The sequence below is a fragment of the Reyranella sp. CPCC 100927 genome (genome assembly GCF_007859315.1).
In the GTDB taxonomy this organism is placed as follows: domain Bacteria; phylum Pseudomonadota; class Alphaproteobacteria; order Reyranellales; family Reyranellaceae; genus Vineibacter.
In genome coordinates this window covers 1,192,657-1,305,194 of record NZ_VOHA01000001.1, presented here as the reverse complement: position 1 = coordinate 1,305,194, position 112,538 = coordinate 1,192,657, and the positions used below count along the sequence as shown (strand labels likewise).

Annotated in this window: 110 protein-coding genes (2 of these 110 only partly in view); 59 read left to right on the top strand and 51 right to left on the bottom strand. The window is 66.2% G+C overall.

Annotated elements, in window-relative coordinates:
- Both FQU96_RS06005 and FQU96_RS06000 read right to left on the bottom strand, forming a co-directional pair.
- Nucleotides 1-238 carry the 5' portion of a VOC family protein gene (locus FQU96_RS06005; RefSeq protein ID WP_146539890.1) on the bottom strand. The gene continues 149 nt to the left of window position 1, outside the view, so the window shows 238 of its 387 coding nt (coding positions 1-238); its start codon is at nt 236-238; the stop codon falls past the left edge of the window.
- 158 nt (nt 239-396) lie between these two features.
- Complete coding sequence (locus FQU96_RS06000; RefSeq protein ID WP_146539889.1) at nt 397-1,563, bottom strand: mandelate racemase/muconate lactonizing enzyme family protein; 1,167 nt, start codon at nt 1,561-1,563, stop codon at nt 397-399.
- Between the two features lie 227 nt (nt 1,564-1,790).
- Here FQU96_RS06000 and FQU96_RS05995 point away from each other — a divergent pair, with 227 nt between their 5' ends.
- The 3 genes from FQU96_RS05995 (at nt 1,791) to FQU96_RS05985 (ending at nt 4,955) form a co-directional block, all read left to right on the top strand.
- On the top strand, nt 1,791-2,900 hold the full coding sequence (locus FQU96_RS05995; protein ID WP_146539888.1) for an enolase C-terminal domain-like protein: 1,110 nt from the start codon (nt 1,791-1,793) through the stop codon (nt 2,898-2,900).
- A gap of 154 nt (nt 2,901-3,054) precedes the next feature.
- Complete coding sequence (locus FQU96_RS05990; RefSeq protein WP_146539887.1) at nt 3,055-3,966, top strand: LLM class flavin-dependent oxidoreductase; 912 nt, start codon at nt 3,055-3,057, stop codon at nt 3,964-3,966.
- Between the two features lie 122 nt (nt 3,967-4,088).
- Nucleotides 4,089-4,955: a TauD/TfdA family dioxygenase gene (locus FQU96_RS05985; RefSeq protein WP_146539886.1), complete on the top strand. Its 867-nt coding sequence runs from the start codon at nt 4,089-4,091 to the stop codon at nt 4,953-4,955.
- A 78-nt stretch (nt 4,956-5,033) separates the two neighbouring features.
- Here the strand turns inward: FQU96_RS05985 and FQU96_RS05980 are convergent, their stop codons facing one another.
- A complete protein-coding gene (locus FQU96_RS05980) occupies nt 5,034-5,333 on the bottom strand; it encodes an HU family DNA-binding protein (protein WP_146539885.1) in 300 nt (99 codons plus the stop codon).
- Nucleotides 5,334-5,640: 307 nt separating this feature from the next.
- Between FQU96_RS05980 and FQU96_RS05975 the strand changes: the two genes are divergently transcribed.
- The 5 genes from FQU96_RS05975 (at nt 5,641) to FQU96_RS05955 (ending at nt 9,995) form a co-directional block, all read left to right on the top strand.
- Complete coding sequence (locus tag FQU96_RS05975; protein ID WP_146539884.1) at nt 5,641-6,519, top strand: MBL fold metallo-hydrolase; 879 nt, start codon at nt 5,641-5,643, stop codon at nt 6,517-6,519.
- Between the two features lie 136 nt (nt 6,520-6,655).
- Entirely contained in the window at nt 6,656-7,501 is an 846-nt protein-coding gene (locus tag FQU96_RS05970) for an SMP-30/gluconolactonase/LRE family protein (protein WP_146539883.1), read from the top strand.
- Between the two features lie 291 nt (nt 7,502-7,792).
- Entirely contained in the window at nt 7,793-8,617 is an 825-nt protein-coding gene (locus tag FQU96_RS05965; RefSeq protein ID WP_255467863.1) for an SDR family NAD(P)-dependent oxidoreductase, read from the top strand.
- 9 nt (nt 8,618-8,626) lie between these two features.
- Nucleotides 8,627-9,178, top strand: a complete 552-nt coding sequence (locus tag FQU96_RS05960) for a carboxymuconolactone decarboxylase family protein (RefSeq protein ID WP_146539882.1) — start codon at nt 8,627-8,629, stop codon at nt 9,176-9,178.
- Between the two features lie 16 nt (nt 9,179-9,194).
- Complete coding sequence (locus tag FQU96_RS05955; RefSeq protein WP_146539881.1) at nt 9,195-9,995, top strand: SDR family NAD(P)-dependent oxidoreductase; 801 nt, start codon at nt 9,195-9,197, stop codon at nt 9,993-9,995.
- A 90-nt stretch (nt 9,996-10,085) separates the two neighbouring features.
- Here FQU96_RS05955 and nthB read toward each other — a convergent pair whose 3' ends face one another.
- Nucleotides 10,086-10,700, bottom strand: a complete 615-nt coding sequence (gene nthB, locus FQU96_RS05950; RefSeq protein WP_146539880.1) for a nitrile hydratase subunit beta — start codon at nt 10,698-10,700, stop codon at nt 10,086-10,088.
- A gap of 11 nt (nt 10,701-10,711) precedes the next feature.
- On the bottom strand, nt 10,712-11,308 hold the full coding sequence (gene nthA / locus FQU96_RS05945; RefSeq protein WP_146539879.1) for a nitrile hydratase subunit alpha: 597 nt from the start codon (nt 11,306-11,308) through the stop codon (nt 10,712-10,714).
- A gap of 247 nt (nt 11,309-11,555) precedes the next feature.
- Here nthA and FQU96_RS05940 point away from each other — a divergent pair, with 247 nt between their 5' ends.
- On the top strand, nt 11,556-12,449 hold the full coding sequence (locus tag FQU96_RS05940; protein ID WP_146539878.1) for a DMT family transporter: 894 nt from the start codon (nt 11,556-11,558) through the stop codon (nt 12,447-12,449).
- Nucleotides 12,450-12,546: 97 nt separating this feature from the next.
- Nucleotides 12,547-13,533 (top strand): tripartite tricarboxylate transporter substrate binding protein, encoded by a 987-nt coding sequence (locus FQU96_RS05935; protein WP_146539877.1) that lies wholly within the window; start codon nt 12,547-12,549, stop codon nt 13,531-13,533.
- 11 nt (nt 13,534-13,544) lie between these two features.
- Here FQU96_RS05935 and FQU96_RS05930 read toward each other — a convergent pair whose 3' ends face one another.
- The gene (locus FQU96_RS05930; RefSeq protein ID WP_146539876.1) at nt 13,545-14,450 is read right to left on the bottom strand and encodes a phytanoyl-CoA dioxygenase family protein; all 906 of its coding nucleotides are present in this window, start codon (nt 14,448-14,450) and stop codon (nt 13,545-13,547) included.
- A gap of 77 nt (nt 14,451-14,527) precedes the next feature.
- A complete protein-coding gene (locus FQU96_RS05925; RefSeq protein WP_146539875.1) occupies nt 14,528-16,036 on the bottom strand; it encodes an FAD/NAD(P)-binding protein in 1,509 nt (502 codons plus the stop codon).
- Nucleotides 16,037-16,088: 52 nt separating this feature from the next.
- Between FQU96_RS05925 and FQU96_RS05920 the strand changes: the two genes are divergently transcribed.
- The 3 genes from FQU96_RS05920 (at nt 16,089) to FQU96_RS05910 (ending at nt 18,805) form a co-directional block, all read left to right on the top strand.
- Complete coding sequence (locus FQU96_RS05920; protein WP_146539874.1) at nt 16,089-16,721, top strand: 2-hydroxychromene-2-carboxylate isomerase; 633 nt, start codon at nt 16,089-16,091, stop codon at nt 16,719-16,721.
- 15 nt (nt 16,722-16,736) lie between these two features.
- Complete coding sequence (gene greB, locus FQU96_RS05915; protein ID WP_146539873.1) at nt 16,737-17,300, top strand: transcription elongation factor GreB; 564 nt, start codon at nt 16,737-16,739, stop codon at nt 17,298-17,300.
- Nucleotides 17,301-17,377: 77 nt separating this feature from the next.
- Nucleotides 17,378-18,805: an amidase gene (locus FQU96_RS05910; protein WP_146539872.1), complete on the top strand. Its 1,428-nt coding sequence runs from the start codon at nt 17,378-17,380 to the stop codon at nt 18,803-18,805.
- Nucleotides 18,806-18,910: 105 nt separating this feature from the next.
- Here the strand turns inward: FQU96_RS05910 and FQU96_RS05905 are convergent, their stop codons facing one another.
- Nucleotides 18,911-19,984 carry a zinc-binding dehydrogenase gene (locus tag FQU96_RS05905; protein ID WP_146539871.1) on the bottom strand — a complete coding sequence of 358 codons (1,074 nt, stop codon included), beginning with the start codon at nt 19,982-19,984 and terminating at the stop codon, nt 18,911-18,913.
- Between the two features lie 284 nt (nt 19,985-20,268).
- Between FQU96_RS05905 and FQU96_RS05900 the strand changes: the two genes are divergently transcribed.
- The 7 genes from FQU96_RS05900 to mutT all read left to right on the top strand — a co-directional run bounded on the left by FQU96_RS05900 (nt 20,269) and on the right by mutT (nt 26,791).
- Nucleotides 20,269-20,529 carry an acyl carrier protein gene (locus FQU96_RS05900; RefSeq protein ID WP_146539870.1) on the top strand — a complete coding sequence of 87 codons (261 nt, stop codon included), beginning with the start codon at nt 20,269-20,271 and terminating at the stop codon, nt 20,527-20,529.
- The gene (locus tag FQU96_RS05895) at nt 20,526-21,686 is read left to right on the top strand and encodes an acyl-CoA dehydrogenase family protein (RefSeq protein ID WP_146539869.1); all 1,161 of its coding nucleotides are present in this window, start codon (nt 20,526-20,528) and stop codon (nt 21,684-21,686) included. The genes FQU96_RS05900 and FQU96_RS05895 overlap by 4 nt, the downstream gene beginning before the upstream one ends.
- Nucleotides 21,683-22,612 (top strand): amino acid--[acyl-carrier-protein] ligase, encoded by a 930-nt coding sequence (locus FQU96_RS05890; protein ID WP_146539868.1) that lies wholly within the window; start codon nt 21,683-21,685, stop codon nt 22,610-22,612. Before FQU96_RS05895 ends, FQU96_RS05890 begins: the two co-directional genes overlap by 4 nt.
- A 1-nt stretch (nt 22,613) precedes the next feature.
- Nucleotides 22,614-23,612, top strand: coding sequence for a DUF1839 family protein (locus tag FQU96_RS05885; protein WP_146539867.1), 999 nt, complete (start codon nt 22,614-22,616; stop codon nt 23,610-23,612).
- A 186-nt stretch (nt 23,613-23,798) separates the two neighbouring features.
- Complete coding sequence (locus tag FQU96_RS05880; protein WP_178130325.1) at nt 23,799-24,719, top strand: peptidylprolyl isomerase; 921 nt, start codon at nt 23,799-23,801, stop codon at nt 24,717-24,719.
- Between the two features lie 220 nt (nt 24,720-24,939).
- Nucleotides 24,940-26,178, top strand: coding sequence for a bifunctional glutamate N-acetyltransferase/amino-acid acetyltransferase ArgJ (argJ, locus tag FQU96_RS05875; RefSeq protein ID WP_146539865.1), 1,239 nt, complete (start codon nt 24,940-24,942; stop codon nt 26,176-26,178).
- A 154-nt stretch (nt 26,179-26,332) separates the two neighbouring features.
- The gene (mutT, locus tag FQU96_RS05870) at nt 26,333-26,791 is read left to right on the top strand and encodes an 8-oxo-dGTP diphosphatase MutT (protein WP_146539864.1); all 459 of its coding nucleotides are present in this window, start codon (nt 26,333-26,335) and stop codon (nt 26,789-26,791) included.
- 99 nt (nt 26,792-26,890) lie between these two features.
- Here mutT and FQU96_RS05865 read toward each other — a convergent pair whose 3' ends face one another.
- Together FQU96_RS05865 and FQU96_RS05860 are read right to left on the bottom strand one after the other, a co-directional pair.
- On the bottom strand, nt 26,891-27,703 hold the full coding sequence (locus FQU96_RS05865; protein WP_146539863.1) for a hypothetical protein: 813 nt from the start codon (nt 27,701-27,703) through the stop codon (nt 26,891-26,893).
- Between the two features lie 67 nt (nt 27,704-27,770).
- Nucleotides 27,771-28,700, bottom strand: coding sequence for a class I SAM-dependent methyltransferase (locus FQU96_RS05860; protein WP_218574607.1), 930 nt, complete (start codon nt 28,698-28,700; stop codon nt 27,771-27,773).
- 98 nt (nt 28,701-28,798) lie between these two features.
- On the opposite strand from FQU96_RS05860, the gene FQU96_RS05855 reads away from it, so the two are divergent.
- Entirely contained in the window at nt 28,799-29,440 is a 642-nt protein-coding gene (locus tag FQU96_RS05855) for an aldolase (protein ID WP_146539862.1), read from the top strand.
- A 43-nt stretch (nt 29,441-29,483) separates the two neighbouring features.
- Complete coding sequence (locus FQU96_RS05850) at nt 29,484-30,296, top strand: ComF family protein (RefSeq protein WP_218574606.1); 813 nt, start codon at nt 29,484-29,486, stop codon at nt 30,294-30,296.
- A 16-nt stretch (nt 30,297-30,312) separates the two neighbouring features.
- Here the strand turns inward: FQU96_RS05850 and FQU96_RS05845 are convergent, their stop codons facing one another.
- From FQU96_RS05845 to FQU96_RS05815, 7 genes are all read right to left on the bottom strand, one after another.
- Complete coding sequence (locus FQU96_RS05845) at nt 30,313-31,428, bottom strand: sulfate/molybdate ABC transporter ATP-binding protein (RefSeq protein ID WP_146539861.1); 1,116 nt, start codon at nt 31,426-31,428, stop codon at nt 30,313-30,315.
- A 1-nt stretch (nt 31,429) separates the two neighbouring features.
- On the bottom strand, nt 31,430-32,287 hold the full coding sequence (cysW, locus tag FQU96_RS05840; RefSeq protein WP_146539860.1) for a sulfate ABC transporter permease subunit CysW: 858 nt from the start codon (nt 32,285-32,287) through the stop codon (nt 31,430-31,432).
- A 3-nt stretch (nt 32,288-32,290) separates the two neighbouring features.
- Nucleotides 32,291-33,097, bottom strand: coding sequence for a sulfate ABC transporter permease subunit CysT (gene cysT / locus FQU96_RS05835; protein WP_146539991.1), 807 nt, complete (start codon nt 33,095-33,097; stop codon nt 32,291-32,293).
- 240 nt (nt 33,098-33,337) lie between these two features.
- Entirely contained in the window at nt 33,338-34,345 is a 1,008-nt protein-coding gene (locus tag FQU96_RS05830) for a sulfate ABC transporter substrate-binding protein (protein WP_370461346.1), read from the bottom strand.
- A 111-nt stretch (nt 34,346-34,456) separates the two neighbouring features.
- On the bottom strand, nt 34,457-36,349 hold the full coding sequence (gene cysC, locus FQU96_RS05825) for an adenylyl-sulfate kinase (RefSeq protein WP_146539858.1): 1,893 nt from the start codon (nt 36,347-36,349) through the stop codon (nt 34,457-34,459).
- A complete protein-coding gene (gene cysD, locus FQU96_RS05820) occupies nt 36,349-37,173 on the bottom strand; it encodes a sulfate adenylyltransferase subunit CysD (protein WP_218574605.1) in 825 nt (274 codons plus the stop codon). The genes cysC and cysD overlap by 1 nt, the downstream gene beginning before the upstream one ends.
- On the bottom strand, nt 37,143-37,880 hold the full coding sequence (locus FQU96_RS05815; RefSeq protein ID WP_178130324.1) for a phosphoadenylyl-sulfate reductase: 738 nt from the start codon (nt 37,878-37,880) through the stop codon (nt 37,143-37,145). Before FQU96_RS05815 ends, cysD begins: the two co-directional genes overlap by 31 nt.
- Before the next feature lie 239 nt (nt 37,881-38,119).
- Between FQU96_RS05815 and FQU96_RS05810 the strand changes: the two genes are divergently transcribed.
- From FQU96_RS05810 to FQU96_RS05800, 3 genes are all read left to right on the top strand, one after another.
- Entirely contained in the window at nt 38,120-39,220 is a 1,101-nt protein-coding gene (locus FQU96_RS05810) for an FAD-binding oxidoreductase (protein WP_146539855.1), read from the top strand.
- A gap of 69 nt (nt 39,221-39,289) precedes the next feature.
- The gene (grxC, locus tag FQU96_RS05805; protein ID WP_146539854.1) at nt 39,290-39,550 is read left to right on the top strand and encodes a glutaredoxin 3; all 261 of its coding nucleotides are present in this window, start codon (nt 39,290-39,292) and stop codon (nt 39,548-39,550) included.
- Nucleotides 39,551-39,631: 81 nt separating this feature from the next.
- On the top strand, nt 39,632-40,492 hold the full coding sequence (locus tag FQU96_RS05800) for a carbon-nitrogen hydrolase family protein (RefSeq protein ID WP_146539853.1): 861 nt from the start codon (nt 39,632-39,634) through the stop codon (nt 40,490-40,492).
- 4 nt (nt 40,493-40,496) lie between these two features.
- Here FQU96_RS05800 and FQU96_RS05795 read toward each other — a convergent pair whose 3' ends face one another.
- Nucleotides 40,497-41,045: a TetR/AcrR family transcriptional regulator gene (locus tag FQU96_RS05795; RefSeq protein ID WP_255467862.1), complete on the bottom strand. Its 549-nt coding sequence runs from the start codon at nt 41,043-41,045 to the stop codon at nt 40,497-40,499.
- Between the two features lie 232 nt (nt 41,046-41,277).
- Between FQU96_RS05795 and FQU96_RS05790 the strand changes: the two genes are divergently transcribed.
- The gene (locus FQU96_RS05790; RefSeq protein WP_146539851.1) at nt 41,278-42,786 is read left to right on the top strand and encodes an MFS transporter; all 1,509 of its coding nucleotides are present in this window, start codon (nt 41,278-41,280) and stop codon (nt 42,784-42,786) included.
- A gap of 140 nt (nt 42,787-42,926) precedes the next feature.
- On the opposite strand, the gene FQU96_RS05785 is transcribed toward FQU96_RS05790, so the two are convergent.
- A complete protein-coding gene (locus tag FQU96_RS05785; protein WP_178130323.1) occupies nt 42,927-43,688 on the bottom strand; it encodes a dienelactone hydrolase family protein in 762 nt (253 codons plus the stop codon).
- An 87-nt stretch (nt 43,689-43,775) separates the two neighbouring features.
- On the opposite strand from FQU96_RS05785, the gene FQU96_RS05780 reads away from it, so the two are divergent.
- Both FQU96_RS05780 and FQU96_RS05775 read left to right on the top strand, forming a co-directional pair.
- Nucleotides 43,776-44,819: an esterase-like activity of phytase family protein gene (locus tag FQU96_RS05780; protein WP_178130322.1), complete on the top strand. Its 1,044-nt coding sequence runs from the start codon at nt 43,776-43,778 to the stop codon at nt 44,817-44,819.
- A gap of 17 nt (nt 44,820-44,836) precedes the next feature.
- A complete protein-coding gene (locus FQU96_RS05775) occupies nt 44,837-46,855 on the top strand; it encodes a fused MFS/spermidine synthase (RefSeq protein ID WP_146539848.1) in 2,019 nt (672 codons plus the stop codon).
- A 7-nt stretch (nt 46,856-46,862) separates the two neighbouring features.
- On the opposite strand, the gene FQU96_RS05770 is transcribed toward FQU96_RS05775, so the two are convergent.
- The 5 genes from FQU96_RS05770 to FQU96_RS05750 form a co-directional block, all read right to left on the bottom strand.
- The gene (locus tag FQU96_RS05770; RefSeq protein ID WP_146539847.1) at nt 46,863-47,495 is read right to left on the bottom strand and encodes an NUDIX hydrolase; all 633 of its coding nucleotides are present in this window, start codon (nt 47,493-47,495) and stop codon (nt 46,863-46,865) included.
- Complete coding sequence (locus FQU96_RS05765; protein WP_146539846.1) at nt 47,492-47,953, bottom strand: VOC family protein; 462 nt, start codon at nt 47,951-47,953, stop codon at nt 47,492-47,494. Before FQU96_RS05765 ends, FQU96_RS05770 begins: the two co-directional genes overlap by 4 nt.
- A 143-nt stretch (nt 47,954-48,096) precedes the next feature.
- On the bottom strand, nt 48,097-48,399 hold the full coding sequence (gene rpmB, locus FQU96_RS05760) for a 50S ribosomal protein L28 (protein ID WP_146539845.1): 303 nt from the start codon (nt 48,397-48,399) through the stop codon (nt 48,097-48,099).
- Between the two features lie 199 nt (nt 48,400-48,598).
- Complete coding sequence (locus FQU96_RS05755; protein WP_146539844.1) at nt 48,599-50,059, bottom strand: FAD-binding oxidoreductase; 1,461 nt, start codon at nt 50,057-50,059, stop codon at nt 48,599-48,601.
- Between the two features lie 228 nt (nt 50,060-50,287).
- Entirely contained in the window at nt 50,288-51,784 is a 1,497-nt protein-coding gene (locus FQU96_RS05750) for an FAD-binding oxidoreductase (protein ID WP_146539843.1), read from the bottom strand.
- A 134-nt stretch (nt 51,785-51,918) separates the two neighbouring features.
- Between FQU96_RS05750 and FQU96_RS05745 the strand changes: the two genes are divergently transcribed.
- Complete coding sequence (locus tag FQU96_RS05745; RefSeq protein ID WP_218574604.1) at nt 51,919-52,524, top strand: 2-hydroxychromene-2-carboxylate isomerase; 606 nt, start codon at nt 51,919-51,921, stop codon at nt 52,522-52,524.
- Between the two features lie 3 nt (nt 52,525-52,527).
- Here FQU96_RS05745 and FQU96_RS05740 read toward each other — a convergent pair whose 3' ends face one another.
- Nucleotides 52,528-53,499 carry an L-threonylcarbamoyladenylate synthase gene (locus tag FQU96_RS05740; RefSeq protein WP_146539842.1) on the bottom strand — a complete coding sequence of 324 codons (972 nt, stop codon included), beginning with the start codon at nt 53,497-53,499 and terminating at the stop codon, nt 52,528-52,530.
- A complete protein-coding gene (cysQ, locus tag FQU96_RS05735) occupies nt 53,499-54,293 on the bottom strand; it encodes a 3'(2'),5'-bisphosphate nucleotidase CysQ (RefSeq protein WP_146539989.1) in 795 nt (264 codons plus the stop codon). Before cysQ ends, FQU96_RS05740 begins: the two co-directional genes overlap by 1 nt.
- Nucleotides 54,294-54,450: 157 nt before the next feature.
- Between cysQ and FQU96_RS05730 the strand changes: the two genes are divergently transcribed.
- Both FQU96_RS05730 and FQU96_RS05725 read left to right on the top strand, forming a co-directional pair.
- A complete protein-coding gene (locus tag FQU96_RS05730; RefSeq protein ID WP_146539841.1) occupies nt 54,451-55,062 on the top strand; it encodes a hypothetical protein in 612 nt (203 codons plus the stop codon).
- Nucleotides 55,063-55,108: 46 nt separating this feature from the next.
- Nucleotides 55,109-55,879, top strand: a complete 771-nt coding sequence (locus tag FQU96_RS05725) for a 5'-methylthioadenosine/adenosylhomocysteine nucleosidase (RefSeq protein WP_146539840.1) — start codon at nt 55,109-55,111, stop codon at nt 55,877-55,879.
- A gap of 145 nt (nt 55,880-56,024) precedes the next feature.
- Here FQU96_RS05725 and FQU96_RS05720 read toward each other — a convergent pair whose 3' ends face one another.
- Nucleotides 56,025-57,125: a TIGR03617 family F420-dependent LLM class oxidoreductase gene (locus FQU96_RS05720; RefSeq protein WP_146539839.1), complete on the bottom strand. Its 1,101-nt coding sequence runs from the start codon at nt 57,123-57,125 to the stop codon at nt 56,025-56,027.
- A 129-nt stretch (nt 57,126-57,254) separates the two neighbouring features.
- On the opposite strand from FQU96_RS05720, the gene FQU96_RS05715 reads away from it, so the two are divergent.
- The 4 genes from FQU96_RS05715 (at nt 57,255) to FQU96_RS05700 (ending at nt 59,788) form a co-directional block, all read left to right on the top strand.
- Entirely contained in the window at nt 57,255-57,623 is a 369-nt protein-coding gene (locus FQU96_RS05715; protein ID WP_146539838.1) for a hypothetical protein, read from the top strand.
- Between the two features lie 181 nt (nt 57,624-57,804).
- Nucleotides 57,805-58,272, top strand: coding sequence for a helix-hairpin-helix domain-containing protein (locus tag FQU96_RS05710; protein WP_146539837.1), 468 nt, complete (start codon nt 57,805-57,807; stop codon nt 58,270-58,272).
- A 108-nt stretch (nt 58,273-58,380) separates the two neighbouring features.
- Nucleotides 58,381-58,773: a lactoylglutathione lyase gene (gene gloA, locus FQU96_RS05705; protein ID WP_146539836.1), complete on the top strand. Its 393-nt coding sequence runs from the start codon at nt 58,381-58,383 to the stop codon at nt 58,771-58,773.
- A gap of 172 nt (nt 58,774-58,945) precedes the next feature.
- Entirely contained in the window at nt 58,946-59,788 is an 843-nt protein-coding gene (locus FQU96_RS05700; RefSeq protein ID WP_146539835.1) for an SDR family NAD(P)-dependent oxidoreductase, read from the top strand.
- Nucleotides 59,789-59,801: 13 nt separating this feature from the next.
- Here FQU96_RS05700 and FQU96_RS05695 read toward each other — a convergent pair whose 3' ends face one another.
- Together FQU96_RS05695 and FQU96_RS05690 are read right to left on the bottom strand one after the other, a co-directional pair.
- Nucleotides 59,802-60,566 (bottom strand): SDR family NAD(P)-dependent oxidoreductase, encoded by a 765-nt coding sequence (locus FQU96_RS05695; RefSeq protein ID WP_146539834.1) that lies wholly within the window; start codon nt 60,564-60,566, stop codon nt 59,802-59,804.
- Nucleotides 60,567-60,597: 31 nt separating this feature from the next.
- Nucleotides 60,598-62,295 (bottom strand): FAD-dependent oxidoreductase, encoded by a 1,698-nt coding sequence (locus FQU96_RS05690; protein ID WP_146539833.1) that lies wholly within the window; start codon nt 62,293-62,295, stop codon nt 60,598-60,600.
- A 195-nt stretch (nt 62,296-62,490) separates the two neighbouring features.
- Here FQU96_RS05690 and FQU96_RS05685 point away from each other — a divergent pair, with 195 nt between their 5' ends.
- The 3 genes from FQU96_RS05685 to FQU96_RS05675 all read left to right on the top strand — a co-directional run bounded on the left by FQU96_RS05685 (nt 62,491) and on the right by FQU96_RS05675 (nt 64,172).
- Nucleotides 62,491-62,799: a DUF1127 domain-containing protein gene (locus tag FQU96_RS05685; protein WP_218574603.1), complete on the top strand. Its 309-nt coding sequence runs from the start codon at nt 62,491-62,493 to the stop codon at nt 62,797-62,799.
- 121 nt (nt 62,800-62,920) lie between these two features.
- On the top strand, nt 62,921-63,730 hold the full coding sequence (locus tag FQU96_RS05680; RefSeq protein ID WP_146539832.1) for an SDR family NAD(P)-dependent oxidoreductase: 810 nt from the start codon (nt 62,921-62,923) through the stop codon (nt 63,728-63,730).
- A 49-nt stretch (nt 63,731-63,779) separates the two neighbouring features.
- Nucleotides 63,780-64,172 (top strand): endonuclease domain-containing protein, encoded by a 393-nt coding sequence (locus FQU96_RS05675; protein WP_146539831.1) that lies wholly within the window; start codon nt 63,780-63,782, stop codon nt 64,170-64,172.
- Between the two features lie 79 nt (nt 64,173-64,251).
- Here FQU96_RS05675 and FQU96_RS05670 read toward each other — a convergent pair whose 3' ends face one another.
- From FQU96_RS05670 to FQU96_RS05650, 5 genes are all read right to left on the bottom strand, one after another.
- Nucleotides 64,252-64,824 carry a tyrosine phosphatase family protein gene (locus FQU96_RS05670; protein ID WP_178130321.1) on the bottom strand — a complete coding sequence of 191 codons (573 nt, stop codon included), beginning with the start codon at nt 64,822-64,824 and terminating at the stop codon, nt 64,252-64,254.
- 277 nt (nt 64,825-65,101) lie between these two features.
- Nucleotides 65,102-65,845, bottom strand: coding sequence for a sulfite exporter TauE/SafE family protein (locus FQU96_RS05665; RefSeq protein ID WP_146539829.1), 744 nt, complete (start codon nt 65,843-65,845; stop codon nt 65,102-65,104).
- A gap of 56 nt (nt 65,846-65,901) precedes the next feature.
- Complete coding sequence (gene map / locus FQU96_RS05660) at nt 65,902-66,648, bottom strand: type I methionyl aminopeptidase (protein WP_146539828.1); 747 nt, start codon at nt 66,646-66,648, stop codon at nt 65,902-65,904.
- Complete coding sequence (locus FQU96_RS05655) at nt 66,645-67,385, bottom strand: CoA-transferase (protein WP_146539827.1); 741 nt, start codon at nt 67,383-67,385, stop codon at nt 66,645-66,647. The genes map and FQU96_RS05655 overlap by 4 nt, the downstream gene beginning before the upstream one ends.
- A gap of 31 nt (nt 67,386-67,416) precedes the next feature.
- Nucleotides 67,417-68,253, bottom strand: coding sequence for a CoA transferase subunit A (locus FQU96_RS05650; RefSeq protein WP_146539826.1), 837 nt, complete (start codon nt 68,251-68,253; stop codon nt 67,417-67,419).
- Between the two features lie 154 nt (nt 68,254-68,407).
- Between FQU96_RS05650 and FQU96_RS05645 the strand changes: the two genes are divergently transcribed.
- Nucleotides 68,408-69,298 carry an NAD(P)-dependent oxidoreductase gene (locus tag FQU96_RS05645; protein WP_178130320.1) on the top strand — a complete coding sequence of 297 codons (891 nt, stop codon included), beginning with the start codon at nt 68,408-68,410 and terminating at the stop codon, nt 69,296-69,298.
- Nucleotides 69,299-69,305: 7 nt separating this feature from the next.
- On the opposite strand, the gene FQU96_RS05640 is transcribed toward FQU96_RS05645, so the two are convergent.
- Nucleotides 69,306-69,974: a metalloregulator ArsR/SmtB family transcription factor gene (locus FQU96_RS05640; protein ID WP_146539824.1), complete on the bottom strand. Its 669-nt coding sequence runs from the start codon at nt 69,972-69,974 to the stop codon at nt 69,306-69,308.
- Between the two features lie 94 nt (nt 69,975-70,068).
- On the opposite strand from FQU96_RS05640, the gene FQU96_RS05635 reads away from it, so the two are divergent.
- Nucleotides 70,069-71,472 (top strand): MFS transporter, encoded by a 1,404-nt coding sequence (locus tag FQU96_RS05635; protein WP_255467861.1) that lies wholly within the window; start codon nt 70,069-70,071, stop codon nt 71,470-71,472.
- A 27-nt stretch (nt 71,473-71,499) separates the two neighbouring features.
- On the opposite strand, the gene FQU96_RS05630 is transcribed toward FQU96_RS05635, so the two are convergent.
- Nucleotides 71,500-72,504 carry an alpha/beta fold hydrolase gene (locus tag FQU96_RS05630; protein WP_178130319.1) on the bottom strand — a complete coding sequence of 335 codons (1,005 nt, stop codon included), beginning with the start codon at nt 72,502-72,504 and terminating at the stop codon, nt 71,500-71,502.
- Between the two features lie 362 nt (nt 72,505-72,866).
- Here FQU96_RS05630 and FQU96_RS05625 point away from each other — a divergent pair, with 362 nt between their 5' ends.
- Nucleotides 72,867-73,901 (top strand): Fe(3+) ABC transporter substrate-binding protein, encoded by a 1,035-nt coding sequence (locus FQU96_RS05625; protein ID WP_146539821.1) that lies wholly within the window; start codon nt 72,867-72,869, stop codon nt 73,899-73,901.
- Nucleotides 73,902-73,971: 70 nt separating this feature from the next.
- Here FQU96_RS05625 and FQU96_RS05620 read toward each other — a convergent pair whose 3' ends face one another.
- From FQU96_RS05620 to FQU96_RS05610, 3 genes are read right to left on the bottom strand one after another with little or no spacing between them, the layout of a single operon-like run.
- Entirely contained in the window at nt 73,972-74,907 is a 936-nt protein-coding gene (locus FQU96_RS05620; RefSeq protein ID WP_146539820.1) for an LLM class flavin-dependent oxidoreductase, read from the bottom strand.
- Between the two features lie 52 nt (nt 74,908-74,959).
- Nucleotides 74,960-75,889, bottom strand: a complete 930-nt coding sequence (locus FQU96_RS05615) for an NAD(P)-dependent oxidoreductase (RefSeq protein WP_255467860.1) — start codon at nt 75,887-75,889, stop codon at nt 74,960-74,962.
- Nucleotides 75,890-75,917: 28 nt separating this feature from the next.
- On the bottom strand, nt 75,918-76,379 hold the full coding sequence (locus FQU96_RS05610) for a GNAT family N-acetyltransferase (protein WP_146539818.1): 462 nt from the start codon (nt 76,377-76,379) through the stop codon (nt 75,918-75,920).
- Nucleotides 76,380-76,459: 80 nt separating this feature from the next.
- On the opposite strand from FQU96_RS05610, the gene FQU96_RS05605 reads away from it, so the two are divergent.
- The 6 genes from FQU96_RS05605 (at nt 76,460) to FQU96_RS05580 (ending at nt 84,373) form a co-directional block, all read left to right on the top strand.
- Nucleotides 76,460-77,698, top strand: coding sequence for an FAD-binding oxidoreductase (locus FQU96_RS05605; protein ID WP_146539817.1), 1,239 nt, complete (start codon nt 76,460-76,462; stop codon nt 77,696-77,698).
- A gap of 74 nt (nt 77,699-77,772) precedes the next feature.
- Nucleotides 77,773-79,458, top strand: a complete 1,686-nt coding sequence (locus FQU96_RS05600) for an iron ABC transporter permease (protein WP_146539816.1) — start codon at nt 77,773-77,775, stop codon at nt 79,456-79,458.
- 35 nt (nt 79,459-79,493) lie between these two features.
- Nucleotides 79,494-80,000: a winged helix-turn-helix transcriptional regulator gene (locus tag FQU96_RS42465; RefSeq protein WP_218574602.1), complete on the top strand. Its 507-nt coding sequence runs from the start codon at nt 79,494-79,496 to the stop codon at nt 79,998-80,000.
- Between the two features lie 146 nt (nt 80,001-80,146).
- Nucleotides 80,147-80,527, top strand: coding sequence for a response regulator (locus tag FQU96_RS05590; protein ID WP_146539815.1), 381 nt, complete (start codon nt 80,147-80,149; stop codon nt 80,525-80,527).
- A 319-nt stretch (nt 80,528-80,846) separates the two neighbouring features.
- On the top strand, nt 80,847-83,744 hold the full coding sequence (locus tag FQU96_RS05585; RefSeq protein ID WP_178130318.1) for a glycosyltransferase: 2,898 nt from the start codon (nt 80,847-80,849) through the stop codon (nt 83,742-83,744).
- A gap of 74 nt (nt 83,745-83,818) precedes the next feature.
- Complete coding sequence (locus FQU96_RS05580) at nt 83,819-84,373, top strand: class I SAM-dependent methyltransferase (protein WP_218574601.1); 555 nt, start codon at nt 83,819-83,821, stop codon at nt 84,371-84,373.
- 3 nt (nt 84,374-84,376) lie between these two features.
- Here the strand turns inward: FQU96_RS05580 and FQU96_RS05575 are convergent, their stop codons facing one another.
- Nucleotides 84,377-85,066: a DJ-1/PfpI family protein gene (locus tag FQU96_RS05575; RefSeq protein WP_146539812.1), complete on the bottom strand. Its 690-nt coding sequence runs from the start codon at nt 85,064-85,066 to the stop codon at nt 84,377-84,379.
- Between the two features lie 87 nt (nt 85,067-85,153).
- Between FQU96_RS05575 and FQU96_RS05570 the strand changes: the two genes are divergently transcribed.
- Nucleotides 85,154-86,134, top strand: a complete 981-nt coding sequence (locus tag FQU96_RS05570) for a GlxA family transcriptional regulator (protein ID WP_146539811.1) — start codon at nt 85,154-85,156, stop codon at nt 86,132-86,134.
- An 83-nt stretch (nt 86,135-86,217) separates the two neighbouring features.
- A complete protein-coding gene (locus FQU96_RS05565) occupies nt 86,218-87,522 on the top strand; it encodes an LLM class flavin-dependent oxidoreductase (protein WP_146539810.1) in 1,305 nt (434 codons plus the stop codon).
- Nucleotides 87,523-87,537: 15 nt separating this feature from the next.
- On the opposite strand, the gene FQU96_RS05560 is transcribed toward FQU96_RS05565, so the two are convergent.
- Entirely contained in the window at nt 87,538-88,698 is a 1,161-nt protein-coding gene (locus FQU96_RS05560; RefSeq protein WP_146539809.1) for a phytanoyl-CoA dioxygenase family protein, read from the bottom strand.
- Nucleotides 88,699-88,886: 188 nt separating this feature from the next.
- Between FQU96_RS05560 and FQU96_RS05555 the strand changes: the two genes are divergently transcribed.
- The 7 genes from FQU96_RS05555 to gpmI all read left to right on the top strand — a co-directional run bounded on the left by FQU96_RS05555 (nt 88,887) and on the right by gpmI (nt 98,490).
- Nucleotides 88,887-89,699, top strand: a complete 813-nt coding sequence (locus FQU96_RS05555) for an enoyl-CoA hydratase-related protein (RefSeq protein ID WP_255467859.1) — start codon at nt 88,887-88,889, stop codon at nt 89,697-89,699.
- Between the two features lie 216 nt (nt 89,700-89,915).
- Nucleotides 89,916-91,526, top strand: a complete 1,611-nt coding sequence (locus FQU96_RS05550; protein WP_218574600.1) for an ABC transporter substrate-binding protein — start codon at nt 89,916-89,918, stop codon at nt 91,524-91,526.
- Nucleotides 91,527-91,654: 128 nt separating this feature from the next.
- Entirely contained in the window at nt 91,655-93,238 is a 1,584-nt protein-coding gene (locus FQU96_RS05545; protein ID WP_146539806.1) for an ABC transporter substrate-binding protein, read from the top strand.
- Between the two features lie 33 nt (nt 93,239-93,271).
- On the top strand, nt 93,272-94,213 hold the full coding sequence (locus tag FQU96_RS05540; RefSeq protein ID WP_146539805.1) for an ABC transporter permease: 942 nt from the start codon (nt 93,272-93,274) through the stop codon (nt 94,211-94,213).
- Entirely contained in the window at nt 94,210-95,145 is a 936-nt protein-coding gene (locus FQU96_RS05535; RefSeq protein WP_255467857.1) for an ABC transporter permease, read from the top strand. The genes FQU96_RS05540 and FQU96_RS05535 overlap by 4 nt, the downstream gene beginning before the upstream one ends.
- A 2-nt stretch (nt 95,146-95,147) precedes the next feature.
- On the top strand, nt 95,148-96,782 hold the full coding sequence (locus FQU96_RS05530) for an ABC transporter ATP-binding protein (RefSeq protein WP_146539804.1): 1,635 nt from the start codon (nt 95,148-95,150) through the stop codon (nt 96,780-96,782).
- Between the two features lie 100 nt (nt 96,783-96,882).
- A complete protein-coding gene (gpmI, locus tag FQU96_RS05525) occupies nt 96,883-98,490 on the top strand; it encodes a 2,3-bisphosphoglycerate-independent phosphoglycerate mutase (RefSeq protein WP_146539803.1) in 1,608 nt (535 codons plus the stop codon).
- A 2-nt stretch (nt 98,491-98,492) separates the two neighbouring features.
- Here the strand turns inward: gpmI and FQU96_RS05520 are convergent, their stop codons facing one another.
- From FQU96_RS05520 to FQU96_RS05475, 10 genes are all read right to left on the bottom strand, one after another.
- Nucleotides 98,493-98,984, bottom strand: coding sequence for an RNA pyrophosphohydrolase (locus FQU96_RS05520; RefSeq protein ID WP_146539802.1), 492 nt, complete (start codon nt 98,982-98,984; stop codon nt 98,493-98,495).
- Nucleotides 98,985-98,994: 10 nt separating this feature from the next.
- Nucleotides 98,995-100,761: a divergent polysaccharide deacetylase family protein gene (locus tag FQU96_RS05515; protein ID WP_146539801.1), complete on the bottom strand. Its 1,767-nt coding sequence runs from the start codon at nt 100,759-100,761 to the stop codon at nt 98,995-98,997.
- Between the two features lie 104 nt (nt 100,762-100,865).
- Nucleotides 100,866-102,278, bottom strand: coding sequence for a S41 family peptidase (locus FQU96_RS05510; protein WP_146539800.1), 1,413 nt, complete (start codon nt 102,276-102,278; stop codon nt 100,866-100,868).
- Nucleotides 102,279-102,435: 157 nt separating this feature from the next.
- A complete protein-coding gene (locus FQU96_RS05505) occupies nt 102,436-103,314 on the bottom strand; it encodes a ferritin-like domain-containing protein (protein WP_255467856.1) in 879 nt (292 codons plus the stop codon).
- Nucleotides 103,315-103,398: 84 nt separating this feature from the next.
- Nucleotides 103,399-103,812, bottom strand: coding sequence for an ATP synthase F1 subunit epsilon (atpC, locus tag FQU96_RS05500; RefSeq protein ID WP_146539799.1), 414 nt, complete (start codon nt 103,810-103,812; stop codon nt 103,399-103,401).
- A 14-nt stretch (nt 103,813-103,826) separates the two neighbouring features.
- Nucleotides 103,827-105,263, bottom strand: a complete 1,437-nt coding sequence (atpD, locus tag FQU96_RS05495) for a F0F1 ATP synthase subunit beta (RefSeq protein WP_146539798.1) — start codon at nt 105,261-105,263, stop codon at nt 103,827-103,829.
- Nucleotides 105,264-105,297: 34 nt separating this feature from the next.
- Nucleotides 105,298-106,176, bottom strand: a complete 879-nt coding sequence (locus FQU96_RS05490) for a F0F1 ATP synthase subunit gamma (RefSeq protein ID WP_146539797.1) — start codon at nt 106,174-106,176, stop codon at nt 105,298-105,300.
- A gap of 67 nt (nt 106,177-106,243) precedes the next feature.
- Nucleotides 106,244-107,773, bottom strand: coding sequence for a F0F1 ATP synthase subunit alpha (atpA, locus tag FQU96_RS05485; protein ID WP_146539796.1), 1,530 nt, complete (start codon nt 107,771-107,773; stop codon nt 106,244-106,246).
- The gene (locus FQU96_RS05480) at nt 107,773-108,333 is read right to left on the bottom strand and encodes a F0F1 ATP synthase subunit delta (protein ID WP_146539795.1); all 561 of its coding nucleotides are present in this window, start codon (nt 108,331-108,333) and stop codon (nt 107,773-107,775) included. Before FQU96_RS05480 ends, atpA begins: the two co-directional genes overlap by 1 nt.
- Nucleotides 108,334-108,641: 308 nt before the next feature.
- Nucleotides 108,642-110,834, bottom strand: a complete 2,193-nt coding sequence (locus FQU96_RS05475; protein ID WP_370461342.1) for a primosomal protein N' — start codon at nt 110,832-110,834, stop codon at nt 108,642-108,644.
- A 136-nt stretch (nt 110,835-110,970) separates the two neighbouring features.
- On the opposite strand from FQU96_RS05475, the gene fsa reads away from it, so the two are divergent.
- The 3 genes from fsa to FQU96_RS05460 all read left to right on the top strand — a co-directional run.
- Nucleotides 110,971-111,639 (top strand): fructose-6-phosphate aldolase, encoded by a 669-nt coding sequence (fsa, locus tag FQU96_RS05470; protein WP_146539793.1) that lies wholly within the window; start codon nt 110,971-110,973, stop codon nt 111,637-111,639.
- A 20-nt stretch (nt 111,640-111,659) separates the two neighbouring features.
- Entirely contained in the window at nt 111,660-112,373 is a 714-nt protein-coding gene (locus FQU96_RS05465) for a DUF484 family protein (protein WP_178130317.1), read from the top strand.
- 72 nt (nt 112,374-112,445) lie between these two features.
- Nucleotides 112,446-112,538, top strand: partial view of a tyrosine recombinase XerC gene (locus FQU96_RS05460; protein WP_146539791.1) — the 5' end (the start) only. Its footprint extends 906 nt past the window's final position; the window shows 93 of its 999 coding nt (coding positions 1-93); the start codon lies at nt 112,446-112,448; the stop codon falls past the right edge of the window.

Here is a 112,538-nt window from a genome sequence, read left to right as displayed (position 1 = left end):
CGACGTCGCGCACGAAGATGCACAGACCGCCGTTACCCGGCAGCCGCGGGGTCGCGCTGCCGGCCAGCAGATGGAGCTGGACCTCGTCACGGCAAAGGCAGGCGTAATAGATCGGCTCGCCATATTCGAAGGTGACGTCGAAACCCAGGGCGTCCCGGTAGTGCGCGACACTGGCCGCGATATCGCGCACCACGAAGACAGTCGCGGCACCCACCATCATGGGATCGGCGCGTTCCATGCCAAGTCTCCTCGTGCCTTCTAGCGTCGCCGCGTGCTGTCATCCCGAGCGCAGCGAGGGATCTTTTGATGCACCGCCGCACGCCAGCTTCAGAAGATCCCTCGCTGCGCTCGGGATGACAGTCTTGGTCTGTGCTCGTCAATTGTGAAATCCCGGTACTAGGCGCGTGCGTGTGTTTTCAGGAACGATTCATCGACCGTGATCCCCAGCCCCGGCCGGTCGGGGATCGCCACCATGCCATCCTCGACGGGAAAGCGCTCCTGAACCAGATCCTGCAGCATGGGGTTGCTGCCCAGCGAATACTCGAGGATGAAACCGGCGGGCGACGTGGCAGCGACCGCCAGCCCGGCGGCAAAACCCGGCGCGCCCGACCACAGATGCGGCGCCAGCCGCAGGTTGAACGCCGAGGCGATGGCGGAAATGCGCAGCGCCTCGCTGATGCCACCCGCGATGGCGAGATCGGGCTGCAGGATATCGGCGGCACGCAGCTCGGCCAGGTCGCGGAAATCGTGGCGCGTGAACTCGCTCTCGCCGGCGCTGATCGGCACCGACGACGCGCGGCGCACCTCGGCCATGCCGGCCTTGTCGTCTCCCGACACCGGCTCCTCGAACCACATCAGGTCGCAGTCCTCGACCATGCGCGCGAAGGCCTTGGCCTCGGCCACGGTGAAGGTGCCGTGCGCATCACAGGCGAGACCAATATCGGGGCCGAGCGCCGCGCGTGCCGCCTTCACGCGCGCGGCAGACCGCGCGGGGCTGCCGTCCATCACGCCGACCCGCATCTTCACGGCCTTGAAGCCACCCCTTTCGATGTAGCCTTGGAGCTGGGCACCGATGTTCTTGGCATCGGCCCAGCCACCCGAGGCATAGGCCGGCATGCGCTCGGCGCGACGGCCCCCCAGCAGCCGCCAAACCGGTGCATTGAGCGACTTGCCCAGGATATCCCACAGCGCGATGTCGATACCGCCGATGGCAGCCAGCGAGAGCCCGCGCCGGCCGAGCTGCGGCATGCCGTGCCCGCGCATGATCGCGTGCCCATGGCGCGGCGTGTTGTACATCACGTCCCACAGGCGGGAGATGTCGCGGGGATCCTGGCCCAACAGCAGCGGTGCCAGATCGTCGCGCACGATGGCGGCCAATCCCGCACAGGATGCGGCCGAGCCGACGCCGGCCTTGGCCTCGCCCCACCCGACCAGGCCACTATCGGTTTCGATGCGAACGATCACCGAGTCGAACGACGCCACCAGGCCGAAATTGCTGACGTGCTGACCCGACGGCGGGATCGGTACATGCGCCCAGGTGGCGTCAATGCGCGCGATCTTCATGGCAGGACTCCCGGCAGATCGTTGCGTCGAACGTAGCGATACATGGTCCCCGAGTCTCCCGTCACGGACGCCTCGCCGCCGTGCTCGCAATGACGTGAAGCACGCCGAGATTGCCGCGTCATGTCGCGGCAGCAAACGCGGCCACCCGCGCGGCAACCATGCGTACCACACATGTCGCCACGACGACGGCATCCGCTACAGTCGGCGGCGACGAGGGAGGGCGCGCCATGAAGATCACGGACGTCACACTCACGCTGTTTGCGTGGGACAGCATCCCGGCTACGACTTACGGCAGCCACACCGGCCAGTTCGGCGGTTCCAGCCAACTCGGCCTGTTGCGCCTGATCACCGATCAGGGTCTCGAGGGCCACGCCTTTCTCGGCTCGGCGATGAACCCGGCCACCACCGACGGCCAGGGCCTGATCACGCACCTCAAGCCGGTGCTGCTGGGCCGCGATCCGCTGGACCGCGAGCGGCTCAACCAGGACATCTGGCGCCGCCAACGCGCCGCGGGCGTGCGCCCGATCGGCGCGGTCGACGTGGCGCTGTGGGACCTCGCCGGCAAGGCGATCGGCCAGCCGATCCACCGCCTGCTGGGCACCTATCGCGAGAGCATCCCGGCCTATGCCAGCTCCGCCGTGCTGGCGGCGCCGGAGGCCTACGCCGAGGAAGCGGTGCGCCACCGTGATGCCGGGTGGGCCGCCTACAAGATCCACCCGCCGACCCGCTGGCGCGAGGACATCAAGGTCTGCGAGGCGGTGCGCAAGGCCGTCGGCGACGACTACACGGTGATGCTCGACTCGACCTGGAGCTATGACTTTCCCGCCGCCGTGCGCGTCGGGCTGGTGGCGCAGGATCTCGGCTTCCACTGGTACGAGGATCCGCTGGCCGACCAGGACATCTACAACTACGTCAAACTGAAGCAGAAGCTCTCCATCCCGATCCTGGCCACCGAGTACCCGATCGCCGGCTATGAGAGCTACGCGCCGTGGATCATGCTGCAGGCCACCGACTTCCTGCGCGGCGACGTGGCGGTGAAGGGTGGCATCACGACCCTGGTGAAGGCAGCGCACCTGGCCGAGGCGTTCCGCATGAATTTCGAGGTCCACCACGGCGGCAATTCGCTCAACAACGTCGCCAATCTGCATGTGATCGCCGCCATCCGGAACACCGAGTTCTTCGAGGTGCTGCTGCCCGATGGCGCGCAGAAATACGGACTGCAGCAGGACATCGTGATCGGCCGCGACGGCCTGGTGCACGTGCCCAACGGCCCCGGCCTGGGCGCCGCCATCGACTTCGACCTGATCAAGCGCAAGACCGTGACGGTCCTGAGCTGACTATGAATCATTCCTGGGAGCGCGGGCGTCCCGCCCGCTCATGCCTCGCCGCTACCCGCCCATGCGGGCCGGAGGCCCGCGCTCCCAGGGCTCACTTCGCTCGCGATGACCTCGCTATGCTCGGGATAACGGAACAGAAAACCAGGAGGACCCTGTGCCATTGAAGCTTCCCGCCCTTTGCGTCATCGCCACACCGGGCCGTCGCCGCGCCATGATCGAGACCGCGCGCGAGGCCGAGCGCCGCGGCTACCAGGGCATCTACGTGCCCAGCCGCTTCAGCAACATGTCGGTCTGCGAGGCGCTGGCCTGGAACACCGAGCGCATCACGTTCGGCACCGCCATCGCGCCGATCTACGCGCGCAGCGTGTCGGACTTCGCCGAGGCGACAGCGTTCATCCACGAGATCTCCAGCGGACGCTTCCGCTTCGGCATCGGCGTGGCGCACGCGCCCGGCCACGCGCGCATGGAGGCGAAGGCCGGCAAGCCGCTGGCCGATACCCGCGCCTTCGTCGAGAAGCTGCGCGCCCAGCCCGGACAAGGCGGACTGCCGCCTGTCGTGATCGCCGCCCTGCGGCGCAAGATGGTGGCGCTGGCCGGCGAAATCGGCGACGGCGTGGTGTTCGCCAACGCCTGCCGTTCGGCCATGGGCGCCTCGCTCGCCCATCTGCCGGACGCCAAGCGTGCCGATCAGGCGTTCTTCATCGGCAACATGATCCCGACCTGCATCAGCGATGACATCGAGGCCGCCAAGGCGGTGAACCGGCGCACGCTCGGCAGCTATCTGCTGCTGCCGAACTATCGCAACTACTGGAAGGAATGCGGCTATGTCGAGGAGATCGCGGCGGTCGAACAGGCGATCGCGGCGCAGCGCACGGACGATCTCGCGACACTGATGAGCGACAAGTGGCTGGCCGACGTTACGCTGTTCGGACCGGCGGCGCGGGTCCGCGACGAACTCGCCGCGTGGTACGAAGCCGGCGTCCGCACGCCGATCATCGTCGCCTCGTCGGCGACCGGCCGGCAGCAGCAGGCGATCGAAGAGGTCTTCGCGACATTCACCGGTTGACGACCCTTGTCATCCCGCGCGCAGCGAGGGATCTTTTGGGCGGCTGGCAGTGCGCCCAAGGGAAGGATTCCTCGCTGCGCTCGGAATGACAGTAACGTTCGCGACGACAAGGGAGTGCATCCATGACGCTCACCATCACCGACGTCACGCCTGCGATCGGCGCCGAGATCGCGGGCGTCGACCTCTCTCGCCTGAGCGATGCCGCGTTCGCCGCCATCGAGCATGCCTGGCACCGGCGTGCCTTCGTGCTGGTGCGCGGCCAGAGACTCTCCGATGACGATCTGCTGGCCTTCAGCCGCCGGCTGGGCGAGCTCGACCCGCCGCCCAACCAGGAAAAGGGCCGCATGAGCCCGCCGGGCTATCCCGACATCTACGTCGTCTCCAACGTGCTCGACGCCAAGGGCGAGCCGATCGGGGCGTTGGGTGCCGGCGAAGCGGTGTGGCACACCGACATGAGCTATCTCGACGCCCCGCCTGACGCCTCGATGCTCTACGCGCTGGAGCTGCCGCCGACCGGCGGCGACACATGGTTCTGCGCCATGCAGGCGGCGTTCGCCGAGATGCCCGAGGCCCTCAATGCCCGGATCCGCGGCCGACGCATCAAGCACGACGGCACGTACAATTCAGGTGGCTACCTGCGCCAGGGCGTGACGGCCACCGACGATCCACACCAGGCGCCCGGCGCCTGGCATCCCGCCGTGTGTGTTCATCCCGCCACCGGCGTGCCGGCGCTCTATCTCGGCCGCCGCCGTAATTCCTACATCGAGGGCTATACGCGGGCCGAGTCGGACGCACTGCTCGACGCGCTGTGGGCACACGCGACCCAGCCGCAGTTTACCTACGCACATCGCTGGCAGGTCGGCGACCTGGTGCTGTGGGACAACCGCACCACCATGCACCGGCGCGATCCCTTCGACTCCACGGCACGCCGCGTGATGCACCGCACCCAGATCAAGGGCAGCGCCAAGCCGGTGGCCTACGCGGCGTAGGACAACGAAAAACGCCCGATCATCGATCGGGCGTTTTCGCCGTCCGGGATGCCGCCGTGATCGGCGGCACGCACCGGATCAAATGGCTTCCTTCAGATCCTTGGCGACACGGAAGGCAACCTTCTTCGACGCCTTGATCTTGATCGGCTCGCCGGTGGCGGGATTGCGGCCCATGCGCGCCGGGCGGTTGCGGACCTGCATGATCCCCAGCCCGGTGATGCGGACCTTATTGCCCTTCTTCAGGTTCTTGACCGTCAGGCTGACGAAATCGTCAAACAGGGCACCAACCGCCTTCTTCGACAACTCGTGCTTTTCCGCCAGCTCGGCGAGGAGCTTCGACAGCGGAATGGTGGTGACAGAAGCCTTCGCAGCAGCCATGGGCTTTTTTCCTTCTCTTCAGGGGGCCTCCGCCCGGCCGCACCCCCTTAAGACACGACCGGCGAAGCGCAGCTAGAATACGAAGAATCGTCGTCTGCGCAATGGATATAGTGGGTATAGCAAGCGGAAAATACCGCATTTAGGCCCTTTTTCTGGGGATTCAGCCAATTTAAGCACGGTGGCGCGGGCTTTTTTGCCCCTGGACAGTTGGTCAGAAGTGCCGGCGCACACCTCCCTTTCGCCGGGCACGGGTTCTCTGTCGACGCCCGACCGATAGACTGGCCGGTGTCCAAAGGGAGGGACTCGAATGACGGTACGCGCCATCGGCAACGCGTCGATCGCCAAGGTGGAAGAGTTGTGCGGGCCTGGTTTCAAGCCCAATCGCATGTTCCCGCGGTTCGACCAGGAGGCCTTCGATGCGCAGAAGCACTGGATGGTGTCGGACCACGTCGAGGCCGGCAGCGACCGGCTGGTCGGCAGCGTGCATGCCTGGGTGGTGCGTACGCCGCACCACACCATTCTGATCGACACATGCCTGGGCAACCACAAGACACGCAGTGCGCCCAACTGGAACAATCTCAACACGCCGTTTCTCGACCGGCTGCAGGCGTCAGGCGTGGCGCCCGAGAGCGTCGATCTGGTCATGTGCACGCATCTGCATGTCGATCATGTCGGCTGGAACACCAGGCTGGAGAACGGCCGCTGGGTGCCGACGTTTCCCAACGCTCGCTATCTCTTCGCGCGCAAGGAGTACGCGCACTGGGAAGACGAGCGGCGAAACAAGAGCGGTGAGGAGGTCAATGGCGGCTCGTTCGACGACAGCGTCCTGCCGGTCGTCGCCGCCAAGCAAGCGGTCATGATCGACGTCGACCACCAGCCCGACCCGTTGCTGACCATCATCGATGCGCCCGGCCATACGCCGGGCTCGATCGCGATCCGCCTCGCCGACGGCGGTCGCGAAGCCGTCTTCAGCGGCGACATCATGCATCATCCGGTACAGGTCTATTATCCCGAGTGGTCGAGCCAGTTCTGCTGGGACCAGGACATGTCGGCGCAGTCGCGCCGCAAGGTGCTGGAGCACTGTGTTGAACACAACAGCCTGCTGTGCCCGGCCCACTTCCCCGGCGCCAACGCCGGCCACATCCACCGTGACCGCGATGCGTTCCGCATCGAATGGGATCGGTGACAAGCCAGGCAGACAGTGCAGTCGCTAGGGGCACGCCGCTCCGTGGCGCGTCGTGATCCGGCGCTTCGCGCCGGCGCGCCACGGAGTGGCGCGCCCCCAGCCCTCGCCGGCACCATTCTTCTGTGGAGACTCTAAGATGGCCGACGCACTCCAGACACTGGTCGATGACCTGACCTTTCCCGAAGGGCCGCGCTGGCACGATGGACGACTGTGGTTCTCCGACTTCTATTCGCATCGCGTGCTGGCCGTCGATGCCAGCGGCAAGCTCGACACCATCGTCGATGTGCCACAGCAGCCGTCGGGCCTGGGCTGGACGCGCGACGGCAAGCTGCTGATCGTGTCGATGCTCGATCGCAAGCTGTTACGGCTGGATGGCACGGCTCTCACCACGGTCGCAGACCTGTCGTCGTTCGCCGGCGGTCCTTGCAATGACATGGTGGTCGACCGGCAGGGTCGCGCCTATGTCGGCAATTTCGGCTTCGACCGCCACAAGGGCGAGGCACAACGCACCACCTGCATTGTGCGAGTCGATCCCGACGGCCGCCTCACCAAGGCAGCCGACGATCTAACGTTCCCCAACGGCACGGTGATCACGCCGGACGGCAAGACCATGATCGTGGGCGAGACGTTCGCGCACCGGCTGACAGCGTTCGATGTCGCCGCCGACGGCACGCTGTCCAACCCACGCCTGTGGGCCCGTGTCGAGGGCTGCTATCCCGACGGCATCTGCCTCGACGCCGAAGGCGCGATCTGGGTGTCCGATCCTTTCGGCCACCGGCTGCTGCGGGTGTTCGAAGGCGGCCACATCGCACAAGAGATCCCCCTGGCGCCGCGCGGCGCCTATGCCTGCATGCTGGGCGGCGATGACCGGCGCACGCTGTTCGTCTGCACCAACTCCGGCAGCGGACCCGCGATGGCCGACAAACGCGACGGCCGCATCGAAACCCTGCGCGTCGACGTCCCCGGCGCCGGCTGGCCTTGAGCGGGAGAGTGGCAATGACTGTCATCCCGAGCGCAGCGAGGGATCTCGCGCGAATGACGCACCATGTGTCACCCGCAGGCGATTCCTCGCTGCGCTCGGAGGATGTGATCTTATCGCTTCGCGCTGTCATTCCGAGCGTAGCGAGGAATCTTTCGGCAGTTTCTGGGCCGTTCACGGCCGAAAGGATCCCTCGCTACGCTCGGGATGACAGCGTGGCCCATAAAATCACAGGCTGTCGGGATGACAGATGTGTCTGCGGCCGGCAGTTCCAGGTACCAGAGGTGATCGGTTATGGTGAGTGACATTCTGCGTGAGAGCGATGCCGGCCTGGACGGCAAGGTCGCCATCGTTACCGGTGGTGGCGCCGTGGGTGACGGTATTGGCAACGGCCGCGCCACGGCGATCCTGCTGGCGCGCGCAGGCACGCGCGTGCTGGTGGTCGACCGCCAGCGCGATCTCGCCCAGCGCACGGTCGAGATGATCGCCGCCGACGGCGGCACGGCGGCGGCGTTCGCAGCCGACGTGACGGACGATGCGCAGTGCGCGGCGATGGTGGCCGATGCCGTGAGCCGCTTCGGCCGCCTGGACTTCCTGGACAACAACGTCGGCATCGGCAGCCGCGGCAGCGTCGTCGACGAGAAACCCGAGGTCTGGCGCCGGGTCATGCAGGTCAATGTCGACAGCATGTTCCTGGCCGCACGCCACGCCATCCCGGCCATGATGCGCACGGCAGGCGGCGGCGCCATCGTCAACGTGTCGTCGATCTCGGCCCTGCGGCCGCGCGGGCTTACGGTTTACACCACGTCCAAGGGTGCCGTGATCGCGCTGACGCGTGCCATGGCGGTCGATCATGGGCCGGACGGCATCCGCGTCAATTGCGTCGCGCCGGGGCCGGTCTATACGCCGATGGTCTATGCCGGCGGCATGACCGACCAGGCGCGCCGGCAGCGCCAGCACGCGTCGGTGTTGCGTCGCGAGGGCACCGGCTGGGACATCGGCCACGCCGTGCGCTTCCTGTTGTCCGATCACGCCCGCTACATCACGGGCCACACTCTGGTGGTGGATGGCGGCACGACCCTGGTCGGACCATCCCGCGAGTCCCAGACCGAGCATTGAGGAGCAGCCATGGCGCGTTTGACGTATCTCACCAAGGCCGACCTGGCGCCCGAAAACCAGGATCTGCTGGCCCGCGACCTGCCGCTGTTTCAGATCCTGGCCTACAGCCCCGGCGGCTCACGCGCCTTTACGGGGCTGGGCGGTTATATCCGCTTCGGCAGCAAGCTTGACCCGCGGCTGCGCGAGCTCGCGATCCTGCAGGTCGGCTACTTGACACGCTCGGTCTACGAGTACGCACACCACATCAAGATCGGGTTCGACTTCGGCGTCTCGCCGGACGACATTCGCGGCCTGATCGCGGAGTCCAACGGGCAACCCTCGTCGCTCGAGCCGCTGGCCCAGACCGTCCTGCGCGGCGCTCGCGAAATGACGGCGGATCTCGCGATGTCGGACGCCACCTTCGCCGCGCTGCGCCAACATCTGAGCGAGGAACACCTGCTGGACCTCGTGATGACCATCAGCTTCTACAATGGCGTCGTGCGGCTGCTCGCCACGATGCAGATCGACCTCGAGCCCGAGTACCGGAAATATCTCGACCAGTTCCCGCTGCCCGCAGCCTGAAGGAATGAGGATTGTCATGCGTTTGGCCAACAAGATCGCGATCGTCGTCGGTGCCGGCCAGGGACCCGGCGAAGGATTGGGCAACGGGCGTGCCACGGCGCTGCGCTTTGCGCAGGAGGGCGCCAAGGTCCTGTCGGTCGATCGCGACCGCGCCTCGGCGCAGGAAACCGCCGACATGATCGCCAAATCAGGCGGCACGGCCGCCGCGTTCGAGGCCGACGTGACCAAGGAGGCGATGCTGGCCGCAATGGTTGCCGATGCGCAGCGTCGCTGGGGACGCGTCGACATCCTGCACAACAACGTCGGCGTCAGCATCGCCGGCGGCGACGCGCCACCCACCGAGATTACCGAGGAAGCCTTCGACCGCGTCGTGGCCATCAATCTGCGCGGCACCGTGATGGCCTGCAAGCACGTGTTGCCGATCATGCGGCAGCAACAGGCCGGCGTGATCATCAACATCTCGTCGATGGCGGCGTGGACCGACTATCCGTTCGTGGCCTACAAGGCGACGAAGTCGGCCATGATTGCCTTCACCGAGCAGCTCGCGATCCAGAATGCTCAATACGGCGTGCGCGCCAACGTCATCCTGCCCGGCCTGATGGACACGCCCATGGCGGTCGACACCCGTGCCCGCACCGGCAACCGCAGCCGCGCCGACGTCGCGGCCGAACGCGACGCCAAGGTGCCGCTGCGGCGCAAGATGGGCACGGCCTGGGACGTCGCCAACGCCGCCCTGTTCCTGGCGTCCGACGAAGCGAACTTCATCACCGGCGTGGCGCTGCCGGTCGACGGCGGCTCAAGCGTACGCGTGGGGTAGGCCTGGGAGCGCGGGCCTCTGGCCCGCATCAAGGCGAAAGCTTGCTTTCGCCAGACATGAGCGGGCGGGACGCCCGCGCTCCCAGGATCACTACGCCTTCACCAGATAGCTTTGGAAGACGCCGACATGGACGTGCGCCGGGTCGGCGCCGTTGGGCCACAGTTCCTCGGCGTTGAAACGCACGTCGTAGGTCGGCTCGTCGGCGGATTCGACGCCGTGCGCGTGCGCGTCGGGAAACGGATAGACCGGCGACTCGCCCACCACGACGCCGGTCTTGCCGCGGATGTATCCCGGCATGCGGACATGGCCGGGCACGTGCTCCGGGCGCACCGTAACCCGATCGCCTGGTTTGAATCGCTGGCGATCGGCGACATTGGTACGACCCGGCGCGCTGGGCAGCGAGAGCGGATACTCGCCCTGGGCACGGCGCTCCAACTCCTCGCGCGTGACGATGCCTTTCTCGACGCACAGGGTCGCCAGGCTGGTCAGCGATCGCTCGTAGTAGCTGGCCGACAGGTAGTGTCGCGGCTCCATGCGCTCGATGGCATGGCGATACTCGTCCATGTTGAAGATGCCGAGCTTGACCGCCAGCGAATAGAGCGCATTGACGCGCTTCTCCCACGGCTCGTGGAAGGTCTGCGCCTTGAGCGTGTAGCGCACGCGGCCGAAGCCCTGCCGGCCGCCCATGTCATGAATGCCGTCCATGGTCGAAGCTCCTACAGGCGCGCGACGCCGATCATCGAGTCCTTGGTGACGATCTTGGCGAGTTCCGCCTCCGACCAGCCCACGGTGTGCGATGGCTGCACGGGCAGCACCATGTAACGGGTGTCCGCCGTGGTGTCCCACACGCGGATATCGATCGACGACGGCAGGTCGAGGCCCATTTCCTTCAGCACGGTGCGCGACTGGCGCACGACACGCGCGCGGTACTCGAGATCCTTGTACCAGTCGGGCGGCAGGCCGATGATCGTAAAGGCCGTGCACGAGCACAGCGTGCAGACGATGACGTTGTGCAGGGTGGGCGTGTTCTCCAGCGCCACGAGATGGCGATGGTGCGGCGGCATCGTGAGCCCCAGTTCGGCAACGGCGTCGCGGCCGTTGGCCAGCAGGCGCTGCTTGAAGGCCGGATCGGTCCATGCCTTGGCCACCACGCGCGCACCATTCTGGGGTACCCATTCCTCCTCGGCGAGATGCTTGAACTCGTCGATGAACGCACCGGGCTTCATGCCGCGATCCTCGAAGACGGCCTGGATCGCATCGACGCGCTGCTCGACGGAGGCGGTGGGATGATGGACGTGGCTGTGGTCGGGCATGGCTCTACCTTGGCTGCGTAAATCGGGGCCGCAGCATGATCCATCACCGTCGCGAGTCAATACGCTCACCGCGTGAGAAAGCATACAGCGCCTCATCCTGCGTTAGTTTTTCTATCTCACTTCCCGGGAGAAGGAGCGCGGCATTGCCCGCGCCCGAACAGCCATAGGTTCGATGTCGATCGAAGCATCGATCACCCTCGGAACCGCTAGAGACGCGCCGCATAGCATCCGCACGATCGGGAAAGCGATGACGGGCACGACGAATAGGGCGGGAGAACTGGTGTTGCTCCTGGCGCTGTCGACGCTGTGGGGAGCGTCCTATACCTTCATCAAGATCGGCGTCGAAACCATCCCACCGGTGACGCTGATCGCGGCCAGAACGCTGATCGCCGGTTCGATCCTTCTTGCCATCATCCGCTGGCGAGGACTCTCGTTGCCACGAGACCAGCAGTCCTGGGGACGCTTCCTGTTTCAGGCCTGTCTCAACAGCGTCATCCCGTTCACCCTGATTGCCTGGGCCCAGCAGACGACGGATGCCGGTCTCGCGACGATCCTCAACTCGACGTCCCCGATCTTCGCGTTTCTGCTGACGGCGCTCATGACACGGCACGAGTCCGTGACCGGGCGCAAGCTGTTCGGTGTCGTCGCCGGGTTGCTCGGCATATGCCTGATCGTCGGCGTCGGCGCCCTGGACGGGATTGGGCACCAGTTGTGGCCTCAACTCGCCATCGTCGCCGCCACGATCTGCTATGCCGGCGCCGCGATCTTCGGCAAGAGCTTCAAAGGGCTCGATCCGGTGATGCCGGCAGCAGGCTCGCTGATCTGCGGCGCAGCCATCCTTGTACCGGCGAGCATGGTGATCGATCAGCCGTGGGCACTGGCGCCGACCGCGTCGTCCGTCCTGGCGCTGCTCGCGCTGTCAGCGTTTTCAACGGCTCTGGCCTTCGTCATCTACTTCCGGCTTGTCCAGACACTCGGGTCGGTCGGAACCACGGCACAGGCCTATCTGCGGGTGCCGATCGGGGTGGCGATCGGCGTGATGTTTCTCGGTGAAACACTGACGGCGGCTGCCTGGGTCGGCTTGGCATGCGTCATCGCGGGTGTCATCGCCATGACCGTTCCGGCCCGCAAGAACGGCTAAGCGGCCGGCGTTCGGCCGCCAGGGTCTTTCGTTCCCATCGTCGCGATCGCCCGATACGATCGGCTGCCACACAAACCCTCGTGCCTGGAGAAACGCCATGCTGTTGCCCTTGCCGCGCGCCGCCCGGGCGGCGTTGCTGGCGGTCATGGTCCTTGCCGCCGTTCCCGCCATGGCCCAGGACTGGCCGACGGCCAAGCCGATCACCATCCTGATGGGCTTCCCCGCGGGATCAGGCACCGACGTCGTCGCCCGCACCCTGCAGGAGCCGCTGGAAAAGGAACTCGGCGCCAAAGTCGTTATCGACTACCGCCCCGGCGCCGGCGGCAACGTCGCGTCCGAGGCGGTCGCGCGGGCCAAGCCCGACGGCTACACGCTGCTGTTGGGCACGGCAGCGACACACGGCGTCAACGCCGCGCTCTACAAGCGCCTGCCGTTCGACGTCGAGGCCGACTTCACGCCGATCGCGCCCCTGGTCGATGTATCGAACGTTCTCACGGTCAATCCCGACGTGATCGACGTGACGTCGGTGAAGGCGTTCATCGACACCGTGAAGGCGAACCCCGGCAAGTACAACTACGCCTCGACCGGCAACGGCACCGGCACACACCTCGCCTTTGCCGAGTTCGTCGCCCGCGCCGGCCTGCAGATGGTGCATGTCCCCTACAAGGGCGGCCCGGAAGCGCTGCAGGGCGTGCTGAAAGGCGATGTCTGCTGCATCTTCAATCAGGTGCAGACCGTGCTCGCGCAATGGCGGGCGGGGAAGGTTCGCCTGTTGGGCGTGACGACCAAGACGCGTGTCGCCGCCGTGGCCGATATCCCAACCATCGATGAAGCGGGCGTGCCGGGTTATGAGAGCTACACGTGGTTCGGCCTGTTCGGACCCAAGGACCTCGATCCCAAGATCGCTGCCCGCATCAACGCAGCGGTGAAGGCAACCCTGGAGCTCCCGGCCCTGCGCCAGAAGTTCCTGGAGACCGGCCTTGCGCCGCGCATCGAGTCGGTCGAGCAGTTCCGCGCCACGGTGAAAACCAATCGCGCCAAATGGGCGGAGGTGGTGAAGGCCGTGGGCGCGACGGTCGACTGACGGTCGCTCCCCTAGTAGCCCGCCGTACGCTCGTTCGCGCCCGGCTTCTTGTGCGCCCACACGGGCTTGTAGCCACCGCGCCAGTCGGGTGGCATCTCCACGGGACGGGTGTCGAAACTGGCGAACTGCGCCGCCTTGCCGCGCACGATGTCGCCCTGGTGCGGGGTGGGGATGGGATTCGGCGTGTAGGCAAACGAATCGGCCGACGAATAGACGGGCAGCAGCAGCGGACGTGCCGCCGGCGCGCGGTTGGGTGCCGAGCCATGGACGATGCGACAGTTGAGCAGCACCGTGGTTCCCGGCCCGCCGGTCAGGCTGTCGATCATGTCGTCCTTGAGCCAGGCGAGATCCTGGGGCCGGATCTTGACGACGAAGTTGCCGGCATCGTCGTACATCGAGAACAGCGGACCTTCGTGGCTGCCGCGGGCGACGGTCAGCGGACCCTGATCGTCCCGGCAGCCATCGATGTAGACACCGATGGTCACCGGACTGAAATCGGTATGAGGCCAAGCGGGGATGTCCTGGTGCCAGCCGAATCCCTGGCTGCCGTTGCCTGACTTCACATTGAGTTTGGCATGATGGAACTTCACGTCGGGACCCACGACGTCGGCCGCCAGATCCGTCATGACCGGATCGGTCATGAATTCCCAGAACACCGGATGCTGATCCTGCGGACTGCTGACACGGTGCAGCCGCGGCGTCTGCGGCGAGTGGCCTTGCTCCAGCACATAGACCGTATCGGACTCGCGCACCGCGCGGCTGCGATCCAGAAGAACCGCCGTCGCCTCGCGCAAGCGCGTCAGCCACGCCTGCGGCACATGGTCGGGCAACACGAGGAAACCGTTCTTGAAATAGAAATCCCGCTGCTCACGGGTCAACACGTTGGCCGGGTGCTTGAGCACGTCCTGGGTTTTCATGCCGGCGACCTCCCGAAATCGCCTCGCCAAGGTGCAAGGTTTCACACCAGCCCGACATACCCCGTCGCGCGTGGCAGCTATTCGACAGCGCGCTGCTCGCGTGGCACGAAGTAGCGGGTGGGCGCCAGCTCCGGCTCCTCATGGGCGACCAGCGCTTCGAAGTGGCAATCGGCATCGGCCACGAATAGGTCGCGCACGATCGCGTGCGCCAGCCGCGTGGCGCCGACCCCCAGCCCCGGGATATCACCCGCCAGCGGCCCGTGGCTCATGGTGCAGCCCCAGTTGAAGACGTGAATATCGGCCAGTCGCGGTGTCGCGCCCTCGCTGCGCGGACACAGCTGGAAACCGTCGCCCAGATAAGGAAAGCGCGCCGCCTCCAATTCGGCGGCACTCTCCGCCGGTGCGCGGCGATCGGCCCATAGCATGATCTGGTCACGCAGCGATGCCAGTTCGAGACGTTCGGTCAGGTCGACATCGAAACCGGTCGCGATGATCACGGCATCGAAGCGGTGCCGACCGGCCGGCGTCGTCACCATCACGCCATCGCCATCGACGGCAAGATCCGTCCACGGCTCGCTGAAACGAATCGCGAATCCTTCGTGGCGATCGCAGCGCAGCACCGACTCGTGCGGCGGCGGCGCCTGCTCGTCGAAGATGTAGGTCATGAAGCGCCAGCGCCGATCGTCGTCCAGGGCGGCGAAGCCGCGCTGAAAGCCGGGAAATGACGCGCCCTTGGATTTGTTGACCTGCGGCAGGAAGCGCCGACGCGCAAACATGACCACCGCGCCGGCCCCCGCCTCCAGCGCGCTGCCGGCATTGTCGAACGCCGAGGCGCCGGCCCCGAGCACCCCGACGCGCCGTCCAGCGAGCACCGCAAAATCGATGTCGTCGGACGAATGGAACACGCGCCCACGTACGGCAGCGCCGGCGGGATCGAACGACGCAAAGGTCGGCCAGCGTGGCGCACCACTGCCGTCGCGGCCCAGCGCCAGCACGACCTTGCGCGCGAAGACGACCTCAGGACCGCGCGGTCCGCGCAGGCTTACCCGCAGGAACGCACCATCCGCGTCCAACGACGTCATGGCCGTATCGTTCTCGATCGGCAGCGCCGCGATGCGGCGCACCCACAGCAGATAGTCGAGCCAATCCAACCGCGGCGCCTTGTGCAGGGCTTCCCAGCCGTCGATACCGTGATGAGCCTCATACCACGCACGATAGGTGAGCGTCGCAACGCCCAGGTCGGGGCCGGTGAGCTGCTTGGGCGAGCGCAGCGTCTCCATGCGCGCGAAGGTACCCCAGGGACCTTCCCTTCCCGGCGGGTTGCGATCGATGATCCGGATGTTGCACACGCCGTCGCGCCGCAGAGCGAACGCCGCGGTCTGGCCGCACATGCCGCCGCCGACGATCAGCACATCGCATGCAGGTTTACCGTCAGGCGCCGTGGCGGGCACGACCCAATTGGCCGTCGGGTAGTTGAGCCGCTGCAGGTCATGCCGGGCCGCATCTTCCAGAGCGCCCAGGCCCGTCGACCCGATGCCGGCGTCACCGCCCTTGCGCTGCCCTATGTTGTCGAGGATTTTGTCCATTCCCGCTCGCCTTTGTCGGCACGACGCGGACCTCATAGCAGAGTCTGAATTGATGATCGAATTGCCGTGCTACTACAGTGTGTCCTCGCCCTGGGCCTATTTTGCCGGCCCGCGGCTGCAGGACGTTGTTCGCCGACATCGGGTCAAGCTGGTGCTGAAGCCCTACGACTTTCAGGCCGTGGTACCGCGCACCGGCGGCGTACCATTGCGCACCCGGCCCGAACCGCGCCGCAGCTACCATGAACTCGAGCTCGATCGCTGGCGCCGGTATCTCGGCATGCCGCTGAACCTGAAGCCGAAACACTATCCCCAGGTGATCACCGACCCGAACTGGAACAAGGCGCCGGGCTGGATGGTGATTGCCGCGCAGTCGGCCGGCCTCGACGCGCTGCGGCTGTCGCACGCGCTGCTGCGCGCCCTGTGGGCCGAGGAACGCGATACTGCCGATCCTGCGGTGCGACGCCAGATCGGGGACGAGAACGGCTTCGATGGCGCCGCCCTGGTCGCCGCCGAAACCAGCGCGCCGGTCCAGGCGTTGTACAAGCGGTACAGCGAGGAGGCCGAGGCGCTGGGTGTGTTCGGCGCGCCGACCTTCATCGTCGACGGCGAGCGCTTCTGGGGCCAGGACCGGCTCGACTTCGTCGATCGCGCGCTCGATGCGTTGCGGATCCGGCTCGGCCAGTAAAGGCAGGACGATGCCATGAGCAAAGCTTTCACCAAGGAAACCGACGACGTCGACGACGATCTGCCGGATGACGCACCGTCGTTGCCGACCGGCGTGAAGAACTACGTCACACCGCAGGGCTTCGCGCGCCTGCGCGAAGAGATGCTGACCCTGATGAACACCGAACGCCCCGAGGTCGTGAAGATCGTGGCGTGGGCAGCCGCCAATGGCGATCGGTCGGAGAACGGCGACTATCTCTACGGCAAGAAGCGCCTGCGCGAGATCGACCGCCGCATCCGCTTCCTGAGCAAGCGGCTGGAGCATGCCGAGGTCGTCGACGCATCCAAGCAGCCGCGGCGTGACCAGATCTTCTTCGGCGCGACCGTCACCTACGTCAACGGGCGCGACGAGGAACACACCATCACCATCGTCGGTGCCGACGAGGTCGATCTCGAGCGCGGCCACGTGAGCTGGTTGTCGCCGATCGCCCGCGCTCTGCTGAAAGCGCAGGAAGGCGACACGGTGCAGGTGCGCACACCCGCGGGCCTCGACAACATCGAGGTGCTGGCGATCCGCTATCCCGACGCTGGCAAAGCCTGATCGGATTGCGATAGGTTGCGGCCGCCCGCTAAGCACCTGACTTGAGACGGGTGAACTGTTTCCAGCGGGCCCGTTCCATGACCGATGATCTTCTGTTCCTGTCTGCCGCCGATGCCGCCGCCTTGATCCGCCGGCGCAAGCTGTCGCCGGTCGAGTATGTCGAGGCGATCCTGGCTGCCATCGAACGCCTGCAGCCGAAGCTCAACGCCTTCGTCACGGTGATGGCCGATGCCGCACGCGCCGCCGCGCGCCAGGCCGAGGCCGATGTGGCCGGCGGCGTGCCCCTGGGCCCCTTGCATGGCGTGCCGGTCAGCATCAAGGATCTGATCGATGTCGCCGGCGTGCGTACGACACACGGCTCGCACATCTTCGCCGACAATGTCGCCGCCCAGGATGGCGTGACGCCGGCGCGGCTCAGGACGGCTGGCGCCATCATCATCGGCAAGACCACGACGCCGGAGTTCGGCCACAAGGGCCTGACCGACAGCCCGTTGCAGGGCATCACCCGCAATCCCTGGGCGCTCGACCGCACGACCGGCGGCTCCAGCGGCGGCGCGGCCGGCGCCATTGCGGCGGGCCTGGCGCCCTTGGCCATCGGCACCGACGGTGCCGGCTCGATCCGCGGGCCGGCCGCGACCTGCGGCATCGTCGGCCTGAAGCCGACCCTGGGTGCCATCCCCATGGAGACCGCCAGCGACGTCTTCGCCAACAACGCCTACGCGGGACCGATGACGCGCACGGTGGCCGACGCGGCGCTGATGTTCTCGACCCTGGTCGGCCCCGACGACCGCGACCCGTGGTCACTGGCGCAGACCGGCCTTCGACCGATCTCCCCGATCCTGGCCGGCCAACGCCTCACAGGCATCCGGATCGGCTACATCGCCAAAATGGCCAACCCGCAGGTCGACGATGCCGTCCAGGCCAACACCGACGCGGCACTGAAGGCTCTCGCCGCACTGGGCGCCGAGATCGAACCGGTCAGCGAAACGATCGACTGGATCGAGTACGAAGGCCGCGTGCTCTACCAGTCGGCGATCGCGGCCAAGATGCTGCCGCGCTTCCCCCAGTGGCGCGACAAGATGGATCCCTCGCTGGTCGCCTTTGCCGAATGGGGCCAGGCCTTCAGCATGACCGACGTGCGCAATGCCGAGTACGCCCGCTCCACCCTGTTCCAGGCGATCCAGCGCCTGTTCCGGCGCTACGACTTCCTGGTGTCGCCGACCACGGCGCGCACCGCGCTGGATGCCACGTTCGACGCCACCCAGCCGGTCATCATCAACAACCAGCCGTGCGGCCTGACCCGCCAGAGCTGGACCGCCTACCAGTACCCGTTCAACCTCACGGGTCATCCGGCGATTTCGGTACCATCCGGCTGGGCGCCCGATGGCCTGCCGACCGGATTGCAGATCGTGGGCCGCTGGTGGGCGGACATGGACGTGCTGCGCGTCGCGGCGCTGTTCGAGCAGGCCTGCCCCTGGGCCGATCGACGCCCCGTGATCGGGTGAGGGCGTCGTTCCCGTCATCCCGAGCGCAGCGAGGGATCTTCTGGAAGAGACGCACGGGTGCGCCTGCATCAAAAGATCCCTCGCTGCGCTCGGGATGACAAACCCTCAGCGCCAGGGTTCGACCAGGATCTTGGTATGCCGTTCGGGATTGCCGAGCTGCTCGAAGGCGTCCTTGACGCCGTCGACGCCGACCTTGCCGGTGATCAGCGCCTGGGCTTCGACCTGACCCTCGGCGATCAGGCGCAGGGCGCGCGCGAACTCCTCGGGCGTGTAGCCCAGCACGAACTGAACGTTCAGCTCCTTGCTGATGCAGAACATCGGCTCGATCTTGTCGATCTCCATGCAGACGCCGACGACCACGATGCGGGCCCCGCGCGGCACACCCTCGAACACCTGCTGCAGGACGCCCGGCACGCCGACGCACTCGAAGATCAGGGCCGGCTTGTAGGGCGGCGTCGCGCTCCACACCGCGGCCGGCACAACGCCATCGATCGCCGCCTTTTCCATCCAGGCCTGGTAAGGCGATGTTGCCGCGGGATCGACCACGATGTCGGCGCCCAGCCGCTCGGCCAGCTTGCGTCGCGCTGGTGAAAAGTCGGCGGCGATGATCGGCCGCAGGTTCTTGAGCTTGAGCGCCGCGATCACGGCCAAGCCCACCGGGCCGCAGCCGATCACCAGGGGCACCTCATCACCCCGGGCAGCCGCTTTCTCGACGGCATGGATGCCGACAGCCAACGGCTCGGTCAGCGCCGCATGCTCGGCCGACAGGCCGTTGGGTACTTCGATCAGCAGCGCCTCGTTCAGCACCATGCGCTCGGCAAAGCCGCCGGGAAACTCGTTCGAGTAGCCCACGGTCCGCGGCCCCTCGGCGGTCATGACGATCGGCATGGAACAGACACGCGTGCCTGGCTTCAGCTTGCGGGTGGTACCCGGCCCATGGTCGAGCAGCTCGGCACAGAACTCGTGACCGAAAACGATATCCCGGCTGAGATCCATCGGCGGGCGGCCACCGATCCGCCGCGAGACGTCGACCATGCGGGGACCATGCTTGTGGGCATGCAAATCCGAGCCGCAGATCCCGCACACCAGCGACTTCACCAGCACCTGCCCGGGACCCGGCACTGGATCGGGTACCGTGTCGACGACAAGATCGCCGTGCCTGAGGATCGCCGCACGCATCACAACCTCCCGTTCCATCGATCGAGCGTTCGATAGATGATCGCACGGGTGCCAGCGGGGGCGGGATCATCAATATCGGCGAGCGGCCGGTGCGCGAAACGCCGATAGCGCGTGCCAGAACAGGCACTGCCGTGGTATGATCGCTCGGGCTCGGGGAAGCCCTCTGGCATATTTTCCGCAGTGTTGTGCAATATCATCTTGCAGCGCAACAAAATTTGGGAAACAATGCTTGGTTTCAGTTAGTTAGCACGACGTCGGTATTGTATATTTCGGGGGTATTAGCCGTGACAACTGTAACCGACAAGATTCGCGAGGTCATTCGCGAGGGTGGCGCTTTGCCTGTCGACATCGCCACGCTGGGCGATACGGATGATCTCTACGCTGCCGGCCTTACCTCCCATGCCACCGTCAACCTGATGCTGGGCCTGGAGGAAAAGTTCGATATCGAATTTCCGGACCGGCTGCTGCGGCGGCGCACGTTCGAAAGCGTCGCCGCCATCCAGGCTGCCATTACCGAACTGCTGGACGAAAAAGTCGCCGCATGAGCGATCTGCTGCAGCGGGCGCGGCGGGTTGGTGCCGAGGTCGCTGCGCGGCACGCCGGCGCTGTTGACAGCCAGGCGCGCTTCCCCCGCGAGTCGTTCGCCGCCCTCAAGGCAGAGAAGCTGCTCGGCGTCATGGTGCCGACCGCCTTCGGCGGCCCCGGCGCCTCGATCTCCGAAATTCTCTCGCTGTGCCATGCGATGGGTCAGTATTGCGCATCGACGGCGATGATCTACGCCATGCACCAGATCCAGGTGGCATGCATCGTGCGCCATGGCCAGGAAAGCGCCTGGCATCGCACTCTGCTGCAACGCCTGGCGGGCGAGCAGCTGCTGCTGGCGTCGGCGACGTCGGAAGCCGGGGTCGGCGGCGACGTGCGCAGCAGCGTCTGCGCCGTCGAGGTCGACGGCGCCCGCCTGAAGCTCAGCAAGAACGCCACGGTGATCTCCTATGGCGCCGATGCCGACGGCATCCTGGTTACGGCCCGCCGCACGCCCGACTCGCCGGCTTCGGATCAGGTGATCGTCGCCGTGCTGAAAGGCGACTATCGACTGGAGCAGACGTCGACCTGGGATACCCTGGGCATGCGCGGCACCTGCAGCAACGGTTACTGGCTGCACGCGACCGGGGATGTGGCGCAGATCCTGCCCCTGCCCTATGCCGACATCTCGGCCCAGACCATGCTGCCGACGTCGCATCTGACCTGGAGCAGCCTGTGGCTGGGCATCGCCACCGACGCTGTCGCGCGCGCCCGTACGTTCGTGCGCGCCGAAGCGCGCAAGAAGGCCGGCAGCCTGCCGCCCGGTGCCCTGCGGTTGGCCGAAGCGGTGAACCTGCTGCAGCTCATGAAGTCGAATGTCGTCGCGGCAGCCAAGTTGTACGAGCAGGCCCTGGGTTCGGCAGAGCAGCTCACAGCGCTGTCGTTTGCCGTGGCGATGAACAACCTGAAGACCGGGACATCGCAGATGGCGGTGCAGGTCGTGAACCATGCCCTGCTGATCTGCGGCATCTCGGGCTACCGCAACGACTCCGACTTCAGCGTCGGCCGTCACCTGCGTGATGCCCATTCGGCGGCGCTGATGGTCAGCAACGATCGCATCCTCGCCAACACGGCAAACCTGCTTCTGGTACTGAAGGACGACCCGGGGCTGTTCTCATGAGTGCCGACGCTTCCCTGCAGGCGGCGCAGGCCGCCTTCCGTGACGACCTGATCGCGCACGGCCTGCTGATCCCGATGGGGGTCGACGGCCTATACGGTCGCAGCGGCGTCTTCGAGGACGTGATCGAGCGTTTCAACGACCTGGTCACCCGCCACGGCGGCAACGACGGCGCCGAGATCATGCGTTTTCCGCCCGCCATCAACCGGCAGCATTTCGAGGAGAGCGACTACCTCAAGAGCTTCCCGCAGCTCGCCGGCACCATTCACAGCTTCATGGGCAATGATCGCGACCACGCGGCGCTGATTGAGAAGCTGCTGAAGAAGGAGGACTGGACGCCGGGCCAGAAGGCCACGCAAGTGGTGATGACACCGGCGGCCTGCTACCCGCTCTATCCGGTACTGGCAGCACGCGGCCATCTGCCGGCCAACGGCGCGCTGAGCGACGTCTATTCCTATTGCTTCCGCCACGAACCATCGATCGATCCGGCGCGCATGCAGCTCTTCCGCCAGCGCGAGTATGTGCGCGTCGGCACGCCTGAGCAGGTGATGGCGTTCCGCCAGCTCTGGATCGACCGCGGCCAGGCGATCATGTCGGCGCTCGATGTGCCGCTGACCGTCGACGTCGCCAACGACCCCTTCTTCGGCCGCGCCGGCAGGATGCTGGCGGTCAACCAGCGCGACCAGACCTTGAAGTTCGAGCTGCTGATCCCGATCACCAGCACCGAGAAGCCGACGGCGTGCCTCAGCTTCAACTACCACCAGGACCATTTCGGTCATGTGTGGAACATCCGCACCCATGATGGCGGCACGGCCCACACCGCCTGCGTCGGCTTCGGCGTGGAGCGCATCGCGCTGGCGCTGTTCAAGTATCACGGCTTCGACGTGAAGGCCTGGCCGCAGGCCGTGCGCCAGCAGCTCTGGGGCTGACATGGACGACGCAAACGGCGCCGGCGCGCGATTGCTGCCGGTCGATCCGGCCGACTACCGCGCGCACGCGCTGCACGCGCCCGATCGGATCTGGCTCGAGACCAATTGCTACATCGATGTCTGGGTCGAGGTGTTGCATGCCTTCGGCCTGGAGCCGCTGGCGGCGCTGTCCTTCACGGTGGAGCAGGATTTCGAAGGCGACCATTTCACCTTCTTCAAGTTCCCGCCCGAGGACCTGCGCGCCCTGTTCGGCCTTCAGGTGCAGGAGCTTGCGATCTTCGACACGGTCGAAGGCCATTCGGTCGAGCAGATCCGGCGTGGCCGCATGCCGCTGGTCGAGGTCGACAGCTACTACCTGCCCGACACCCGTGGCACGGCCTATAAGCAGGCCCATGTGAAATCGACGATCGGCATCGGCGCGCTCGATATCGCCGCTCGGCGCATGAACTATTTCCACAACACCAGCTATCATCTTGTCGAGGGCGAGGATTTCGACGGCCTCTTCCGACGCCTGCCGGCGCAGCAGGGGCAGCCCGACGTGCTGTTTCCCTATGTCGAGTTCGTCAAGCGCGACGGCCAAGTGCTGGAAGGCCGCGCCCTGGTCGAGGGCGCGCTGGCGCTGATGAAGGACCACCTCGCGCGGCGGCCGGCCGGCGTCTTCACGCGGTTCCGGGCCGAGTTTCCGCGTCATCTCGAGATGCTGGCGTCGCGGCCGATGGACTACTTCCACCTCTACGCCTTCAACATCATGCGCCAGCTCGGCGCCAATTTCGAAATGCTGGGCAGTCACCTGCAGTGGCTCGCCGGGCATGGCGAAGCCGGCCTGGATGAGGCGATCGCTGCCTGCCTGCAGATCGCCGAAGGGACCAAAGCGCTGCAGTTCCAGCTTGCGCGGGCAGTGAGCCGCAAGAAGTTTGGTGATTACAGCGTCGCCCTCGACGACCTGCAGCGTGCGCACGACCTGGCGCTCGGAACCCTTGAACGCCGCTACGGGCGGTAGCAACAGCACCCTGCGGCGGTTGGACGCGGCGCTGGGCCGGCTTATTGTGCCGGCCGAACGCGCCAGGACGTGATCGGCGACCCGATTTCCGTCACTTGTCCCGAGCCGGGCGCTATGGTTAATGCTGTGCGATTCCGCGTCGGGTTGCTTCCAGCACGGCGCGTGCAGCATCGGGAGCCCCCTCGAATGACGTTTTTCTCGCGCGGCGCGCGCGTCGCTCTGCTGCTGGCGTTGAGCGCAGCGGCGCCGGCCTTCGCCCAGACGCCGCCGGCACCAGCGCCTGCGCCGGCCGCCAAGCCGCCGGGTGATCCCGTCGTGGCCGTCGTCAACGGTCAGTCGATCCGGCTGTCGGATGTCCAGGCCGCGCAGGCCAACCTGCCGCAGCAATATCGCGGCTTGCCCCTGGAGCGCATCTACCCGGCTCTGCTGGAGCAGATCATCGACGCCAAATTGCAGGTCACCGAGGCGCGCAAGAGCAAGGTGCAGGACAGCGACGCTTACAAGAAGCGCCTGGCCGCCCTCGAAGAGCGCCTGCTGCAGGAGCAATACCTGACGCAGGAGATCGACAAGCGCGTCACGCCGCAGGCGTTGAAGGAACGTTACGAAAAGAAGGTGCGTGACCTGCCGCCGGAAGAGGAAGTCAAGGCGCGCCACATCCTGGTTGCTGACGAGGCCGCTGCCAAAGCCGTGATCGCTGACCTGCAGAAGGGCGGCGACTTCGACAAGATCGCGAAGGACAAGTCGACCGATAAGGCATCGGGCGCCCAGGGCGGCGACCTCGGCTGGTTCAAGAAGGCCGACATGGTGAAGGAGTTCGCCGAAGCGGCCTTCATGCTCAAGAAGGGTGAGGTCACACCGGCGCCGGTCAAGAGCCAGTTCGGCTTCCACGTCATCCGGCTTGACGATCGGCGCGCTGCCCAACCGCCTTCGATGGAGGACATGGAAGACGAGCTGAGGGCCGAGTTGTCGCGCGAAGTGTACGGCCAGATGATGGAAGGCCTGCGCAAGAGTGCGAAAATCGAGAAGTTCAACATGGACGGCTCAAAGATTCCGGAGACACCACCGGGCGCGCCACCGGCGACGCCGCCGACGCCGGGCAAGAACTGACGGGCGCATCGCTCCCGCGCACAAGATCCATCATCGACGCGTCCTGAATGAACCCCGCCCGCCTGCGGGCGGGGTGAGAAAAGTGGCGCGACTTTTCAACATCACTTAGTGTAGGCTCACCTCCGGGTAACGGCGCGTCCTGCGGGGCGCGCCGCCGTTTTGGGGTCCACGTCCGCACGCGAACAACCAAAACGCCAACGAAAAAGGCCTCGAAGCGACGATGAACGCACCGCACGCCGTATCACCGCTGGCGCCGAAGACGACGCCGACGTTGCCCCGGATCGCCGGCGTCAAGCTAGGCGCGGTCGAGGCGGGTATCCGCTACAAGGGCCGCACGGACGTCATGCTGGCGATCGTGCCCGCCGGTGCCGTCATTGCCGGTGTGCTGACCCGGTCGAAGACGGCTTCGGCGCCGGTCGAGTGGTGCCGCAAGAATCTGCCGCGCGGCAAGGTGCGCGCGATCCTGGCCAATGCCGGCAACGCCAATGCCTTCACCGGCAAGATCGGCGACAAGTCCGTCGAGGAGGCAACGCGGGCCGTCGCGCAGGCCCTGGGGTGTGCCCGCAACGAAGTGTTCATGGCGTCGACCGGAGTCATCGGCCAGCCGCTGGATCCCGCCCCGTTCGCCAAGCACATGCCGGCGTTGGTCAAGGCCGCGCGCGAGGACGGCTGGGCCGAGGCGTCGGCGGCGATCATGACCACCGATACGTTCCCGAAGCTGGCGACCCGCACCTGCCGCATCGGTGACGGCACGGTGACGCTGAACGGCTTCGCCAAGGGCTCGGGCATGATCGCGCCCGACATGGCGACCATGCTGGCGTTCGCCTTCACCGATGCGAAGCTGCCGCCGCAGGTGCTGCAGAAGCTGCTGTCGGACGCCACCGACAAATCCTTCAACTGCATCACCGTCGACGGCGATACCTCGACCAGCGACACGCTGCTGCTGGCCGCCACCGGCGCCGCCAAGCATCCGCGTATCGACGAAGCCGACGATCCGATGCTGGTCGAGTTCAAGCGCGCACTGGACGATCTGATGATCGAGCTGGCGCAGCTGGTGGCACGTGATGGCGAAGGTGCATCCAAGTTCATCACCATCAACGTGACCGGCGCCACCAGCAATGGCGCTGCGCGCAAGATCGGCCTGGCCGTCGCCAACTCGCCGCTGGTCAAGACCGCGATCGCCGGCGAGGACGCCAACTGGGGCCGCATCGTCATGGCCGTCGGCAAGGCCGGCGAAAAGGCCGACCGTGACAAGCTGCGTATTTCCATGGGCGGCGTGCGCATCACCGATGGCGGCCAGGTCGTGCCGAAATACGACGAAACGCCCGTGGTCAAGCACATGCAAGGCCGCGACGTCGTCATCGACATCGAACTCGGACTGGGTCGCGGCAAGTGCACGGTATGGACCTGCGACCTGACGCACCGGTACATCGACATCAACGGCAGCTACCGCAGCTGATCATCTGTCGTCCTGACAGCCTGTGATTTTTGAGCCCACGCCTGTCATCCCGAGCGCAGCGAGGGATCTTCTCGGCCGTGACAGCGAACCGCTGAAAGATTCCTCGCTTCGCTCGGAATGACAGCGTCACAAAACGCTCAGGACGACAGAGGTCATGACGTCATCATCGGATCCCTTCGAGTCCTGCCCCGGCGGGCCGCCGCCGCTGGGCGATCGCCGGCTGGTGCTGGTGGCCGCGGTGGCATTGATCGACGTCGACGGCCGCGTGCTGATCGCGCAACGGCCGGCCGGCAAGTCGATGGCCGGCTTATGGGAGTTTCCCGGCGGCAAGGTCGATGACGGCGAGACGCCGGAAGAAGCTTTGGTGCGCGAACTGAACGAGGAACTGGGCATCGAGACCAAGGGGAGCTGCCTGGCGCCGATCGCTTTCGCCTCGCATGGCTACGAGACCTTTCACCTGCTGATGCCGCTGTATGTCTGCCGCCAGTGGCGCGGCCTGCCGCAACCGCGCGAGGGGCAAACCCTGAAATGGGTCGCGGTCAAATCGCTGCGCGACTATCCCATGCCGCCCGCCGACCTGCCGCTGATCGCCCAGCTGCGCGATCTGTTGTAGCTCATCGTCATCCCGAGCGCAGCGAGGGATCTTTTGGGGCAAGCGCAGTGCGCTACTTTCCGAAGATTCCTCGCTGCGCTCGGAATGACGGACCATACGTTACGGCGGCGGCTGGCGCAGCGGACCGCCGGGCGCCCAGCCGGTCAGGGCGCGAAAGATCAGTGCCTGAACGGTCACCAGCGGCGCAATCGACATGTAGGCGACGGTCTCGGCGACCAGCGTGATCAGCAGCCACGGCCCGATGCTGAGCGGCGCACCGAAGAGGCCCAGCGCGATGGTCAGCAGGATCGCCGTGGTCAGCGCCTTCACGATCACGCCGATCACCATCAGCAACAGCAGCGCGAACAGGATGGTGGGCCCGTTGCCCTTGCCGTACCGCCAGGACAGGCGCGGCGTCCAGGCCAGGTCCACCGATGGCGCCACGAGGCCGAAGCTCAGTCGCAGCGCGATGATCGCCGTCACGGTGAAGGCAAAACCCACCGGCATCGCGCGCTCGACGTCGGGCGGCACCTGTCCGGATCCCGGCATCTCCATCGGCCACGGCATCAGCATCCAGAACAGGGCGTGCAGGATGATCGGAATCGCGGCAATCAGCAGGAGCTGCCCGAGGTAGCCGCGCTCCCGCACCGTCCAGCCGAATCCCGGCGTACTGCTCACCGACTGCGGCCCCAGCAGCACCAGCCGATACCAGGCCACGGCGAACATGGCGGTCGGAACGAAGTCGAAAACCTTGATCGCCATGGCCTCGAGCGGCTCCATCCGCTCGCCGCTCACCAGGCGGCCGGCCAGCGACAGGCCGACGCTGATGACCGTCGGCACCAGGGCGATGTCGAACAGGGCGCGAACGTTTCCCGTCACCCGGCTGAAGGCTTCGGTGATGAGGTCGGAGAAGATGAGTCGCGGCGGTTGCACGGTCACAACATAAGGACGTGGGAGGGTCTTGCGCCAGTGCCGACGAAGCCGCATCCCGGGCTGATGGTCAGTGTCCGGCCTTTTCACCGGCCGGACGTTCGGTCGTTCCCAGGGCGTCGGCCAGCCGCGATGTGGCGGCTCCGGGCCGCAACGGCCGTGGCTGGGCCGCGTGTGGTGCCCAGCCATGCAGGTAGAGCACCTCGAAGGACGCTGGCACGCGCCCCTCGGAGTCACCGTGACGCTCGGCATAGATGGCCGCCGCCCGCGCCAAGGTCTCGCGGCGGGTGAAACCCGATCGGCGGCCCCGGACGGCATTGCCCTCGGCCATGGCCCGCAGGTCGCGCATCAGTGCCAGCGCATCGGGATAGCGCACATCGATGGTCTCGGCGTCGGCGACCGGCATGGCGAAGCCGGCGCGCTGCAGCAGGCCGGCAGCATCGCGCAGGTCGGCAAAGGGCGAGACGCGCGGGCTGAGCCCACCCTCCACGTCGCTCTCGGCCTGCGCGAGCGCCTGGCGCAACTGCCACAGGGTTTCGCCGCCCAGCAGGGCCGCCAGAAACAAGCCGTCGGGCCTCAAAGCCCGGCCAATCTGCACCAGGGCGCCCGGCAGGTCGTTGACCCAATGCAACGCCATGGCGCTGAGCACGAGATCGACGCTGGCCGGCTTCAACGGCAGCATTTCCTCGTCGGCAACGACGGCCGGCCCGTGGGCCTGGGCACGGCGCGCGAATCCCAGGGCGAGGTCGATCGATACCAGTGTCTGGATCCCGCCCCGCACCGAGCCATCGGGCTGGCGCAGTGCCCTGCCGACCTCGCCGCCATGGCAGCCGATATCGACCGCCACCGGGAAAGCGCGCCGGATGTCATCCAGGCGCTCGACCAGACGCTCGGCGATCTCGCGCTTCAGAAAACCGTCCCAGGCGCCGGCGGCGCGCTCGCGCCGCAGGCGCACAAGATCGCGGTCAAACACCAGCATGGGGTCAGGGGCGGCACTCATGCCCCTTTCTAGCGCAACTTCGCCTGCCGTGCTGCCCCTCGACAGTCCCGACGCGCCACCGCAATGTCTGCACAGGCCCCACGCAGGAAACGCCGCTCATGCCGACCGAAAACCACATCCGGGACGAGATCTGCCGCATCGGCGAAAGCCTCCACCGGCGCGGCTACACGGTCGGCTCCGCCGGCAACATCAGCGCCCGGCTCGCGGACGGCTTCCTGATCACGCCGACCGACGCCTGCCTGGGCTTCCTCGATCCCGCCAGCCTTGCCAAACTCGATCATGATGGGCGTCAGGTCGCGGGCGATCGCGCCTCCAAGACCATCGAGCTGCACCGTGCCGTCTACGGCGCCCGGCCCGATGTCGGCGGTATCGTGCACACGCACTCGACCAACCTCGTGGCGTTATCGATGCTGCCCGATGTCAATCGAGAGGATGTCCTGCCGCCGATCACGCCCTATTTCGTGATGAAGGTGGGCCATGTGCCGATGATCCCCTATCGTCGGCCGGGCGATCCCGCGGTGGTCGACCTCGTGCTGGCCCACGCCGCCGCCGTGCGGGCGGTGTTGCTGGAACGACTGGGCCCGCTGGTCTGGCACGACAGCGTGTCGGCCGCCAGCTTCGCGCTGGAGGAGCTGGAAGAGACGGCAAAGCTTTGGCTGATGCTGCGCGACGTACGCCCGCCCGGCCTGAGCCAGGCTCAGATCGACGACATCAAACACACGTTCAAGGTGGCGTATTGAGGCCGTCGTCCTCCCGAGCGAAGCTGGAGGAGGAGGATGCGCCATGGATTCGCCTGATTCAGGCGGTGGCATGGCGCGCATGGAATTCAACCCGGCGCGCTTGGCGTTGGCCGGTGCCGCGCGACGTTACGGCCGGGCGGCGCTTGACGTGTTGCTGCCGCCGCAATGCATGTCCTGCAGCGCGGCCGTGGACGCACCCGGTGCGCTGTGTGCCGCATGCTGGTCGAAGATCGCCTTCATCGCCGCGCCCGTCTGCGCCTGCTGCGGCCTGCCGTTCGAGGTCGACGCCGGACCGGAAACGCTGTGCGGCGCCTGCCTTGCCAAGCGGCCGCGCTATCGCCGCGCCCGCGCTGCCTTCCGCTACGACGCGGAATCGCGCCGTCTGGTGCTGATGTTCAAACATGCCGACCGGCTCGACCCGGCACCCACGTTCGGGCGCTGGCTGGCACTGGCCGGTGCCGGATTGCTGGCCGATGCCGACGTCATCGCGCCCATCCCCCTGCACCGCTGGCGATTGCTGTGGCGGCGCTACAACCAGTCGGCCGAACTGGCCCGTGCTGTCGGCCGTCACAGCGGCAAGGCCGTCGTGCCGGATCTGGTGGTTCGTCACCGACGGACGCCATCGCAGGCCGATCTCAATGCCCGCGAACGGCGACTGAACGTCGCCGGTGCCTTCAGCGTCAACCCCCGCCACCGCGCGGCGGTGCGCGACAAAACCGTGCTGCTGATCGATGACGTTCTGACCACCGGCGCCACGGTCGAGGCCTGCGCGCGCACCCTGCTGCGCGCGGGTGCCGCTGCCGTCGATGTGCTCACCCTGGCGCGCGTGGTGCGCCCGCAGGTGCGGATGCCGTGATTGACCGGACCGCGGACTACAGGTCCGCCGATTGCAGGGACAGATCGGCCGGCGTTACTTGCGGCTCGACCGGCACGTCCGAGAACAACGTGGCGGCACGGAATCGCACCGAGACACGATCGCCGGCCGTGAAGCGGTAGCCGGCATAGACGTGGTGCGGCATCTCGGCCTCCACCACCGGCGCGCCGACAACAACCTCGATCTCCAGCCGCACGACCGGTCCGACAACACCGACAAACCGCACGATTGCCGGCCCCGCCGGGTCGCGCTGCAGCACCACATCGTGCGGCCGCACGTAGAGCGTGCCGGGGCCGTCATGCGAGGCATCGCCGTTCAACTGTTCGACGTGGGCGTAGGGGACGATCGGGCGGCCGCCACGCACCTGGCAGCGCACACGGTTCACCTGGCCCAGGAAGTCGAACACGAAGGGATTGCGCGGCGCGCCGTAGACTTCCTCGGGCGTGCCGACCTGCTCGATCTTGCCATGCCCCAGCACGACCACGCGATCGGCCAGCTCCAGGGCCTCCTCCTGGTCGTGGGTGACGAACACCGTGGTCATCTTCAGCCGGTCGTGCAACTGACGCAGCCAGCGCCGCAATTCCTTACGCACCTTGGCGTCGAGCGCACCGAACGGCTCGTCCAGCAACAGCACCGAGGGCTCGATGGCCAGAGCCCGGGCCAGCGCCACGCGCTGGCGCTCGCCGCCGGACAACTGGCTGGGAAAACGGTCGCCGAGGTGACCGATCTGCACCAGGTCGAGCAGCCGCTGCACGCGGTTGCGGATCTCGGCGTCACTGGGTCGGCGCTGGCGCACCATCACGCGCAGCCCGAACGCGACGTTCTCCGTTACCGACATATGACGGAACAGCGCGTAGTGCTGAAAGACGAAGCCGATGTGGCGCTCGCGCACGCCGCGGCGCAACGCGCTGTCGCCATTGAGCAGCAACTCGCCTTCGTCCGGCCACTCCAGGCCAGCGATGATCCGCAGCAGCGTCGTCTTGCCGGAGCCCGAAGGTCCCAGCAGCGCCAGCAGTTCACCGGCGCGGATCTCGAGGTCGACACCCTGCAGCGCGACGAAACTGCGAAAGCGCTTGCCGATACCCTTCACATGGATTGCGGGCGAATGCTCCATGTCAGTGCCCCCGCCCTTTCAACCCGCGGCCCACCTTCCACTCGATCACGCCCTTCAGCAGAAGCGTGACCAGCGCCAGCAGCGCCAGCAGCGAGGCCACGGCGAACGACGCGACGAAATTATACTCATTATAGAGGATCTCGACATGCAGCGGCATGGTGTTGGTCAGGCCGCGGATGTGGCCGGACACCACCGACACCGCGCCGAACTCGCCCATGGCGCGCGCGTTGCACAGCAGCACACCGTACAACAGACCCCAGCGAATATTGGGCAACGTGACACGCCAGAAGGTCTGCCATCCCGAGGCGCCCAGCACCAGCGCCGCCTCCTCCTCGTCGGTGCCCTGCTCCTGCATCAGCGGAATGAGCTCGCGGGCCACGAACGGAAAAGTCACGAAGATGGTGGCGAGCACGATACCCGGCACCGCGAAGATGATCTTGAAGCCTTGCTCCGACAGGAACGGCCCCAGCCATCCCTGCAGCCCGAACAGCAGCACGTAGATCAGGCCGGAAATCACCGGCGAGACTGAGAACGGCAGATCGATCAGGGTGATCAGCAGGCTCTTGCCGCGGAACTCGAACTTGGCGATGGCCCACGCCGCCAGGACGCCGAACACCAGGTTCAGCGGCACGGCGATCGCCGCCACGGTGAGCGTCAGCCCGATCGCCGCGCGCGCGTCGGCATCGGCCAGCGCCGCGAAATACGCGCGACCGCCCTGGCGCAGCGCCTCGGTGAACACCGTGACCAGCGGCAGCACGATGAAGGTGCTGACGAACAGCAGCGCCACCAGGATCAGAATCCAGCGCACGAGGCGCGGCTCGGTACGCGCGCTGATCGCGGAACGGGGACCGACGGCCATCGCCTACCTCCGTTCCAGGTGACGGCGGGACCAGCGCTGCAGCAGGTTGATCGCCAGCAGAAGGGCAAAGGAGATCATCAGCATGACCGCGGCGACCGCCGTGGCCTCGCCGTAGGCGTATTCCTCCAGCTTGATCACGATCAGCAGCGGCGCAATCTCCGACACCATGGGCAGGTTGCCGGCGATGAAAATCACCGAACCGTATTCACCGACCGCGCGCGCGAAGGCCAACGCGAAGCCGGTGGCCAAGGCAGGGAACAAAGTGGGGAAGATCACCCGCCGAATGGTCTGCCACCGACTGGCCCCCAGGCACGCCGCGGCCTCCTCGATCTCCGGGCTGAGATCCTCGAGCACCGGTTCGATCGTGCGCACCACGAACGGCAGGCTGATGAACACCAGGGCAACGAACACGCCCACCGGCGTGAATGCCACCTTGATGCCGAGTTCAGCCAGCGGCGCTCCCAGCCAGCCGTTCTCGGCGTAGAGTGCTGTCAGCGCGATACCGGCCACCGCTGTCGGCAGCGCGAACGGCACATCGATCAAGGCGTCGACCAGGCGCCGTCCCGGAAAGCGATAGCGCACCAGGACCCAGGCCAGCAGCGAGCCGAACACGGCGTTCGCCACGCCCGCCGCCAGCGACGCGCCGAAACTGAGCTGCAAGGCCGCCAGCACCCGGTCGGACAGTACGGTGTCGATGAAGCGCTGCGTATCGAGGCTGGCGGCGCGCGCAAAGAGCGCCACCAACGGCAGCATGACGATCAGACCCAGCCACGCCAGCGTCAGTCCCAGCGTCAACCCGAAACCGGGAATGATACTGCGCGGCCGCCAGGGTACGGACGATACGACGGTGCCGCGCGGTGGCGTTTCATCGGCGCTGATCGGGGGCAATGCCTGGGTCAGTGCGAGCGTCTCCACGCGCGCGTCGGCGCGCTGAGACGGATCATGACCGCGCGCGGGCGCGCGGTCCAGAAGGGCCGACGAACTCACGGGCAGTGGCTCGGGGGACGGCGAACCACGGCTTCAACCCGGACGATGATCGAAAGACACGTGTCAGCGCTTGGGCTTGTAGAGGCGATCGAAGATGCCGCCATCGCCGAAATGCGTTTTCTGGGCCGTCTGCCAGCCACCGAACTGCTGATCGATGGTGAACAGGTCGATCTTGGGAAATTTGCTGGCGTATTTTGCCGCCACCTGCTGATCGCGCGGTCGGTAATAGTGTTTCGCGGCGATCTCCTGGCCGGCCGGCGTATACAGGAATTCAAGATAGGCTTGCGCCAGGGCACGGGTACCGCGCCGGTCCACCACCTTGTCGACCACGGCCACCGGCGGCTCGGCCAGGATACTGATGCTGGGCACCACGATCTCGAGCTTGTCCTTGCCCAGTTCGTTGATGGCGAGGAACGCCTCGTTCTCCCAGGCCAGCAGCACATCGCCGATGCCGCGCTGCACGAATGTCACCGTCGAGCCACGCGCGCCGGTATCCAGCACCGGTGCATTGGCATAGATCTCGCCGACGAATTTCTCGGCCTTGGCCGCATCGCCACCTTCGGTGCGCAACGAATAGCCCCACGCCGCCAGGTAGTTCCACCGGGCGCCGCCCGACGTCTTGGGATTGGGCGTAATCACCTTGATGTCAGGCCGTGCCAGATCACCCCAATCCTTGATCTTCTTGGGGTTTCCGGCACGGACCAGGAACACGATGGTGGAGGTGTAGGGTGCGCTGTTGGAGGGCAGCCGCTTCTGCCAGTCTGCCGCGATCAGTCCGCGCTCGGCGATGGCGTCGATATCGTAGGCGAGCGCCAAGGTGACCACGTCGGCTTCCAGGCCGTCGATCACCGAGCGCGCCTGACGCCCTGATCCGCCATGCGATTGCTGGACGGTGAGCGTCTCGTTCTTCTTTTCCTGCCAGCTCTTGGCAAAGACGCCATTGACGTCCTGATAGAGCTCGCGCGTCGGATCGTAGCTCACGTTGAGCAGGCGCACTGCCTGCTGCGCAGCAGCCACGCGCGGCAGCGTCAGGGCTGCACCAGCCGAGGCAAGCATCGTTCTGCGTCGCATCATCACCTACCTCCAGGAGTCGATATCGTATTGCCCCGGCACACTGCAAGCCTGCCCGTTCAGCGGGCCAGCGGCAAACGCGGCGTATTGCCAAATGATGTCGGTATCGTTTCAGGCGAGATAAGCGCCCCACCCACCGTGACGCTCGCCAACGCCCAAGCCGCAGCGGTCATTGACATAGCCGACCAGGGCTTCGATGGAGCGCTCCGGCGCACCGGCCGTCGTATCGAGCACCAGATCGGCCTGCACCGGGATTTCATAGGGCGCCGAAACGCCGGTGAACGACGCCACCTGGCCGCTGGCGGCGAGGCTGTAGAGCCCCTTGGGATCACGCAGGCGGCAGACCTCGACATCGGCGTGGACGTGGATCTCGTAGAACCCATCACCCACGATCCGCCGTGCCTCGGCGCGGTCGCGCGCATAGGGCGATATCAACGCCGCCAGAACGATCACGCCACTCTCGGCCAGCAACCGGGCTACGTGCGCGGTGCGCCGCAGATTCTCCGCCCTGTCCTCGCGCACAAAGCCGAGATCGGCATTGAGCCCGTCGCGCAGATTATCGCCGTCCAGAAGCTGCACCTGCCAGCCGTTGTCGAACAGTCGCCGCAACGTGCCATTGGCGATGGTCGACTTGCCCGAGCCCGACAGGCCCGTCAGCCAGAACACGGCGCCGCGGTGGCCGTTGCGCTTTTCGCGCTCGGGTCGCGACACGCTGGTGCGGATGGCCGTGATGTTGCGGCTGGCCTGCAGCGGCCGCTCGACGATGAAGCCGCCGACCACCTTGTAGTCGTTCATCAACACACCGCGACCGGCGCGCGGGTTGTCGGCAAACTTGTCGAGGTAGAGCGGCTGGGTCGAGCGCAACACGACCTCGGCCACGCCATTGCGTTCGACATGGGTTGCCGGACCGGAGTCCAGTGTCTCGACGTCGACCACCTTTTCGATCGCAGCCACCGTCACATCAACGTCGGCCGTGCCGTAGCGGGCCCGCATCCGCCGACCGGCGCGCAGCGGCTCCTCGTCGAACCAGAACACACGCACCGCAACCGCCCGGCACTCGGCCGGGGGCGCTTCGGGCGCCGTCAGCAAATGCCCGCGCACCGCGAAGATCTCTTCGTCGAGCGTCAGCGCCACGCTCTCGCCGGCACCCGCTGTTTCGCGCGGCTGGCTGCGATTCCAGTCCTCGATGCTGGCCACGTGGGCGCGGCGCCCCGTGGGGCTGAGTTGCACGGTATCACCGACCGATACCCGGCCGCTTTCGATCCGGCCCACGATCGCCCGCCGGTCGCCGATGCGGTAGACATCCTGCACCGGCAGGCGCAGCGGTGCATCGATCGGCGAGGGACGGCGCGCAAAGCCATCGAGCGCCTGCGTGATGGTCGGGCCGCGATACCAGCCCATCACCGTGCTGCGCTCGGCGATGTTGTCGCCGTTGCGCGCCGACACCGGAATGACGGCGCGCGGCCGGATGCCGATCTCGCCGAGATAGCCGGTGATTTCGCGCTCGACCTCCAGCAGGCGCTGCTGGTCGTGCTGCACCAGGTCCATCTTGTTGACCGCCACCACGACCTGCGCCACGCCCAGGAGATGCAGCAGATAGGCATGACGACGCGTCTGCTCGGAGACACCGACCTTGGCGTCAACCACCAGCACGGCGCCGTGGGCGCGCGAGGCGCCGGTCACCATGTTCTTGAGGAATTCCTTGTGGCCCGGCGCATCGATGATCACATAGCGCCGCTGCGCGGTATGGAACCAGATCTGGGTGACGTCGACTGTAATGCCCTGGTCGCGCTCGACCTGCAGGGCGTCGAGCAGGAACGACCATTCGAATTCCAGCCCGCGCTTCTCGGATACCGATCGCAGCTGATCGAGCTTGCCGTCGGGCAGCGAATCGGTGTCGTGAAGCAGGCGGCCGACCAAGGTCGACTTGCCGTGATCGACGTGACCGACGATGACGATCGGAAAGGCGCGCGTACCAGCGTCGCGCGAGGGATAGGCGCCCATCACATGTACCCCGCTACACGCAGACGCTCGAAGGCGTCCTCCGAATCGTGATCCATGGCGCGGCCGGCACGCTCGGGCGTGCGGATGGTCTCCAGCTCGGCCACGATGGCGTCGATGTCACCGGCATTGCTGTCGATCGGGAACGTGATGCCGATCTCGCCCAGCGAGCGATAGCGCTTGCCGCCTTGCGCGAAATACAGCGGCACCACCGGGATGCTCTCACGACGGATGTAGCGCCAGATATCGACCTCGGTCCAATGCAGCAGCGGGTGGACGCGCACATGCGTGCCGGGCGGGAACTCGGCGTTGTACAGATCCCAGAATTCCGGCGGCTGGTCGCGGAAGTCCCATTCGCCCTGATTGCGCCGCGGGCTGAAGACACGTTCCTTGGCACGGGTCGCCTGCTCGTCGCGGCGGATGCCGGCGATGATGCCGTTGAAGCCGTACTTCGCCAGCGCCTGCTTCAAGCCCGCCGTCTTGCGCGCCGCCAGCCGCGAGTTGGGCGGCAGGCTGGGGTCGATCTCCTCGATCGGCGGACAGGCGTCGTTGATCAGTTCCAGCCCCCATTCGCGCACGTAGCGGTCGCGGAAGGCGTATGTCTCTGGGAATTCGAGGCCGGTATCGAGATGCATCACCGGAAACGGCACGCGCCCCAGGAAGGCTTTCTTGGCCAGCCAGATCATCACGTTGGAGTCTTTGCCCAGCGACCACAGCATGGCGATGTGATCGATGCGGCCATAGGCCTCGCGCAGAATGTAGATGCTCTCCGCTTCGAGCCAATCCAGATCGTCCATTACTCTTCTCCACGCGGCGGCGGCGTCCATCCCAGGTGGATGCCGCACTCCGTCTTATCCTGGCCGCGCCACCGTCCGGCGCGGCGATCCTCGCCCGGCAAGGTCGGCGCCGAGCACGTCATGCAACCGATCGACGTGAAGCCGTCAGCTTCCAGCAGATGGCGCGGCAGGTAGTGGGTGGCGAAATAGCCGTCGACGTCCTCGACGCTCCACTCGGCCAAGGGGTTGAGCTTGACGCGGCCATCGGCGTGTTCGATCGGCGCCAAGGTCGCGCGCGCACCGCCCTGGAACCGCTTGCGACCGTTGATCCACGCATCGAAGCCGGACAACGCCCGTTCCAGCGGCTCGACCTTGCGGATGGCACAGCAATAGTCGGGGTCCCGGCGCCAGAGATCGCCGTCGGGATCAGCCTGCGCGATACGCCCCGCGTCGGGCTGGATGGTCCTGACGTCCGTCAAACCCAGGCGGGCCGTCAGCAGGTCGCGATAGCGCAGCGTCTCGGGAAACAATTTCAGGGTGTCGATGAAGAGGATGGGTGTCGCCCGGTCGATCGCCGCCACCAGGTGCAGCAGGACAGCCGCCTCGGTCCCGAATGACGACACCAGCGCAATGCGCCCGCGGTAGGTATCCGTGATGGCCGCGCGCAGGAATTCGCGGGTCGACGCATGTCGAGCCCGGCGCGCCGGCACATTGGCGCCGGGCGGCCATGTCTGGGCGGAAACGATATCGAGGGCCATGCCCGCCCCCTTCATTCTGGGGTTGGAACGTGCCGACGCTAGGTCGCGACGGTATCTGGCCGAAATAAACAGCTATGGACTGTTTATTCAACAATTTTTGTCTTAATTGAATGTGAAATAAATCTATTACACAATAATTTATAGTTTAATAGGTTGCCTGGTTCAATCCATGGCTGGGAATTTTTGCCGGGCCCGCTAGGGTGCGCAGGAGGGCAGCGGTCGAGGGATTTCGGATCGTCATGCATGCAATCGTCGTCGGCGCCGGTATCTCCGGACTGAGTACCGCCTGGGCCTTGGCCAAGCGCGGACACCGCGTCACCTTGCTCGAACGCGATGCGATCCCAAACCCTCTGGGGGCGTCCGGCGATCATCACCGGATCATCCGGCGCGCCTATCGGATCGCGATGCACGGTTACACGGTCCGCATGACCGAGGCTTTCGCCACCTGGGACGAGCTATGGGCCGACCTGGGCGCCGAACATATCGCTCGCGTCGGCTTCATGGGCATCGTCACGGCGCCGGGCGACAATGCCGACCAGTACCGCGACAGCCTGCGTACCGGCGGTTATCCCTTCGAGACTTTGACAAAAACGGCAGCGCTGGCACGGTTCCCGTATTTCAATCCCGAAGGTTTTCACGACGTCTTCGTGTCGCAGGAAGGCGGCGCCCTGCTCTGCCTGCGCATCGCCACCGACATGGTGCGCTGGCTGCGCGACAACGGCGTCGCCGTGCGCGAGCACACAGTCGTCACCGACATCGATACAGCGGCCGCATCGGTCACGTTGTCCAGCGGCGAGCGATTGTCGGCGGACGTCGTCGTTGTGACTGCCGGCGCCTGGGTGACAGGGCTCCTGCCCGACCTGACCGGCCGGCTCGCCAGCAAGCGCACCTACGTGGTGTACCTGGAGCCGCCCGCGGAATTCCGCGCCGCCTGGGAGCTTACGCCGGTGATCCCCGGGATCGGCGGCGATATCGGCGGCTACATCCTGCCGCCGGTCGCGGGCACCGACCTGAAGTTCGGCGCCGGGGCCACGCGTGTCGACTGGACCGCCGACACGCCGTTCGAACTGGCCGCCGATGCCGGCACCCGGCTGCGCGATATGTTCGCGCCCTTGTTCCGGCGCATGGGCGACTACAGCATCAAGCGCGAGCGCAAGTGCGTCTACACCTTCACGCACGATGAGCGCTTTTTCGGCATCCGGCGCGGTGCCACCTGGATCGTGTCGGCGTGTTCGGGCCATGGCTACAAGTTCGGCGCGGCCATCGGCCGGCGTGTCGCCGACGCGGTCGAGAGCGGCGATGAACAGACGCTGACTGCATGGCTGGAGGCGCGGGATTGACACGCAGGCGCTCTGGTCAAGCCCGGACGGCGTACCTATAGTCGAGACGAAACAGGCCGGAGACCCACTGTGGCCAAGATCGAGATCTACACGACACCCTTTTGCGGCTACTGCGCGCGCGCCAAGGCGTTGCTCGACCAGAAGGGCGCGACGTACGACGAACGCGACGTGATGATGGATCCGCAGGCGCGCGCCGAAATGCGCTCCCGCACCAACCGCACGACGGTGCCGCAGATCTTCATCGACGGCCAACACATCGGCGGCAGCGACGACCTCGCCGCGCTCGACGCCGAGGGCAAGCTCGACCCGCTGCTGGCGACGGCCGCGTAGACACCCACGGGGTGGAAGAGCGAGATTCGCACCCTTCTGATCCCTCGCTACGCTCGGGATGACAGTTTGATGGAGCGGCGCATGGCGACGAGCTTCACCGTCGGCCTGATCCAGGTTACAGCCACCAACGAGATGGCGCCCAATATCCGCTTCATCGAGGAGCAGACGCGGCGCGCATGCGAGGCCGGCGCCCAGTTCATCATGACGCCGGAAAACTCGACCTTGATCGGCGCCAACCGCGCCGATACCTTGGCCAAGGCACAGCCGGAAGAGAGCCACGAAGGCCTGCAGGCGATGCAGGCCCTGGCCCGTGCGTGCGGCGTCTGGTTCCTGGTGGGCTCCATCCACGTCAAGGTCGAGGCCGAGCGCAACGCCAACCGCTCCTACCTGATCGATCCCAGCGGCGCGATCGTCACCAGCTACGACAAGATCCACATGTTCGACGTGCAGCTGGCGAGCGGCGAGACCTACCGGGAATCGTCAACCTTCCGGCCCGGCGACAAGACCGTCATTGCCGAAACCCCGTGGGGCAAGCTGGGCATGACGATCTGCTATGACCTGCGCTTCCCCTACCTCTACCGCGACCTGGCGCATGCCGGCGCCGAGATGATCTCGATCCCGTCGTCCTTTACGGTGCCGACCGGCCGCGCTCACTGGCATGTGCTGATGCGCGCGCGCGCCATCGAAACCGGCTGCTTCGTGTTCGCGCCGGCGCAGGTCGGCACGCATGCAGCCAACCGCAAGACCTACGGCCATTCGCTCGTCGTGGCGCCCTGGGGCGACGTGCTGGCCGATGCCGGCGGCGAGCAACCAGGCTTCGTCACGGCCGAGATCGACATGACCAAGGTCGCCGAGGCGCGCAACGCCGTGCCGTCGCTGACGCACGATCGCCAGTATGCAGCACCGGTCACCGTCGGTTCGGTCCGGCGCGCGGCGGAGTAGCACTTTAAATCGTCCGGTCCGCGACGCGCAGCATGCGCAGGAACAAGTCCGTCAGCGTCTGAACGATCCGACCCCGGTCAGGATGGCCGGCCGCAATAGCGTCATCCACCACGCCATGCATGCCGTGAAAGATCACCATGGCCGTCGACCGGGGCGACTCGATCGACCACGTTCCGGCTTGGATGCCGACCGTCAGGATTCCCAGCACCTGTTCGATGACGACGTCCTTCTCCTGCGACTGCCGACGATCGTGGCGATAGTCGTGAAAGACGACGTCGTGCAACTGATAGGCATCCAGGTAGGCGTCGACGGCCGTGGCCGTCCAGCGTTGCAACCGCGCGACGGCGTCCGTAGCCGGACAGGCATCGACTGCCGCCGCGACGCGCGTCACGAACCCCTGCGAAAAGCGATCGCGCAAGGCGACGAGCACGTCGGCCTTCGCCGTGAAGTAATGATAGAAAGTGCCCTTGGCGACATCGGCCGCGGCGACGATGTCGTCGATGGTCGTCGCATCGATGCCACGGGCGATGAACAATGTTGCCGCCGCGTCCATCAGATCGTCGCGTCTGACCTCGGCAGGCTTGGTTCGCGGCTTGCGGGCAGGCCTGGCATGTCCAGCTGAGCGCTGTCGCTGCACGTTGCTCACATCGGCCCTTTGCTCGCCAAACTGTTCTCCTGAGCGCATATCCCAGATTTTATTGTGGTTTTCAAGTATGTTAACTATATTGACCGACGGTCGGTCGATATCTTAAGGACAGGCACTAGTCACTGGTTCTGGAGCCGTCATGACCGATGCTCGCCGTCCTGCCCTCGTCGCGGCCGTCTATCTCGGGACGTTCATTGCCGCGCTCGATGTCAGCATCGTCAGTGTCGCGCTGCCGGCCATTCAAACCGCACTGCACACCGACATTGCCGGCCTGCAGTGGGTTGTCGGCGCCTATGCGTTGTGCCTGTCGGCGTTCATGCTGTCGGCCGGCCCGATCGGCGATCGCTACGGCCGCAAGCTGTCGTGGCTCATCGGAGTCGCCGTGTTCATGGTGGGATCGGCGATTTGCGCCGTGGCACCGACCTTAGGTGTGTTAATCGCCGGCTGCGCCGTTCAGGGCGTCGCCGGCGCGTTTCTGATCCCCGGGTCGTTGTCGATCCTCACGCAAGCGTTCCCCGACCCGGTGCAACGGGCCCACGTGATCGGCGGCTGGTCATCGTTCAGTGCCATCTCCCTGATCATCGGCCCCATCCTGGGGGGCATTCTGGTCGATAGCGCCGGATGGCCCAGCATCTTTCTGATCAACCTCCCCATCGGCGCCATCACGATCGGCCTGGGAGTCTGGGGCATCCGGGAAACGGCACATCCCGATCATGCCGCCCTCGACCCTGCCGGTCAGGCGTTGAGCGTGCTGTGGCTGGGCGCGTTGACCTACGGCCTGATCGCGGCCGGCCAACAGGGCTGGACCGCGCCCGGCACGATAGCGGCACTGACGGTGGCGCTCGCCGCATTCATCGTCTTCATGATCATCGAAAGCCGCACCCGCCGACCACTTCTGCCGCTTCAGCTGTTCGGCAATGCCCGCTTCGCCGTGATCAATCTGGCGTCGTTCGTGCTCGGCTTCTCAGGCTACAGCAGCCTGTTCTTTTTCTCGCTCTTCCTCCAGCAGGCCCAGGGATGGTCGGCGACCGAGACCGGCTGGTGCATGGCGCCACAGTTTGTCGCCATGGCCATCGTTGCGTCCGTGTTCGGCAGGCTGGCGGCGCGATATGACGTGCGTACGCTGATGATCACAGGATACGGAATGATCGGCGTCGCGATGCTGGCCATGAGCGAATTCCAGCCGGACACGCCGTATTCCTTGATCGCGCTGCTGTTTGCCGTCCTGGGAATCGGGATGGGACTGGCCGTACCGGCTACCAGCGCGGCAGTGATGGCATCCGTACCGCGCGAGCGGTCCGGCATGGCCTCAGCCACAATGAACGCCCTGCGGCAAGCAGGCATGACCTTGGGTATCGCATTGCTAGGCACGCTGATGAGTGCCCGTGCGATGACCCTCCTCGCCACCGGCCTGGAAGCGGCAGGCATTGCCGACGCCAAGACCATGGCGGTCGTAGCCATCAACCGACATCAGGTGACGACCGTCGGCAGCCTCGATTCGGCTGCGTTCGGCACTCTGTTCAGTACCGCCTTCGCCGGCGGCTTCCATGTCGCCATGGTTTATGCAGGCTTGCCGGGGGTGATGGCAGCAGTACTGCTCGCCGCCGTGAAATCCCACCGGACCAACCCTGGTACCGACCATCGCTAGTACCGACTATCGCTAGAGTGTGACTCAGGATTCGTCATCCCGAGCGCAGCGAGGGATCTTCTGAAAGTGACGCACGGGTGCGCCTGCATTGAAAGATCCCTCGCTGTGCTCGGGATGACAGCTGTATCAGGGAAGCGTGACTAGGGGGCGAGCCCGCAGGCCGGCTTGAACATCGCCACGGTGCGGTTCCAAGCCAGCGCTGCATCGGCGCGGTCGTAGTTGCGCGACAACGGATTGGCGAACGCCCCACTGCCTGGGTAGACGTGGAACTGGACGACGCGCCCCGGGCGCTTGAGCCGCACCTCCAGGTCGATCCGCGACAGCGGACTTGCCCATGTGTCGCGCTCGGCGAAGTGGCCGATGATCGGGCCATCGACGCTGTACAACTGCTCGGCCGACTCTTCAACGCGACCGTAGTAGATGCCGGTTGCCGACACGCCGGCGCCGGAGCTGACGGGAACCGAATGGCTGGCGCCGATGCCGAACCCGATGCTGGCCAAACGCTGGTTGCAGAAATCCCGCGAGCGTAGCCAGTCGAACCATTGCCCCAGCACATCGCGCGCCAGTTTGGCGTCGAGCGTACGCGCCAGGGCTGCCGCCTCCTCATCGTTGCGCGCCACCTTGCCGTCGAACAGGTCGACAACGATGGCGGCGAAGCCCTCGAACGCCAGGAGATCGGCCATGCGATCGAACTCGCTCACCGCACCGAAGCCATCATGCACGACCAGTATGCCCGGCGCCGGCTTCGCGTTCGGCGTGAACAGCCGCCCGCCAAACGTACGCCCACCGGCCAGGGTGATCGACACACGCTGCCCGCCTGCGGCGGGCGCCTGGGCCACCGCGACAGGGCCTGCCACCGGCACAGCCAGAAGACCGGCCAGCGCATCACGGCGTTTGATCATGCAAGTCATGGCGGCTTTTTAACGCAAGGCGACTGTCCTCTACCATGGCACAATGACGGCGATGCGTCGTCACCCGCTTGCGCGCCGATGAATGCTCTCCGACCGTTGACGCGCGGGCCGGCATTCTGCGCTTTTCTGGCGCTTGCGATCCTGTTCGCCTGCACGCCGTTTCGCAGCAGTCAGCCCGACAGCCTGTCCGGCGGGCTGGCGCTGCGCGTCCAACCGGTCACATTCAACCTCGAGAACCGCGCGGCATCGCGGATCGGCAAACTGATCTGGCGTGGCGGCGTGACGCTCAGCGCCCCTCACAGGGCCTTCGGCGGCTGGTCCGATCTCTGGGTTGCCGAAGACGGCGGTCGGTTGCGGACTGTGTCCGACGATGGTGCCTGGCTGACGGCCCGGTTGCGCTATGCGCCTGACGGCCATCTGGCGGGCCTGGATGATGCGCATCTCGGTCGATTGAAGGGGCCTGACGATACCTGGCTTGTCGGCAAGATCTGGAGCGACGCCGAAAGCCTCGCCATGCTTCCCGACGGCTCCATGCTGGTCGGCTTCGAACGCCGCCACCGCATGCTGCGATACCCCGCCGGCGACGAATCGACAGGCGGCGGACTCGCTGGTCGGCCCATACTCTTCCCGGCGCCGGCGCAGCTTCCGGCGGCGCCGGCCAATACCGGCCTGGAGGCCATGACCGTGCTGCCCGACGGCAGGCTCTTTTTGCTGGCCGAAGACTACAGCCTGAGACCTGGCACAACGATCGGATGGATCGGCACGTTGCGGAGCCAAGCGGTCACCTGGAACCGCTTCTACTATCCACTGGTCGAGGGATTCCGCCCGACGGCGGCAACGGTATTGCCCGACGGCAACATCGCCCTGCTTGAGCGCGCGGTAAGCCTGCCCGCCGGCTGGCGAACGCGCATCGTGCGGCTGCCGACGTCGACCTTGGTGCCCGATGCTGTCGTCCTCACAGAGGAACTGGCGCGGCTGGAAACGCCCTGGGCCAGCGACAATTTCGAGGGCATCGCCGCACGCCGAGGCCCCGGCGGCGAGACCTTGCTGTGGCTGATGTCGGACGACAACTTCAGCTTTCTACAGCAGACAATGCTATTGCATTTCGCCTTGGCGGATTGACGGGAGCGGCCGCGTCCATGGTTCTGGTTGCCATCGCAGTGTTTCTCGGCGCCTTTTTGCTGTTCCTCGTGCAGCCGCTGATCGGGCGCATCATCGTGCCCTGGTTCGGTGGCGGCGCGCCGGTATGGACCGCGTCGCTGGTCTTCTTCCAGGCGGCACTGCTGGCGGGTTACGGCTATGCCGCTTTCGTGACGCGGCATTTGTCACCGCGGATGCAAGCCACGCTGCACCTGGTTCTGCTCGCCGCCAGCGTGCTCACCATGCCGCTGTCGGCCGATCCGTCGTGGAAACCCACGGGCGATGCGATGCCGGCACCCCGCATCCTGGCGTTGCTGGCCACCAGCATCGGCCCGCCCTACGTGCTGCTGGCCGCCGGCGGACCGCTGCTGCAGGCCTGGCTGGCGCGGCGCGGACAGGTGCCGTGGCGGCTGTTCGCGCTCTCCAACCTGGCATCGCTGGCGGCATTGCTGGCGTATCCGTTCCTGATCGAACCGTGGCTGGGCCTGACCGACCAGCGCTGGGTCTGGTCGGCGGCGTACGTGGCCTACGCGATCCTGGTCGGCATCCTGGCATGGCAGAACCGCCGCGACGCCGGCCCGGCGGCCGCGACAATTGCACCGACGGTCACTGCCGCGCCGCAAGCTGATGACAACGATGGTCGGCCCTGGCTGTGGGTCGTGCTGGCGGCCGTGCCCTCGGCGCTGTTGATCGCGGTGACCGAGTTCCTGACGCGCGACGTGGCGCCCATGCCGCTGCTGTGGATCCCACCGCTCGTTCTATATCTCGCGACATTCGTGATCTGGTTCGACGGCAACCTGCCCTACTTCCGGCCCATGTGGCTGGCGGCAGCGGTACTGGCGGTCATCGCCATGGCGATCGCCATGACGACACACTCGCTGACGTACAAGCTGGTGCCGAACCTGCTGATCTACTGCACCGGTCTCTTCCTGGTGACGCTGTTCTGCCATGGCGAACTGGTGTCGTTGCGACCACCGCCGTCGCGACTGGGCGGCTTTTATCTCTGCATCGCCATCGGCGGTGCCATCGGCGGCGGTGTGGTCGGCCTGCTGTTTCCAGCGGTCCTGCCCAACGCCTTCGACCTCGAGATCGTGCTGGCGGTGTCGGGCGCCCTGATCGTGCTGCGGGCCATGGCCCTGAGCCACACCATCCTGATCATCGGCGGCTGCGCGCTGGGCAGCGTAGCCATGGCCTTTGGCGGCTGGGCCGGCTGGGCCCGCTACGACAACACGCGCTACGACGTCGCCATCACGCGCAACTTCTACGGCACGTTGCGCGTGATGGACAGCAAGGAAGACACTGACGACTATTACCGCCAGCTCACGCACGGCACCATCATCCACGGCACCCAGATGATGGCACCCGAGAAGCGGCGCTGGGCGGTCGGCTACTACCGCAACGAGTCGGGCATCGGGCGCCTCATCCAGTCGCTGCCCGAAGGACCTCGCAAGGTGGGCGTGATCGGCCTGGGCACTGGCGGCCTGGCCGCCCACGTCCGCGCCAGCGATACCTATCGCTTCTACGACATCGACCCCGGCGTCGTCGCCGTCGCGCACAAGTACTTCACGTTCCTGTCGGACGCGCCATCCAAAGTCGACGTCGTGATGGGCGACGCGCGCCTGAGTCTCGAGCGCGAACCGCCGCAGAACTACGACGTGCTCGCTGTCGACGCTTTCTCAGGTGATGCCATTCCGCTGCATCTGATCACACAGGAAGCCATCGATCTCTATTTCAAGCACCTGGCGCCCAGCGGTGTCCTGGCCGTCCACGTCAGCAACAAGTTCCTCAATCTGCCGCCGGTGCTGGAGCGCGCCGCGCAGGCGCGCGGCCTGGCCATCGTGATGGCGCGCGACCTCGACGAGGAGGGCGCCATCCAGAGCGACTGGGTGCTGCTGGCGCGCCATGCCGTGCTGCTCGACCGGCCCTTGGTGAAGGCCATCGTCGTGCCCATCGCCACGCGGCCGGAGTGGCGGACGTGGACCGACGACCACGTCGACCTGCTGCGCGTTCTGAAGTGATCAGGCCTCAGTCGACGTCCGTGGGCAGGTCGGGTGACGCGGCGTGCTCGAACATGCGGCGGATCTGCTGTGGCAGTACGCGCGAGAGTGACAGGTCGGCCGGCACGTCCTGGGCAGCGAAGAACGCCACCTCGCTGGTTTCGATTCCGGGTCGGGGCTCGCCGCCCTTCAGATCGCAGATGAAGAAGAGCTTGTAGATGTGGAACGCGTAGGGCGGCTGGTGCGGATGGCGTTCGCGATCGTAGACGGCTGCCAGCTTGCGAACCGCCACGTGCACCCCAGCCTCTTCAAGAACTTCGCGCACGACGGATTCGCGCGGCGACTGGTTGACGTCGGCCCAACCGCCCGGCAGCGTCCAACGTCCGCCATCCGCGACCTCACGCACGAGGAGGATGCGGCCATCGTCACGAAACACCGCGGCACGCACATCCACCTTGGGCGTTGCGTAGCCAACCTGGTCGGCGAACAGGCCCTCGATCCGCTGCGCGTCGATGTCGGCGTGCTGGGTCATGATCTGCGCGGCAAGAGCGCGGATCGCCTCATAGCGCTCGCGATCATAGACGTCCTTGGAGAACGTCAGGCCGGTTTGAGCGATCGCCTGAAGTTGCCGCGCCCACGTCAACCAGCGCGGCGGCGTCACTCCGCCATTCCCTTCTCCGCCAGTTCGCGGCGCGCCTTGTCGTTCTTGTCCAACGCGACGCCCATGCCACGCAACACCTGGGGCGCCTTGGTGAACTGGACGTTGGCGTATTCGATCACCTCGAACCGATTGCCCCAGGGATCGAGGAAATCCTGGAACGGACCGTCCAGCACCTTGCCACCGGCCGCCAGCACGCGCGCTCGAACGCTGGAGCGGTCGTCGACGACCAGACCGAAATGCCGCCCCTCGATGCCGTCATGCGCCGAGCCACGGAACAGCGCCAGGAACTGATCGCCCATGTCGATGAAGGCGTTGTTCTCGTCCCGCCCGCGCAGGGTGACGTCGAAGATGCGACCGTAGAATTCCAGCGCTGCGTCGATATCACCGACTTCGAGCGCGACGTGGTTGATGCCGATCATCCGCGGCTTGCGCCCATCGGCGCCTGCAGTGCCGTCCATGAACCGTTCCTCCGGTTGAGGTCGCCTGTCGGGCGACCGCCCGGGATGACGTGGCGAGCAGCCGGCCGCGGATCAAGGGCGCCGCAAAGAAGAAGGGCCCGCGCATGGCGCGGGCCCTTCTTCGGTAGCCGAGAAAAGCTGTGTCAGGCCGCGGCCTTCTCGCGCTTGGTCTTGGCGATCCGCACCCGCTTCTTCAGCGTCTTCATTTCCGGCGACAGCTTGCTGTCATTGGTGTCGAGCAGGTAGGCGTCGATGCCGCCGTTGTGCTCGATGGTGCGGATGGCGCGCGGCGTGAGCCGCAGGCGGACCGGCAGGCCCAGCGCATCCGACAGCACCGACGTGACCTGCAGGTTGGGCAGGAAACGGCGCTTGGTCTTGTTGTTGGCATGGCTGACGTTGTTGCCAACCTGCACCGTCTTGCCGGAGAGCTCGCAACGACGTGTCATGGTCCAGTCCTCGATCGGTCGCGCGGGCCAAGCCGCGCCCTAAAAACAGTATCCGGCCCACGCGGGCCGGAATGCGGCGCTCTTTTACGGGCAGGGCCGCCCGCCGTCAAGCCGCCACGCAGGCCGCCGCCGGACCTGCATGTATCCGCCACTCAAGTGCAGTCATCGGCATAAATCTATTTTGAATCAAGGATTTAGATCAAACCCGTAGAACCTTGCCGGGGTTCATGATGTTCTTCGGATCCAGGGCACGCTTGATGGCGCGCATGGCGTCCAGCTCGACCGAGCCGCGATAACGCTCCAGCTCCTCGAGCTTGAAGCGACCGATGCCGTGTTCGGCCGAGATCGAACCACCGAATTCGCGCACAAGATCATGCACGGCATGATTGATATCGCCCAGGTGAGCGAAGAAGGCCGGCTTGTCCATCCCCACCGGCGCCTGGGCGTTAAAGTGGAGATTGCCATCGCCGACATGGCCGAACGGTACCGGCCGCAGGTCGGGCATGACGGCCTTCATGGCGGCGACGCCCTTGTCGACGAACTCGGGAATCCGGTCCACCGGCACCGAGATATCGTGCTTGATCGATGGCCCCTCCAGCTTCTGTGCCTCGGAGTGGCTTTCGCGGATTTTCCAGAACGTCTGGGCCTGCGCCTGCGACTGGGCCAGCACGGCATCGAACACCAGGCCGGCCTCCATGGCATCGCCGAGGAAGGCCTCCATCTTGGCCAGCATGCCGCCGCCGTGCACGGGCGCCGGACGTGTCGAGGACCATTCGAGCAGGACGTACCAGTCGTGACGCTCGACCAGCGGATCCGTGAGACCGGGGATGTGCTTGAGCACCAGATCGATGCCCAGGCGCCCCATCAGCTCGCAGGAGGTGACGTTGTCCTCGCTGGCGGCGTGCGCACGCGACAACAGCTCGACGGCGGCTGCCGGATTGCGCACGGCGAGCCATGCCGTGGCGACATCCTTGGGACGTGGAAACAGCTTCAGCACCGCCTTGGTGATGATACCCAGCGTGCCCTCGGCACCCATGAACAGATGCTTGAGGTCGTAGCCGGTATTGTCCTTCTTCAGGGAGCGCAGGCCATTCCAGACCCGCCCGTCGGGCAGCACGGCTTCCACCCCCAGCACCAGGCTGCGGGCATTGCCGTAGTGCAGCACCTGCACGCCACCGGCATTGGTCGACAGGTTGCCGCCGATCGTACACGAGCCCTCGGCGGCCAGGCTCAACGGAAACAGCCGGTCGTGCGTCGCTGCCTCGTCCTGGATCGTCTTCAACACCACGCCAGCCTCGACCGTCATGGTGTAGGCGGTGGGGTTGATCTCCAGGATGCGGTTCATACGGCGCAGTGACAGCACGATCTCGCCGCCATGCTCGTGCGGGATGCCGGCCCCCACGAGCCCGGTCATGCCGCCTTGCGGCACGATCGGCACACCGGCTTCGGCACAGATCCGGACGACGGCCGCCACCTCTTCCGTGGACGCCGGCCGCACCACGGCAGCCGCCCGGCCGCGATAGTTGTCGCGCCACTCGACGACGTGCTGTTCCATCTCATGCGTGTCGACGACGAAACCTTTGTCGCCGACGACGCGATGGATCGCGTTCAGCACGGCATCGGGTACGGCACTCGGAATCGTCGTGTAGGTATCGGGCATCGCGGGCAGGTTTCCAACACTGGCCCGTACCTTAGCGAGGCACTCCCGGTGGCGGGAGCGCGGTCTTGTCTCGATTGTCTTACCTCTCCCGCTCGCGGGAGAGGTCGACGGGCGCGCAGCGCCCGGCGGGTGAGGGCCTTAGGACTCGGCATTCCGTGTGCGGTCCCTCACCCTCCCATGGCGCTGCGCACCATGGGCCCCTCCCTCTCCCGCTCGCGGGAGAGGGACTCAACGCATCAGCGAACCTTCCTGCGCGGACTCGGCAGGGTCGACGCGGATGACCTTGCCGGGGTTCATGATGCCCTGGGGATCAAGTGCCTTCTTGATCGCGCGCATCACGTCGAGTTCGGTCTGCGAACGGTAGTGCTCCAGTTCCAGCAGCTTGGCCGAGCCGATGCCGTGTTCGGCCGAGATCGAGCCGTCGAATTTGGCCACCATGTCGTGCACGACGCGATCGAGGATCTTTACCGTGGGCGCGAACTGAGCGCGGTCCTTGACGTCGACCGGCGCTGAGAAATTGTAGTGCAGGTTGCCGTCGCCCATGTGGCCCATGGGACGGGGCCGCACCCCAGGCGCTGCGTGCACGGCGGCGGCATTGCACGCCTCGATGAAGGACGGGATCTTCTCGACCGCCACGGAAATGTCGAACGACACCGCAGGACCAGCATGCCGTCCGGCCTCGGCGTGGCTCTCGCGGATGTGCCAGAAGGCCCGCGCCTGCGCCTCGTTCTGGGCAATCACCGCATCCTCGACCAGGCCTTTTTCCATGCACTCCGCAAGGTAGGTCTCCATGCGCGGCCGCATGCCGCTCTCGCCATCCTCGGGAATCGGCCGGGTCGAGGACCATTCCATCAGCACCTGCCACGTGTGGCGCCCCTGCAAGGGCCGCTGCGTGCCGGGGATATGCTCGATGATGCCGTCCAACCCCAGCTCGTGGACCAGTTCGCACGAGGTGACGTTGTCGTCGGCGGCGATGCGCGCGCCGGCCAGAACCTCGAGCGCCGCCTTTGGTTCGGGTACGGCGAGCCAAGCCGTCGCCACATCCTTGGGTTTGGGGAAGATCTTCAGCACGGCCTTGGTGATGACGCCCAGCGTGCCTTCGGCACCGACAAACAGGTTCTTCAGGTCGTAGCCGGTGTTGTCCTTCTTCAGCGCCCGCAGGCCGTTCCAGATGCGCCCGTCGGGCAGCACGACCTCAAGCCCCAAAACCATGCTGCGGGTATTGCCGTAGTGCAGCACCGTGGCGCCGCCGGCATTGGTCGACAGGTTACCACCGATCATGCACGAGCCCTGCGCGCCCAGGCTGATCGGAAAGTAGCGGTCATGCGCCGTTGCCGTTTCCTGGATGGTCTGCAGCACGACACCGGCTTCGACCGTCATGGTGTAGGCGGTGGCATTAACGTCGAGGATGCGGTTCATCCGGGCCAGCGACACCACGATTTCATCACCGCCGCGCACCGGAATGCTGGCGCCCACCAGGCCGGTGAGGCCACCCTGCGGTACGATCTTGACGCCATGCTCACTGCACAGCGCCAGGATGGCCGACACTTCCTCGACTGTCGCCGGCTTCACCACCGCCGCGGCCTGCCCCATGGTGAGGCCGCGCCAGTCGGTCTGGTGGAAGGCGCGGGCCTGCGCGTCCTCGACCATGCCCTTGTCGCCGACGATCGCTCGCAGCTTGCCAAGAAAGGCGGATGATGGCGTGGTGACGAGTGTGTCGGGCATCGGGTTCCTCCGGTTGGCCGGAGTCTAGCCGCAGACGGGCGGGCGCGGAATAACCCCCGTGGATGTGCGGAATGCGTCCAGCGCCGGGCTGGCCCTGCGCTCGCCATGCAAACTTCAACCGGGTGGGATTGTCCATGCAGGCGATGGAATTCTGGTACGACTTTGCCAGCCCCTATTCCTGGATGGCGGCGGAGCGGATCGACGGCCTTGCCGCCGCGGGCGGCCTCGCCGTGCACTGGCGGCCATTCATCCTCGGCCCCATCCTGCGGCTGCGGCCCGACAACCCGTCGCCGTACCAGAACGCACCGCCGGCCCAGCGCGCCTATCGCCGCCGCGATGCCGAGCGCCTGTGCGCCAGTTACGGCCTGCCGCTGCGATGGCCCTCAAGCTACCCGCGCAACGGCCTGCTGGGCGCCCGTCTGGCCCGCGTCGCACCGCCTGACGTCCGCCCGGCTCTGTCGCGCGCGATCTACCGGGCCAATTTCGTCGACGACCGCGAGATCTCGGATGCCACGGTGATCGGTGCCATCGTGGCCGCCCAGGGTCTCGACGCCGACGCGCTGCTCGCCACGGCGTTGACCGATGAGAACAAGCGTGGGCTGGTCGCCGATGTCGACGCCGCGATCGCACACGGCATCTTCGGCGCGCCCAGCTTCCGGCTCGGCACCGAGCTCTTCTGGGGCAACGACAGGCTGGAACAGGCGATCGCCTGGGCGCGACAACCGTGGCTCTCGCCTTGACGACTAAGGCCTCGGCGCGGCGGCGCGGCGCAGGCGGTCGTTGATCGCCAGGCCCAGACCATGGTCGGGGATCGGCGCCACGGCGATGCCCCGCAGATCCGGCCGGTCGAGTGTGCGCAGCATGGCGAACAGATTGGCGGCCGCCTCGCCCATGTCGCCGGCAGGGCTGAGATTCAGGGTCAGCGCCGCGCCACCCGGTACATCAGGGCCAAACGCCAGAAGGGCTTCGTCGTCCGCGACCGACAGGGCATCGAGCCGCACCGGAAGCGCCGGCGCATAGTGGCTCTCCAACTGGCCAGGCGCATGCAAGGCGCCGGGCGTACCGACAGCGGGCGCCCGCGCGAGGGGACCGATCACCGCCTCGATCGCTTCGCGTGTCGCGCCACCGGGCCGCAGCAGGGTGGGCTGCGCCGCCGTGAGATCGATCACGGTCGACTCGACACCGACCGGGCACCGCCCGCCATCGAGCACCAGGGCGACGCCGGCACCCAGGGACTGCACGACATGCGCAGCCTGGGTCGGACTCACCATGCCGGAGCGATTGGCGCTGGGCGCCGCGACAGGTCGGCCGACCGCGCGCAGCAGCGCCTGCGCCACCGGATGCGACGGTGAGCGTACGGCCAGCGTATCGAGGCCGGCACTGCACAGCAGCGATACCGCGCAGTCGGCGCGACGCGACAGGACGAGAGTCAATGGCCCCGGCCAGAAGCGCTGCGCCAACACCTCGGCGACATCAGTCCAGACGACGTGCTGCGCGGCCGCCGCCGCATCGGGAACGTGCGCAATCAGCGGATTGAACTGTGGCCGGCCCTTGGCCTGGAAAATACCGGCCACGGCCCGGTCGTTGGTGGCGTCGCCCCCCAGCCCATAGACGGTCTCGGTGGGGAGCGCGACCAGCGCACCGGTTCGGATCAGGTCGGCGGCCCGCGCGATGGCGTCGTCCGTCGGCGCGACGATGTCGAGCCTTAATCCCATCACATCCCGCCGCGGGCGATGAACCACGGGTTCTTGAACCCCTGCTTGCCGTAGGTCAGCGGCGTGCCGTCCTCACGCCGCACGCTGCCGCCGGCGGCCTCGAGCACGGCCTGGCCGGCCGCGGTATCCCATTCGTTGGTCGGCGCGAAGCGCGGGTAGAGGTCGGCCTCGCCGGCCGCGATCAGGCAGAACTTCAGCGACGAGCCCGCGATCTTGCGTTCGGCGGCCGTGATGCCCTCGCGCTCGAGCCAGATGTCGAGGTCGCTGTACTTGCCGTGCGTACGACTGGTGTAGACCGTGACCCCGGCCGCCGGCACGTCCCGCACGCGGATGCGCCGCGCCACGCCATCGACCGTGACCTCCTCGGCCAAACCCTCGCGCGCGGTTCCCGGCGCGATGCCGCGCCACAGCCGGTTGATGGTCGGCGCGAGCACCACGCCCAGAACCAGCCGACCACGCTCGACCAGGGCGATGTTCACCGTGAACTCGCCGTTGCGCCGCAGGAACTCCTTGGTGCCATCGAGCGGATCGACGAGCCAGAACGGCCGCCCGTCGACGACCGGCACGCGGCCAGCGGCGACCTCCTCCTCGGCCACCACGGGCACGTCAGGCGTCAGGCGGCTCAGCCCGGCCAGAATCACCGCCTCGGCGGCATGATCGGCGTCGGTCACCGGTGACTGATCGGGCTTGGCGCGCTGTCCCTGATCGGCGCGGGCATAGATCTCCATGATCGCCACACCGGCATCGCGCGCCAGGTCACACAGCGGCGCCAGCAAGGTATCTGGTGCCGGCAGAACAAGCGACGACGGCGGTGCGGAAGACGATGACTCGGACACGCGGTGGTCTTTCGATAGGGGCCAAAAGCGCGGCCGTTATAGCCCAGACGGCCCGCTTCGCCACCCCACTCACCGATAGGGTCTGCTGCCCGGTGTGTGATAGCCTTCACAGGCGATGGCGCGACCGCCATATCCTCGGATCGACCTTCCCCACCGTGGCGGCGACAGCCTGCTCTTCTGCGCGGTCTTCGTCGCGCTCGCCCTCGGCACGCCGTTCTTCGCGCCGCCTTACGTCAGCGCCTGGGGCGTGGCGGCGCTGGTTGCGATCTGGATCGCGGCGGCCTGGCTCTGCTGTCCGAGACGCCCGTTCGTCGAAATCGACACTGCCGGTCGTACGGCGCACATCGGGGTCACGACGCTGATTTTTCGCCGGCGCCGACGTTCGATCGCCATCCGCGGCACGATCACCGTTCGGACCGATCTTCTTCCCAGGGAAACCACGCCCTGCTTCGCCTTGCATCTGGGCGAAGCCGCCGACTGGCCCGATACACTTGTGGCTGTCGCGGAACCGTCGTCGGCGACCGCAATGGAGGGCCCTGTGAGCGATGTGGCCGACCTGGAGCGGGTCGCTCTATGGCTGTCCAGAATGACCACCTTGGTCGCACAGCGTGACGGTTACGTCGTCACGGGCGATCGCTGGCGCGCCATCAAAGGACATCTCGGGCCGCTGTCGGATACCGCGCCGCCACCGGCCGGGCCCCCGCTCCACATGCCGCCATCGTCATGACATCCGTCTCGCTGCGTGCCCCATCCGCGATGCGGTACAACACGCCATGACACGCACCACGGTCGGCCCGCTGGGCATCCTGTCGGCCATCCCCGAGGAGTTCGCACACCTCGACGAAGCCGCCGGCGAGACGCAATGCATTGGCGCGCTACGCTTCACGCACGGCGTTATCGCCTCGCGGCCGGCCGTGTTCGTCGAATGCGGTATCGGCAAGGTGAACGCAGCCATCGCAGCCACCCTGCTGCTGACCCGCTTCGAGTGCCGCGCCCTGCTGTTCTGCGGCGTCGCGGGTGGGCTCGACCCCAGCTACGGTGTCGGTGACGTCGTGATCGCGACGCGGAACCTGCAGCATGACTACGGCATGCTGATTGCCGGCACGATCCACACTTCGCAGCCTGGCGTGCCGGTGCGGCCTGGCCTGGACCGCACGCCAGGCTACGAACTGCCACAACACCTGGCCGCTGCCCTCGCCGCTGCGGTCAGCGACATGCGGTTGCCGCCGCTGCCGGCTGCCGTGACCGGCGATATCGGGCGCTCGCCGCGCGTGGCCCTGGGCACGATCCTGTCGGGCGACACCTTCCTGAACTGCGAGACCACGCGCGTGCGCCTGCACACCACATTCGACGCCGCCGCTGTCGAGATGGAAGGCGGCGCCGTGGCCCAGGTCTGCCATCGTCTCGGCGATGTTCCCTTCATCAACGTGCGGTGCCTGAGCGATCTTGCCGGCGCTTCCAGCCACCTCGACTTCCGCACCTTCCTGCCGGTGGCGGCGCAGCTGGCCGCCGCCGTGACCCGCCGGGCAGCGGCGGTCGTCTAGAGCGCGTTTCGCTCGAATGGGATCGCGCTGTCATCCCGAGCGTAGCGAGGGATCTTTCGATGCAGGCGCACCCGTGCGTCACATACAGAAGATCCCTCGCTGCGTTCGGGATGACAGCTGGATCACTGACGCGTGATTCCGGGTCCTAGGCGGCCATGCCAAGGATCGTGCGCCGGGCCCTCTCCAGCCCTTCCGACTGAATCTCCTTGGCCAACGCGCGCAGCATGTCGCGATCGGCGTCGGTCTTGACGGCGATTGAGAACTCGCAGTGCGTCACGACATGGCCATAGCGATCGCAGAGCTTGCGGGCGACCTTGTCGTAGGTGGCGATCGTCACGAACTGCTCGAGAATATCGTCCGTGATGTGTTGCGGCATTTCCTCCCAGCGCTGGGCGCGCGACAGCAATTTCAGCCGATCCGCCAGATCGCCAAGACCAAGATGATCGAACGCGGCGCGGTATTGCGGCGTCGAGGCATAGAACGCAATGCGGGCCCGGGTGTCGCGGATCTTGGGCACAAGCTCCGCCTCGGTGGCGGCAGCGGCCACCAGCGGCTTCATGCAGACCTGGAAATCATCCAACGCACGATTGGCCTTGGCAGCCCCGGCGCGCACCGCCGGCAGCATCACCTGCTCAATGTAGGACGGCGTGCACACGGGATGGGGCCGGATACCGTCACCGACTTCGCCCGCCACCTGGCACATGACGGCATTCACCGCCGCCAGATGAATGGGAATCGCCGGATGCGCGATGGGGCCGGGATTGAAGAGCGGCACCATCAGGTTGATGGTGTAGTGTGGACCGGCCACGTCCAGCGGCGTGCCGTTCTGCCAGCAGTCCCAGACCGCGCGCACGGCGCGTATATATTCCCGCATCCATGGCCCGGCCGGCGACCACGCCATGCCATACCGGCGCTCGATATGAGCCTTCACCTGTGTGCCCAGGCCCAGGGTAAAGCGTCCGCCGGACAGCTTCTGAATGGTCCAGGCGCTGAGGGCCGTGATCGTCGGGCTCCGCGGAAAGGCGATGGCGACCGAGGTGCCGAGTTTCAACCGACGTGTCGCCTGCGCCGCCAACGCCATGATGACAAAGGGATCGTCCTTGGTTTCTTCGACGACCAGGCCCTCGTATCCCAGGTCCTCCAGCAGACTGGCATCGGCGCCGACGGTTTGCAGGTCCAGCGGTATCTCGGGCGCACGCAGGCCAGGATCCACTTTGCCCAGAGGGAGAAGCGTCTCGAGCAGCACGCGTTTTCTCCGTTGCGAGGGTCATGAGACAAACGCCGGTATCACCTTAAGTCCATGATCGCACATCGGTGAATGGTTTCTGTCAGTCTTTGGCGCCATGATCGCATCTGAAAACAGGGGGAGGTCCACATGCGCTTCGCATCGGTGTTGGCTGCGGCTGCTCTTGCGGTGCTGTCGCCGCCCGCGCTGGCTCAAAACGCCAGCTACACATGGACCGGCTTCGGCAAGAGCGGTGGCGTTGGCGGCAGCAGCAACTGCCCCGGCTACAAGATGAAGATCGACGTCACCGTGACCGGCACCGACATCAAAGGCCTGTTCCAGCAGGAAGGCCGCCCGCAGCGCCATTTCGAAGCAACGGCCGACGCCACCGGCGTCTTCAGAACCAAGGCAAAAGTCGACGGCGGCAGCATGGACGTCAAAGGCACGATCAACGCGACGACAGCCACCGTGCTACTCGACGGGTACTGTAAGTTCGACGCGAAACTGAAAAAGATCTAGCCCGCGACCGACGCGGATGCCGCAGGTACGCGCAAGCATCCATGGTTGTATGATGATCAATCATACAACCATATAATCTGACAATATCCTGACAAATCATCGCCTTGCCTCTGCCCCTGTTGCGTGGTCGACTCTTCCTTGCCGCCCCCTCGGCGGTGACTCCGAGAAGAGAGGTTACGCAATGTCCGTACGGTCTCGCCTGCTCGCCGCCATCATGATCGGTGCGCTTGCCGCCACGCCGGCACCGCTCTTCGCACAGACGACACCTCAGCCATCCACGACGACGCCAGCGCCCGCACCGCCGCCCACCGGCAAACCGGCCGCCCCGACGCCGGCGCCCGCCGGTAAGTCGGCCACGCCCGCGCCGGCACCCGCCGGCAAATCGGCCGACAAGCCTGCCGAGCTGATCGACATCAACACCGCGACCAAGGAGCAGTTGATGACGCTCAAGGGCGTCGGCGATGCCCGCAGCGATGCGATCATCAAGGGCCGGCCCTATCGCGCCAAGAATGATCTGGTGACCAAGAAGATCGTCCCGCAGGCGGTCTACAACGACATCAAGGACAGCATCATCGCCCATCAGGCCGCCGCGCCGGCTGCCAAGCCGACGACCCCGACGACCGCACCGGCACCGGCGACAAAGAAATAACGCCTGCCCTTCACCTCCCCCCGGACTGCCGATCGGCGGCGCTTGACGCCGGCTGCAGGCGGCCTACGGTGCGCACCAGCATCGGCAGCCCGGGCGGAGGACCTCACCATGCGTATGCTTCACACCATGTTGCGCGTCGGCAACATGCAGCGGTCGGTCGACTTCTACACCAAGGTCATGGACATGACGCTGCTGCGCACGACCGATCGGCCGGAGCAGAAATATTCGCTCGCCTTCGTCGGTTACGGACTGGAGAGCGAGCAGGCTGTCATCGAGCTCACATACAACTACGGCGTCGACAAGTACGACCTGGGTGGCGGCTATGGTCACATCGCCATCGAGGTTCCCGACGCTGCCGGTGCCTGCGAGCGCATCCGTACGTCAGGCGGCAAGGTCACGCGCGAGGCGGGTCCCGTAAAAGGCGGCTCCACGGTGATCGCGTTCGTCGAAGACCCCGATGGCTACAAGATCGAGCTGATCGAGCGCAAGCAGGCGGCCTAGTACCTGGAATCGCGGGTCACTGATACAGCCGTCATCCCGAGCGGAGCGAGGGATCTTCTGCAAGTGACGCACGGGTGCGTCTGCATTGAAAGATCCCTCGCTGCGCTCGGGATGACAGTCCCTAGGCTCTTGCCCGCACGGGCGGAAGACGGAACAACGACGGGAGATCGCCATGGCGCTGCTTGACGGCAAGGTCGCCATCATCACCGGCGCCACAAGCGGCATCGGGCGCCGGACGGCCGAGATTTTCGTCGCCCAGGGCGCCAAGGTCGTGGTCACCGGCCGCCGGGCCGAGCTTGGCAAAGCGCTGGAGGCGGAACTGGGTAGCGACCAGTGCCTGTTCCTGCGTGGCGACATGGCCGAGGAGGCCGACGTCAAGGCGATGATCGATGCCTGCCTGGCGAAATGGGGGCGCATCGATTGCCTGTTCAACAATGCCGGCGGACCGGCGCCCACCGGCGGCATCGACACGATTCCTGTCGCCGGATTCGACGCGGCGATGGCCAACCTCGTGCGTTCGGTGATGCTGGGCATGAAGCATGCCGCGCCGGTGATGATGCGCCAGAAGAGCGGCAGCATCATCAACAACGGCAGCGTGGCCGCGTCGCGCACGGGGCTCAGCAGTTCGATGATCTACAGCGCCGCCAAGGCCGCCGTGGTGCATCTGACGCGTTGCGTCGCCATGCAGCTGGGTGAGCATCATGTCAGGGTCAACGCGATCTCACCCGGCGGCATCGCCACCGGCATCCTGGCCAAGGCACTGGGCCTGCCGGTGGAGCAGGCCGAACAGACCACCGACATGATGAAGGCCAACTTCGTCAAGAACCAGCCGATCCCGCGCGCCGGCCTGACCGACGACATCGCCAACGCCGCGCTGTGGCTGGCCTCCGACCTGTCGACCTTCGTCAACGGGCACGACCTGGTGGTCGACGGCGGACAGATCGGCGGACGGCTCTACAGCCCGCACCAGGAAGCATTGAAGGCGACCCGCCAAGCGCTGGGGATCGACCAGTAGGCAGTGAAGTCCCTCAGGCCAGGATGCTGGTCAGGCCGCCGTCGACCACCAGCGAATGGCCGGTGATATAGGCGCCGGCATCGGATGCCAGCAACAGAAGTGCGCCGCGCAGGTCTGCCGATGTACCCCAACGCTGCGCCGCCGTGCGCGTTTCCAGCATGGTGCTGAATTCCCGGTTCTCCTGCAGGGCGACGTTGAGCTCGGTGCGGATATAGCCCGGCGACAGGCAGTTCACGGTGATCGCCGGTCCCAGTTCGGCCGCCAGCGTCTTGGTCAGCCCGATCAACCCGTGCTTGGCGGCGACGTAACCGCCGACCGTGGCGCGTCCCAGAACGCCCATCACCGACGCGATGTTGACAATGCGTCCATAACGTTGCGCCAGCATGTGACGGCCGACAGCGCGCGACAGCATGAAGGCTGCTGTGAGGTCGGTGTCGACCACGCGCCGCCAGTCCTCCGTCGTCGTCTCGACCACCGGCGTGCGGTAGAGGATGCCGGCATTGTTGACCAGAACGTCGATGCGACCGTGGCGCGCGATGATGTCGGCGACGGCCGTCGTGAGCGCCGCCTCGTCCGTGACGTCGAAAGCCACCGCGTCGGCAGTGCCGCCATCGGCGACGATACCGTCGACGGCGGCGCGCAGCGTGGCCTGGGTGCGGGCGACGCACACCACGGTGGCACCGGCACCGGCCAGCGTCTTCGCGAAGTCGAGCCCCAGGCCGCGCGACGCACCGGTCACCACGGCAACGCGGCCGTTCATCGAGAAAAGATCAGGCATCGATACCTCTTCCTGCGTCCGCTACCCGTTTTCAATCCGCCACGCCGGCGAGATGTCGGCCGGCAATGTAGCCGAACGTCATCGCCGGACCGATGGTGATGCCGGCGCCGGGATAGGTGCCGCCCATGACGCTCGCCATGTCATTGCCAACGGCATGCAAACCCGTGATCGGCCGTCCGGTCGCATCGAGCACCCGGGTCAGCGGGTCGGTGCGCAGGCCGGCGAAGGTCCCGATGTCGCCCGGCACCAGGCGCACAGCGTAGTAAGGCGGTGTCGCGATGGGCGCGATGCAGGGGTTGGGCGCGTGCCCCGCGGCACCGTTGAAGCGCTGGTAGGCATCGCCGCCTTTACCGAATTCGGGATCCTCACCCTTCGCCGCGTGCTGGTTGAATGTCGCGACGGTATCGACGAGGCCCCGCGCATCGACACCCAGTCGCTGCGCCAAGGCGTCGATGGAGTCGGCGCGGGTGATGTATCCGGACCTGACATGGGGTCCCAGCCGCGCCGGCGCCGGGCCTACCGCCCCCAACCCGTAACGACGGATACCGGCGTGGTCGCACAGCAGAAAGCATTCGACCACGGGATCGTCGCGACAGGCCTCGATCATGGCTGGCACGAAATCATGGTACGACTTGGCCTCGTTGGCGAAACGCCGCCCGCGGCGATCGACCGCGATGTAGCCCGGCTTGCCGCGATCGATGAAATGCGGGAACGGCACGGTGCCGCCGTCGGATTGCGGCACCAGCGACACCGGTGTCCATGCCGCCGGATGGTGCGGATCGTCGACGAATGCCGCGCCGACCTGCTGCGCCAGCCGGATGCCGTCGCCGGCGTTGCCGGCGGGCGCCAGCCGCTCGTGGTTCTTGCCGGCCGCCAGGTGCGGATAGGTCCGCCGCCGCAGTTCATCGCTGGCGGGAAAGCCGCCACACGCCAGCACCACGCCGCGGCGCGCCACAACGTCGACCTCCCGGCCGTTGCGACGCACGCGGGCGCCGGTAATGGCGCCATCGACATCATGCAGCTTCACCACCGGCGACTCGAGCCACAGCGGGATCTGTTGCTCGAACGCCGTCTTGGCCAGGCGTGCCACCAGCGCATTGCCGTTGGCGACCCGCGTGCCGCGCGGCCAGCGCAGCCGCTGCAGCGCGTACTTCGCGACAATGCCGCCGACATGCGCAACGGACCGCACGGAGCGGGTCAGGTTGAACAGATGCGGGATGTCGTCACGGCCCACCATCATGCCGCCCAGGATCATCATGGTCGCAATCGGCGGCCGCAGTTTCAGGAACATGTCGCCCAGCACGGTGCCGTCGAACGGCTCGGGCAACAGCGATCGACCGCCCTGCGATCCGCCCGGCTGATCGGGGTGGTAGTCGGCCCATGTCGTCTGCAGCAGATAGCGGACATGACTGTGGCGCTCGAAGAACGCGAGCATCGCGGCGCCATGGTCGATGAACGCCTCGGCCTTGGCACGATCGAGCCGGTTGCCGATTTCATGCTCCAGGTAGGTGAGCGCCTCGGCCCGAGAATCGGCGATGCCGAGCTTGCGCGCGTGCTCGTTGCAGGGAATCCAGATCACGCCGGCGGAAAAGGCGGTCGTACCGCCAAACAGCGGCTCCTTCTCGACCATGATCACGTCCAGCCCGTGATGCGCCGCAGTGATTGCCGTTGCAAACCCCGCCGCCCCCGATCCTGCGATCAGCACGTCGCATTCGATCCGTTCATCCATCACCCAGCTTTCCTCTTGCAGCGTTCCTCGACATTCGATTGCCGCCGACACTCAAGCGGACCACCGTAAACAACGCAAGCCATGGCCCCGGGATTCGCGGAAAGCGGCCGCCATTATGCCGGGCGTAATTGCTGGCTGCCCAGGCGCGGCCTACGTGATGAGGGCCAGCAACGCACAACCACAGGAGATGAGGTCATGTCCTACATTCGCTCCCATCCCGCGACCGACGGCCCGCTCTATCAGTCGGTCATCGATACGGCTGCCGATCCGCCGCGAACGACCGCCGTGGTCGAGGCCGTGCCGCAGCCCGCGGACGCCGCACCGCTATCCCTATGGCAGGCGATCGCCAGTACCCTGCGAACCTGGCAGGCACGGCGCCGGGCGCGGTGTGACCTGGCCCAGGTCGATGCCCGCAGCTTGCGCGAACTGGGCTTCTCGCCCGAGCTCGTCGCCTACGAGTTGCGGCGTCCCTTCTGGCGTCCGCTGCGCGATTGGCGGTCCTGATGCAGGGCCGGCGTTTTCATCACAGGGCCGGCGCGTGCGCCGCATGGCGCAGCGCACGCGCACGGTAGGAATCGTCGTGCCGCCTGCGCTAGGGTGACGCCACCTGACGCAGGAGGAAAGCATGGCGGGACAGAAGGGCAAGGTCGCAATCGTCACGGGGTCGGCCACGGGGCTGGGCGCCGCGGCGGCGGTGCAATTGGCGGATCTCGGCTGGAACATCGTCGTCAACTACACGCGCAGCAAGAAGGAAGCCGACGAAACGATGGCTGCGGTGACGGCCAAGGGTGTCGACGCCATCCTGGTCCAGGCCGATGTCGGCGACGATGCCGCCTGCCGCAAGCTGATCGAGCAGGCGATGGCCAAATGGGGCCGCATCGACGGCGTGATCAACAACGCCGGCACCACCACACCCAAGGCCCAGCAGATGGGCGATCTCGACGGCGTGACAGCCGAGGATTTCGAACGCATCAACCGCGTGAACGTCGTCGGACCGTACCAGATGAGCCGCGCCGTGTTCCCGGTGATGAAAAAGCAGTGGGAGGAGAAGGGCGATCGCGGTTCGATCGTCAACATCTCGTCGATCGCCGGCGTCATGGGCGTCGGCTCGTCGATTCCCTACATGTGCTCCAAGGGCGCGCTCAACACCCTGACCTTGGCGCTGGCGCGATGGCTGGCCCCGGCCGTACGCGTCAACACGGTGTGCCCCGGTTTCATCCAGTCGCGCTGGCTGCAAGGCACGATGGGCGCCGAAGGCTACGCGCTCGCCAAGGCACAGCAGGAGACGTCGACACCGCTGCGCCAGGCTGGCACGACGGACCAGATGGCCGAAACGGCCGTGTTCTTCCTCACCAGCGCCAGCAACGTCACCGGCGAATTCATGATCGTCGATGCCGGCATGCACCTGGGCGCCGTGCCGATGCGCGGGCGGTAGCGCCAATTTCCCTCTCCGCCCGCGACAGCGGGGGGAGAGGGAGGGGCCCATGCCGAAGGCATGGGAGGGTGAGGTGGGTGTCAGGAACGCACAAGTCGTGAGCCGGGAACGCACCGAACGCGCTCGACGCCTGCGCCGAGATTCAACTGACGCCGAGCGAGCGCTGTGGCGATTGCTTCGATCACGCGCCATCGGCTTCAAGTTTAGACGCCAGCATCCCGTTGGCCACTACTTCGCCGACTTCGCGTGTGTCGAGCGCAAACTCGTCATCGAGCTCGATGGTGGCCAACACGACGAACAACGCGCACGGGACGAGCGCAGGACGGCTGACCTTGAAGGGATGGGCTGGCGTGTTGTGCGATTCTGGAACGAGGAAATGCTGACGAATGCAGATGGCGTGTGGCAGCGCTTGGAGATTGCTTTACGAAAAGCACGGGGTTGAGGCACCCACCTCACCCTCCCATCACGCTTCGCGTGACGGGCCCCTCCCTCTCCCCCCACTGCGTGGGCGGAGAGGGTACTTAAGGCAGTTCGTGGCCGCGGCCGATATTGATGACGATCTGACTGAGCTGCGGTTTGCGTTCGAGCAGCGCGCGACGATAGGCGACAAGGCCGTCGAGCAGCGCGCCCTTTCGATCGAGGATGCGGTCGGCCATTTCGACGACGCGGGTGTTGGGCCAGGCGTGCGGGCGTATGTCGAGCAGCTTCAGGAAGGCCTCGGTTTCGCGGCCGGGATTGAACTGTGCCATCAGCACGGCCGCCGCGGCCGTGGACCGCGAGATGCCGGCGTGGCAATGCACCAGCAGATGGCGCGCCCGCGCGCCGGCGGCGTGCACGCGCTCGCCGAACGACAGGATCCGCTCGACGTCGGCAACACTGCAGGCGATGAAGCCCGGATACTCCGCCACGACATCGTCGAAATGCAGCAGCTCACGATCGACGCCATCGAGCGCGTTCAGTGACTCGGGCACCGGGTGGCGCGCATCGAGCAGCGACAGCAGGTGCGTGACGTCGCCGTTGCACAGACCGGGCAGTTCACCCAGGCCGCAGATGGTCACCTTGTAGGGCGTCAGAGATAAATTGCTGTCGGGCATGGACCGTGTCGCGATGGATGGCATCACGCAGGCATAACGTCGCCTCGACGGCCTGTCCACTTGGGTCGGCGGTAAAGAAAACGCCCGCTGCGTTGCCGCGCGGGCGTGGTAGTTGGGGGTGACGTCGACGAGGGCCCGTTGGGGTAGGCCGATCATCGCGCACCCGACGTTTCGCATTGGCAGCTGACGTCTGCCTGACGCCTCCGGTGACAAAAAGCGGGCAGATTTCGGCACTTACGCGCATTTTTCCACACCGCAGTGCGGCTGCGCATCGGTGTCAGACCAGGACGCGCGCCATGTTCAGACCGAGCCCCAGCAGCACCACCAGGAACATCTTGCGGAACATCTCCGGGGAGATCGCAACGCGCAGCTTCTGGCCCAGCCAGACTCCGAGCATGGTCGGAATGGTGGCCAAGGCGGCGCCCGCCAGATTGCCCTTGTTGAGCGCGCCGACATCCCACAACGCGATCGTGATCGCCGATGTAAAGATCACGAACAGGATGCCCAGCGCCTGGACCAGCTCATCCTTGTGGATGTCCAGTGACTGCATATAAGGCAGGAACGGCACGGCGGCGATACCGGTCATGCCGCCGATCACGCCACTGACGGCGCCGCACAGTGGATTGGCCCACGGCTCGCTGCGTCGTGGGACGTGCGGCCGCCACGCCGTCAGCGCCATGATCGAGAACAGGATCAGCAACACGCCCACCCAGCCGGCGGATGTCGAGGATCCCAGTGACTTCAAGCCGCGCGCGGCGATCAGGACACCCAGCGCCATCATCACGCCCATCAGCCAGAAGCGATGCAACATGGCGCGAAAATGGCCGCCGTAGACGGCCTGCCAGACATTGGTGGCCAGTGTCGGCACCGTCATCAACGCCAGCGCCTCGGGCAACGGCAGTGCCAGTGTCATCAACGCAATCGCCGTCGGCGGCAACCCCATGCCGGCAGCGCCCTTGACGAGGCCTGCGACGATAAAAGCGACGCCGACCACGACGATGTAGGTGAAATCGACGGTCACGTCCCGGAGCCTGTTTCGTTCTTCGAGCAGCCGCGTGCGTCCATTCGGAACAGGCTCTAGATCGTCACGACGATGGCACCGCGCTTGCCGACCACCAGGGTGTGCTCGTACTGAGCCGTCATGATCCCGGGCGCGGTGGCCAGGGTCCAACCGTCGGCTTGCTCCTCCGCCATCTCGGCGCCGGTCGAGAGGAAAGGCTCGATGGTGAAGACCAGGCCCTCCGTCATCAGGCGACGGTCGTCGCGTTCGTAGTAGCTCGGGATGAAACCGGGCGACTCGTCGTGCAGGCTCAGCCCCACGCCGTGGCTGCCCAGATTGCGGATGATCGTGTAGCCGTCCTCGCGCGCGGTGCGCTCGATGGTGTGACCGATCATGTTCAGCCGCCGGCCGGGACGCACGGTCTGGATCGCCCGGTTGAGGGCCTTGCGCGTGCTGCGGCACAGCCGCTCCTGCGCCTGATGCGCCGGCGGCACCACGAAGCTGGCGCCGGTGTCGGCGAAGATGCCGTCACGTTCGGCCGAAACGTCGATGTTCACCATGTCGCCCGGCGCGATGCGCGTCTCGTCCGGTATGCCGTGGGCAACCGCATGGTTGACGCTGATGCAGGTAGCACCGGGAAAATCATAGACCAGGCTGGGCGCCGGACGGCAGCCGTCGCGCTCCAGCGCGGCGCGACCGATATCGTCGAGTTCCCGGGTCGTCATGCCGGGTTCCAGGCGGCTGCCCATCAGGCGGCAGACGGCGGCCACGATGGCACCGACGCGACGCAGGCGTTCAAGCTGTTCTTCGGTCTCGATGGTCATGCCGCCTCCGGGAACACCTGCTTCACGAAGCGCGGATAACTCTCGCCGATTTCCCGCGCAATGCGGGTACGCATGAGCGTCAACGTGGCTGCGTCCGGCGACATCGTCTCGGGCACTATCGCGGGACACTCGAAGTCGAAGCCGGTGTTGTCGCGCACTTCCTCGACCGAGTGGCCGGGGTGCACGCTCTGCAGCCGAAAGCCCGGGCGCTGCCTGTCGAAAGTGAACCAGCACAAATTCGTCAGCAGGCCGATCGGCCCGCCCGGCCGGAAGACGCCGTCATCGCGCGGACCGGCGGCGCTGATGAAATCGACCTTGGGCACCATGACGCGCCGCGAGTGTTCTTCGCGGAACAGGATCACGCGCGGCACGAGATGATAGAGGTAGGCCGAGCCGAATGAACCCGGCCAGCGCACCGACGTCTGCGGATACGCGCCGCCCGCCCCCACCAGGTTGATGTTGGCATGACCGTCGATCTGGCCGCCGCCCAGGAAGAAGGCATCGACGCGGCCTTGGGCAGCCATGTCGAACAACTCCACACCACCGTTGGTCATGCTGTTGAACCGCGTGCTGCCCAGCACGGTGATGAACGTGCGTGCCTCGGCCTGTGCCCGGTACAGCAGCGCGCCGGCACCAGGAATCGGCGATGATGCCCCCACCGCCACATGCCGGCATCCCTGGAGCAGTCGTGAGATGGTGAAGATCAGCAGTTCCTGACGCGAGATCGGCTGGGTCATGTGTGTTCTGCCACAAGCACGGCCGGCATCCCTATTCCGCCGCCCGGCGCGGATGAACGAAGTCGTCGAGATAGCGCGCGAAACCATCTGCCGTGCGGGCCATCTCGCAATACTGCCGGACATGCGTTTCGTCGACGGCGTAGCGATCCCACAGATTGAGCGGCCATGCCCCGCGCTGGGCGACCGCGACGCTGCCAACATAGAGCGCCGGCAGCGCACCGGCGGCGGTCTCCTCGCTGGCCATCAGGTCAAGGTCTTCGCGCACCTCCTCGACGGTGACGAGGGTCGTGCGCGCCGCCTGTGCCATGGTCACCAGCTCGCGACGGCGGCCGATGAAGACGTTGCCGTCGGCATCGGCATACGGCGCGTGGAAGATCGCGATGTCGGGATTGAGCGCCGGCAGCAGAACGATCGGGTCCGGTCCCTGACTGAACGGATTTTCGATCACCTGCCAGTCCGTCCGCTTCTCCAGCAGGTCGCTGCCGATGATGCCACGCAGTGGCATGAAGGGAATGCCCTTCTGGCCGGCCTGCAGCGCAGCATGTATGGCCGGACACGTGGCGTCCTTGATCGCGATGTGGCCATTCTTCAGTGCATCGAGGAACCGTACGGCCGTACCATATTCGCCGAGCGTCACCGCCGACGTCTCGACCGTCTTCACGCAGCCGGCGCCGATCAGCATCTCGCCCTGCAGGCCCATGACGGGCACGCCCACCAGGTGCAAGTCGCGCGCACCGGTGCGGATCAGCGCCCGAGTCAACTCCATGGCCACGCCGGAATAGTCAGCCGGAATCGCCACCATGGCGCCGTGGGGCACCAGGCGCGCCAGCGAATCGACCGTCGGTTTAAGCCAGTCTTGGTCAGCCATGGGAATCCTCCCGACACTGCGTGCAGTGTGGCCACGCCGTTACGGGCGCGCAAGGATATGTGGCGTGGCCGCGGACATGGCCGGCATGACGGAAAGCAACTCTCACGATCACGGCCGATCTGTATCGTATCGCAGCGCGACGGGAGGAGAGAACATGAAGGTCGGGTTCATCGGCGTGGGCAGCATGGGTGGCCCCATGTGCCGCAACATCATCCGCAAGAGCGGCGAAGAGGTGATCGTGTTCGATCTCAACGCCGAGGCTGTGAAGACATGCACGACGCTGGGCGCCAAGGCCGCCGCCAGCATCGCGGCACTGGCCGCGGATGCCGACGTCATCATGACGTCGCTGCCGATGCCCAGGGATGTCGAGGCGGTCGCGCTGGGACCCGGCGGCATCGCCGAGAACGCGCGCCAGGGCACGGTCTATTTCGATCTCAGCACCAATGCGCCCAGCGTGGTGCGCCGCATCGCCCAGCAGCTCGCCGCCAGGGGCATCACCATGCTCGATGCACCGGTCAGCGGCGGCGTTGCCGGCGCCGAGAAGGCCACCATCGCCATCATGGTCGGCGGCGACAAGGCGGCGTTCGACGCCCACCAGCCGCTCTTGAAGTCGTTCGGCGCCAACGTCTTCCACATGGGCGACCTCGGCACCGGCACGGTCGCCAAACTGGTCAACAACATGATGGCGTTCTGCAACATGGCGTCGGCCGCCGAAGGCCTGATGCTGGGCGCCATGGCCGGCATCGACGTGCGCAAGCTCGACGACGTGATCCGCAACAGCAGCGGCAACAGCAACGCCTACCGGCTGATGGCCGAGCGTGTGATGAAAGGCGAGTTCAAACCCTCCTTCGCGCTCGATCTCGCCTACAAGGACACGCACCTGGCGCTGGAGCTGGCCGACGAGCTGGGCGCGCCGACGCCCCAGGCCGCGCAAGCGCATAACCTGATGCGGCTGGCGCGCGGCATGGGATTCGGCCAATCCGACACCAGCTCGATGATGCGCGTTTACGAAACGGCGCTGAAACGCGAGGTCCGCAGCGGCTGATCCGGCGTCAGGCGCGGGTGCGTGATCGCACAGCGGCGCGAACTGATCGCGGCGCCGGGACCACGCGATAGGCACAGCGCCGTGCGCCGGACAGCAGATGCTCGGTCCGGCTCACCGTGGCGTCCTCGCCGAGAACGGCGGTGAAAATGCCGAGCTCCGAGCGGCAGAGGCCCTGGCAGGTGCGGGCCGCGACACAGATCGGGCAGTGATTCTCGACCAGCGTGAAGCTGCCGTCGGCCTCGCGCCTGTAGTCGGCCATGTAGCCTTCCTGTGTCCGCAGCCGGGCCAGGGCCCTGACCTTGTCGGCCAATGTCGGCAGCCCGGCCAGCCGCTGGCGATAGCTCGCCAGGGTCGCCGCCTCACGATGGGCGATCAGGCGATCAAGCCCGTCGCGGCCGAAGATGCTCGATACGGCGTCCAGCACCTCGACGGTAAGGCCGGCATGGTTGTCGGGAAACCGGGCATGGCCTCTCTCGGTCAGAGACCAATAGCGCCGCGGCCGGCCGACGCCTTCACGCCGGTCTTCGTGTTCGACCAATCGCTGCGACGCCAGTCCGTCGAGATGCTGTCGCACCGCGGCGGCCGTGATCTCGAGACGACGGGCCAGCGTCGCCGCCGTCTGCGCACCAGCCGCCTTGAGGCCATAGAGCAATCGGTCCGTCGTGCGATCCGTCATCGCTTTCGCGCTCCGGTCGATATTTAACAAGAAATTGCTTGTCAAATCCACTCCATATAATAAGTATCTCCTTTCTAAAATGGGAGGAAGCGTCGTGGAACGCGCGATCGAAGATCGCTGGCGGCATCTGCTGACCCGCAACCTCGCGCCGGCAACCGCCACCGTGTGCCTGGGCGACGCGCTGCACGCGCTCAATGTCTTCATCACGACCACGACGATGCCGTCGGTCGTGGTCGAGCTGGGTGGCGTTAGCATCATCGGCTGGGCCTCGACGGTGTTCCTGGTTGCTGCCATCGTCGGCGGTGCCTCGGCGGGCTTCCTCAAGCAGCGACTGGGTGCGCGACCGGCTTTGATCGGCGCCGCCGCCGTCTTCACCATGGGCACGCTGTGCATCAGCCTGGCGCCGTCGATGGCGAGCGTACTGGTCGGCCGCGCCCTGCAGGGTGCCGGCGACGGCGTCATCATCGCGGCGTGCTATGCACTGGTGGCCGAACTTTTTCCGGCACGGCTGGTGCCCAAGATGTTCGGGTTGCTGGCGATCATCTGGGCGATCGCGGCCTTCGGCGGACCGCTGCTGGCCGGCCTGCTGACGGAGACCACGTCATGGCGCGTGGCCTATCTGGTCAACCTCCTATTGGCCCTGACGTTTGCCGGCCTCGTCGCCATCGTCGTGCCGCGCACAACGCGCAGCACCGCCCCTGTCGTCGTGCCGTTCGGCCGCCTGGCTGCAATCGCAGGCGGCATCATGCTGGTGGCGGTCGCCGGTATCACCGGCGCGCTGGCGGCGACCGTCACCCTGATCGTGGCGGCGCTGGGCGTGCTGATCGGTGTATTCGTCGTTGATCGCTCCAGCCCCAACAAGCTGTTCCCGAGCGACGCCTTCTCGCCACGCTCGATCGTCGGCACGACCTTGTGGGTCGTCCTGCTGATGCCGTTGGCACAGGCCTGTACCACTGTGTACCTGCCGCTGTTTCTGCAGCATCTATGGGGACACGGCCCGACAGTGGCGGGTTCGTTCACCGCCATCACGGCGCTGTCCTGGAGCGGCGCCGCCATGATCGTGGCCAACATCAAGGCTGCGGACCTGGCCCGCATCACCATCCGTCTGGGACCTATCCTGGTGGCCGTGGGCCTCGCCGGTGCTTCTCTCGCCCTGCCGCTGATGCAGCACTGGCTGCTGGCGCTATGCCAGGTGATGATCGGTGCCGGATTCGGCGTCAGCTGGGCCTTCCTCAATCAGGCCGTGATGACCAACGCTCGGCCCGGCGAAACCGACACCGCATCCGGCCTGGTGCCCACGACCCAATCTGCCGGCTACGCCATCGGTGCGGCGCTGTTCGGGCTCGTCGCCCAGTCGGCGGGCTTATCCGACGCGCTCGATCCGGCGACCATCGCCCATGCCAGCCGATGGCTCTTCGGGATCGCGGCCGCGTTCGCCTTGACCGCCGTGGTGTTCGGGTTCGCCGTTCGCTTGCGGCCGGCCGACGCCAGAGCGTAGCGACGTCCGCCACACCGTCCGGTGGTGTCAACCGGCCGGCGCGTGGTGGGCCAGGAAGGCGTCGATATCGGCGAAGAAGCGGGCACGGATCGGGTCGACTTCCATCATGATCTCATGCCGCGCGTCGGCGTAGACAAGGTGGCGGCAGTCGGCCAGGCGCGCGCCGGCGGCCACGTGCGTGCGGCCGTCGATCAGCAGATCCTGGCCTGCCGTCAACAACAGCAGCGGCGTGCGCACGCGCTCCAGGTATCCGGGTTCGGCCAGCATCTTGATCGAGCGCAATGTCTGGCGCAGCCAGCCGATGGTGGGGCCACCGAGCGCCAGCCGCGAGTCGGCGCCGAACCATGCCTCGGTGAAACGATAGCGACGCTCGTCGTGGGTCACCTTGTTGCCGATGAACTCCCGCCCGATCAGCCGGAACGGCGCCGAGCCGTAAAAATAACGCTCGTCGACAGCGGCCACCGGCGGCAGCAGCGTGAGGATCGTGGCAATGATCGCCTCGTGGCGCAGACCCGTCATCGGCGCACCCAGGATGCCGGCTGCGAATGGGGTCGTCTCAGATTGCTCAGCCAGATGCCGTAGAAGCATATGGCCGCCCATCGAATGGGTCAGCGCCACGATCGGCCGCGGCGCCGACGGCAGCACCACGCCGGTGAGGAAGGCCTGCAGATCGCTGAGATAGGTTTCGTAGCGATCGACATGCCCCTTCTGGCGGTCTTCCAGCTGGCGCGCCGACAGGCCCTGGCCCCGCCAGTCCATCGCATAGACGACGAACCCACGCGCCTGGTACTGGCCGATCACTTCGCTGGCGTATTTGTCGATGAACTCGCCGCGGCCGGTCAGCAGCACGATCGAGCCGCGTGTCGGCGCGGTCGCATGCCACACGCCGAAACGCAAGGTGGCGCCGTCGGCCGCCGTCACGAAGCCGTAGCGGTCAGCCGCGACATGGGTCGCCCGAACCGCCGTCGGCACCGCGACCGGCCGCGCACTGGTGGCTGTAAAAGCCAGCGGCGTTTCGTCGTCGATCTGCATCAGGCTCGCCACGCCAAACACCCTGTCCCACCCGGATCGTCCCGCGGCACACCATCGCATGCCTGCGGCCACACAAAGGCGGCGGCATGAAACGCCAGACTGGGCCAACCGTCTTGCACAATCAAGATAAGCGAGCCGTCGCTCGATTTGAAGCGATCGTTTCGCCGCTGCGGCGGCGTGGCGCGTAGCGCACCTCAAATCCGCGTGGCTGGCCCCTATTGGCGTTGACGCTCGTTCTCCTTTGTGTAACTGAAAATGCGAGTAGTTCGCAAAAATGCGGCCTGTAGGAAGAAAAATTCGGGTGGACGTCAGGCGCACACAATCACGGTGGGCGCAGCAATCGAGGGAACGAGGAGCAGAAGATGAAGGCACTTTCCCGCCGCGCGATCGCGATGGCATTGGGCGCCTCGGCCGTGATGGCCGGCAGCGCCGCCACGGCGCAGGACAAGGTGGTCAACCTCTACTCGGCACGCCACTACCAAACCGATGAGAAGCTCTACGAGGGCTTCACCAAGCTGACCGGCATCAAGGTCAACCGCATCGAAGGCAAGGAAGACGAGATCATCGAGCGCATCCGCAACGAGGGTGCCAACAGCCCGGCCGACGTCATGATCACGGTCGATATGGGTCGCATCTGGAAAGCCGAGCAGGCCGGCCTGCTGGCGCCGGTGAAGTCGGCCGTGCTGGATCAGCGCGTACCGGCCAACCTGCGCGATCCGGAGGGCAAGTGGTTCGGCTTCTCGACCCGGGCCCGCGTGCTGATCTACGCCAAGGACAAGCTGCAGCCGGCCCAGGTGGCACGCTACGAGGACATCGCCAGCCCTAACTTCAAGGGCAAGGTTTGCGCCCGATCCGGCGGCCACGTCTACAACCTGTCGCTGCTGTCCGCGATCATCGCCACCCAAGGCGAGGAGAAGGCCGAGGCGTGGGCCAAGGGCGTCGTCGCCAACATGGGCCGTCCGCCGCAGGGCGGCGACACCGACCAGATCAAGGCGGTCGCTGCCGGCCAGTGCGATGTGGCGATCTCCAACAGCTACTACTTCGCGCGCATCGTCAACTCGACCAAGGACGAGGACAAGGCGCTGGCCGCCAAGGTCGCGATCATGTTCCCCAACCAGGCCGACCGCGGCACGCACGTGAACGTCTCGGGTGGCGGCCTGGTGAAGACGGCGCCCAACAAGGAGAGCGCCATCAAGTACCTCGAGTACCTGGTGTCGGACGAGGCGCAGCGCTACTTCGCCAATGGCAACAACGAGTATCCCGTCGCCGAAGTGAAGACAAACAACGCGGCGCTGGAGGGCTGGGGCGCCTTCAAGATGGACCAGGTCAACATCGGCGCGCTGGGCCGCAACCAGGCCAAGGCCCAGGCGATCTTCGACAAGGTGGGCTGGAAGTAACACCAGCCGATCGCATCCGTGGCATCGCAACGGCCGCCGACAGGCGGCCGTTGTCGTTTGAAGAACCCCGCTACCAGCCGGCCGCGCGACGGATGCCGGCCACGGTGTCGAGCTGCCGATCGGGGTCGCCGGCGAAGCGCAGCACGAGATGGCTGGCGCCGGCCTCGACATAGGCCGCAAGCCAGGCCGCGGCCCCCGCGGCCGAACCGGCGTAACACATCTGGCGCTTGCGCATCACGTCAGGGCGCTGGCCGTAATACTGTTCGAGGAAGGCATTGAGCTTGGCGTCGGCGCGGGAGGCATCCTCGTCGATCGCCAATGTCAGATACATCGCACCGGTGAGCGTAGCCGGATCACGCCCGGCAGCCCGCGCCGCGGCCTGCACTTCTGCCCATTGTCCGGCGTATTCGGCGGCGGTCGGCCCATTGGGAAACCAGCCATCATACAGTCGCCCCGCCCGCGCCCGGGCCGGCGCAACCGAGCCGCTGACCCAGATCGGCGGGCCACCCGGCCGATGCGGCGTCGGGCCCAGCACGCTTGATGTGATCGGCCAGCGACCATCCCAGTCCACCGGCTTGCCGGTCCACAGCGCGCGGGCCAGGGCGAGACCCTCGACCATGCGGCCGACCCGCTTGTCGAACGGCACGCCGGCGGCTTCGAACTCGGCGCGAATGTTCGGCACGTCGGACGCGATCCCGACGCCGAGGATCACCCGCCCCTCGGCAATACGATCGAGCGTCGCCACCTGCTGCGCCAGCACGACGGGATTGCGCAGCGCCGGCAGCAGGACCGCGGTGCCAAGCTCGACCCGGCGCGTGCGCGCCGCCACGGCGGCGAGCAGGGTCAGCGGATCATGCCGCGGCCGCGCCAACAGCGAGTCGCCGACCCAGACGGAATCGAAGCCCAGTGCCTCGGCACGCTCGGCCAGCGCCAGCAGCGACGCGGTCTCGTCGCGTCCTTCCATGACCCGCTCGCGGGTCGGCAAGAGATATCCCAATCGCGGCATCAGCGCGCTCCGCTATGTGCACACAAAGGTCAGACAGCCGCGGCGATTGAGATCACGCAGCACCGTCGGAGTCCAGAACGGCGCGCACGGCCTGCGGCGATTCGTGGAACTCGATCCCGGCGCGCTCGAGTTGCAGCAGCATGGCCGAACGCGAATCGCGATGATCCCAGCCACGGCCGCGCGCCTCCGTCAATTCCTGCAGGGCAAGGTTGATCATGCGCATCGGCACGCCGACCTCCTGGCCAAGCTGAACGGCCAGCGACACGTCCTTGTGCGCCAATCGTAAGGCGAACGACGGCGGATCGTAGTGGTTCACCAGGAACTGGTCAGCCAGCATGTCGAAGGTGCGCACACGGCCACGGGCACCCTGTCGTACCGCCTCGAACAATGCCAGCGGCTCGACGCCGGCCTTGGCGCCGACGGAGAAGACCTCGGCGAGCGCGCACTGGATGGCGTAGCCGGCCGCGTTGTGCACCAGCTTGGCGATCGAGCCGGCGCCGATCGGCCCAATGTAGCGCACCTGATCGCCCATCGCGTCGAGCACTTTGCGGTGCTGATCGAACACGGCACGATCGCCGCCGACCCAGATTGCGCAACGGCCCGACAGCGCGCCCTTGGGGCCGCCGCTCACCGGCGCGTCGAGAAAGTGCAGGCCGCGCTTGGCGAAGTCGGCATGCAGTTGGCGCACGACGGCCGGCGCGTTGGTCGACAGGTCGAAGACGGCGCTGCCGGGCTTCAGTCCCGTGGACAATTCGGTCGCCACGGCGGTGACTTCAGGCGGTCCGGGCAGCGAGGTCAGGACCACGTCGCAGTTCGCCGCCAGCGCGCGTGGGCTGTCGGCCCACGTCGCGCCGGCATCCAGATGCGGCTGCGCGAATTGGCGATGGAGATCGTGGACAACCAGGTCGTGGCCGGCCTTCTGGACATTGCGCGCGAAGCTGCCGCCCATCGTGCCCAGGCCGATAAAGCCGATCTTGCTCATCTCGCGTTTCCTTTGTGCTGTTCGATGTCTAGTCCAGGCCGAGCTTGAGGCCTTCGTGGCTGGCGACAAACCCCAGCGACTCGTAAAACCGCAGCGCATCCGGCCGCGCCTTGTCGGTCGTCAGCTGCACCAGTGCGCACCGACGCTCCCGATATTGCGCAATGGCCCATTCGAACATGATGCGACCCAGCCCGCCGCCCCGCCGTGTGGATGCGATGCGCACGCTCTCGATCTGCCCGCGCCACGCCCCCAGACGGGACAATCCAGGAGTGAAGCTCAACTGAAGGCAGCCGACCACTGATCCGGCCTCCTCCACGACGGCCAGGAACTGATTGCCGTCGGCGTCGATGGCGGCGAACGCCTCCTTGTAGCGTGCATTGAGCGGCGGCCCCGCGTCCTCGCGGTGGCGCCCCAATTCGTCATCGGCCAGCAGCTGGACAATCGCAGCCAGATCCTGCGAGGTCGCACGTCGGATGATGAGATCGCTCATGGATGCCCCTGGTGTGTCGTTCAAACTATACTGCAGATCCATGGGGCTGAACTGGGGTCAACAATGGCGTGTGTCGATCCATGACGAAGGCCGTGACGGTTATCGGTGCCGGCGCCGTCGGCGTGTGCTGCGCGCTCTACCTGCAGCGCGAAGGCTTCAGCGTCGAGCTGATCGATCGCAGTGGCCCCGGTGCAGGTGCCTCGGCCGGCAACGCGGGCAATCTCGGCATCGCTTCCTGCGTGCCCGCCGCCTTGCCGGGCGTGCTGCGCAAGGTACCGCGCATGCTGTTCGATTCGACGTCGCCGCTGAAGCTGCGCTGGCGTCACTTGCCGCGCGCGCTTCCATGGTTCGTGCGCTTCATCGCAGCGGCGCGACCGGCACAGGTCGAAGCCATCGCCGATGCGCGCCAACAGTTGCTGTCGCGCCTGCATGAGGGTCTCGACCCGCTGGTCGCCGAGGCCGGCGCGCAGGCGTTGATCGAGCACAGCGGCCTGCTGATGACTTTCGAAAGCGAGGCAGCCTTCGCCAGTGCCGCGTACGCCATCGACCTGCGCCGCCGGCGCGGTGTCGCCATGGACATCCTGGACGGCAACGAAGCGCGCCAGATCGAACCGGCACTGACACCGGCCATCGTGCGCGCGATCCATGTGCCGCGGCTGGCGCATACGGTTGATCCGCTGCGCCTCACCCAGGCGCTGGCGCGCTGCTTCGAACGCAATGGGGGCCGCATTCTGCGCGCCGCCGTGCGCGGGTTCGAAATGAGCTCCGACGGCCCGCGGCGGATCCTGACCGATGGCGCCAGCGTTGACGCCGACCGTATCGTGCTGGCGGCGGGCGTCTGGTCACGACCTCTCGCCGCCCAGTTGGGCACGCGCGTGCCGCTGGAAGCAGAGCGCGGCTACCATACCATGTTCGCCCACCCGCAGGCCCGCCTGCGGGTCGCGCTGATGTCGGCCGACCGCTACATCGCCGTCACGCCCATGGCCGACGGCGTGCGGGCCACGGGCATGGCCGAGTTCGCCGCACCGGATGCGCCGCCGGATATGGACAATGCCCGCCGAGTCAGTCGCCACGCCCAGGCCCTGGTGCCCGGCCTGACGGCGGACCGGGTCAGCGAGTGGATGGGCCCCCGCCCCTCGCATCCCGACTCCAAGCCCGTGATCGGACGCTCGCCACGGTTTGCCAATGTGTACTTCGCCTTCGGTCATGACCACATCGGCCTGGCATTGTCCGGTATCACCGGCAAGCTGATCGGCGAGTTGGTTGCCGGCCGCCCGACCAGTGTCGATCTGACACCCTTCCGGCCCGACCGGTTCTGACCGGGCGACACCGGTTGAGCCCTTGCGCGCGGGGCGCTACTAGCGTTGCTTTCGCCCATGCTTCGATTCAACTCATGACTCTCTCGGCACCGACCATCGATCTGAAACCAGGCACACCGCGCCGGCGGCTGGCCGGACTCCCCATCGCGGCGGCGATCATCGGTGCGCTGGTGGCGGTCCCGACGCTGGGCATGCTGGCGCATCTGCTGCAGCCCAGCGGCGAAGAATGGCGCAGCATGATGGGCACGGTTCTGCCCCACTACCTGCTGAACACGCTGTGGCTGCTGCTGGGCGTGGGCGCCGGCACGGCTTTCGGCGGTGTCGTGACGGCGTGGTTGATCGTGATGTGCCGGTTCCCCGGACGGCGTTTCTTCGAATGGGCGCTGACCTTGCCGCTGGCGGTGCCGGCCTATGTGCTGGCCTATGTCTATGCCGACTTCCTGCAGTTCGCCGGGCCGGTGCAGACCGCGCTGCGCGGGCTGTTCGGCTGGGGCGCCGGTGACTACTGGTTCCCCGACATCCGCTCGCCCGGCGGCGCCATCGTCCTGTTCAGCCTCGCGCTCTATCCCTACGTCTATCTGCTGGCGCGCACGGCCTTCATCGAGCAATCGGTGTGTGCGATCGACGCCAGCCGTACGTTGGGCGCCAATGCCACCGAGAGCTTCTTCCGCGTTGCCCTGCCGCTGGCGCGGCCGGCCATCGCCGCCGGCGTGGCGCTGGCGCTGATGGAGACGCTCGCCGATTTCGGCGCGGTGGCCTATCTCGACGTACCGACGTTCACGACCGGCATCTACCGTGCCTGGTTCTCCTTCGGAGACAAGGTGGCGGCAGCCCAACTCGCCGCTACCCTACTGCTGTTTGCCCTGGGGCTGTTGCTGATGGAGCGTGCTTCGCGGGCATCACGCCGCTTCCACGCGTCGACGCAACGCTTCCGTGCCCTGCCGTCGTTTCCTCTGTCCGGGTCGCGTGCCGCTGCGGCGACACTCGTTTGCGCCGTACCCTTGCTGTTCGGCTTCGCCTTGCCGGTCCTGATTCTGCTGCGCTTTGCGCTGCTGTCGGGCGATGCGCAATGGGGCGAGCGCTACCTGCGCCTGACCGCCAACAGCATCCTGGTGGCGGCGCTGGTTGCCTTGATCGCCGTGGCACTGGCCACGGTCATCGCCTATGCGGCGCGTGGCGCACGCAGCCGGACGATGCACTGGACGGCGCGCCTGGCGGGCATGGGGTATGCGGTGCCCGGCGCTGTGATCGCCGTCGGCATCCTGGCGCCCCTGGCGCTGTTCGACAACACGGTCGACGCCTGGATGCGCCGCGTGTTCGGCATCTCCACCGGCTTGCTGTTGACCGGCTCGATCGCCGGCATCGTCTATGCCTGCGTCGTGCGCTTTCTCGCTGCCGGCATGCAGAGCATCGAGGCCAGCCTGGCGCGCATCACACCGGGCGTCGACGGCGCGTCACGCACCCTGGGTGCCGGCCCGCTCGAGACGCTGAACCGCATCCACCGGCCGCTGTTGCAGGGCGGCCTGGCGAGCGCGGCGCTGATCGTGTTCGTCGACACCATGAAGGAACTGCCGGCAACGTTGATGCTGCGGCCCTTCAACTTCGACACCCTGGCGGTGCAGGCCTACAATTTGACCCGCGACGAACGGCTGGCCGAAGCCTCGACAGCAGCGCTGACCATCGTCGCGGTCGGCATCCTGCCAATCCTGGTCCTGACACGCGCCGCCCTGCGCGCCCGACCTGGACACGGGGGCGGCTAGCGATCGCTTTCATCACGCACACGACGGGATTCATTATGCCGGCTGCCGCCAAGACCAAGCGTCTGCGCCTCGTTCGCAAAAACCATGAAACGATATCGCGGCTGTTCGCCATGGCATTCGGCCGCTACTTCCAGCGCGTGTGCCGTCTGCAGCGGGACATATGTGATGGCGACATCGACCTGGCGATCATCGCTGGTGCCGCTGGCATCGTCTCGACCGAAGCGCTGATGCGCAATGAGACGCTGCGACAGGACTTCGCCAACATGAAGACCATCGTCGGCGACCGCCAACGCGGTTGCAATGCGCTCTCGCTTGCCGAGGCGACCGGCCTGCCGCGTGAAACGGTTCGGCGCAAGATGAAACGGTTGGTCGAGATGGGCCTGCTGGTCCGTCGTGGCGCGCGCGATTACATCTGGCAACCTGGCGTCCTGCAGTCGCCGCCCTACCACCAGCTTTTCGACGAACTCTCAATCGAGACCCTGCGGCTGCTGAACGAGTGCCTCGAGGAAGGCATCTTCGTCGCCGAACAGCCGCCCGGCTGATAGCGGGCAGGACGATCCTCCGTTGCCCAAAATGGGCTGTTCGAGACTCGTCGCACAGTCGTGAATTTATTATAGATCAACAGGTAGAGCGCCTTTATTGCTACATTGCTCTAGCGGTAGACCCGACCACCAGGGAGAGTCAGACCATGAAGATCCTCGTGGTGGACGACGAGATGGATATCGTCGAAGAACTGTGCAGCTTCCTGACACGACGGGGGCATCAGGTGATCGGCGCCGGCAGCGTCGATCAGGCCTGCGCCGCGCTTGACGGCACGACCGGTTTTGATGTGGTCGTGACCGATATGCGCATGCCGCCTCGAAGCGGCGTCGAGGTCGTCTCCGCCTGCAGTCGCCTGGCGGCACCGCCCGCCGTCCTGCTGATGACCGGACAGGCGACCGCATCCGACGTCACCGCAGCGATGAGCGCGGGTGCCCGTTCCGTCATCTGGAAACCGCTGTCACTGCGCAATATCGTCGAGGCACTGGCTGCCGTGGCGCAGCCGGCCGCCGCGTCCGCAGCGACGTAGGCCGCTCGCAGCAACATGGCGTCATTCGTCCGGACGTATCGGGCATCGCCGCACGCGTGGCGCCCCTGACACCGGGTCGCCGCAACCCCGCCGCAATCAAGGATTTTTTGCCGCTTTCAAAGTCAAACCCTTGCCGGGTCGCGCGTGACAACGCTATAGACGCGACTTCGCCGTATCGGCGTCGACGGGTTGCATCGCGTCCCTCTCGCGGTGCGAATGACTGAGACGTCCGGAACGTCGCCGAACGGCACGCGACTTGCGACGGTCCCACCGGGGGGAACGCCACCTTTTGTCCATGCGTGCCGACGACCAACACTCCGTGTTTCGCAGCAGCGCGATCGCCGCGTTGCTGATCATCATCGCCGCGACATTTCTCGGCTGGAAACTGTTCAGCTACACCATCGAGCCACCGCCGATGGATGGCCAGCTGTATGGCGTGACCTACGCGCCCTACGGCAAGGACCAGGATGCCATGGCCTTCGGCATCGCCAAGGAGCGCGCGGCGCTCACTGACGATGTCGGTGCCAAAGCTGCCGTGCAACAACACGGGCCGCGGCGCGAGCAGATTGAACGCGATATGCGCACACTGGCCGGTCGCGTGCGCTATGTCCGCACCTACTCGGCCATCGACGGCGTGGAGGATGTCCCCAAGGTCGCCGAGCAGTACGGCCTGAAAGTCGTCGCCGGCGCCTGGATCTACGACCATATCGGTGTCACCAACGACCAGCGTGGCCGGCTTGACCTCTACAAGGGCCAGACCGACCGCGAGATCGCCGGCCTGATCCGGATCGCCAATGACAATCCCAACGTCGAGCGGGTGCTGGTCGGAAACGAGACGCTACTGCGCGGCGAAGTCTCGACGCGTCGGCTGATCGAGTACATCCGGCAGGTCAAGAAGAACGTCAAGGTACCGGTGTCGACCGCCGAGCCCTGGCACGTCTGGCTCGACCATCCCGAGCTGGTGCGCGAGGTCGACTACATTGCCGTCCATATCCTGCCCTACTGGGACAAGGGTGTCGGCAAGGACGGCCCGATGGCCTACCTGAAGGACAAGATCGGCGAACTGCGCAAGGCCTTCCCCAACAAGAACATCGTCGTGACCGAGGTCGGGTGGCCATCGAACGGTGCCTCTCGTATCGGCCATGACAAAGGCGGCGCGGGGATCAACACCGCGTCACCCGGCGAGCAGGCGCGTCAGGTTCGCCAAGCGGTCGCTTGGCTGCGCGAGCAGAAAATCGATCATTTCGTGATCGAGGCCTTCGACCAGCCCTGGAAATCACGCGACCTCGAAGGTCTGGCGGGCGGTTACTGGGGCCTGTGGAACGCCGACCGGCAACTGAAGTTCGATTGGACCGGTCCCGTCACGGTGTTCGGCAACTGGTGGAAGCTGGCGGCATGGACGTTGGTGCTGACGCTGCCGCTGTTCGGCCTCTTCCTGTGGACGATGCGCAACATGCGCTTTGCCGGCCAGCTGGCCTTCGGCGCCGTCACGGCGCTGGCTGGCGCCGGTATGGTCTATTCCGGCTATGTCGCCGCCAGCACCTACATGATGTGGTATCAGGTTCTTGGCTGGTTGCTATTGATGGGGTTCCTGCTGGCCAGCCTGGCGATGGTGCTGGCGCAGGCGCTGGAGTTGGCCGACGCCATCTGGCGCCGGCGCTGGATCCGCGCCATCCCGCCGGCACGCGAGGTGGTCGCAGCCCAGCCGGCGATCCGGCACTGGCCCAAGGTGTCGCTGCACCTGGCGATCTGCAACGAACCGCCAGCCATGGTGAAGGAGACCTTGGATTCGCTGGCGGCACTCGACTACCCGAACCTCGAAGTGATCGTCATCGACAACAACACGCGCGATCCGGCGGTATGGCGGCCGGTGGAAGAGCATTGCCACCAGTTGGGGCCAAACTTCCGCTTCTTCCACTTCGACGTCATGAAGGGCTTCAAGGCCGGCGCGCTCAACCACGTGCTCAAGGAAACCGCGCCGGACGCCGAGATCATCGGCGTAATCGACAGCGACTACATGGTGCGCAAGGACTGGCTCAAGGCCCTGGTGCCGCAGTTCGACGATCCCAAGATCGGCTATGTGCAGGCGCCGCAGGACCACCGCGACTGGCGCGATGACCGCTTCAAGGAGATGCTGCAATGGGAATATGCCGGCTTCTTCGATATCGGCATGTGCCTGCGCAACGAATATGACGCCCTGATCCAGCACGGCACCATGACGCTGGTCCGCCGCAGCCTGATGGAAGAACTCGACGGCTGGGCGACATGGTGCATCACCGAGGACACCGAGTTCGGGCTGCGGACCATGGAGCACGGCTATTCGGCCGCCTACAGCCGCGAGCGCTTCGGCCAGGGCCTGACGCCCGACAACTTCTCCGGGTACAAGAAGCAGCGCTTCCGCTGGGCCTACGGCGCCATGCAGATCCTGAAGGGTCACTGGCGCCAACTGATCAGCAACCGGACCAAGCTCACCTTCTGGCAGAAGTACCATTTCGCCACCGGGTGGCTGCCCTGGTTCGCCGACGCGCTCAACGTGGTCTTCACCTTGGCCGGGCTGGTCTGGGCCTTCGGTGCGCTGGTGCCGGTTGTCCCGCCGCTGGCGCCGATCGGCTCCGCCCTGACCTGGGTGGCGTCGCTGGTCGGCGCCGACGGGCTGGTCGGCAGCGCGCTGTCGCCGATGATGGCGTCGCGCGACTGGAGCACCCTGCCGCTGCCGCCCGAGGCCTTCGTCGTGCCGACGCTGGCCCTGTTCGTCTTCAAACTGATCTATTCCTTCGCACTCTATGGCGCCCGGGTCGATTGCACCCTGCGCCAGAGCATCGGGGCGGCGTTTGCCGGCCTGTCGTTGACGTACACCGTCGGCCGCGCCGTGATTTATGGACTGCTGACCAGCAAGCTGCCCTTCATCCGTACCCCCAAGATGGATGCAGGCGCGACCCTGGGCCGTGCCCTGGCCATGGCGCGTGATGAAGCCTTCATCGCCTGCGCGCTTTGGCTGGCTGCCATCGGCGTCTGGTGGGGCAAGGGCGCTCTCGATCCCGAGGCGCGGCTGTGGGCAGTGCTGCTGGTCGTCCAGTCGCTGCCGTACGTTGCCGCCGTCTATGTATCGCTGGTCAACGCCGTCGAGCAGATGCGCCAGTCCCGCGCACTGGTCATCCCGGCGCCGGCGGCACCGGGACCCGCCGAGGCGACAGTGCCGCTGGCTGCCGGCGACTAGGCCTGGCAGCTCACATGGAAACCAAGGACGGTCGCAGCCCGCCCGCGACCACGGCACGTGATCGAGCTGTCTTCTTGAAGCGATGGCTGCGGCGCCCGCTGGGCATCGGCAGCGTGACGCCCAGCAGCCAGGCCCTGGGGCGCGCCATGGCGCGCACCGCGCTGGCCGGCCTGCCTGCCGACAGCATCGTGGTCGAGCTGGGCGCCGGCACCGGCAGCATCACACGCGCCCTGCTGGCTGCCGGCGTGCCGGAGCGGTCCCTGGTACCGGTTGAACTCGACGGCGAGCTGCATGCCTACCTGCAGCGCACCTTCCCGTCGCTGAGACTGTTGCAGGGCGATGCCGCGCGCCTGCCCGACCTGCTGGTCGCCCACAACGTGGCGCCGGTCGGCGCCGTCGTCTCCGGTCTGCCGTTGCTGGCCATGCCCGGACCGGTGGTCGAGGCGATCGTGACCGGGGTGGCGTCCGTACTGCCACCCGGTGGCGCGCTGGTCCAGTTCACCTACGGACCGAAGTCGCCCGTTCCGCCCGAGCTGCTGCGCCGCCTGCACCTCGAACCCAGTCGCGGACGGCGTATCTGGACCAACCTGCCGCCCGCCGTGGTCTGGCGCTTCGTGCGGCAGCGATAGCTCTCACCCCAACCGGGCGGCGGCACGCTTGACGGCCGCGGCGCGCTCGGCCTGGCGTGCGGTGGCAGCCTGCGTCACCTGCTCGGTCAATGCGGCACCGGCGGTGCGCGGCGAACCGGCATCGAACGGCGGGTGAGGATCGTACTCGATCCCGAGCTGGATCGCCTTGGCAACGTCGGGTCCCGCAATCTGGGCCGCGATCGTCAGGCCGAAGTCGATACCGGCCGTAACGCCACCGCCGGTGATCGTGTTGCCGTCGACCACGACACGCTCGTGCACCGGCGTCGCACCGAAGGCCTTCAGCATGTCCATCGACATCCAATGCGTCGCCGCGCGCTTGCCCTTCAGCAGGCCGGCGGCCCCCAGCACCAGCGAGCCGGTGCAGACCGAGGTCACGTATTGCGCACCCGCGGCCTGGCGGCGCAGAAACGCCAGCGTCTCCTCGTCCTCCAGCAACGGATTCATGCCGGCGCCGCCGGGGACGCAGACAAGGTCGAGCTGCGGGCATTCGGCGTAGGTCGTCGTCGGCAGGATCTGCATGCCGCCATTGGCACGCACGGCATCACGCGTTTTCCAGATCAGGTGCACTTCCGCACCAGGCAGCTTGGTCAGCACTTCATAAGGGCCGGTCATGTCGAGCTGCGTGATGTCGGGAAACAGCAGGAACCCGACGTGGAACGGCTTGGCGGCCATGGTCACCCTCCTTGGCACTGCGGAAGTGTCGCCAAGATAGGCCTGACAAGCGATGGCGGAAATGACATAGTTCAGACGATTTCTGCCATGAGGCAAACCGTGGCCCGCACGACACCATCGACGATCGCTTTCCTGGCGTTCGACCGCTTCCAGCTGCTGGACATCACCGGCCCGCTGCAGACTTTTGCAACGGCGTCGGATTTGAACGGCGTATCCAACTATCGCACGGTCGTGGTGTCACGCCGCGGCGGCCTGGTGGCGAGTTCGTCCGGCGTACGGCTGGACACGCTGTCCTTCAAACAGGTCGCTCGCATGCGGATCGATACATTGATCGTACCGGGTGGCCCGGGCGTGCACGACGCCGCACGCGATTCACGAACGATCGCCTGGGTGACGCACCACACTGGGACAGCGCGCCGTGCCGGCTCGGTCTGCACGGGTGCATTCCTGGTTGCCGCCGCCGGCCTGCTTGACGGGCGACCGGTGACGACGCACTGGCGCGAATGCGAGCGCCTGGCGCGGCGCTTTCCCGCGGTACGCCTCGACGCTGACGCCCTCTTCGTGCGCGACGGCAAGATGTTTACCGCCGCCGGCGTCACTGCCGGCATCGATCTCGCTCTGGCGCTGGTGGAAGAGGATCTGGGACGCTCACTGGCGATGAGGGTCGCGCGCCATCTCGTTGTCTACGCGCGTCGCCCTGGCGGACAATCGCAATACAGCGAAACGCTGCGGATCCAGAGTGCCGACGACGGCTCGTTCGACGCGCTGCACCAGTGGATCGCGGCCAACCTGCACGCCGACCTGTCGGTCGACGCCCTGGCCGCCCATGCCGGCATGAGCGCGCGACACTTCGCGCGCGTCTATCGCGCCAAGACCGGCGTGACGCCGGCCAGGGCCGTCGCGCGGTTGCGACTGGAGGCCGCGCGCCGTCAGCTCGAGACGGCCCAGAGCCGCGTCGGCACCGTGGCGCAAGATTCTGGTTTCGGCGATGCCGACCGTCTGCGGCGCGCCTTTCACCGCCATCTCGGCGTGTCGCCGCGCGCGTACCGGACCGGTTTTGCCGCGTGACACCGCTTCCGACCCGCGACAGTGACGCATACGTCATCCGCTGCTAGGCTGCGCGCAACAGCGGCCTGAGGGAAGGAAGGGCGATGAAGTTCGGCATCTTCTACGAGCACCAACTGCCCAAGCCGTGGACGGACGGCGCCGAGCAACGACTGTTCCACGAAGCGCTGGAACAGGTCGAGCTGGCCGACCGCCTGGGCATCGACTACGCCTGGGAGGTCGAGCATCACTTCCTGGAGGAATACTCCCACTCCTCCGCGCCGGAGGTGTTCCTCGCCGCTTGCTCGCAGCGCACCAAGAACATCCGCCTGGGTCACGGCATCTGCCTGTCGCCGCCCAACTACAATCATCCGGCGCGGGTCGCCGAACGCATCGCCACGTTGGACATCGTATCGAATGGGCGCGTCGACTGGGGCACCGGCGAATCGTCATCGCTGATGGAGCTGGGCGGCTTCCGCGTACCCGTCGAGGAAAAACGCGCGATGTGGGCCGAGGCGGTCGAGCAGACCGCCAACATGATGGTGATGAACCCGTACCCCGGCTTCGAGGGCAAGTATTTCTCGATGCCCTGCCGCAATGTCGTGCCCAAGCCGGTGCAGCGTCCGCATCCGCCGATCTGGGTGGCCTGTTCCAAGCGTGAAACCATTCACCTGGCGGCCCGCTGCGGCATCGGTGCCCTCACGTTCGCGTTCGTCGATCCGGCCGAGGCCAGGCAGTGGGTCGACGACTACTACCGCATCCTCAAGACCGAGTGCGTGCCCATCGGACACAGCATCAATCCCAACATCTGCATGGTCAGCGGCTTTTCCGTGCATCCCGACAAGGACGAGGCACTGAAGCGCGGCCTCGACGGCTTCATGTTCTTCGGCTTCGCGCTGGGCCATTTCTATATCTTCGGCGAGCACAAGCCGGGCCGCACCGACATCTGGCAGAAATACCAGGCCGCGCGCGGCATGATGCCGACCAATCAGGCCCGCGGCATCGGCACACCCGACGAGGTGCGCCAGCACCTGCGCGGTTTCGCCGAGGCGGGCGTCGACCAGGTCTGCTTCGTCCAGCAGGGCGGCAACAACCGCCACGACCACATCTGCGAATCGCTGGAACTGTTCGGCCGCGACATCCTGCCTGAGTTCAAGGAGCGCGCCACCGAACGCGAAGCCCGCAAGCTCGAAGCGCTGGCGCCCTATCTCGAGCAAGCGATGGCACGTAAACAGAAGATGCGCGAACTGACTGACGCCGAAGTGCCGACCTATGTCGCGCTCGGACGCCAGGTCGTCGCCACCGCCCAGCAGGCGGACATCTCCCAGGACGGCAAGGTCGCCGATTTCGGCCGCGGCGATATCAACGTTCCGCTGGAAGATCCGTCGAAGAAGGCCACGGCCGCGCAGTAACGTCCTGCCCGCTGCTCAGATACTCAGATCCAACAGATTGTAATCCTTCATCGTGGCCCTGGCGGCCGAGTCCCAGCAGTACGTCTCGCCGGCAAAAACGTGCGGCTGGTAGGAGAACGGCGTCTCCGCCGGAAACCGACGACGGCGCGCATCGATGGCATAGCCAATGACGCGTGCGCGCTCGCGAATGCGCGCCGCATCGTAAATGGCCGGCGCATTGTGCACACCGCCGCCCCGGACACCCAGCACCGACTTGCGGGGGTGGAAACCGAAATTCACGGTCACCCGCCAGTCCGGACTGGTGTTGGCGAAGGAGCCGTGCACGGCCTGACGGTTGGTGATAGCGACGTCGCCCGGCTTGCATACCAGCGGGACGGCATCGGGCAGGCGCTCGGTTCCCGCCTCGGCAACCATCGCCCTGATGTCGACTTTGCCCAGCTTGTGCGAACCCGGCACGACCCAGACACCGTTGGCCGGCGTACAGCCGTAGAGCTGGGCCATAAAATTGAAGCCATGCGCCCCTTGATGCCAATCGGCGCTGTCCCAATGCGTAACGCCATCCTGGTGCCAGGCGACCGAGGCACCCAATCCCGGTTCCTTGATGAACAAGGCTTCGTTGAACGGCACGAAATCGGCGCCGTTGACCGCGGCCGCCACGGCCAGCAACTGCGGGTGGCCGTAGACGCGAAGCGCCGCTTCAGAGAACTGCAGCGAGCCCAGGATCAAGTAGACCACGTCTTCCGGCGCGTCCTGCCTCGGCTTGGGCTCGAACATCTTCACTTGGTGCCGGCCATTGGCGAGTTGAGTGCCGCCCAAAGGATCACCCAGCGGCTTGGACCACAGCAGGGTCGGCGCCTTGCAATCGACCGCGATCGCCGGACGGCCCTGATGGTCAACCAGCGCATCCCGCTTGACCGGAAGTCGATCGAGGATGTCGTGCAGGTCGGCTTCTATGTCGGTGAGTTCGGCGGACTGCAGGACGCCTTCGAAGATGTAGAATCCGCAGCGCCAATAAGCATCGAGAATATCGGGATGCAGACGGCCGTCAGTCGCGAAGCGGATCGGCCCGCGGTTGCCAAGCATCCCGGCGCGTCGTTCGCCCTCCTTGAGATAGGCCTGCATGGCGGCCTCCTCGGGACCGTAGTCGACGGCAACGACGCCACCATGCGTATCCATTCTGTTCCTCCCGTTATTGCCCCAACGGTAAGGCGACGCCCCGATGCCCGCCAGCCGACCTTCGCAAATCTGCCATGCGCCGCGGAACGCGCGCCGTCATGCGATCGCTCCACATCGTTGAGGCATTCCCAACGGATCGCGAATGGCCAAGGATGATCAGCGCATTCACATCCAACGGAGAACATACGATGGATATCGATACCGGCACCAACGAGTTGCTCTGCTCCGTGCACGACGGCGTGGCGCTGATCACGCTCAATCGGCCGGAGGCCCGCAACGCCATGTCGGATCGATTGACGCCGGCGTTGCGGACGCAGATCAAGGAGCGCGGCGCGGATCCTGCCGTGGGTGCCTTGCTGATCACCGGCGCCGGCACCGCGTTCTGCAGCGGCGGCGACGTCAAGGGCATGGGCGATCGCAGCAGCAAGAAGGACATGAGCATCGATGAACGGGTTGCCGACCTGAAATGGCGTCAAGCCAACCTCACCGGCGCCCTGGTCGGCGTGCGCAAGCCGACGATCGCTGCACTGCCTGGTGCGGCCGCCGGCGCCGGGCTTGCGATCGCGCTGGCCTGCGATATCCGCATCGCGGCCGCGTCGGCCTTCGTCAGCACAGGCTATGCCCGGGTCGGTCTGTCGGGCGACTACGGTATCGCCTGGCTCCTGACGCGCGCTGTCGGCTCGGTGCGCGCTCGTGAACTGATGTTCACCGCCGAACGCGTCGATGCCGAGCGCTGCGAGCGTATCGGTCTGGTGAATCGGGTCGTGCCGGATGATCGTCTGCAGGCGGAGGCTTTTGCCTTCGCGAAAGCGTTGGCCGCCGGGCCGCGCGTGGCCATCCGCAGCATGAAGGACAATCTCGACGAGGCCTTGCACGTCGACTACGCCACGGCGCTGGACCGTGAAGCGGAGCGGCTGGTGGCGTGTTCTCACACCGAGGATCACAAGGAAGCCGTCCGCGCCTTCGTCGAAAAGCGCGCACCGGTATTTGTCGGACGCTGATTGCCGACCCGGGACCAGCCGGTGAGCCGATTGGTATGAACCGTGCAAGAAAATGTCCCCGGTGAGCAGCCTCCGCGCCTGCTCACCGGAAGGCAGATTGCCTATTGCGCGGCCGAAACGGAAACCTCGATCCGATTCGTGACGCAATACCGGGCAGAATGCTGCGCTTCAGCCCTTGTCAGCGCCGGTCGGGGTGCTAGGGTGGTGGTAAATCGTATGCGCGAATTCAATAGGGGGGTATTCTCAATGCAGTTGTCATGGAAACGTGTGATTGGCGCAGTGGCCGTTCTCGGCGCCCTGTCGACGGCGACGCCGGCGACAGCGCAGACCCTGCGCGCCGTGATGCATTCGGACCTGAAGATCCTCGATCCGATCTGGACCACCGCCTACATCGTGCGCAACCACGGCTATCTCGTCTGGGATACGCTGTTTGCGATGGACGAGAAGTTCGACGTCAAGCCGCAGATGGTCGACAAGTGGGACATCTCGGCAGACAAGCTGACCTATACGTTCACATTGCGCGACGGCCTGGAGTGGCATGACGGCACGCCGGTAACGGCCGAGGACTGCGTCGCCTCGATCAAGCGCTGGGGCGCCAAGGACTCCATGGGTCAAAAGCTCCTGGGCGCTTCCAAGGAGCTGAAGGTGGTCGACGCCAAGACCTTCCAGCTCGTGCTCAAAGAGCCCTACGGACTGGTCCTGCAGTCGCTGGGCAAACCGTCATCGAACGTGCCGTTCATGATGCCCAAGCGCGTCGCCGAAACCGACCCCAACACGCAGATCAAGCCAACCGACGTGATCGGCTCCGGTCCCTTCATCTTCAAGGCTGACGAATGGAAGCCCGGCGAGAAGGTGGTCTACGTCAAGAACCCCAAGTACAAGCCGCGGAGCGAGCCGCCCTCGGGATTGGCCGGCGGCAAGGTGGTCAAGCTGGATCGGGTCGAGTGGGTATGGATCGCTGACGTACAGACCCAGGTGAACGCCCTGATCAGCGGCGAAATCGACATGATCGAGTCGCCAGGCCACGACCTGTTGCCGATCCTGGCCGCCGAGAAGGACATCAACCTGTTCAACTGGAACCCGACCGGCAACCAGTTCACGATGCGCTTCAACGTGCTGCACAAGCCGTTCGACAATCCGAAGATCCGCACGGCCGCGCTGGTGGCCCTGAGCCAGGAGCCGTTCCTGCAGGCCGTGATCGGCGACAAGCAATGGTACAAGACCTGCAAGGCGATGTTCATCTGCGGCACGCCGATGGAGACCACCGCCGGCACCGAGGGCGTGCTCAACGGTGATTCCGCCAAGGCTCAACAGCTTCTCAAGGAAGCCGGTTACGACGGCACGCCGATCGTCCTGATGCAGTCGACCGACCTGCAGGTGCTCACCAACCTGGCGCCGGTTGCCAAGTCACAGCTCGAGAAGGCCGGCTTCAAGGTCGACATGCAGTCGATGGACTGGCAGACGCTGGTGGCGCGGCGTACCAAGAAGGATCCGCCGAACGCCGGCGGCTGGCACGCCTTCCTGACGTCCTGGGTGGCAGCCGACATTCTCAACCCGGTGATGGCCGGCTTCGTCAACGCATCCTGCGACAAGGCGATGTTCGGCTGGCCGTGCGATGAGCAGATCGAAAAGCTGCGCGACCAGTTCTCCCGCGAAAGTGATGTCGCCAAACAGAAGGCAATTGCGGAGCTGGTGCAGAAGCGCTGGGTCGAATACCCAACCCATGCGTATCTGGGCCAATGGTATCAACCGCTGGCGCGACGCAAGAACGTCGAGGGCAATCTGTCCGCCCCGGTTCCCGTTTTCTGGAACGTCACCAAGAAGTAGGACAAAGCATGTGCGGCGGGGTAATCTCCGCCGCACTTTGCTATGGAACCGACGCGGCACAGCGTTTGCTACAACTGTCGGACTCGTTACCGCAGACCGCGCCGGCCAAAAGGTATTCGGGAGGAACTATGGCAATCGTTTCAACGAGCCTGAAGCGCGCGGCTGCGGTCGGCCTTCTGACAGCCTTCATGTCAGGCGGCGCGATGGCGCAGACCCTGCGCGTCGTGCAGCACGGCAATCTGACGATCCTCGATCCGATCTGGACGACGGCGTACGTTACCCGCAACCACGGCTACCTGATCTACGACACGCTGTTCTCCGCCGATGAGAACTATGTCACCAAACCACAGATGGTCGACAAGTGGTCGGTGAGCCAGGACAAGCTGACATGGTCCTTCACGCTGCGTGATGGCCTGGAGTGGCACGACGGTCAGCCGGTGACCAGCGAGGACTGCGTGGCCTCGCTCAAGCGCTGGGCTGCGCGTGACGCCATGGGCCTGAAGCTATGGGACTTCGTGAAGGAGCTGAAGACCGTCGACGCCAAGACGTTCGAGATCGTGCTGAAGGAGCCATACGGCCTGGTGCTGGAGTCGCTGGGCAAGCCGTCGTCCCAGGTCCCGTTCATGATGCCCAAGCGCATCGCCGAGACCAACCCGATGGAGCAGATCAAGAGCCAGATCGGCTCCGGACCGTTTATCTACAAGACCGATGAGTCCAAGCCCGGCGAGAAGCACGTCTACATCAAGAATCCCAAGTACAAGCCACGCGCCGAACCGGCATCCGGCCTGGCGGGCGGCAAAGTCGTCAAGGTCGCGCGGGTCGAGCTGGTCGAAATGCCCGACACGCAGATTCAGGCCAACGCCCTGATCGCCGGCGAGATCGACATCGTCGAGGCACCGCCGCACGATCTGTTGCCCATACTGAAGGCAGAGAAGAAGATCGTCCTCGCCGATTGGAATCCGCTGGGCCAGCAGTTCATCATTCGCTTCAACCATGTCGTGAAGCCGTTCGACAATCCGAAGATCCGGCTCGCCGCGCTCTACGCCATCAACCAGGAAGACTACCTGAAGGCGACCGTCGGCGATCCCGCGTACTACAAGGTTTGCGCTGCCGTGTTCATCTGCGGCACGCCGTTCGCGACCGACAAGGGCGGCGAGATCCTGCTGAAGTCGAACTTCGAGAAATCCAAGGAACTGCTCAAGGAGGCCGGCTACGACGGCACACCCGTGGTGGTGATGCAGTCGACCACCCTTCCCATCCTGACCAACACGGCGCCGGTGACCAAGTCGTTGCTGGAGCGTGGCGGTTTCAAGGTCGACATGCAGTCCATGGATTGGCAGACGCTGGTGTCGCGTCGCACCAAGAAGGACCCGGCCGACAAAGGCGGCTGGAACATCCTGCACACCTTCTCCGTTTCCGCCGACGTGCTCAACCCGATCTCGACCTCCTACCTCGTCGCCGCCGGCGACAAGGGGTGGTTCGGATGGCCGACCGATCCGGAGATGGAGAAGCTGCGCGATGCCTTCGCCAAGGAGACCGACCCGGCCAAGCAGAAAGAGCTGGCTGAGAAGGTGCAATTGCGCGCACTGGAAACCGCTCAGTACGGCTGGATCGGCCAATGGTATGGTCCGGGCGCGCATCGCGACAATATCAAGGGTTGGCTGAAGGCACCGGTGCCGGTGTTCTGGAACATCGAGAAGACCGGCAGCTAAGCCGGCTCCCGCCATGACGATCAGGATGGTTTGATGCTTGCCTTCATTGCCCGGCGTCTGATCGCCACGATCCCCGTGCTGCTGTTCGTGGCCGTGTTCGTTTTCATGTTGTTGCGTCTGACGCCGGGAGATCCGGCTGCGATCATCGCCGGGGACAACGCCACGGCAGACCAGGTCGATGCGATCCGCGCCAAGCTCGGCCTCGACGAGCCGCTGCTGACGCAGTTCATGATCTGGTCCGGTGGCGTGCTGTCAGGCGACTTCGGCGAGTCGTTCTTCTTCAAGAAGACCGTGGCCGAGCTGATCAGCCAGCGCATCGAGCCAACCCTGATGCTGTCGCTGTGCACGATCATCCTGGCGGTCCTGATCGCGGTACCGGTCGGTGTGCTCGCCGCCTCGCGGCAGGGCGGTTGGGTCGACCGGATCGTCATGGGTTTCTCCGTGATGGGTTTCTCGGTGCCGACATTCGTCATCGGCTACCTGCTGATCTACGTATTCGCGATCCTGCTCGGCTGGTTGCCGGTGCAAGGCTACCGCAGGATCTCCGAAGGCTTCGGCGACTTCATCATTCGCCTGATCATGCCCAGCATCACACTGGCCGTGATCTATATCGCCCTGATCTCGCGCATCACGCGCGCGAGCGTCATCGAGACGCTGGGTGAGGACTATATCCGCACGGCACGCGCCAAAGGTCTGCCCGGCCGGGTCGTGCTGCTGCGCCACGCGCTGCGCAATGCGGCAGTGCCGATCATCACGGTGATCGGCATCGGTGTTGCATTGCTGATCGGCGGCGTGGTCATCACCGAGAGCGTCTACAACATCCCCGGACTGGGCCGGCTGACCGTGGACGCCGTGCTGGCACGCGATTTTCCCGTGATCCAGATCGTGATCATGATGTTCAGTTTCACCTTCGTCCTGATCAATCTGGTCATCGACCTCGCCTACAGCGTGCTTGATCCGAGGATCCGCTATTGAGCATCGTTCTCGAAAACGAAGTCGACGCCGCAGCCGCACGCGCTGCCGCCGTCGTACGCCCCAGCATCTGGGTCCGGTTGCTGCGCCACCCCAGCGTGGTGATCGGCGGCAGCATCGTGCTGATCATGGTATTGATCGGCCTCTGTGCGCCGTTCCTGGGCACCGTCCCGCCGGCGCAGATCGACCCGACGACACGCAACAAGAAGCCGGGCGTCGAGATCACCGTTCGCCAGGACGATGGCTCCACCGTCCAGCGGACCGTGCTGATGGGCACCGACAGCCTCGGCCGCGATATCTACAGTCGTGTTCTCTACGGCGCGCGGGTATCGCTGATCGTCGGCTTCACGGTCGCCACCATCAGTATCGCCGTGGGCGTATTCATCGGCTTGCTGTCCGGCTACATCCGATGGCTCGACGGCATCGTGATGCGCATCATGGACGGGTTGATGGCGATACCCGGGATATTGTTGGCGATCGGATTGGTGTCCTTGTTCCGCGCCGGGCTCGGTACGGTGATCTTCGCCATCGTCGTTCCGGAAATCCCGCGCGTCGTACGTCTGGTGCGATCGGTCGTGCTGACGATCCGAGAAGAGCCCTATGTCGAAGCCGCGATCTCGGTCGGCACGCCACTACACAAGATCCTGTGGCGGCACGTGATGCCCAATACGGTGGCACCGGTGATCGTGCAGGGCACTTTCATCTGCGCCTCGGCCGTACTGGCGGAGGCGGCGTTGAGCTTCCTCGGCATCGGCATTCCGACCGACACGCCGACCTGGGGCAATATCATGGCTGAAGGCCGGCAATTCTTCCGCGTGTATCCGCACAATATCTTCTTTCCGGCAATCTTCCTGACCCTCACCGTGCTGGCGGTGAACATGCTGGGTGACGGCTTGCGCGACACACTCGACCCTAAGATGAGCAAGCGCGTCTGATCATGGCTGTCACATCCAACCGTCTTATCCTCGACGTCCGCAACCTCTCCATCGCACTGCCCAAGGGCAGCGATCGCCCGTTCGCTGCCGAGAAGGTCAACTTCTCCGTCGGCTCCGGCGAGATCGTCTGCCTGGTCGGTGAATCCGGCTCGGGCAAGTCCGTGATCGCCCAGGCCGTCATGGGCCTGCTGCCCAAGTCGCTCCCGGTGAAGGGCGGCGAGATCCGGCTCGAGGGCGAGGAGATTGCCAACGCCAGCGAGGAACGGCTGCGGGACCTGCGCTGCGTGCGCATGGCGATGATCTTCCAGGAGCCGATGACCGCGCTCAATCCGGTCATGACGTGCGGCGACCAGATCGACGAAGTGCTGCGCACGCACACGAAGCTCGAGGCCCAGCAGCGCAAGGACAAGATCATCCGGGTCTTCGAGCGCGTCAGCATGCCCGACCCGCCGCGCATCTATGGCTCCTATCCGCACCAGCTTTCGGGTGGCCAGCGCCAGCGGGTCATGATCGCCATGGCGCTGGTGCTGGAGCCGGCGCTGCTGATCGCCGACGAACCGACCACGGCACTCGATGTCACCACACAGGCGCAAATCCTCGAGCTGATCAAGGACATCCAGCGCGAGAAAGGCATGGGCGTGCTGTTCATCACGCACGACTTCGGTGTCGTCTGCGACATCGCCCATCGTGTCGCGGTGCTGCGGCTGGGCGAACTCGTCGAGGCTGGTCCTACGCGTGACCTGCTGCTGCGTCCGCGGCATCCCTATTCACGCATGTTGATCTCGTCGGTGCCCAGCATGCTGCCCGCCGAACGGGTCCGCCATGACGGCGCGCCCACGGTTCTGCGCACCGAGAAGCTGACGAAGGTCTACGGCGGCGGCGGCCTGTTCCAGAAGGCGCACGCCGTGCGTGCCGCCGACGACGTCAACATCGCGGTGCGCCGGGGCGAGTCGCTGGGCATCGTGGGCGAGTCCGGCTCCGGCAAGTCCACCGTCGCACGCTGCATCGCGCGGCTGATCGATCCGACCGAAGGCAAGGTGCGACTGGGTGACGACGATGTCGCCCTGCTGCCGCAACGCCTGCTGCGCCGGCACCGGCGGCGCATCCAGATCGTCTTCCAGGACCCGTACCGTTCGCTCAATCCGCGCCGCACCGTCGGCGAATCGATCGTCGAGGGACCGATGAACTTCGGCGCCTCTCACGCCGAAGCCAACCAGCGCGCCCGCACCTTGATGGAGACGGTACGCCTGGATCCTGAAGCGCTCGATCGCTATCCGCACCAGTTCTCCGGCGGCCAGCGCCAGCGCATCTGCATCGCCCGGGCGCTGGCGATGGAGCCGGAAGTACTGATCGCCGACGAAGCCGTCTCAGCCTTGGATGTGTCGGTGCAAGCCCAGGTGCTGAAGCTGCTCGACGAAATCCGCGAGCGCATGAACCTTGCCATGCTGTTCATCACGCACGACCTGCGCGTTGCCGCCCAGGTCTGCGACGAGGTCGCGGTGATGGAAAAGGGCAAGGTCGTCGAGTACGGCCCGGTCGCCGATGTCTTCCTGCGACCCAAGCACGCCTACACGCAGGCCCTGCTGGCCGCCGCCCCGGGCCGCGATTGGGAGTTCGGCAAGTTCGAGGCAGCCTGAGGCCTCGAATCGACTACTGGAGCCCGACGCCGGCAGCGACTATATCCAGTTGGCTCAGGGCCCGCCGGCGACGGTGGGACCGCCAGCTTGAGGTCGTTTCATGGCGCAACCCAACGCTCCACGCCCTGTCGTGCTCTGTATCATGGACGGTTGGGGCCATCGGCTCGATCCCCGTGACAATGCCGTGTTGGCGGCGCACACGCCCAATTTCGATCGGCTGGTTGCCACCTGCCCGCAAGGTCTGATCGATGCCTCGGAGCTCTATGTCGGCCTGCCGTCGGGCCAGATGGGCAATTCCGAGGTCGGCCATATGAATCTCGGCGCCGGCCGCGTGGTGATGCAGGACCTGCCCCGCATCGACCAGGCGATCGCCGACGGCAGCCTGGCCAAGAGCCCGACGCTGGAGGCCTTCATTGCCAAGCTCAAGGCCAGCGGCGGTGCATGCCATGTGCTGGGACTGGTGTCGCCGGGCGGCGTGCACAGTCATCAGGCGCATATCGCGGCGCTGGCCAACATCGTTGCCGCCGCCGGCGTGCCGGTGCGCATCCACGCTTTTCTCGATGGCCGCGACACGCCGCCGCAGAGCGCGCGGGAGTATTTGGCTGATCTCCAGGCCGCCCTCACCCAAGGCCTGCCGATCACCATCACCACCGTGTCCGGCCGGTTCTATGCCATGGACCGCGACAAGCGCTGGGACCGGGTGACCAAGGCTTACATCGCCCTCACGGATGCCCAGGGCGAACGCACGGCGACGCCCGATGAGGCTGTCGCGAACGGCTATGCGGCGAAAACGACCGACGAGTTCGTGCTCCCCACCGTGATCGACGGCTACACGGGCATGAAGGACGGCGACGGCGTGCTGATGGGCAACTTCCGCGCCGATCGCGCGCGTGAAATCCTGACGGCGCTGCTGGATCCGCTGTTCGACGGCTTCGCGCGACCGCGCGTCGTGACGTTCGCCGCGGCCCTGGGTCTTACCGAGTATTCGACCGCACTGAACAGCTTCCTCGATACGCTGTTCCCGTCGATCGCCATCGCCAACGGGCTGGGCGAGATCGTCGCCGATGCCGGCCTGACACAGCTGCGGATCGCCGAAACGGAGAAGTACGCGCACGTCACGTTCTTCCTCAACGGCGGCGAGGAGCGGGTGTTTCCCGGCGAGGAGCGCATCCTGGTGCCCTCACCCAAGGTCGCCACCTATGACCTGAAGCCGGAGATGAGCGCGGCTGAAGTCACCGATCGGCTGGTCGAGGCGATCGATGCCCACCGCTTCGACCTGATCGTCGTCAACTACGCCAACACCGACCAAGTCGGTCACAGCGGCGTCTTCGCCGCTGCCGTGACGGCGGTCGAGACGGTCGACGCCTGCCTCGGACGTCTGATGGAGTCGATCAAGCGCGCCGGCGGTGCCCTGCTGGTCACGGCCGACCACGGTAACGTCGAGCAGCTCTTCGACTACGAAACCAACCAGCCGCACACCCAGCACACCTTGAACAAGGTGCCGGCGGTGCTGTTCAACGCGCCTGCTGAGGTCGTCTCGCTGGCCGACGGCCGTCTGGCCGACGTCGCCCCGACCCTGTTGGCGCTGATGGGCGTGAAGCAGCCGGCGGAGATGACCGGCCAATCGCTGCTGCGCGCGACGCCGCGCGCCCATGTGCTCACGGTGCCATCCGCCATGCGCCAGGAAGCGGCGCGCAAAGTGGCGTAACGTCAGCCGACCAGATCGGCGAACTCGGCCAGCACGGCACGGTAGACATCGCGCTTGAAGGGCACGATCAGATCCGCCAGCTCGCTGGCCGGCGCCCAGCGCCAAGCCCGGAACTCGGGGTGTTGCGTGGCGATGTCGATGTCGGAGTCATGGCCGGTGAAGCGCATGGCCACCCATTTCTGCGCTTGGCCGCGGAAGCGTCCCTTCCATAGCGACTTGGCGAGCGCCGGCGGCAGGTCGTAAGCGAGCCACTGGCCGCTTTCGCGCAGGATCTCGGCCTTGCCGGTGCCGACCTCCTCCTCCAGCTCACGGCGCGCCGCCTGCATCGGCGTTTCGCCGTCATCGATGCCGCCTTGCGGCATCTGCCAGCCGGCCTGTTCGGCATCAGGATCCCGGTCCGTCCGCTGGCCGACCCACACCCGCCGATCGGGCGCGATCAGCATGATCCCGACGTTGGGGCGGTACCCTGCCGGCAGATCGATGGTGCGCTTCATGGGCGCACCGTCATCGCACGCCGCCCGTCATCGCCTTGCGTACACGATCGGCGCACAGATCGAGGCACTCGGTGAGGCCGGTGACCGGGGCAAGGACGAGCCCGCGCGCTTCGATATCCTTTGACCAGGCGATCAACCGCTCGACGGTCTCGCGCTGTGCCATGCCGACGGCGAGCGCAAAGCGGTTCTTCATGGTGAAGTCCTCGAGCGCCTGCAGGTTGGCCACGATCTCCCCGGCGTCGTTCTGCCGGTCGATCCAGCCGGCGTCAGCGCTGTAGGGCACCCCCAGTTCCTTGCTGAGCTGATAGACCAGCCGGCCGGTGCGGAACGTCTCCAACAGCAGCAGCCCGCGATCACTGATCTCCTTGATCAGCGGCCGCAGGGCCGGCTCGGCTGAATTCAACGGTGTCGTCGTCGGCACGATGACGCCGCTGTAACCGGTACCGGCGCGCGCCAGCACCATCTGCAGGCGCCGCAGGTTCTCGGCCGGCGTGATATCGGCGCGCAACGGCGCCAGCGTGGAATCGAGTGGCTTGTCGGTGGTCTGCACCGGCAGCATCACCAGCACTTCGTGCCCGCGCGCGCGGGCACGCTCGACCCAACGATCAAGCCATGGCGCATCGGATGCAAAGGCCAGCGTGATCCGCGGCGGCAAACCGTCGATGGCGCGCTGCGTCACCTGCGGGTCCTTGCCCAGCCCCAGCACGACGATACCGACGCGCGGCCGTGTCTCGCGGTAGTTGAACGGCGCGGCGTACGCCAGCCATGGCATGCAGCCGTTGGCATCGACGCGCGGCAGCCGGCCGATCGGCGCCAGTTCCGTCAGGACCGCCGGATCCAACGGCGGACAGCGTGCGGGCACTGGTGGTTTCTCCGGCGGCGGCGCCGGCAGGCCGTTGGCCGCAACCAGCGTCGGCGGCGGCACCACGGGTGGGCTGGGCTTTTCATCCACCGATGGCGTGCCGGGCGACGGCTTGCCGTCATTGGCACCAGGTGGTGGCGCAGCAGCGCTACCGGATGGCGGCGCCTCCGCGGTTGGTGACGATGGCGGGCTACCAGCCTTCTCAGACGGCACCGCAGGCGCCGTCCCGCCTGCCGTGGACGGCGGGGCGGGTGCGGTGGGGGCTGCCGGCGCCGACGGCGGTGCCGGCTTGGTATCGGTAACGGCCGGCGGCGGCGCAGCAGGAGGGGATGCTGAAGGCGCGGGATCGGCACCCGGCGGCGGCGCGGCGGGCAATACCGGTTTGCTGTCGGTTGTCGTCGACGGCGCGGCCGGCGTGGAGGGTGCCGGATCGCTGCCCGCGGGTGTCGTCGCTGGAGGTGCCGGCTTGGTCTCGGCGGCCGGCGGTGGTGAAGCGGGTGGCTTCTCCGCCGTCGGACCCGCGGCTGGTGGCGCTGGTACAGGTGGCGACGGCTTGGGCTCAGCCGCTGTCGGCGCGGCTCCAGGTGACGGCGCGGCGGGAGCCGGCTTGGAGTCAGCCGTCGGCGGTGGGGCCGTTTCCGACGGTGGTACCGGTGGTGAGGGCGGAGGCGGTGCTGCCTGCGGTGCCGGTTCGACCTTGGGGGCCTGTGCAGACTGGACGGGTCCAGGTGTTGAACTGTCAGCGTTTGCTGGCGGGATGACCAGGGTCGCCGTCAGATTGCGCCCGGCGCTGCCCCAATAGCCATAGGCCAGCACCGCACCCAGAACGGCCACACCCACGCCGCAGGCGACATAAAGGCCACGACCGCGCCTGGCGGGCGTACGCAATGTCGGTGAGGGGTTTTCCATGGTCATGCCGACGCTCCGCTACACGTGCTGCCCCGAGACAGCGGCGCACTATAGCAGAGGCGCGGGCGCTGCTGGTGCTGCGCCCGCGCCCCGGATCGGCAACAGCGTCTTCAGTTGCCGCGCTGGCTGTACAGCGTGATGCCGCGGATCAGGTCCATGGCCCGCTGGAGCTGGTAGTCGTTGGCGGCCTGAGCCGCAGGTTCATTGGGATCCTGCGGCGGCGTGTCTTTCGACTCGGCCGGCGGCTGCGTGCCTTCCGGCTTGGCCTCAGGCTTGGGCGCGTCCGGCGACGGCGCCTTGCTGCCGTCCTTGGGCTGCGTGCCGTCCTTGCGGTTGTTGGGATTGGTGATCGAGCCGCGCAGATTCTCCTCGCGCGTGCGGTCGGCCGGCTTGAGGGGTTCGACCTTGGCCTGCTCGACCTCGATGTCGGGCTTGATGCCTTCCTTCTGGATCGATCGGCCCGACGGCGTGAAGTACAGCGCCGTGGTCAGCCGCATGGCGCCGCCACCGGTCACCGGCATGATGGTCTGCACCGAGCCTTTGCCGAAGCTGCGCGTACCCAGCACGATGGCGCGCTTGTGGTCCTGCAGCGCACCGGCGACGATCTCCGACGCCGACGCCGAACCACCGTTGACCAGGACCACGATCGGCCGGCCCTCGGCCAGGTCACCCGGCTTGGCGTTCCAGCGCTGCACGTCCTCGGCCTTGCGCGAGCGCGTGGAGACGATCTCGCCCTTGTCGAGGAAGACGTCGCTGACGGCGATCGACTGATCAAGCAAACCGCCCGGGTTGTTGCGCAGATCCAGCACCACGCCCTTCCACTTCGGGCCCAGATCCTTCTTGAACTTCTCGAGCGCCGCGTTCAGTCCGGCCGCGGTCTGCTCGGTGAACGATGTGATGCGGACATAGCCGATGTCGCCGCCCTCGACGCGGGACTTCACCGACTGGATCTTGATGACGGCGCGGGTCAGCGTGACGTCGAACGGATCCTTGCCCTGCCGCCGTACGCCGATCTTGATCTTGGTGTCGACCTTGCCGCGCATCTTCTCGACGGCTTCCTGCAGGGTCAGCCCCATGACCGGCTGGTCGTCGAGCGTGACGATCAGGTCACCCGACTGCAGGCCGGCCTTGGCGGCCGGCGTGTCATCGATCGGCGCCACGACCTTCACCAGGCCGTTGTCCATCGTGACCTCGATGCCCAGGCCACCGAACTCGCCGCGCGTCTGCACCTGCATGTCGCGGAACTGCTTGGGGTTCATGTACGAGCTGTGCGGGTCGAGCGACGCCAGCATGCCGTTGATCGCCGCCTCGATCAGGTCGGTTTCCTTGGGCGGCTCGACGTAGTCGTTGCGGATGCGCTCCAGCACATCGCCGAACAGGTTGAGCTGCTGGTACAGCTCGCTCTTGTCGGTCTTGGGCTTGTCCTTGTCGGGAGCCTTGTCCTGCGCCCAGGCGATTGCCGGTGCAGCCACGAGCGAGAGGGAAAGCGCGGCCGCGAGGGCCGGATGGCGCATGAATTTCATGACTCTTTCCGAGACCGAGAGTGCGGAAAAAAAGCCGCTATGCCGGCACGATAGCCGCCGCTTTATGGCTGAACAAGGGCGGCCCCCCAAAGCTCGCGCGATGGTGTGCGATGCAGCGCAACTGATCAAGATATGGTCAGACAACCGCCCGGGACGCTTACGCTCCCGCTCGCGCCAGGCGCTGGCTGCGCCAGCGCATGAAACCGACGGCAAGGCGGGTCAGCCAGTCGTTGAGACGGCCTGTCGCATCCAGCCCGGCCGCCTTCAGGACCATCGCAACGCCGCGCTGGACGTGGCCGGGCCGGTAGACCGCATAGGCGCGACGCGCATAGGCCCCGGCGTAGACGCTACGCTCGTACACGGCGCCCGCCGGAGCGTTGGCCGCAAAGTAGGCATAGGCCAGCTCGTCGTCCTCGCTTTCCTGGATGCGGGCGAGGCCGATGCGCAGCCGCCCCCACTTGCCCAGGTGCTCGCGCTCGAGCCAACGGCGCATGTGGGTATAGAAGAGCTTGTAGTGCCGCAGCTCGTCGGCCGCGATGTAGGCGCAGATCTGCTTGAGCACCGGCTCTCCGGCCGCATCGCGCAAGGCGCTGTAGTAGGAACTGGTCCCCGTCTCGACGATGCAGCGGGCCATCAGCTCGCCGGCCCGCGTGCCGCGCACCGAGGTGGTGACATCCAGCGGCAGCTTGTAGCCGTCAGTGAATTTCTTGAACGCGGTATCGAAGTTGAAAGTAGGGTCAGCCATCATGGCCCAGCGGCCCAGCGCCTCGCCGTGCTGAACCTCCTCACGCGCCCAGCCATCGATAGCCGTCGTGAACTCGGCGTCCTCACCGAACACGTTTTTCAGATAGGTCGCGTACTCGTAGCCGTTGTGTTCGACCAGCGCCGCGGCCTTCACCAGCTTCAACAGCTCGGGATCCACCTTCGAGCGATCGAAGGCATCCCAGGCGATGTCGTCGAGCGTCCAGTTCTTCATGAACCCGGCCGGCAGCCGAAGCGCCGTCCTCTGTGTCGCCGGGCCAACAGGGCCCGACACGTCCTTGTCATAAAGGGAGAAAGGGCCGGCTTTCAACCGGCCCTTTCAGCATTCGAAAGAAAATTTCCTTGCTGCCTGAGGCGCTTAGCGACCAGCGTAGTAAGCTTGAGCCCGCTGCAGTTCACGTGCAACAGCAATTGCCTGCTCGGCGGAGGCCTTGGCCGCTGGCGCCGTTGCGTCCTCCAGCGCCTCCTCCGCCTGGCGCAGGCGATTGGCCAACTGGTCGCCGGTCACGTCAGCCAGGGGCGTCGCCTCCTCGGCCAGGACCGTGCACCGCTCCGGCGTTACCTCGGCGAAACCACCAGCGACCATGTACCGCGCGGTCACCTTGCCGTCGTCATAGAGCTCGATCACCCCCGGGCGCACCGTGGTGATCATCGGAATGTGGCCTGGCAGCACACCGAAATCGCCCTCGCTGCCGGGCACGACCACCATGTCGGCCTCGGTCGTGACGAGCTCGCGCTCCGGCAGCACCAGGGAAAACGCAACCTTGGCCATTGTCTGGGCTCCGATCAGGCGGCCTCGGCCGCCATCTTCTTGGCCTTGGCGACGGCGGCCTCGATGGTGCCGACCATGTAGAAGGCGGCCTCCGGCAGGTCGTCGTACTCACCGGCGACGATGCCCTTGAAGCCCTTGATAGTGTCTTCCAGCTTCACGAACACGCCCGGCGTGCCGGTGAACACCTCGGCGACGTGGAACGGCTGGCTGAGGAAGCGCTGGATCTTGCGCGCGCGCGCCACCACCAGCTTGTCCTCTTCCGACAGCTCGTCCATGCCCAGAATGGCGATGATGTCCTGCAGCGACTTGTACTGCTGCAGCACGCGCTGCACGTCACGCGCCACCTGGTAGTGCTCCTCACCGACGACGCGCGGGTCGAGCATGCGCGAGGTCGAGTCGAGCGGATCCACCGCCGGGTAGATGCCGAGCTCGGTCAGAGCGCGGTTCAACACGGTCGTGGCATCAAGGTGGGCGAACGAGGTCGCCGGCGCCGGATCGGTCAAGTCGTCGGCGGGCACGTAGATGGCCTGCACCGAGGTGATCGAGCCCTTGGTCGTCGTGGTGATGCGCTCCTGCAGGGCGCCCATGTCGGTGGCGAGCGTCGGCTGATAGCCCACCGCCGAGGGGATACGGCCCAGCAGCGCCGACACTTCCGAACCGGCCTGCGTGAAGCGGAAGATGTTGTCGACGAAGAACAGCACGTCCTGGCCTTCCTCGTCGCGGAAATACTCGGCGACCGTCAGGCCCGACAGGCCGACGCGGGCACGCGCGCCCGGCGGCTCGTTCATCTGGCCATAGACCAGGGCCACCTTGGAGCCCGACGTCGTGCCGTCATCGTTGAGCTTGATGACGCCCGACTCGATCATCTCGTGATAGAGGTCGTTGCCCTCGCGGGTGCGCTCGCCCACGCCGGCAAACACCGACACGCCGCCGTGCGCCTTGGCGATGTTGTTGATCAGCTCCATGATGACGACGGTCTTGCCGACGCCGGCGCCGCCGAACAGGCCGATCTTGCCGCCCTTGGCGTAGGGCGCCAGCAGATCGACGACCTTGATGCCGGTGACCAGGATCTGCGCCTCGGTCGACTGCTCGACGAACTCTGGCGCGCTGCGATGGATCGGCAGCGTATGCTTGGCCTTGACGTCGCCGCGCTCGTCCACCGGCTCGCCGATGACGTTCAGGATGCGGCCCAGCGTCTCCGGCCCGACCGGCATGGCGATCGGCGCGCCGGTGTCGGTCGCCTTCTGGCCGCGCACGAAGCCGTCCGTCGTATCCATGGCGATGGTGCGCACCGTCGATTCACCGAGGTGCTGCGCCACTTCGAGCACGACCTTGCGGCCGTCGGAATCGACCTGCAGCGCGTTGAGAATGGCCGGCAGCTCGCCTTCGAACTGCACGTCGACGACGGCGCCCATCACCTGGGTGATCTTGCCGATATTGTTGGCAGCCATGGTTGTTCCCTTCTGCGTTTCGTTTCGGCGCGCGTTATACGGCCTGCGCGCCGGAGATGATCTCGATGAGTTCCTTGGTGATCGCGGCCTGGCGCTGGCGGTTCATGGACAGCGTCAGCTTCCGGATCATGTCGCCGGCGTTGCGCGTCGCATTGTCCATCGCCGTCATCTGCGCACCGAAGAACGACGCGCTGTTCTCGAGCAGGGCGCGATAGATCTGGACCGTGAGATTGCGCGGCAGCAGGTCCTGGAGGATGGTCTCCTCGTCGGGCTCGAACTCGTAGGGCGCGGCGCCTTCCGCCGGAGCCGTCTGCTCGGGCAAGGCGGGCGGAATGATCTGCTGCTTGGTGATGATCTGGCTGATCGCCGAGCGGAAGCGATTGTAGAAGAGAGTGGCGACGTCGAACTCGCCGGCCTCGAACAGCGCCACCACCTTGTTCGCCACCTGGGTGGCATCACCGAAGCCGACGCGTGGCCGGCCGAGGTCCGTGATGGTGTCGATGATCAGGCTGCCGTAGTCGCGGCGCAGCTGGTCACGGCCCTTGCGGCCGACGCACAGGATCTTGACCGTCTTGCCTTCGGCCTGCAGCGCGCGCACCGATCGGCGCGCCTCGCGCACGATCGAGCTGTTGAAGCCGCCGCACAGGCCGCGGTCGGCGGTGGCGACGATCAGCAGATGGACCTTGTCGTCCCCCGTGCCGGCCAGAAGCCGGGGGGCGCCCGACTTGCCCTGCATGGCGCCGGCCAGCGACGCCATCATGCGATCCATGGCCGTCGCGTAGGGGCGACCGGCCACAGCCGCTTCTTGCGCCCGCCGGAGCTTGGCGGCGGCGACCATCTTCATCGCCTTGGTGATCTTCTGCGTGTTCTGAACGCTTCGGATCCGCAGTCGGTATTGTTTAAGGCTTGGCATCGCCGCTTCTGCCCGTCTGTCCTGTGTGCGTCACGCGAGGCCGGTGCGTTGACACCGGCCCGGCAGGTCAGGCGAACTTCTTGGAGAAGTCGTCGAGGAAGGACTTGAGTTTGGCCTCGAGATCCTTGGTCAGCTCGCGCGCCGTGCGGATGCCCTCCAGCACGCCGTTGTTGGAGGCCCGCAGGCCTTCGAGCAAACGACGCTCGAACTCGCCGACCTTGCCCACCGGCAGCGGATCGAGGTAGCCGCGGGTGCCGGCATAGATCGACACCACCTGCTCCTCGACCGGCATCGGCTGAAACTGGCCCTGCTTCAGCAGCTCGGTCAGCCGCTGGCCGCGCGCCAGCAGGCGCTGCGTCGAGGCGTCGAGATCGGAGGCGAACTGGGCGAAGGCCGCCATCTCGCGATACTGCGCCAGCTCCAGCTTGATCGAGCCGGCGACCTGCTTCATCGCCTTGATCTGGGCCGACGAGCCGACGCGGCTCACCGACAGGCCGACGTTAATGGCCGGCCGGATGCCCTGGTAGAACAGCTCGGTCTCGAGGAAGATCTGGCCGTCGGTGATCGAAATCACGTTGGTCGGAATGTACGCCGACACGTCGCCGGCCTGCGTCTCGATGACCGGCAGCGCCGTCAGTGAGCCTGAACCGTTCTTGTCGTTGAGCTTGGCGGCGCGCTCCAGCAGCCGCGAATGCAGGTAGAACACGTCGCCGGGATAGGCTTCGCGGCCCGGCGGACGACGCAGCAGCAGCGACATCTGGCGGTAGGCGACAGCCTGCTTGGACAAGTCGTCATACACGATCACGGCGTGCATGCCGTTGTCGCGGAAATACTCGCCCATGGCGCAGCCGGCGTAGGGCGCCAGAAACTGCAGCGGCGCCGGCTCGGACGCGGTGGCGGCGACGACGATGGAGTACTGCAGCGCGCCGCTGTCCTCCAGCGTCTTGACGATCTGCGCCACAGTCGAACGCTTCTGGCCGACGGCGACGTAGACGCAGTACAGCTTCTTGGACTCGTCGCTGCCGGCGTTGATCGTCTTCTGGTTGATGAAGGTGTCGATGGCGACGGCGGTCTTGCCGGTCTGGCGATCGCCGATGATCAGCTCGCGCTGGCCGCGGCCGACCGGCACCAGCGAGTCGATGGCCTTCAGGCCGGTCTGCATCGGTTCGTGCACCGAGCGGCGCGGAATGATGCCCGGCGCCTTCAGCTCGACCAGGCGGCGCTCGGTGGACTGGATCGGACCCTTGCCGTCGATTGGCTCGCCCAGGCCGTTGACCACGCGACCCAGCAGGCCCTTGCCCACCGGCACGTCGACGATGGTGCCGGTGCGCTTGACCGTGTCGCCTTCCTTGATGGAGCGGTCGTCACCGAAGATCACGACGCCGACGTTGTCGGTTTCGAGGTTGAGCGCCATGCCCTTGATGCCGCCCGGGAACTCGACCATCTCGCCGGCCTGGACGTTGTCCAGACCGTGCACGCGGGCGATACCGTCGCCGACCGACAGCACCGAGCCGACCTCGGCAACTTCCGCATCGACCCCGAAGTTCTCGATCTGCTTGCGGAGGATGGCCGAAATTTCGGCCGCGCGGATATCCATCACCCCACTCCCTTCATGGCAAGCTGCAGTCGCTGCAGCTTGGTGCGTATCGACGAATCGAACATGCGCGAGCCGACCTTGACGACCAAGCCGCCCAGGAGATCGGCATCGACGCGCGCGTTCACGGAAACCTTGTTGCCCACCAGACGCCGCAGGGTCTCGGACAGGGCCTGCATCTGGGCCTCACTCAACGGCGTCGCCGAGACGACGTCGGCGGCAGTCTCGCCGCGGCGCCGAGCCAGTTCGGCCAGGAAGGCAGTGATCATGCCCGGCAGATCGCGCAGCCGACCGTTCTGGCAGGCCACGCCGACAAAGCGGCGCACCAGGCTGCTGGCGCCGACGGCTTCCAGCAGCGCGGACATGGCCTTGCCCTGCGCATCGCGGCCGATGACCGGGCTGCTGATCAGACGCCGCAGATCGCCGCTTTCGTCGATCATGCGGCGCAGCGTGGTCAGGTCACCCGCAACGGCGTCGAGTTGTTTCTGGCCGTCCGCGAGCTCGAACAGCGCACTTGCATAACGTCCGGCAAGACTGGCCGGACCGGATGCTTCAGTTGACACGATCTGGTGTCCCCAAGGGCCGGATCATGGGGTATGGAACCCCTTGGAATAACGTGCGTTTTCCCAAAGAATGGACCCCGCTGGAGGCCGCCCCCGAAAACCGCGGGCGGTAGCTAGCACACGCGTTTGGGCGATGCAAGCAACCCACCCCGGACAGTGAAACGGCGCCGCAACAGTTTTTGCCGCACCGCAGGTTGATACGCTATCTGACGATAGCCTGTCGGCAAAATGTTTACCCCGCATGTCATTATCCTGCGTCGCTACCCCATCTCATTTCGACAGGCGAGCCGACAGGCACTCTCGCTGCGTCACATGAAAGAGTATGGGTCGATATCGACCTGGACCCGCACCGATGCGGGAACCGACACCTCGGCCAGCCAGTCGGCGACGACATCCTGGACTTTGACGTTGCGTTGGCTGCGCATCAGCAGCCGCCGCCGGAATCGCCCGCGCAACAGCGACAGCGGCGCCGGCGCCGGTCCCAGGACCTTTACGCCGTCGATGGCTGGCGCCGTGCGTGCCAGCGCGCGGGCCACCGTATCGACCGCCGTCTCATCGGGGCCCGATACGATCAACGCCACCAGCCTTCCGAACGGTGGCCATCCGGCACTCTCCCGCGCCGCCATTTCGGCCGCGACAAATCGGTCGCGATCGCCGCTGGCCAGGGCCTGGATGACAGCATGCTCGGCAATGTGAGTCTGAAGCAGTGCGCTGCCCGGCTTCTCGTCGCGGCCGGCCCGACCGGCCACCTGGTACAGAAGCTGGAAGGTGCGCTCGGCGGCACGCAGGTCGCCGCCGGCCAGGCCAAGGTCGGCGTCGACAACCACGACCAGCGTCAGCAGCGGGAAGTGATACCCCTTGGCGGCCATCTGCGTACCGATGATGAGATCGATCTCGCCGGCCGCGATCCGTTCGACCATGGCCTGCGCCGCGCGCCGGCTGCCGACCGTATCGCTGGCAAAGATCTCGATGCGTTTGTCGGGAAAGAGCGCCAGCGCTTCCTCCGCCAGCCGCTCGACACCCGGACCGCAGGGCACGAAGGAGTCCTTGGCCTCGCAGGACGGGCACGTCGCCGGCAGCGGCGCGCCGTAACCGCAATGATGGCAGATCAGGCGCCCGCGAAAGCGATGCTCCACCAGCCAGGCGCTGCAATGCGGGCACTGCAGGCGATGACCGCAGGTACGGCACAGGGTGAGCGGCGCATAGCCGCGGCGGTTGAGGAACAGCAATACCTGCTCGCCGCGCGCCAGCGTTTCCTGCACCGCCGTCACCACCGGCGGCGCCAGCCAGCGTCCGCGCGCCGGCGCGTGGCGGCGCAGGTCGACCACCTCGACGCTGGGCATGCGGGCTCCACCATGACGATCTGGCAGGTGCAGGATGCCGTAGCGCCCGTTGTGGGCATTGGCGACGGTTTCGAGCGACGGCGTCGCCGATGCCAGCACGATCGGCGCGGCGCACAAGCGGGCGCGCACCACGGCCATGTCGCGCGCGTTGTAGAGCGTGCCGTCTTCCTGCTTGAAGGCGCCGTCATGCTCCTCGTCGACGACGATGACACCGAGGTCGGCGAACGGCAGGAAGAGGGCTGACCGCGCACCCACCACGACGTCGGCCCGCCGCTCGGCAACATCACGCCAGGCGCGCCGGCGTTCGGTACTGGTCAGGTCCGAGTGCCATTCGGTCGGCCGTGTGCCGAAGCGACGCGTGAAGCGCTCCAGCCATTGCGTCGAAAGCGCGATCTCCGGCAGCAAGACCAGCGCCTGCCGGCCCTGCGCCAGCGCGGCAGCGAGCGCTTCGAAGTATACTTCGGTCTTGCCGGCACCGGGCACGCCGTCGAGCAACGTCGTCGAGAAAGTCCGTGCGTTCACCTGGTCGACCAATTCGGCCGCCGCGGCGGCCTGGCCCTCCGACAAGATCGGCCCGGACGTCAGTGACGGTTGCGGGCGGGGTCGCACCGGTTGGCGCTGAACCGCCTCGACCAACCCGATATCGACCAGCGCCTTCACGACAGCCGTGCCGACACCGGCCTGGCGCGCCACGTCGATCAACGACAATGCCGGCGCCTCCCGCAGGAAATCCAGCACGCGGCGACGCGCCGCTGTGAGTTTGACTCCCTCGCGTGCGCTTTCCGGATCTGCCGCCGCAGCCGCCAGGCGGTAGACGGTCTCGGTGCGTGGCGGTTCCAGGGCATCGGTGACGCTCATCGCCATGCGCAGGACCGCACCCGGCGGGCTCAGCGTGTATGCAGCAACCCAGGTGATGAAACGCCGCATGGCATCGCGCATGGGCGGTGCCGGCAGAATGCGATCGATATCGCGCAGCTTGGCCGGATCGACATCGCCGCGCGGCGGCCCCCAGACGACGCCAGCAATGACGCGTTTGCCTAGTGGCACGGCAACGAAATCGCCCGGCGCCAGCGCCATCTCCGCCGGCACGCGATAGTCGTAGGCTTCGCCCAGCGGCAGCGGCAACAGAACTGAAACCGTGTCATTATCCACACGCACGGATTCGGCATCGCCTGGACGCTGTGGCTCACCTTGCCGGTCTGCAGGCCATTCGCTAGAAGGATTGTCGCGTCGCGGCGCGGTCATAGATGCACCATATCGGGCAAGACGCGCGCGCGAAACGGTGGGGCGGCCCATGAAATTTTTTGTCGACACGGCGGACGTCGCCGAGATCCGCGCGCTGGCTGCCAGCGGGCTGCTCGACGGTGTCACCACCAACCCATCGCTGATCGCCAAGTCCGGTCGGCCGATGCTCGACGTGATCCGCGAGATCGCCGAACTGGTGCCTGGCCCGGTGAGTGCCGAAGTCACGGCGACCGACTTCGAGACGATGCTGAAGGAAGGCAAGAAGCTGCATGCGCTTGGCCGCCACGCCAAGGACAACATCGCCGTGAAGGTGCCGTTGACGCCGGACGGTCTGCGCTGCTGCAAGGTGCTGGCATCGGACGGCATCATGGTCAACGTCACGCTGTGCTTCTCGGCGGCGCAGGCCATCCTCGCCGCCAAGGCGGGCGCCACGTTCATCTCTCCGTTCGTCGGCCGACTCGACGATATCGGCGAAGACGGTATGGCCCTGATCAGCGACATCGTGCAGATCTACCGTCAGTATCCGGCGTTCAAGACCGAGGTGCTGGTCGCCTCGGTGCGCCATCCGCAGCATGTCATCGCCGCCGCCAAGCTCGGCGCCCATGTCGCGACCCTGCCACCCAACATCCTCAAGCAGCTGTTCAAACATCCCCTGACGGACAACGGCCTGAAGGCCTTCCTGGACGACTGGGCCAAAACCGGCCAGTCGATCCTGTAACCCCGGCACGGGGGCGCCACGTGGCCGATACCGACGCCGACGATCGCAGCGTGGCCGGGCCGTCGGCCGCGGATGTCGCGGCGTACCTCGAAGCGCATCCCGACTTCCTGGTTCACCATCCCGCCCTGGTGGAGACCTTGCAGATTCCGCCGCGCCAGAGCGCCGCGGGCGTGATCGACATGCAGACCGCCATGGTCAAGCGCCTGCGCAACGACATCGGCAAACTGCGCGCCGTACAGCAGGAGCTGATCAGCGCCGGCCGCGCCAACCAGATCACGCAGAATCGTATCCACGTGGCTGTGCTCAGCATCATCCAGGCGACCAGCTTCGAGAAGCTGATCCATACCGTGACGCACGAACTGCCGGGCCTGCTGGATGTCGATTTCATCGCGCTGGCCATAGAAGGCACCGAAGACGCGCCGCGCCGCGTGCCGGTACGCGGCGTCTACGTGCTGGCGCCGGGCGCCATCGATGCCGCCCTGGGACCGGGCGAGAGCGCGCGCCTGCGCGGCGACATCATCGGCGAAGAAGCTTTCTTCGGTCCCGTTGCGCGTCATGTCAGGGCCGACGTCCTGGTGCGGCTGCGCGTCTCCAGCGGATCGCCCGACGGCGTGATCGCCTTCGGTTCGCGCCAGGGCACCACGTTCGGCCCCACCCAGTCGACCGAGCTGCTGTTCTTCCTCACACGCGTCCTGGAGAACACGATCCGCGCCTGGCTCGACCTGCCGGAGTGACGCCGGGATCGCCTCGCCCCGCGCGAGCGGGGAGAGGTGTGAAGGACGACAGCGAGGCAATGCGTTGCCGATATGAAGCGGAAACCCCCACCACCCGCACCACCGCCCCTGCCGCCGCCGCTGGCGGCACAAGAGGATGTCGCGGCGGCACTGGTGACCTGGGTC

Coding starts and splice junctions, on each gene's coding strand:
- FQU96_RS06000 (WP_146539889.1), bottom strand. CDS start 1,563: ATGAAGATCGCGCGCATTGACGCCACCTGGGCGCATGTACCGATCCCG.
- FQU96_RS05995 (WP_146539888.1), top strand. CDS start 1,791: ATGAAGATCACGGACGTCACACTCACGCTGTTTGCGTGGGACAGCATC.
- FQU96_RS05985 (WP_146539886.1), top strand. CDS start 4,089: ATGACGCTCACCATCACCGACGTCACGCCTGCGATCGGCGCCGAGATC.
- FQU96_RS05980 (WP_146539885.1), bottom strand. CDS start 5,333: ATGGCTGCTGCGAAGGCTTCTGTCACCACCATTCCGCTGTCGAAGCTC.
- FQU96_RS05975 (WP_146539884.1), top strand. CDS start 5,641: ATGACGGTACGCGCCATCGGCAACGCGTCGATCGCCAAGGTGGAAGAG.
- FQU96_RS05970 (WP_146539883.1), top strand. CDS start 6,656: ATGGCCGACGCACTCCAGACACTGGTCGATGACCTGACCTTTCCCGAA.
- FQU96_RS05965 (WP_255467863.1), top strand. CDS start 7,793: ATGGTGAGTGACATTCTGCGTGAGAGCGATGCCGGCCTGGACGGCAAG.
- FQU96_RS05960 (WP_146539882.1), top strand. CDS start 8,627: ATGGCGCGTTTGACGTATCTCACCAAGGCCGACCTGGCGCCCGAAAAC.
- FQU96_RS05955 (WP_146539881.1), top strand. CDS start 9,195: ATGCGTTTGGCCAACAAGATCGCGATCGTCGTCGGTGCCGGCCAGGGA.
- nthB (WP_146539880.1), bottom strand. CDS start 10,700: ATGGACGGCATTCATGACATGGGCGGCCGGCAGGGCTTCGGCCGCGTG.
- nthA (WP_146539879.1), bottom strand. CDS start 11,308: ATGCCCGACCACAGCCACGTCCATCATCCCACCGCCTCCGTCGAGCAG.
- FQU96_RS05940 (WP_146539878.1), top strand. CDS start 11,556: ATGACGGGCACGACGAATAGGGCGGGAGAACTGGTGTTGCTCCTGGCG.
- FQU96_RS05935 (WP_146539877.1), top strand. CDS start 12,547: ATGCTGTTGCCCTTGCCGCGCGCCGCCCGGGCGGCGTTGCTGGCGGTC.
- FQU96_RS05930 (WP_146539876.1), bottom strand. CDS start 14,450: ATGAAAACCCAGGACGTGCTCAAGCACCCGGCCAACGTGTTGACCCGT.
- FQU96_RS05925 (WP_146539875.1), bottom strand. CDS start 16,036: ATGGACAAAATCCTCGACAACATAGGGCAGCGCAAGGGCGGTGACGCC.
- FQU96_RS05920 (WP_146539874.1), top strand. CDS start 16,089: ATGATCGAATTGCCGTGCTACTACAGTGTGTCCTCGCCCTGGGCCTAT.
- greB (WP_146539873.1), top strand. CDS start 16,737: ATGAGCAAAGCTTTCACCAAGGAAACCGACGACGTCGACGACGATCTG.
- FQU96_RS05910 (WP_146539872.1), top strand. CDS start 17,378: ATGACCGATGATCTTCTGTTCCTGTCTGCCGCCGATGCCGCCGCCTTG.
- FQU96_RS05905 (WP_146539871.1), bottom strand. CDS start 19,984: ATGCGTGCGGCGATCCTCAGGCACGGCGATCTTGTCGTCGACACGGTA.
- FQU96_RS05895 (WP_146539869.1), top strand. CDS start 20,526: ATGAGCGATCTGCTGCAGCGGGCGCGGCGGGTTGGTGCCGAGGTCGCT.
- FQU96_RS05890 (WP_146539868.1), top strand. CDS start 21,683: ATGAGTGCCGACGCTTCCCTGCAGGCGGCGCAGGCCGCCTTCCGTGAC.
- FQU96_RS05885 (WP_146539867.1), top strand. CDS start 22,614: ATGGACGACGCAAACGGCGCCGGCGCGCGATTGCTGCCGGTCGATCCG.
- FQU96_RS05880 (WP_178130325.1), top strand. CDS start 23,799: ATGACGTTTTTCTCGCGCGGCGCGCGCGTCGCTCTGCTGCTGGCGTTG.
- argJ (WP_146539865.1), top strand. CDS start 24,940: ATGAACGCACCGCACGCCGTATCACCGCTGGCGCCGAAGACGACGCCG.
- mutT (WP_146539864.1), top strand. CDS start 26,333: ATGACGTCATCATCGGATCCCTTCGAGTCCTGCCCCGGCGGGCCGCCG.
- FQU96_RS05860 (WP_218574607.1), bottom strand. CDS start 28,700: ATGAGTGCCGCCCCTGACCCCATGCTGGTGTTTGACCGCGATCTTGTG.
- FQU96_RS05855 (WP_146539862.1), top strand. CDS start 28,799: ATGCCGACCGAAAACCACATCCGGGACGAGATCTGCCGCATCGGCGAA.
- FQU96_RS05850 (WP_218574606.1), top strand. CDS start 29,484: ATGGATTCGCCTGATTCAGGCGGTGGCATGGCGCGCATGGAATTCAAC.
- FQU96_RS05845 (WP_146539861.1), bottom strand. CDS start 31,428: ATGGAGCATTCGCCCGCAATCCATGTGAAGGGTATCGGCAAGCGCTTT.
- cysW (WP_146539860.1), bottom strand. CDS start 32,287: ATGGCCGTCGGTCCCCGTTCCGCGATCAGCGCGCGTACCGAGCCGCGC.
- FQU96_RS05830 (WP_370461346.1), bottom strand. CDS start 34,345: ATGCGACGCAGAACGATGCTTGCCTCGGCTGGTGCAGCCCTGACGCTG.
- cysC (WP_146539858.1), bottom strand. CDS start 36,349: ATGGGCGCCTATCCCTCGCGCGACGCTGGTACGCGCGCCTTTCCGATC.
- cysD (WP_218574605.1), bottom strand. CDS start 37,173: ATGGACGCCGCCGCCGCGTGGAGAAGAGTAATGGACGATCTGGATTGG.
- FQU96_RS05815 (WP_178130324.1), bottom strand. CDS start 37,880: ATGGCCCTCGATATCGTTTCCGCCCAGACATGGCCGCCCGGCGCCAAT.
- FQU96_RS05810 (WP_146539855.1), top strand. CDS start 38,120: ATGCATGCAATCGTCGTCGGCGCCGGTATCTCCGGACTGAGTACCGCC.
- FQU96_RS05800 (WP_146539853.1), top strand. CDS start 39,632: ATGGCGACGAGCTTCACCGTCGGCCTGATCCAGGTTACAGCCACCAAC.
- FQU96_RS05795 (WP_255467862.1), bottom strand. CDS start 41,045: ATGGACGCGGCGGCAACATTGTTCATCGCCCGTGGCATCGATGCGACG.
- FQU96_RS05790 (WP_146539851.1), top strand. CDS start 41,278: ATGACCGATGCTCGCCGTCCTGCCCTCGTCGCGGCCGTCTATCTCGGG.
- FQU96_RS05785 (WP_178130323.1), bottom strand. CDS start 43,688: ATGATCAAACGCCGTGATGCGCTGGCCGGTCTTCTGGCTGTGCCGGTG.
- FQU96_RS05780 (WP_178130322.1), top strand. CDS start 43,776: ATGAATGCTCTCCGACCGTTGACGCGCGGGCCGGCATTCTGCGCTTTT.
- FQU96_RS05775 (WP_146539848.1), top strand. CDS start 44,837: ATGGTTCTGGTTGCCATCGCAGTGTTTCTCGGCGCCTTTTTGCTGTTC.
- FQU96_RS05765 (WP_146539846.1), bottom strand. CDS start 47,953: ATGGACGGCACTGCAGGCGCCGATGGGCGCAAGCCGCGGATGATCGGC.
- rpmB (WP_146539845.1), bottom strand. CDS start 48,399: ATGACACGTCGTTGCGAGCTCTCCGGCAAGACGGTGCAGGTTGGCAAC.
- FQU96_RS05755 (WP_146539844.1), bottom strand. CDS start 50,059: ATGCCCGATACCTACACGACGATTCCGAGTGCCGTACCCGATGCCGTG.
- FQU96_RS05750 (WP_146539843.1), bottom strand. CDS start 51,784: ATGCCCGACACACTCGTCACCACGCCATCATCCGCCTTTCTTGGCAAG.
- FQU96_RS05745 (WP_218574604.1), top strand. CDS start 51,919: ATGCAGGCGATGGAATTCTGGTACGACTTTGCCAGCCCCTATTCCTGG.
- FQU96_RS05740 (WP_146539842.1), bottom strand. CDS start 53,499: ATGGGATTAAGGCTCGACATCGTCGCGCCGACGGACGACGCCATCGCG.
- FQU96_RS05730 (WP_146539841.1), top strand. CDS start 54,451: ATGGCGCGACCGCCATATCCTCGGATCGACCTTCCCCACCGTGGCGGC.
- FQU96_RS05725 (WP_146539840.1), top strand. CDS start 55,109: ATGACACGCACCACGGTCGGCCCGCTGGGCATCCTGTCGGCCATCCCC.
- FQU96_RS05715 (WP_146539838.1), top strand. CDS start 57,255: ATGCGCTTCGCATCGGTGTTGGCTGCGGCTGCTCTTGCGGTGCTGTCG.
- FQU96_RS05710 (WP_146539837.1), top strand. CDS start 57,805: ATGTCCGTACGGTCTCGCCTGCTCGCCGCCATCATGATCGGTGCGCTT.
- gloA (WP_146539836.1), top strand. CDS start 58,381: ATGCGTATGCTTCACACCATGTTGCGCGTCGGCAACATGCAGCGGTCG.
- FQU96_RS05700 (WP_146539835.1), top strand. CDS start 58,946: ATGGCGCTGCTTGACGGCAAGGTCGCCATCATCACCGGCGCCACAAGC.
- FQU96_RS05695 (WP_146539834.1), bottom strand. CDS start 60,566: ATGCCTGATCTTTTCTCGATGAACGGCCGCGTTGCCGTGGTGACCGGT.
- FQU96_RS05690 (WP_146539833.1), bottom strand. CDS start 62,295: ATGGATGAACGGATCGAATGCGACGTGCTGATCGCAGGATCGGGGGCG.
- FQU96_RS05685 (WP_218574603.1), top strand. CDS start 62,491: ATGTCCTACATTCGCTCCCATCCCGCGACCGACGGCCCGCTCTATCAG.
- FQU96_RS05680 (WP_146539832.1), top strand. CDS start 62,921: ATGGCGGGACAGAAGGGCAAGGTCGCAATCGTCACGGGGTCGGCCACG.
- FQU96_RS05675 (WP_146539831.1), top strand. CDS start 63,780: ATGCCGAAGGCATGGGAGGGTGAGGTGGGTGTCAGGAACGCACAAGTC.
- FQU96_RS05670 (WP_178130321.1), bottom strand. CDS start 64,824: ATGCCCGACAGCAATTTATCTCTGACGCCCTACAAGGTGACCATCTGC.
- map (WP_146539828.1), bottom strand. CDS start 66,648: ATGACCATCGAGACCGAAGAACAGCTTGAACGCCTGCGTCGCGTCGGT.
- FQU96_RS05655 (WP_146539827.1), bottom strand. CDS start 67,385: ATGACCCAGCCGATCTCGCGTCAGGAACTGCTGATCTTCACCATCTCA.
- FQU96_RS05650 (WP_146539826.1), bottom strand. CDS start 68,253: ATGGCTGACCAAGACTGGCTTAAACCGACGGTCGATTCGCTGGCGCGC.
- FQU96_RS05645 (WP_178130320.1), top strand. CDS start 68,408: ATGAAGGTCGGGTTCATCGGCGTGGGCAGCATGGGTGGCCCCATGTGC.
- FQU96_RS05640 (WP_146539824.1), bottom strand. CDS start 69,974: ATGACGGATCGCACGACGGACCGATTGCTCTATGGCCTCAAGGCGGCT.
- FQU96_RS05630 (WP_178130319.1), bottom strand. CDS start 72,504: ATGCAGATCGACGACGAAACGCCGCTGGCTTTTACAGCCACCAGTGCG.
- FQU96_RS05625 (WP_146539821.1), top strand. CDS start 72,867: ATGAAGGCACTTTCCCGCCGCGCGATCGCGATGGCATTGGGCGCCTCG.
- FQU96_RS05620 (WP_146539820.1), bottom strand. CDS start 74,907: ATGCCGCGATTGGGATATCTCTTGCCGACCCGCGAGCGGGTCATGGAA.
- FQU96_RS05615 (WP_255467860.1), bottom strand. CDS start 75,889: ATGAGCAAGATCGGCTTTATCGGCCTGGGCACGATGGGCGGCAGCTTC.
- FQU96_RS05610 (WP_146539818.1), bottom strand. CDS start 76,379: ATGAGCGATCTCATCATCCGACGTGCGACCTCGCAGGATCTGGCTGCG.
- FQU96_RS05605 (WP_146539817.1), top strand. CDS start 76,460: ATGACGAAGGCCGTGACGGTTATCGGTGCCGGCGCCGTCGGCGTGTGC.
- FQU96_RS05600 (WP_146539816.1), top strand. CDS start 77,773: ATGACTCTCTCGGCACCGACCATCGATCTGAAACCAGGCACACCGCGC.
- FQU96_RS42465 (WP_218574602.1), top strand. CDS start 79,494: ATGCCGGCTGCCGCCAAGACCAAGCGTCTGCGCCTCGTTCGCAAAAAC.
- FQU96_RS05590 (WP_146539815.1), top strand. CDS start 80,147: ATGAAGATCCTCGTGGTGGACGACGAGATGGATATCGTCGAAGAACTG.
- FQU96_RS05575 (WP_146539812.1), bottom strand. CDS start 85,066: ATGGCCGCCAAGCCGTTCCACGTCGGGTTCCTGCTGTTTCCCGACATC.
- FQU96_RS05570 (WP_146539811.1), top strand. CDS start 85,154: ATGAGGCAAACCGTGGCCCGCACGACACCATCGACGATCGCTTTCCTG.
- FQU96_RS05565 (WP_146539810.1), top strand. CDS start 86,218: ATGAAGTTCGGCATCTTCTACGAGCACCAACTGCCCAAGCCGTGGACG.
- FQU96_RS05560 (WP_146539809.1), bottom strand. CDS start 88,698: ATGGATACGCATGGTGGCGTCGTTGCCGTCGACTACGGTCCCGAGGAG.
- FQU96_RS05555 (WP_255467859.1), top strand. CDS start 88,887: ATGGATATCGATACCGGCACCAACGAGTTGCTCTGCTCCGTGCACGAC.
- FQU96_RS05550 (WP_218574600.1), top strand. CDS start 89,916: ATGCGCGAATTCAATAGGGGGGTATTCTCAATGCAGTTGTCATGGAAA.
- FQU96_RS05545 (WP_146539806.1), top strand. CDS start 91,655: ATGGCAATCGTTTCAACGAGCCTGAAGCGCGCGGCTGCGGTCGGCCTT.
- FQU96_RS05540 (WP_146539805.1), top strand. CDS start 93,272: ATGCTTGCCTTCATTGCCCGGCGTCTGATCGCCACGATCCCCGTGCTG.
- FQU96_RS05530 (WP_146539804.1), top strand. CDS start 95,148: ATGGCTGTCACATCCAACCGTCTTATCCTCGACGTCCGCAACCTCTCC.
- gpmI (WP_146539803.1), top strand. CDS start 96,883: ATGGCGCAACCCAACGCTCCACGCCCTGTCGTGCTCTGTATCATGGAC.
- FQU96_RS05520 (WP_146539802.1), bottom strand. CDS start 98,984: ATGAAGCGCACCATCGATCTGCCGGCAGGGTACCGCCCCAACGTCGGG.
- FQU96_RS05515 (WP_146539801.1), bottom strand. CDS start 100,761: ATGACCATGGAAAACCCCTCACCGACATTGCGTACGCCCGCCAGGCGC.
- FQU96_RS05510 (WP_146539800.1), bottom strand. CDS start 102,278: ATGAAATTCATGCGCCATCCGGCCCTCGCGGCCGCGCTTTCCCTCTCG.
- atpC (WP_146539799.1), bottom strand. CDS start 103,812: ATGGCCAAGGTTGCGTTTTCCCTGGTGCTGCCGGAGCGCGAGCTCGTC.
- atpD (WP_146539798.1), bottom strand. CDS start 105,263: ATGGCTGCCAACAATATCGGCAAGATCACCCAGGTGATGGGCGCCGTC.
- FQU96_RS05490 (WP_146539797.1), bottom strand. CDS start 106,176: ATGCCAAGCCTTAAACAATACCGACTGCGGATCCGAAGCGTTCAGAAC.
- atpA (WP_146539796.1), bottom strand. CDS start 107,773: ATGGATATCCGCGCGGCCGAAATTTCGGCCATCCTCCGCAAGCAGATC.
- fsa (WP_146539793.1), top strand. CDS start 110,971: ATGAAATTTTTTGTCGACACGGCGGACGTCGCCGAGATCCGCGCGCTG.